Source organism: Sorangium sp. So ce176 (assembly GCF_051519835.1).
GTDB classification, from domain to species: Bacteria; Myxococcota_A; Polyangia; order Polyangiales; family Polyangiaceae; genus Sorangium; species Sorangium cellulosum_G.
The window spans coordinates 5123392-5238734 of record NZ_CP150371.1; the positions used below are offsets into that span (position 1 = coordinate 5123392).

General features: G+C 72.7%; 92 protein-coding genes, 1 tRNA gene and 2 pseudogenes. 42 read left to right on the forward strand and 53 right to left on the reverse strand.

The genetic code is table 11. The annotated features are described in order from the left end of the window. Window positions 1–106 precede the first annotated feature (106 nt). Window positions 107–1204 (reverse strand): M48 family metalloprotease, encoded by a 1098-nt coding sequence (locus WMF42_RS19125; RefSeq protein WP_437693430.1) that lies wholly within the window; start codon window positions 1202–1204, stop codon window positions 107–109. A gap of 128 nt (window positions 1205–1332) precedes the next feature. On the opposite strand from WMF42_RS19125, the gene WMF42_RS19130 reads away from it, so the two are divergent. Further along, window positions 1333–1908, forward strand: a complete 576-nt coding sequence (locus tag WMF42_RS19130; protein ID WP_437693431.1) for a hypothetical protein — start codon at window positions 1333–1335, stop codon at window positions 1906–1908. 31 nt (window positions 1909–1939) lie between these two features. On the opposite strand, the gene WMF42_RS19135 is transcribed toward WMF42_RS19130, so the two are convergent. Beyond that, entirely contained in the window at window positions 1940–2995 is a 1056-nt protein-coding gene (locus WMF42_RS19135; protein WP_061612793.1) for a hypothetical protein, read from the reverse strand. Between the two features lie 176 nt (window positions 2996–3171). Here WMF42_RS19135 and WMF42_RS19140 point away from each other — a divergent pair, with 176 nt between their 5' ends. The 4 genes from WMF42_RS19140 to WMF42_RS19155 all read left to right on the forward strand — a co-directional run bounded on the left by WMF42_RS19140 (window position 3172) and on the right by WMF42_RS19155 (window position 8143). Beyond that, a complete protein-coding gene (locus tag WMF42_RS19140; RefSeq protein ID WP_437693432.1) occupies window positions 3172–4626 on the forward strand; it encodes a serine/threonine-protein kinase in 1455 nt (484 codons plus the stop codon). Between the two features lie 197 nt (window positions 4627–4823). Further along, window positions 4824–5801: a pyruvate dehydrogenase (acetyl-transferring) E1 component subunit alpha gene (gene pdhA, locus WMF42_RS19145; protein ID WP_061612553.1), complete on the forward strand. Its 978-nt coding sequence runs from the start codon at window positions 4824–4826 to the stop codon at window positions 5799–5801. Continuing rightward, window positions 5798–6781, forward strand: coding sequence for a pyruvate dehydrogenase complex E1 component subunit beta (locus WMF42_RS19150; protein ID WP_061612552.1), 984 nt, complete (start codon window positions 5798–5800; stop codon window positions 6779–6781). The genes pdhA and WMF42_RS19150 overlap by 4 nt, the downstream gene beginning before the upstream one ends. A 39-nt stretch (window positions 6782–6820) precedes the next feature. Then, window positions 6821–8143 (forward strand): pyruvate dehydrogenase complex dihydrolipoamide acetyltransferase, encoded by a 1323-nt coding sequence (locus WMF42_RS19155; RefSeq protein ID WP_437693433.1) that lies wholly within the window; start codon window positions 6821–6823, stop codon window positions 8141–8143. 132 nt (window positions 8144–8275) lie between these two features. Here the strand turns inward: WMF42_RS19155 and fxsT are convergent, their stop codons facing one another. From fxsT to WMF42_RS19170, 3 genes are all read right to left on the reverse strand, one after another. Further along, window positions 8276–11146, reverse strand: coding sequence for an FxSxx-COOH system tetratricopeptide repeat protein (fxsT, locus tag WMF42_RS19160; protein WP_061612551.1), 2871 nt, complete (start codon window positions 11144–11146; stop codon window positions 8276–8278). 146 nt (window positions 11147–11292) lie between these two features. After that, window positions 11293–12369, reverse strand: a complete 1077-nt coding sequence (locus WMF42_RS19165) for an ATP/GTP-binding protein (RefSeq protein WP_233562563.1) — start codon at window positions 12367–12369, stop codon at window positions 11293–11295. Between the two features lie 26 nt (window positions 12370–12395). Beyond that, entirely contained in the window at window positions 12396–13910 is a 1515-nt protein-coding gene (locus tag WMF42_RS19170) for an SIR2 family protein (protein ID WP_061612550.1), read from the reverse strand. 210 nt (window positions 13911–14120) lie between these two features. On the opposite strand from WMF42_RS19170, the gene WMF42_RS19175 reads away from it, so the two are divergent. Next, window positions 14121–15071 carry a formylglycine-generating enzyme family protein gene (locus WMF42_RS19175; protein WP_061612549.1) on the forward strand — a complete coding sequence of 317 codons (951 nt, stop codon included), beginning with the start codon at window positions 14121–14123 and terminating at the stop codon, window positions 15069–15071. A 94-nt stretch (window positions 15072–15165) separates the two neighbouring features. Further along, a complete protein-coding gene (locus WMF42_RS19180) occupies window positions 15166–16110 on the forward strand; it encodes a metallophosphoesterase family protein (RefSeq protein WP_061612548.1) in 945 nt (314 codons plus the stop codon). 170 nt (window positions 16111–16280) lie between these two features. Here the strand turns inward: WMF42_RS19180 and WMF42_RS19185 are convergent, their stop codons facing one another. Next, window positions 16281–16487, reverse strand: coding sequence for a cold-shock protein (locus WMF42_RS19185; protein WP_012236438.1), 207 nt, complete (start codon window positions 16485–16487; stop codon window positions 16281–16283). A gap of 742 nt (window positions 16488–17229) precedes the next feature. On the opposite strand from WMF42_RS19185, the gene WMF42_RS19190 reads away from it, so the two are divergent. Continuing rightward, window positions 17230–19359, forward strand: a complete 2130-nt coding sequence (locus tag WMF42_RS19190) for an ATPase, T2SS/T4P/T4SS family (protein ID WP_061612547.1) — start codon at window positions 17230–17232, stop codon at window positions 19357–19359. Between the two features lie 51 nt (window positions 19360–19410). Next, a complete protein-coding gene (gene def, locus WMF42_RS19195; protein WP_061612546.1) occupies window positions 19411–19923 on the forward strand; it encodes a peptide deformylase in 513 nt (170 codons plus the stop codon). Window positions 19924–19963: 40 nt separating this feature from the next. Here the strand turns inward: def and ribD are convergent, their stop codons facing one another. From ribD to WMF42_RS19240, 9 genes are all read right to left on the reverse strand, one after another. Then, window positions 19964–21109, reverse strand: a complete 1146-nt coding sequence (gene ribD / locus WMF42_RS19200; protein WP_061612545.1) for a bifunctional diaminohydroxyphosphoribosylaminopyrimidine deaminase/5-amino-6-(5-phosphoribosylamino)uracil reductase RibD — start codon at window positions 21107–21109, stop codon at window positions 19964–19966. A gap of 16 nt (window positions 21110–21125) precedes the next feature. Then, window positions 21126–21587 (reverse strand): transcriptional regulator NrdR, encoded by a 462-nt coding sequence (gene nrdR, locus WMF42_RS19205; protein ID WP_061612544.1) that lies wholly within the window; start codon window positions 21585–21587, stop codon window positions 21126–21128. Between the two features lie 24 nt (window positions 21588–21611). Continuing rightward, a complete protein-coding gene (fabF, locus tag WMF42_RS19210) occupies window positions 21612–22856 on the reverse strand; it encodes a beta-ketoacyl-ACP synthase II (RefSeq protein WP_061612543.1) in 1245 nt (414 codons plus the stop codon). Between the two features lie 129 nt (window positions 22857–22985). Continuing rightward, window positions 22986–23234 (reverse strand): acyl carrier protein, encoded by a 249-nt coding sequence (gene acpP / locus WMF42_RS19215; RefSeq protein WP_061612542.1) that lies wholly within the window; start codon window positions 23232–23234, stop codon window positions 22986–22988. Between the two features lie 153 nt (window positions 23235–23387). Beyond that, window positions 23388–24134 carry a 3-oxoacyl-ACP reductase FabG gene (gene fabG, locus WMF42_RS19220; protein WP_061612541.1) on the reverse strand — a complete coding sequence of 249 codons (747 nt, stop codon included), beginning with the start codon at window positions 24132–24134 and terminating at the stop codon, window positions 23388–23390. A 6-nt stretch (window positions 24135–24140) separates the two neighbouring features. Next, window positions 24141–25082 carry an ACP S-malonyltransferase gene (fabD, locus tag WMF42_RS19225; protein ID WP_437693434.1) on the reverse strand — a complete coding sequence of 314 codons (942 nt, stop codon included), beginning with the start codon at window positions 25080–25082 and terminating at the stop codon, window positions 24141–24143. Window positions 25083–25246: 164 nt separating this feature from the next. Beyond that, window positions 25247–26242 (reverse strand): beta-ketoacyl-ACP synthase III, encoded by a 996-nt coding sequence (locus tag WMF42_RS19230; RefSeq protein ID WP_061612539.1) that lies wholly within the window; start codon window positions 26240–26242, stop codon window positions 25247–25249. 100 nt (window positions 26243–26342) lie between these two features. Beyond that, window positions 26343–26537 carry a 50S ribosomal protein L32 gene (gene rpmF, locus WMF42_RS19235; protein ID WP_020736516.1) on the reverse strand — a complete coding sequence of 65 codons (195 nt, stop codon included), beginning with the start codon at window positions 26535–26537 and terminating at the stop codon, window positions 26343–26345. A gap of 4 nt (window positions 26538–26541) precedes the next feature. Next, on the reverse strand, window positions 26542–27333 hold the full coding sequence (locus WMF42_RS19240) for a YceD family protein (RefSeq protein WP_437693435.1): 792 nt from the start codon (window positions 27331–27333) through the stop codon (window positions 26542–26544). Window positions 27334–27431: 98 nt separating this feature from the next. Between WMF42_RS19240 and WMF42_RS19245 the strand changes: the two genes are divergently transcribed. The 7 genes from WMF42_RS19245 to asnB all read left to right on the forward strand — a co-directional run bounded on the left by WMF42_RS19245 (window position 27432) and on the right by asnB (window position 35807). Continuing rightward, window positions 27432–28766: a hypothetical protein gene (locus tag WMF42_RS19245; RefSeq protein ID WP_437693436.1), complete on the forward strand. Its 1335-nt coding sequence runs from the start codon at window positions 27432–27434 to the stop codon at window positions 28764–28766. Window positions 28767–28931: 165 nt separating this feature from the next. Continuing rightward, the gene (gene pyrR, locus WMF42_RS19250) at window positions 28932–29495 is read left to right on the forward strand and encodes a bifunctional pyr operon transcriptional regulator/uracil phosphoribosyltransferase PyrR (RefSeq protein WP_061612536.1); all 564 of its coding nucleotides are present in this window, start codon (window positions 28932–28934) and stop codon (window positions 29493–29495) included. 8 nt (window positions 29496–29503) lie between these two features. Then, a complete protein-coding gene (locus tag WMF42_RS19255) occupies window positions 29504–30469 on the forward strand; it encodes an aspartate carbamoyltransferase catalytic subunit (RefSeq protein WP_061612554.1) in 966 nt (321 codons plus the stop codon). A 253-nt stretch (window positions 30470–30722) separates the two neighbouring features. Continuing rightward, the gene (gene nadE / locus WMF42_RS19260; RefSeq protein ID WP_061612535.1) at window positions 30723–31697 is read left to right on the forward strand and encodes an NAD(+) synthase; all 975 of its coding nucleotides are present in this window, start codon (window positions 30723–30725) and stop codon (window positions 31695–31697) included. A 221-nt stretch (window positions 31698–31918) separates the two neighbouring features. After that, entirely contained in the window at window positions 31919–32179 is a 261-nt protein-coding gene (locus WMF42_RS19265) for an acyl carrier protein (protein ID WP_061612534.1), read from the forward strand. A 21-nt stretch (window positions 32180–32200) separates the two neighbouring features. Continuing rightward, window positions 32201–33793 (forward strand): class I adenylate-forming enzyme family protein, encoded by a 1593-nt coding sequence (locus tag WMF42_RS19270; RefSeq protein ID WP_437693437.1) that lies wholly within the window; start codon window positions 32201–32203, stop codon window positions 33791–33793. 1 nt (window position 33794) lies between these two features. Then, window positions 33795–35807 (forward strand): asparagine synthase (glutamine-hydrolyzing), encoded by a 2013-nt coding sequence (gene asnB / locus WMF42_RS19275; protein WP_437693438.1) that lies wholly within the window; start codon window positions 33795–33797, stop codon window positions 35805–35807. Window positions 35808–35855: 48 nt separating this feature from the next. Here the strand turns inward: asnB and WMF42_RS19280 are convergent, their stop codons facing one another. From WMF42_RS19280 to WMF42_RS19330, 11 genes are all read right to left on the reverse strand, one after another. Further along, window positions 35856–37061 (reverse strand): lipoprotein receptor, encoded by a 1206-nt coding sequence (locus WMF42_RS19280; RefSeq protein ID WP_437693439.1) that lies wholly within the window; start codon window positions 37059–37061, stop codon window positions 35856–35858. Further along, window positions 37061–38014, reverse strand: a complete 954-nt coding sequence (locus WMF42_RS19285) for a hypothetical protein (RefSeq protein ID WP_437693440.1) — start codon at window positions 38012–38014, stop codon at window positions 37061–37063. The genes WMF42_RS19280 and WMF42_RS19285 overlap by 1 nt, the downstream gene beginning before the upstream one ends. A gap of 62 nt (window positions 38015–38076) precedes the next feature. Beyond that, complete coding sequence (locus WMF42_RS19290; RefSeq protein WP_437693441.1) at window positions 38077–39660, reverse strand: serine/threonine protein kinase; 1584 nt, start codon at window positions 39658–39660, stop codon at window positions 38077–38079. A gap of 164 nt (window positions 39661–39824) precedes the next feature. Beyond that, a complete protein-coding gene (locus WMF42_RS19295; RefSeq protein WP_437693442.1) occupies window positions 39825–41198 on the reverse strand; it encodes a tetratricopeptide repeat protein in 1374 nt (457 codons plus the stop codon). Between the two features lie 86 nt (window positions 41199–41284). Beyond that, on the reverse strand, window positions 41285–41818 hold the full coding sequence (locus WMF42_RS19300) for a hypothetical protein (RefSeq protein ID WP_061612043.1): 534 nt from the start codon (window positions 41816–41818) through the stop codon (window positions 41285–41287). Between the two features lie 65 nt (window positions 41819–41883). Further along, entirely contained in the window at window positions 41884–42870 is a 987-nt protein-coding gene (locus WMF42_RS19305; protein ID WP_061612044.1) for a hypothetical protein, read from the reverse strand. A gap of 338 nt (window positions 42871–43208) precedes the next feature. Next, window positions 43209–44573 (reverse strand): M16 family metallopeptidase, encoded by a 1365-nt coding sequence (locus tag WMF42_RS19310; protein ID WP_061612045.1) that lies wholly within the window; start codon window positions 44571–44573, stop codon window positions 43209–43211. Next, entirely contained in the window at window positions 44570–46021 is a 1452-nt protein-coding gene (locus tag WMF42_RS19315; protein WP_437693443.1) for a M16 family metallopeptidase, read from the reverse strand. Before WMF42_RS19315 ends, WMF42_RS19310 begins: the two co-directional genes overlap by 4 nt. A gap of 23 nt (window positions 46022–46044) precedes the next feature. After that, window positions 46045–46680, reverse strand: a complete 636-nt coding sequence (locus WMF42_RS19320; RefSeq protein ID WP_437693444.1) for a hypothetical protein — start codon at window positions 46678–46680, stop codon at window positions 46045–46047. 96 nt (window positions 46681–46776) lie between these two features. Beyond that, window positions 46777–48579, reverse strand: coding sequence for a translation elongation factor 4 (gene lepA / locus WMF42_RS19325; protein ID WP_061612049.1), 1803 nt, complete (start codon window positions 48577–48579; stop codon window positions 46777–46779). Window positions 48580–48888: 309 nt separating this feature from the next. Then, complete coding sequence (locus WMF42_RS19330) at window positions 48889–49098, reverse strand: ribbon-helix-helix domain-containing protein (RefSeq protein ID WP_061612050.1); 210 nt, start codon at window positions 49096–49098, stop codon at window positions 48889–48891. A gap of 320 nt (window positions 49099–49418) precedes the next feature. Between WMF42_RS19330 and WMF42_RS19335 the strand changes: the two genes are divergently transcribed. The 3 genes from WMF42_RS19335 to WMF42_RS19345 all read left to right on the forward strand — a co-directional run bounded on the left by WMF42_RS19335 (window position 49419) and on the right by WMF42_RS19345 (window position 52261). Next, complete coding sequence (locus tag WMF42_RS19335; protein ID WP_437693445.1) at window positions 49419–50198, forward strand: hypothetical protein; 780 nt, start codon at window positions 49419–49421, stop codon at window positions 50196–50198. A gap of 1 nt (window position 50199) precedes the next feature. Beyond that, entirely contained in the window at window positions 50200–50967 is a 768-nt protein-coding gene (locus WMF42_RS19340; RefSeq protein WP_434048222.1) for a hypothetical protein, read from the forward strand. An 88-nt stretch (window positions 50968–51055) separates the two neighbouring features. Next, the gene (locus WMF42_RS19345; protein WP_437693446.1) at window positions 51056–52261 is read left to right on the forward strand and encodes a pseudouridine synthase; all 1206 of its coding nucleotides are present in this window, start codon (window positions 51056–51058) and stop codon (window positions 52259–52261) included. Here WMF42_RS19345 and WMF42_RS19350 read toward each other — a convergent pair. Continuing rightward, on the reverse strand, window positions 52173–53336 hold the full coding sequence (locus tag WMF42_RS19350) for an AAA family ATPase (protein WP_061612054.1): 1164 nt from the start codon (window positions 53334–53336) through the stop codon (window positions 52173–52175). The genes WMF42_RS19345 and WMF42_RS19350 overlap by 89 nt on opposite strands. A gap of 167 nt (window positions 53337–53503) precedes the next feature. After that, window positions 53504–53578: transfer RNA gene (locus WMF42_RS19355), tRNA-Gly, on the reverse strand. A 422-nt stretch (window positions 53579–54000) separates the two neighbouring features. Here WMF42_RS19355 and WMF42_RS19360 point away from each other — a divergent pair. Beyond that, on the forward strand, window positions 54001–55230 hold the full coding sequence (locus WMF42_RS19360) for an FHA domain-containing protein (protein WP_233562455.1): 1230 nt from the start codon (window positions 54001–54003) through the stop codon (window positions 55228–55230). Between the two features lie 162 nt (window positions 55231–55392). Here WMF42_RS19360 and amrB read toward each other — a convergent pair whose 3' ends face one another. Continuing rightward, window positions 55393–56661: an AmmeMemoRadiSam system protein B gene (gene amrB, locus WMF42_RS19365; protein WP_061612056.1), complete on the reverse strand. Its 1269-nt coding sequence runs from the start codon at window positions 56659–56661 to the stop codon at window positions 55393–55395. 290 nt (window positions 56662–56951) lie between these two features. Between amrB and WMF42_RS19370 the strand changes: the two genes are divergently transcribed. Further along, window positions 56952–57542, forward strand: a complete 591-nt coding sequence (locus WMF42_RS19370) for a YkgJ family cysteine cluster protein (RefSeq protein ID WP_061612057.1) — start codon at window positions 56952–56954, stop codon at window positions 57540–57542. A 21-nt stretch (window positions 57543–57563) separates the two neighbouring features. Here the strand turns inward: WMF42_RS19370 and WMF42_RS19375 are convergent, their stop codons facing one another. Then, the gene (locus WMF42_RS19375; RefSeq protein ID WP_437693447.1) at window positions 57564–59738 is read right to left on the reverse strand and encodes a RelA/SpoT family protein; all 2175 of its coding nucleotides are present in this window, start codon (window positions 59736–59738) and stop codon (window positions 57564–57566) included. Between the two features lie 260 nt (window positions 59739–59998). On the opposite strand from WMF42_RS19375, the gene hemW reads away from it, so the two are divergent. Continuing rightward, window positions 59999–61234 (forward strand): radical SAM family heme chaperone HemW, encoded by a 1236-nt coding sequence (gene hemW, locus WMF42_RS19380; protein WP_437694308.1) that lies wholly within the window; start codon window positions 59999–60001, stop codon window positions 61232–61234. Window positions 61235–61316: 82 nt separating this feature from the next. Further along, window positions 61317–62258 carry a pyridoxal-phosphate dependent enzyme gene (locus WMF42_RS19385; RefSeq protein WP_061612060.1) on the forward strand — a complete coding sequence of 314 codons (942 nt, stop codon included), beginning with the start codon at window positions 61317–61319 and terminating at the stop codon, window positions 62256–62258. 59 nt (window positions 62259–62317) lie between these two features. Here WMF42_RS19385 and WMF42_RS19390 read toward each other — a convergent pair whose 3' ends face one another. Further along, complete coding sequence (locus WMF42_RS19390) at window positions 62318–63100, reverse strand: carbon-nitrogen hydrolase family protein (RefSeq protein WP_061612061.1); 783 nt, start codon at window positions 63098–63100, stop codon at window positions 62318–62320. 87 nt (window positions 63101–63187) lie between these two features. Beyond that, window positions 63188–63607: a response regulator gene (locus WMF42_RS19395; protein WP_233562456.1), complete on the reverse strand. Its 420-nt coding sequence runs from the start codon at window positions 63605–63607 to the stop codon at window positions 63188–63190. A 293-nt stretch (window positions 63608–63900) separates the two neighbouring features. Here WMF42_RS19395 and WMF42_RS19400 point away from each other — a divergent pair, with 293 nt between their 5' ends. Beyond that, the gene (locus WMF42_RS19400) at window positions 63901–68370 is read left to right on the forward strand and encodes a protein kinase domain-containing protein (RefSeq protein ID WP_437693448.1); all 4470 of its coding nucleotides are present in this window, start codon (window positions 63901–63903) and stop codon (window positions 68368–68370) included. A 72-nt stretch (window positions 68371–68442) separates the two neighbouring features. Here WMF42_RS19400 and WMF42_RS19405 read toward each other — a convergent pair whose 3' ends face one another. Both WMF42_RS19405 and WMF42_RS19410 read right to left on the reverse strand, forming a co-directional pair. Continuing rightward, complete coding sequence (locus WMF42_RS19405; protein ID WP_437693449.1) at window positions 68443–69825, reverse strand: hypothetical protein; 1383 nt, start codon at window positions 69823–69825, stop codon at window positions 68443–68445. Window positions 69826–69971: 146 nt separating this feature from the next. Further along, window positions 69972–72752: a transglycosylase SLT domain-containing protein gene (locus tag WMF42_RS19410; protein WP_437693450.1), complete on the reverse strand. Its 2781-nt coding sequence runs from the start codon at window positions 72750–72752 to the stop codon at window positions 69972–69974. A gap of 345 nt (window positions 72753–73097) precedes the next feature. Between WMF42_RS19410 and WMF42_RS19415 the strand changes: the two genes are divergently transcribed. From WMF42_RS19415 to WMF42_RS19430, 4 genes and pseudogenes are all read left to right on the forward strand, one after another. Next, on the forward strand, window positions 73098–73580 hold the full coding sequence (locus WMF42_RS19415; protein WP_437693451.1) for a MarR family winged helix-turn-helix transcriptional regulator: 483 nt from the start codon (window positions 73098–73100) through the stop codon (window positions 73578–73580). A gap of 357 nt (window positions 73581–73937) precedes the next feature. After that, complete coding sequence (locus WMF42_RS19420) at window positions 73938–75101, forward strand: hypothetical protein (RefSeq protein WP_437693452.1); 1164 nt, start codon at window positions 73938–73940, stop codon at window positions 75099–75101. Window positions 75102–75323: 222 nt separating this feature from the next. Continuing rightward, complete coding sequence (locus WMF42_RS19425) at window positions 75324–76142, forward strand: CDP-alcohol phosphatidyltransferase family protein (RefSeq protein ID WP_437693453.1); 819 nt, start codon at window positions 75324–75326, stop codon at window positions 76140–76142. Window positions 76143–76483: 341 nt separating this feature from the next. After that, window positions 76484–76993, forward strand: a pseudogene (locus WMF42_RS19430) (phosphatase PAP2 family protein); the annotation flags it as partial. 50 nt (window positions 76994–77043) lie between these two features. Here WMF42_RS19430 and WMF42_RS19435 read toward each other — a convergent pair. After that, entirely contained in the window at window positions 77044–77748 is a 705-nt protein-coding gene (locus WMF42_RS19435; protein WP_437693454.1) for a cob(I)yrinic acid a,c-diamide adenosyltransferase, read from the reverse strand. Between the two features lie 98 nt (window positions 77749–77846). On the opposite strand from WMF42_RS19435, the gene WMF42_RS19440 reads away from it, so the two are divergent. Both WMF42_RS19440 and moeB read left to right on the forward strand, forming a co-directional pair. Further along, the gene (locus WMF42_RS19440) at window positions 77847–79406 is read left to right on the forward strand and encodes a hypothetical protein (protein ID WP_437693455.1); all 1560 of its coding nucleotides are present in this window, start codon (window positions 77847–77849) and stop codon (window positions 79404–79406) included. Between the two features lie 88 nt (window positions 79407–79494). Continuing rightward, on the forward strand, window positions 79495–80658 hold the full coding sequence (gene moeB, locus WMF42_RS19445) for a molybdopterin-synthase adenylyltransferase MoeB (protein WP_061609637.1): 1164 nt from the start codon (window positions 79495–79497) through the stop codon (window positions 80656–80658). Between the two features lie 52 nt (window positions 80659–80710). Here moeB and WMF42_RS19450 read toward each other — a convergent pair whose 3' ends face one another. Further along, on the reverse strand, window positions 80711–81043 hold the full coding sequence (locus WMF42_RS19450; RefSeq protein WP_061616854.1) for a hypothetical protein: 333 nt from the start codon (window positions 81041–81043) through the stop codon (window positions 80711–80713). 240 nt (window positions 81044–81283) lie between these two features. Here WMF42_RS19450 and WMF42_RS19455 point away from each other — a divergent pair, with 240 nt between their 5' ends. The 5 genes from WMF42_RS19455 to WMF42_RS19475 all read left to right on the forward strand — a co-directional run bounded on the left by WMF42_RS19455 (window position 81284) and on the right by WMF42_RS19475 (window position 85925). Beyond that, a complete protein-coding gene (locus WMF42_RS19455) occupies window positions 81284–81745 on the forward strand; it encodes a hypothetical protein (protein ID WP_061609639.1) in 462 nt (153 codons plus the stop codon). Between the two features lie 271 nt (window positions 81746–82016). Further along, window positions 82017–83033 (forward strand): tetratricopeptide repeat protein, encoded by a 1017-nt coding sequence (locus tag WMF42_RS19460; protein ID WP_434048237.1) that lies wholly within the window; start codon window positions 82017–82019, stop codon window positions 83031–83033. A 59-nt stretch (window positions 83034–83092) separates the two neighbouring features. Further along, window positions 83093–84121: an FxLYD domain-containing protein gene (locus tag WMF42_RS19465; RefSeq protein ID WP_437693456.1), complete on the forward strand. Its 1029-nt coding sequence runs from the start codon at window positions 83093–83095 to the stop codon at window positions 84119–84121. 48 nt (window positions 84122–84169) lie between these two features. Further along, window positions 84170–84385 carry a hypothetical protein gene (locus WMF42_RS19470; protein WP_061609643.1) on the forward strand — a complete coding sequence of 72 codons (216 nt, stop codon included), beginning with the start codon at window positions 84170–84172 and terminating at the stop codon, window positions 84383–84385. A gap of 61 nt (window positions 84386–84446) precedes the next feature. After that, window positions 84447–85925 carry a hypothetical protein gene (locus tag WMF42_RS19475; RefSeq protein ID WP_437693457.1) on the forward strand — a complete coding sequence of 493 codons (1479 nt, stop codon included), beginning with the start codon at window positions 84447–84449 and terminating at the stop codon, window positions 85923–85925. Between the two features lie 4 nt (window positions 85926–85929). Here the strand turns inward: WMF42_RS19475 and WMF42_RS19480 are convergent, their stop codons facing one another. From WMF42_RS19480 to WMF42_RS19525, 10 genes and pseudogenes are all read right to left on the reverse strand, one after another. Next, complete coding sequence (locus WMF42_RS19480) at window positions 85930–87789, reverse strand: ArnT family glycosyltransferase (RefSeq protein WP_437693458.1); 1860 nt, start codon at window positions 87787–87789, stop codon at window positions 85930–85932. Continuing rightward, a complete protein-coding gene (locus WMF42_RS19485; protein ID WP_437693459.1) occupies window positions 87786–88784 on the reverse strand; it encodes a hypothetical protein in 999 nt (332 codons plus the stop codon). Before WMF42_RS19485 ends, WMF42_RS19480 begins: the two co-directional genes overlap by 4 nt. Window positions 88785–88786: 2 nt before the next feature. Then, complete coding sequence (locus tag WMF42_RS19490; RefSeq protein ID WP_437693460.1) at window positions 88787–90874, reverse strand: hypothetical protein; 2088 nt, start codon at window positions 90872–90874, stop codon at window positions 88787–88789. 192 nt (window positions 90875–91066) lie between these two features. Then, window positions 91067–92575, reverse strand: coding sequence for a metallophosphoesterase (locus WMF42_RS19495; protein ID WP_437693461.1), 1509 nt, complete (start codon window positions 92573–92575; stop codon window positions 91067–91069). A 113-nt stretch (window positions 92576–92688) separates the two neighbouring features. Next, a complete protein-coding gene (locus WMF42_RS19500) occupies window positions 92689–93801 on the reverse strand; it encodes a hypothetical protein (protein WP_437693462.1) in 1113 nt (370 codons plus the stop codon). Between the two features lie 166 nt (window positions 93802–93967). Further along, window positions 93968–95056, reverse strand: coding sequence for a hypothetical protein (locus WMF42_RS19505; protein ID WP_233561706.1), 1089 nt, complete (start codon window positions 95054–95056; stop codon window positions 93968–93970). 83 nt (window positions 95057–95139) lie between these two features. Continuing rightward, a complete protein-coding gene (locus tag WMF42_RS19510) occupies window positions 95140–96378 on the reverse strand; it encodes an RNA polymerase sigma factor (protein ID WP_437693463.1) in 1239 nt (412 codons plus the stop codon). A gap of 166 nt (window positions 96379–96544) precedes the next feature. After that, complete coding sequence (locus tag WMF42_RS19515; RefSeq protein ID WP_437693464.1) at window positions 96545–97438, reverse strand: hypothetical protein; 894 nt, start codon at window positions 97436–97438, stop codon at window positions 96545–96547. A gap of 440 nt (window positions 97439–97878) precedes the next feature. Beyond that, window positions 97879–98471, reverse strand: a pseudogene (locus WMF42_RS19520) (Uma2 family endonuclease). Between the two features lie 85 nt (window positions 98472–98556). After that, window positions 98557–98955, reverse strand: a complete 399-nt coding sequence (locus tag WMF42_RS19525; protein ID WP_437693465.1) for a hypothetical protein — start codon at window positions 98953–98955, stop codon at window positions 98557–98559. Between the two features lie 221 nt (window positions 98956–99176). Here WMF42_RS19525 and WMF42_RS19530 point away from each other — a divergent pair, with 221 nt between their 5' ends. After that, window positions 99177–99665, forward strand: a complete 489-nt coding sequence (locus tag WMF42_RS19530; RefSeq protein WP_437693466.1) for a type II toxin-antitoxin system RatA family toxin — start codon at window positions 99177–99179, stop codon at window positions 99663–99665. Window positions 99666–99689: 24 nt separating this feature from the next. Here WMF42_RS19530 and traA read toward each other — a convergent pair whose 3' ends face one another. Beyond that, window positions 99690–101036, reverse strand: a complete 1347-nt coding sequence (gene traA, locus WMF42_RS19535) for an outer membrane exchange protein TraA family protein (RefSeq protein WP_437693467.1) — start codon at window positions 101034–101036, stop codon at window positions 99690–99692. A gap of 204 nt (window positions 101037–101240) precedes the next feature. Beyond that, window positions 101241–102221, reverse strand: a complete 981-nt coding sequence (locus WMF42_RS19540) for a hypothetical protein (protein ID WP_437693468.1) — start codon at window positions 102219–102221, stop codon at window positions 101241–101243. A 4-nt stretch (window positions 102222–102225) separates the two neighbouring features. On the opposite strand from WMF42_RS19540, the gene WMF42_RS19545 reads away from it, so the two are divergent. Then, the gene (locus WMF42_RS19545; protein WP_437693469.1) at window positions 102226–102405 is read left to right on the forward strand and encodes a hypothetical protein; all 180 of its coding nucleotides are present in this window, start codon (window positions 102226–102228) and stop codon (window positions 102403–102405) included. 4 nt (window positions 102406–102409) lie between these two features. On the opposite strand, the gene WMF42_RS19550 is transcribed toward WMF42_RS19545, so the two are convergent. Beyond that, entirely contained in the window at window positions 102410–103273 is an 864-nt protein-coding gene (locus tag WMF42_RS19550) for an NAD-dependent protein deacetylase (protein ID WP_437693470.1), read from the reverse strand. Between the two features lie 622 nt (window positions 103274–103895). Here WMF42_RS19550 and dhbC point away from each other — a divergent pair. From dhbC to WMF42_RS19575, 5 genes are all read left to right on the forward strand, one after another. After that, window positions 103896–105149: an isochorismate synthase DhbC gene (dhbC, locus tag WMF42_RS19555; RefSeq protein ID WP_437693471.1), complete on the forward strand. Its 1254-nt coding sequence runs from the start codon at window positions 103896–103898 to the stop codon at window positions 105147–105149. After that, the gene (locus WMF42_RS19560) at window positions 105146–106819 is read left to right on the forward strand and encodes a (2,3-dihydroxybenzoyl)adenylate synthase (protein ID WP_437693472.1); all 1674 of its coding nucleotides are present in this window, start codon (window positions 105146–105148) and stop codon (window positions 106817–106819) included. Before dhbC ends, WMF42_RS19560 begins: the two co-directional genes overlap by 4 nt. Window positions 106820–106899: 80 nt before the next feature. Beyond that, the gene (locus WMF42_RS19565) at window positions 106900–107886 is read left to right on the forward strand and encodes an isochorismatase family protein (RefSeq protein ID WP_437693473.1); all 987 of its coding nucleotides are present in this window, start codon (window positions 106900–106902) and stop codon (window positions 107884–107886) included. 37 nt (window positions 107887–107923) lie between these two features. Continuing rightward, window positions 107924–108769 carry a siderophore-interacting protein gene (locus WMF42_RS19570; RefSeq protein WP_437693475.1) on the forward strand — a complete coding sequence of 282 codons (846 nt, stop codon included), beginning with the start codon at window positions 107924–107926 and terminating at the stop codon, window positions 108767–108769. Between the two features lie 14 nt (window positions 108770–108783). Then, the gene (locus WMF42_RS19575; RefSeq protein ID WP_437693477.1) at window positions 108784–109560 is read left to right on the forward strand and encodes a 2,3-dihydro-2,3-dihydroxybenzoate dehydrogenase; all 777 of its coding nucleotides are present in this window, start codon (window positions 108784–108786) and stop codon (window positions 109558–109560) included. Between the two features lie 76 nt (window positions 109561–109636). On the opposite strand, the gene WMF42_RS19580 is transcribed toward WMF42_RS19575, so the two are convergent. The 4 genes from WMF42_RS19580 to WMF42_RS19595 form a co-directional block, all read right to left on the reverse strand. Continuing rightward, window positions 109637–110533, reverse strand: coding sequence for a PepSY domain-containing protein (locus WMF42_RS19580; protein ID WP_437693479.1), 897 nt, complete (start codon window positions 110531–110533; stop codon window positions 109637–109639). Between the two features lie 98 nt (window positions 110534–110631). After that, window positions 110632–111894, reverse strand: coding sequence for a hypothetical protein (locus tag WMF42_RS19585; protein ID WP_437693481.1), 1263 nt, complete (start codon window positions 111892–111894; stop codon window positions 110632–110634). A 49-nt stretch (window positions 111895–111943) separates the two neighbouring features. Then, the gene (gene mxcH / locus WMF42_RS19590) at window positions 111944–114541 is read right to left on the reverse strand and encodes a TonB-dependent siderophore myxochelin receptor MxcH (protein WP_437693483.1); all 2598 of its coding nucleotides are present in this window, start codon (window positions 114539–114541) and stop codon (window positions 111944–111946) included. Window positions 114542–114561: 20 nt separating this feature from the next. Then, window positions 114562–114774, reverse strand: coding sequence for a hypothetical protein (locus WMF42_RS19595; RefSeq protein WP_434048262.1), 213 nt, complete (start codon window positions 114772–114774; stop codon window positions 114562–114564). Between the last annotated feature and the right edge of the window lie 569 nt (window positions 114775–115343).

The window sequence follows — 115343 nt, forward strand, 5'->3', positions numbered from 1 at the left end:
GGTCGACTCCTTTCGGCGCGATGGGAGGAGCGCCGCGCGGTCGCGTCAAGCCGAAGCAGCGCGCGCGCCCAGAAGCGAGCGCGCGCGGGCGCGAAAAGGCCGCGGTTCAGCCGCCGAGGCCGGGGAACGGAAATCCGGTCGCGCCGCCGGTCAGCCGCCAGGTGTTGGCGGTCTGCTGGACGACGGGCTGGCGCAACAGCGGGTGCGGGTGCGTCTGCTCGAAGGCGAACAGGATCGCGGCGGGCGTGAGCTGGTCGAGCGACGCGAAGAAGCCGAGCGTGAGCATCGCGCCGCCCTCCGTCCACCGGTAGCCCTGCCGCCGCACGCCGGCGCTGAGCAGGTTGTTCACGCCGGCGACGTCCGCCGCGATCTCGTTCGGCTGGTTGAAGACGGGGAGCGCGCGCGACAGCATGCGCCCGAGATCCGCGGGGGTGACGCCGCGGCTCCCGCCCTGCCCGTTCGCGCACCCGGTGTGCCCGAGGTGGTGGTGGCCGAGCTCGTGGCCGAGCACGAACGCGAGCTGCTCGTGGTAGAGCTGGTGCTGCCGCTCGACCTTGCGCGGGTCGGTGTGCTGCGCCGGATCGATGAAGCCCGCCGGCGGCCGGAGGATCGGCTGCCCGGGCCGCTGCCGCTGCGCGAGCATCCGCAGGAACTCGTCGAGCTTCCTCGTCCCGTAGATCTCGTCTGTCGCCTTGAACTGAGCGATCTGCGCCTGGATCTCGAGCAGCCCGTCGGTGATGGCCATGAACGGCATCCGCTGGTCGTCGCAGCCGGCGAACGCGTTCACCTCCCCGACGGTGGGATCGGCGATGAACGGGATGCCCCTCACCTTCTGCTGCGCGCCCGACGGCAGCGCGCCGATCAGCGCGCCCATCACGACGCCGGCCTCGGTCTGCAGCCAGGCGACGTTGATGTCGTTGATGGGGTCGCCCAGCACCGGCAGCCCGGACACCGTCGGCAGGTTGAAGGTGGGCGCTGGCGCGGGCCCGGTCTGCGCGGGAGGATACCCGGGCTGCTGCGGGTAGCCGGGCTGCTGCTGCGGGTAGCCGGGCTGCTGCGGGTATCCCTGCGGAGGCGCGCCGTACGGCGGGTAGCCCTGGCCGTACGACGGCTGTGACGGAGGGCGACGCGAGCTGCTCCGCTGACAGCCTGCGATCAGTCCGAGAGCCAGAACGAGTGCGCCGATCGGTCGAAGCAGATTCATCGCCGCGAGCATAGCGCACGGAGCGGACGTCAACCTGCGCCCGCCGCGAGCAGGCGTGTCACGCGCGGGCTGCGCGGCGCGGCGATGAGCCGAAAGCCGCGCGCCGGGCGTCAGGCGCAGGAGGACCGATGAACCGACACCGAGCTTGGTCTGCCGCAGCCGCCCCCCTGTGGTTCGGCGCCGTCGCGCTCTCCGGCTGCGGCGGCGGCGCCGCCGCGCAGGCGCCCGCGCCCATGGCGCCGGAGCCCGCCGGCGCGACCTTCACGTCGCCGCAGGAGGAGGCCCCCCCCGAGACGGCCGAGGATGCGCTCGCGGCGCTGGAGCGCGCGGAAGGCGAGCTCGACCGGGTCCTCGGCGCGCGGGGCGGCGAGGGCCGGGCCGTGGAGTCCGCGCCGCCGGCGGCGCCCCCGCCCGCGCCGGCGACATCGCCCTCGCCCGCGCCGTCGCCACCGACGGCGTCCGACAGCGCGCCGCGGGCGACGGCCGCCGGCGCAGCGCGCCCGAGCAAGAAGGCCGAGCCGGAGCACGTGACCGCGGCGCCGTGCGAGACTGCGTGCCGCGCGCTCGCCTCGATGGACCGCGCCGCGCAGCACCTCTGCGGGCTCGCCGGCGACGCGGACCAGCGGTGCGACGCCGCGCGCACGCGGGTGAAGAGCGCGACCGACCGGGTCGAGGCGCGCTGCCCGCGCTGCGCCGAGCGCTAGCCCGACGCGCGCCGCGCCGAGAGCGACGACGTCACGGGGACGGCCCGAGGAGCTGGAGCAGGCGCACGTTCTTGTACACCTCCCCGAGCGAGCCGGCCGCCTTCTGGCCGGCCCTGGCGAGCACGTCGAGCTCCTCCGGGCGAACGTCCACCTGGACCGTGAGCCGGCCCGCTCCATGATCCACGGCGAGCGTCGCGCGCTTCGCGATCTCCGCGAGCCCTGCGCCGGCCTCCGGACCGGCGAGCGCCGTCAGCGCATCGACGTTCGCGCGCTTCTCCTCGAGGAGCTTCCGGAGCTCCTCGGCCGCGTCGCCCGACGCGGCGTCGATCGCGACGGTCGCGGAGAGCCCCCCCTTCGTCGAGGCGCCGAAGGTGACGGCGCGCGGGCCCGTCGAGCCCGTGAGGATCGCGCGGAGGCTCGGCTTGCTCTCGGAGAGCAGGGCGACGCCGAGGACGGGGCGATCCCAGCCGATGTGCGCGAGGCGCGACGTGGCCTCCTCGCGGCTCGCCAGCGACGTGCCGGCCTCCTCGGCGTCGATGCTCGCCCGGAGGTCGGCCTCGGCGCCGTACAGCAGGATCGATCCGTCGCGCACCGCGATCGCGTCCTCGCCGGCGCGGAGCAGGTATTTCACGCCCTTGTACTCCGCCGGCACGTAGCTGTGCTCCGCCAGGCGCTGCGCGAGCTTCCGCTCGTCAAACCGCCCGCGCGCGACAACGAGCGACGGGGAGAGGATCAGCTTGTCGACGTCGAACCCGAGATCGATGCCCGTCGCCTTCTTGATGTCGTCGCGGGTGCGCTCGACGTGCTGCCGCACCGGGCTGCCCTCCGCGCCGAGCGCGTTCAGATCGATCTGGTGCGGGTCGACGATCACCACGCCGGGCGCGCTGCCGTGGACATACTCGAGCAGGGATTCGTCCTTCGGAAACGTGGCGGCGCGGAGGTGCGCCAGGCCGAAGCCGAGGAGGCCTGTCTGCTGGGCGAGCACGATGGAGAACACGAGGCCGAGGAGCACGATGTACTTGGCCTTGCCTCGCTTCTTGGTAGCTCCGGCAGTCCGGGTTGGCTTTGACGCGCTCTCGGTGCTCATCTGTGCTCGCTGCGCCTCCCTGGGGTACCGCGTGCCGCCCGGGTCCGCGAAACCGCCTCCGCAGAGCCCCGAGCGCCGCTCGTCGACCCGGAGCGCGCCGCGGCAGAGCATAACCGGAAGCTGGACGCCGGCCAGGCCTTCCGCCGGGGCCGCCGGACGGATAGAAACGACGCGACGTGCCTGGATCCTCGTCTCCCGATGACGGCCGCGGCGCGCTCGGACCGCCGAGCGATTGCGCCGCGCTGCCCGCCGCCCTCGGCCGCTACCACGTGCAGCGCCTGCTCGGCGAGGGCGCGATGGGGCGCGTGTTGCTCGCGCACGATCCGGTGCTCGATCGCGACGTCGCGCTGAAGCACCTGCGCGACGATCTCCGCATCCCGCGCGACGTCCGCGAGCAGCTCGTCGTGAGGATGCGCCACGAGGCGCGCGCCGCCGCCCGCGTGACGCACCCGAACCTCGTCACGCTCCACGACGTCGGCGAGGATCCGGACTTCGGGCTCTACCTCGTCTTCGAGTACGTCGAGGGGCCGACGCTGAAGCAGCAGCTCCTCGATCGCCCGCTCTCGGCGGCGCAGGCGGCGCGCCTCGCGCGCGAGCTCGGCGAGGCGCTCACGATCGCGCACCGGGCCGGCATCGTTCACCGCGACATCAAGCCGGAGAACATCATCCTCTCCGCGAAGGGCGGCAAGATCGCCGACTTCGGCATCGCCCGGATCCCGGACTCGACGCTGACGCACCAGGGAGGGCTCATGGGGACGCCCGCGTACAGCGCGCCGGAGACGTTCCGCGCGGGGAAGTTCTCGCCCGAGAGCGATCAGTTCTCGCTCGCCGCCGTCATGTACGAGGCGATCTCCGGCAAGCGCGCGTTCCCGGGCGACGACGCGGTCTCGGTCGCGTCGAAGATCGCGAGCGACGAGCCGTCGCCGATCGCGCGGGAGCTCGGCGTGCCGCCGTCGCTCGATCAGGTGCTCGCGCGCGGCCTGTCGAAGCGACCCGAGGAGAGGTACCCGAGCTGCGACGCGTTCGGCGCCGCGTTCGCCGACAGCCTCGAGTGGGCCGCCTCCAGCCAGATGCCGAGGCGCATGCTGGAGCCGCCCGTCGCCGCGAGCGCGGCGCTGGCCACGGATCCGGGCGCGCTGCGCGCGGATCCGCTCGACGACGACTTCCCGCCGCGCGAGCGGAAGACGGGGCAGATCGTGCTCGGCGCGGCCGTGGTCGTGGCGACGGCGATGCTGCTCGTCCGCACGGCGATGCGCTCGACGGACACGCCGGTCGAAGCGCCCCCCGCGGAGACGGCGCCGGCCGCGTCGGCCACGGCCGCGTCGTCCTCGGCCACGGCCGATCCCGAGGCGCCGCGGCCGCGGGTCTCGCCGTCGGCGCGGCCCGCGCGGCCGAAGCACGAGCCGGGGGACACCGCCGCGCACGCGCCGCGCGCGACGGGCAGCGCGGAGCCGAGCGCGAGCGCGACGGGCAGCGCCCCGAGCCAGCCCGCGTCGGTCGCCATCCCCGAGGACGAGGAACACGAGGAGGCGGCGGACGCGGGGACACAGGAGACCAACGACATCGACGCGCCGGAGACCGACGAGCCGGGCGCACCGGACGCCGGCGCGGCCGATGCTGCCGCGCGTTGAACGGCAGAGAGCGCAGATGCGTTGTCACGCGGGAAAAACTCCCCTAAAGGACCCCGGGTAAGCGGCGTCGCTGGCCGGAACGGCCGATGTCAACCGCCTCGCCGGGGCCCTCGCGGGCACGGCGGCGCACCCCCATCACGCCCATCGCCGCGCTGGCGACTGTCTGAATTGCTGCCTTGCCCCCTGAGATCTCCGCGATGACCACCCAGACCAACGACGACGATCTCCATCTGTCGCTCTACCGAAAGATGTTCCAGATACGCCGCTTCGAGGAAGAAGCGGCACGCGCTTACGCGCAGAGCAAGATCGGTGGGTTCCTCCATCTCTACATCGGTCAGGAGCCCATCGCCGTCGGCGCGGTCGCGGCGCTCCGCCCCGATGACTACGTGATGACGACCTACCGCGATCACGGCCTCGCGCTCGCCCGCGGGATGAGCTCGCGCGCCGCGATGGCCGAGCTCTACGGCAAGGTCACCGGGTGCTCGAAGGGGCTCGGCGGCTCGATGCACTTCTTCGACAAAGAGCACAACATGCTCGGCGGCTACGGCATCGTCGGCGGTCACATCCCGATCGCCGTCGGGACGGCGTTCGCGTCGAAGTACCGCGGCGAGGACCGGGTCTCGATGGTGTTCTTCGGCGAGGGCGCGGTGAGCATCGGCGACTTCCACGAAGGGATGTCGCTCGCGGCGCTCTGGAAGCTGCCGATCGTGTTCGTCTGCGAGAACAACGAGTACGCGATGGGGACGCCGCTCTCGCGGACGCTCTCGGTCGAGGACGTCTCGCTGAAGGCGCTCGCCTACGGGATGGAGCGCGACCGCTTCAACTCGGAGCACGTGCTCCAGGTGCGCGACCGCCTCGGTGAGGCGATCGCGCGGGCGCGCACGCACTCGGAGCCGACGCTGGTCGAGATCAGGACGTACCGCTTCCGCGGCCACTCGATGAGCGATCCGGGCAAGTACCGGACGAAGGAGGAGCTCGAGGAGCGAAAGAAGAAGGACGTGCTCCTGCGCTCGCGCGTCGAGCTCGAGGAGAAGGGGCACAAGGCCGCCCTCGAGGCGATCGAGAGAGAGGTCGAAGAGGAGATCGCCGATGCGGTCCGCTTCGCCGAGGAGAGCCCCGAACCCGGGCCCGAGGTGCTCGAGCCCACAACCTATGCAGGACCTTTTGCGCGATGACCGTCCTAAGATTCCGTGAGGCGGTTCGCGCCGCCATGATCGAGGAGATGGAGCGCGACGAGCGGGTGTACCTCGTCGGCGAGGAGGTCGGGCACTACCAGGGCGCCTACAAGGTGACCGAGGGGATGCTCGACAAGTTCGGCCCGAGGCGCGTCATCGACGCGCCGATCACCGAGAGCGGGTTCACCGGCATCTCGATCGGCGCCGCGATGGTCGGGCTCCGGCCGATCGTCGAGTACATGACGTGGAACTTCTCCGCCGTGGCGTTCGATCAGATCCTCAACAACGCGGCGAAGCTCCGGCAGATGTCGGGCGGGCAGCTCACCATCCCGCTGGTGCTGCGGGCGCCGAACGGCTCGGCGCGCCAGGTCGGCTCGCAGCACTCGCACTCGATGGAGCACTTCTACGCGCACATCCCCGGCCTCAAGGTGCTCGCGCCGGCGACGCCGGCCGACGCGAAGGGGCTCCTCAAGTCGGCGATCCGGGATGATAACCCGGTGCTCTTCATGGAGAGCGAGACGCTCTACGGCGTGAAGGGCGAGGTGCCCGACGACCCCGACTTCATCGTGCCGCTCGGGGTCGCCTCGATCGTGCGCGAGGGGACGGACGTCTCGATCATCGCGTGGAGCCGCATGGTGCACGTGGCGCTCGAGGCGGCCGCCGAGCTCGAGAAAGAGGGGATCAGCGCCGAGATCGTGGACCTGCGATCGCTGCGCCCGCTCGACGAGGAGACCATCGTGCGGAGCGTCACCAAGACCCACCGCGCGGTCGTGGCGCACGAAGGCTGGCCGTACGGCGGCGTCGGCGCGGAGGTCGCCGATCGCATCCAGCGGCTCGCGTTCGACGAGCTCGACGCGCCCGTGCTGCGCGCGACGACGCTCGACGTCCCGATGCCCTACAACGCACGGCTGGAGCAGTACGTGATCCCGCAGGCGGCGCGGATCATCGAAAACGTTCACCGCGTTCTCTACAAAAGCTGACTGAGCGGACGCACATCCCCGATCAAGGTTGATAGACCCATGGCGAAGGTTCTGGAACTGCCGAAGCTGTCCCCGACCATGGAGGAGGGGCAGATCAGTGCCTGGCACAAGAAGGAAGGCGACGCGATCGACATCGACGATCTGCTCGCAGAGGTCGAGACCGACAAGGCGACCATGGAGTACAAGTCCTTCGATCGAGGGACGTTGCTCAAGATCCTCGTGCCTGCGGGCAGCGTGGTTCAGCTCGGCCAGCCTGTCGCGATCCTCGGCACACCGGGCGAGGACATAAGCGGCCTCGCCGGCGGCGGCGCTCCGGCGCAGAAGCAGAGCGCGCCGGAGCCTCAACCGAAGGGGGAGCGCGCCCCGGAGCCGGCGGCGGCGCCGAGCGGCGACGTGCCCGTGACGGCTCCGCCGCCCGCGGCGCGCGGCGAGGCGGTCTCGCCGCCCACGCAGCCGGCAGCGCCGCAGCCGTCCTCCGACGGACGCGTGAAGGCGTCGCCCTACGTGCGCAAGCTCGGCCGCGAGCGCGGGCTCGACCTGAGCAACGTCGCTGGCACGGGGCCCGGCGGGCGCATCGTCGCCCGCGACCTCGAGGGGCTGAAGCCGGCGCCGGCCGCGGCGGCGCCCGCGGCGGCCGCGCCGGGCGAGCTCGCCGCGCCGGAGGTGCGACCGCTCAGCATGATGCGCAAGGCGATCGCCCGGCGCCTCACCGAGTCGAAGCAGACGGTCCCGCACTTCTACCTCTCGATCGACGTCGACGCCGATCCGCTGAACGCGCTGCGCGAGCAGATCAACGCGGACCTCGCGGCGACGGCCGCCGAGGGCGAGAAGCCGGCGAAGGTCAGCTTCAACGACCTGCTCGTCAAGGCGTGCGCCATCGCGCTCGTACGCGTGCCGGAGTGCAACGCGCAGTTCACCTCGGACGCGATCCTCGTTCACCGGCGCGTCGACATCTCGGTGGCGGTCGCCGTCCCCGAGGGGCTCGTCACGCCGGTGGTGCGCAACGTGGACCGCAAGCAGGTGCTCGACATCGCCGCCGAGGTGCGCGAGCTCGCGGGGCGGGCCAAGGCGAAGAAGCTGCGGCCCGAGGAGATGGCGAACGGCACGTTCTCGATCTCGAACCTCGGCATGTACGGGATCGACAACTTCGGCGCGGTCATCAACCCCCCCGAGGGCGCGATCCTCGCCGTGGGCCAGGTCCGCCGCGAGCCCGTCGTGCGCGGCGAGCAGATCGTGCCGGGCCGGCGCTTGAGCATGACGCTCTCCTGCGATCACCGCGTCGTCGACGGCGCGGTCGGCGCGACCTTCCTCAAGGTCCTGCGCCAGCTCCTCGAGCACCCGACGCAGATCCTGATCGGCTAGCTCTTCACTCCGCGCAAAGACAGCCAGCACGCAAAGGACGCCGGGCCCCCTCCCCCGGCGTCCTGTCCCGCGCGCGGCGCGCGTCGCTGAACCGCCTCGAGCGCGAGCGGCGCGCGCTCGAGGCGCGGACGCTCAGGTCGCCTCGGCGCCGCCGCCGAGCGCGTCGCCGAGGCGCGCCAGGTTCCGCGAGAAGATCTGCACGGACGGGTGCGTCGGCCCGAGCGCCTTCGTGGCGATCGCCACGGCGCGCTCGATCTGCTGCCACGCGCCCGATAAATCGCCGAGCGCCTGCAGCACGCGGCCGAGGTTGTTCACGATGCTCGCCACGACCGGGTGATCCGGGCCGTAGGTGGCCTGCGCGATGCCGAGCGCCCGCTCGAGCTGCTCGCGCGCGCCGGGCAGCTCGCCGAGCGCCTGCAGCACGCTGCCGAGGTTGTTGCAGCCGATCGCCACCGCGGGGTGATCCGGGCCGTAGGTCGCCTCGGCGATCTTCAGCACGCGCGCGAAGTTCGCCCGCGCGCCCTCGAGGTCGCCGAGATCGCGCAGCACGCTGCCGAGGTTGTTGATGTCCCGCGCGACGTCCGGGTGATCCGGGCCGTACGTGTCCTCGACGATCGCGAGCGCGCGCTCGAAGTCGGCGCGCGCCCCGGCCAGGTCGCCGAGATCGCGCAGCACGCGCCCGCGGTTGTTCAGCGCCAGCGCGAAGCGCGGGTGGTAGCAGCCGTAGCTGTGCTCATCGATCTTGAGCGCCTCCTCGAACTGCTCGCGCGCGCCCCTCAGGTCGCCGAGATCATGGAGCAGCCGTCCGAGGTTCGTGCGGCCGATCGCGACCGTCGGGTGGTCCGGCCCGTAGGCGCGGATGTCGATCGCGAGCGCGCGCTCCAGGTGCACGCGCGCGCCCGCGAAGTCGCCGAGATCGCGGAAGAGCGCGCCCAGGTTGTTGAGCCGTATCGCGACGCTCGGGTCGTCGGGGCCGTACGTCGCCTCGTCGATGGCGAGGGCGCGCTCCAGGTGCTTGCGCGCGCCGGGCAGGTCGCCCTGATCCATGAGCACGCTGCCGAGGTCGTTCACGTCGCGCGCGACGTCGGGGTGATCGGGGCCAACGCTCGCGATGTCGATCGCCAGCGCGCGCTCCAGGTGGGCACGCGCGCCGCCGAGATCGCCGAGGTCGTGGAGGACGCTGCCGAGGCTGCGCAGCACGGCCGCGACCTTCGGTTCGTCGGGGCCGAACACCGCCTCGTGCAGCGCGAGGGCCCGCTCCAGGTATCCCTTCGCCTCCGCGTACGCCGCTCGCCCCTGCAGGTAGACCGCGAACCTGGCGAGCAGCCGGCCGCGCACCTCCTTCGCGACGTCGTGGACCTCGGCCTGGCTCGCCGCGGCGAGCGCGTGCGGCAGCCAGCGGGCGCAGAACGGCCACGTCTCCACGTCGTCGCTGCTCTCGGGGAACGCGTGGTCCACGAGGCGCACCGCCGCCTCGGCCCACATCCGCCGGTCCTCGGGCGCGAGGCGATCGCGGACCACCGCCTGGACGAGCCGGTGCACCGAGAGCGCGCCCTCGTGGACGTCGATGAACGAGTAGCGACGGAGCGCGGCGACGGCCTCGTCGAGCATCAGCGGATCGCTCAGCGCCTCCGCGAGCGCGGGCGGCAGGTGCGGCGCGGCGTCCGCGAGGCCCTCGCGCGGGATGTCGTCGGGCGCGAGGAACGCGCACAGGCTGAGGAGATCGACGGCGACGGGCGAGAAGCGCTGCGCCTCCTGGAACGCGAGGCCCCACGTGGTGGCGACCGGCGTCGGGTAGTCCATCGGCACGCCGCGGAGCAACAGCTCGCGCTGGTGGTCGCCGAAGACAGCGTGGTACGTCGCGATCGACGACCGCGTCTCCTTGATGGTCGCGGCCGCCTGTACCAGCGCGAGCGGCAGATCGCCGAGCGTCTCGGCGAGCCTCTCCGCGGCCCGCTCGTCGCTCTGCCCGGTCCGGCCGAGCAGGAACTTCACCGATTCGGCGCGATCGAGCGCCGGCACGGTGAGCGGCGTGGCGATGCCGCGGAAGCTCGGGTTGCGCGAGGTGATCAGGATGTGGCCTGTGCGCGGGTGCGGGAGGTACGGCGCCACGTCCTTCGGGTCGTTGACGTTGTCGAAGACGAGCAGCCACCTGTCGTTGCGCGACAGCCAGGAGCGGACCGCCTCGATCGCGATCCGCTGGTCGGCCTCGTTCTGCTCCGGCAGGTCGAGCGCCGCGGCGAGGCGGGCGAAGTCCTCGGCCGCCGTCGCCGGCTCCTCGGCGCGGACCCACCAGACGACGTTGTACTGGCTCGCGTACCGGTGCGCGTACTCCGCGGCGAGCTGCGTCTTGCCGATGCCGCCGAGGCCGCTGATCGCCTGCGTGAGCGCCGCCGGTCCTCCCGTGGTGAGCGCGCTCCGCAGCGCGTCGAGGAGCCGGTCGCGCCCGGTGAAGCTCGGGTTGCGCGGCGGCAGCTTCTTGATGTGCGGCTCCGCGTCGGGCGAGCTCGACGGCCGCCGAGCGACCGGCCTCAGCGTCGGCGGCTCCGTCTCGCGGACGGCGCCCCGGATCCCCTTCGCGATCTCGGTGAACGCCTCGCTCTGGTTGGGGTAGCTCGTCACCGGCCGCGCGCGGTTCGGGAGCGGCTGCAGCCTGCCGAGCAGCGTCTTCTCCCAGGCGCAGGGGCGCAGGATGACGGGGATGACCCGGCACTCGCCCGCGTCGTGCCGGGCGATCGCGTCCCGGATCTCCGGCGTGAGCCACCCATCGGCGGAGAGGAAATCCGCGCTCACGAGCAGCAACACAACCCGGGCCTCGCGCAGCCGCGCGGCGATCACCTCGCGCCGCTCCTTCCCTCCGCCGAGCGCGAAGCCTTGATACGTCCGGATGACCCCTTGCCGCTTGAGCGCGTCGAGGTGGGTCTCGAGCTTGGGCCGTAGGTCCTCGTCCCTCGGGGAGTAGGAGAAGAACACGTCGGCGGGGCTCGTCGCCAAGGCAACCATAGTTCCTCTCGCGGGCCTTAAGGTCTCACGACGGACCTGAAGCGCAACGAGAATACGCGGTCGGGAAAGACCCAGGAAGAGACGGTATATGACGCTCTCGGCGGATACATGTGGGTCGAACCTCCATCTTCTTCCGGGGGTGTGCCCTACCCCGAATCCGGCTCCGTCCTACCTTCGCGTTCTTCTTCCGCGCTGGGGAAGAACCTGCCGGAAGCCTGGACGATGCGGCGCGCCGCCTCCATCCATTGCCGACGGTCGTCCCTTCGTAGCTGGTTGCGGACCACGATCTTCACGAGGCGGTGGACGCTGAGCGTCTGCAGCCGCACCTCGATCAGCGAGTGCAGCCGCAGCACAGCGATCGCGTCGTCGAGCGCGAGCGGGTCGTACTCGCTCAGCGCCCGCCGCGGGATCGCGTCCATCGGCAGGAACGAGCACAGGCTGAGGAGCTCCGCCGCGGCCTGGTGGCTGAACACGGCGGCGAGCGCGCTCTCCCACGCGGTCGCCACCGTCACCGGGAAGCTGACCGGCCGCTCCAGGAGCGCGGCCGGGCGCTGGCGGAACAGCGCGAGGTACTCCGCGAGCGGGCGCCCCGTCTCCTCGATGTACGCGCCGGCCTGCGCCAGCGCGAGCGGCAGATCGCCGAGCTCTTCCGCGAGCGCGTCGGCCGCCTCCGCGTCGGTCTCGCCCGTGCGCCGGAGCAAGAAGCTCACCGACTCGGCGCGCTCGATGCCGCGGACGTTCACCGTCGTGAGCCCGCGCCAGATCGGGTTCTGCGACGTCGCGATCACGTGGCCGCCGTGCGACACGCTCGGGAGGTAGGGCTCGACCTCGAGCGGATCGCGCACGCCGTCGAACAGGAGGAGCCAGCGTCCGCGGCGGCCGAGCCTGCTGCGCGCCGCAGCGACGGCGCGGGCCGGCTCCAGGAGCTCGTGATCGGGCAGCCGCATCTCGGCGGCGAGCGCGACGAACGCGGCGTCCATCGTCGCGGGGCTCTGGCCGTCGATCATGAAGACGATGTCGTAGGCGCCGGCGTTGCGGTACGCGTACTCGATCGCCAGCTTGGTCTTGCCGGTGCCGCCGATCCCGCAGAGCGGCGCGACGCCGCGCTTCGCGAGCGTGGCGCCGATCTCGGCGAGCAGATCCTCGCGCGCAGCCAGGTTTCGGCTGCTCCACGCCGGGACGCTGAAGATCCCGGGCGGCGGTGGCACCTCGGATTGGCTCACCGGCTGGGCGCCGGGCGTCGGTGAGCCTACGGGGGGTTTTGGGTGAGCTGCTCGACCTGCTTTCGGATGCCCTTGGCGATGTCGGTGAAGGCCTCGCTCTGGTTGACCCAGCTCGTCACGGGGCGCCCGCCGCGCGGCAGGCTCGCCAGCCTGCCGAACGGAGCGCCCTCCCAGTCGCAGGCGTCGAGGATGACGGGGATGACGCGCGCCTCACCCCGCTCGTGGCGCTCGATCGCCTTCTGCATCTCGACGTCGTAACAGAAGTCCGACGCGAGGAAATCCGCGCTGATGAGCAGGAGGACGACCTTCGCTGCCTCGAGGTGATCGGCGAGCGCCCTGTCGCGCTCCTCGCCGGCGCCGATCTCGCCGTCGTGCCAGCCGCGGATGACGCCCTTGCGCTTGAGGATGGCGAGGTGCGTCTCGAGCTTGTCGCGCAGCTCGCGGTTGCTCTCGGAGTACGAGAAGAACACCTCGATCGGGCTCGTCGGCGGCTCGGACGCGCGATCGCGCCGCGGCGCGCCGAGCGCCCCCGGCATCGTGACCGTGTCGTCGTGGCCGGCCGAGTCGGGCGGGAGCTCGTAGGCCGGGAAGCCGAGCGGCGACGACGACGGCGGCAGCTCCAGGTCGGGGATCGGGGGCGGCAGGATCGAGCGCGACGGGCGCGACGCCGTCGCCGCGCGCGCGCGGGGCTCGCTCATGCGCTCGAGGATCTCGAGGACCCTGTCGTGGCTGCCGTCGGGCGTCTCGTAGGGCAGGAGCAGGAACCCCAGGTCCACGAGCATCGTGCGGCGGTAGGGCGTCAGGCTCGCGCTCGGGACGATGACGAAGCGGGGCGGCGGCGAGCTGCCGGAGAGCGCGTGGATGTCCGACAGCATCTCGTCGAAGTTGCCGTCAGCGCGCCCGAAGCCGATGAAGAGCACGGGGCAGTTCGAGAGCACGGCCGTGAGCGACCTGCGCACGTCGGGGGCCGCGATCGACGCGAGGAAGCGCTCGCGCGCGAACACCCAGCTCCCCGGCTCCTTCAGCGTGCCGTGCAGCTTGAGGATGAAGCGCCGGCGCCACGCGACGTCGTCGGTGACGCGCCACATGGTCTCCCACCCGCACTCGCGGCCGAAGGCGCGCTCGAGCAGGTGGTTGAGGTTCGTCGTGAGCACCGCGCGCAGCTTGCCGCGCAGCGCGGCGATCGCGAGCGCGATGCGCGGCGGATCGAGCCCCTCGTCGTCCAGCGCATCCTCGACGAAGGCGTTGAACTCCGCCGCGCCGAGCGCGTGCTCCGCCGCGGCGAGCGCCTCGCTGTAGCGCTGCGATCGCGCGAGCGACGCGACCTCGGCGGTCACGACGTCGTCGCCGACCTGCTCGCGCACCCGCTCCACGAGCAGGTCGACGAGCTGGCGCCACGTCGGCAGCCCGGCCGCGGCCGAGATGCCTCCCCCCACGAAGAGCACGAGCTCTCCGCTCTCGAACGCCTCGCGGAGCTCTTCGATCACCGCGGCGTCGACCTCCGCGCTCGTCGTGTTCGCGTTGTCCATCAGGGTTGACATGGAGCCCCTCGAGTCTATCGCTCCTCGGCGCCCGGCGCACTTTTGCGGCGCGTCGCGCGTCGCCTCCACGCGCGGCGCGCGACGCCAGATCGAGCGTCCGGCGGCCGGCCCCCGCGCCCACGACGTCCCAGACGACTGCCCTCCGGCGCCTCGACGAGCTCGGAAGAGGCGGAAACAGTCTGCGAGCCTGGACCATGCTACGCCTCCGACATGCGTCCGGCGGCCCTCCTCACGCTGGCCGCGCTGGCCTCGCTTTTCGCGGTCTCCATGGTCGGCGTGGCAGCGCCTCCTCCCCGCGCGCGGCGCGCCCCGCGCCTCCCGGCGGCCTCGGAGGCCGCGCTCTCGGCGGGCGCCGGCGGCCACGCGAGCGTCGTCGCGCTGCGCGCGCCCGGCCCTCCTGCCGTCCTCGTGCGCGCGGGCAGCTTCACGATGGGCTCGAGCGAGGTCGAGATCGCGCACGCGGTGACGCTCTGCAAGCTCGAGCCGGCCGGAGAGCTGTGCGTCGAGGAGACCGAGACGAGCTTCGCGAACGAGCTCGTGCCGCACGAGGTGTACCTGTCGGACTTCTGGATCGACCGCACCGAGGTGACCGTCGCCAGCTACCGCCGGTGCGTCTCGGCCGGACTCTGCACCGAGCCGCCCTACGCCTCCGGCGGGCGGCGCTTCGATCGACCGGAGTACCCGGTGGTGCTCGTCTCGTGGAGCGACGCGCAGCGCTACTGCGCCTGGGCTGGCGGTCGCCTTCCGACCGAGGCCGAATGGGAGCGGGCCGCGCGCGGCGTCGCCGGGCGTCGCTATCCCTGGGGCCACGTCTACAACCCCTTCCATGCGAACCACGGTCGGCTGGCGTTCGACGAGCTCGACGACGGCGACGGCTTCCTCGAGCTCGCTCCCGTGGGCGCGCTCGTCGCCGGGCGGACCCCCGACGGCATCGACGATCTCTCCGGCAACGTCGAGGAGTGGGTCGCGGATTACTACCATCCCGAGTATCCAGCCGGCAGCGCGAAGGACCCGCGGGGTCCCGACATGGGGGAGGAGCGCGTGCTGCGGGGCGGCAGCTACATCCAGGGTCGACCCTGGCTGCGCGGCGCGGCGCGGGGGCACGATCTGCCGACCAGCCGCCGCGCGTGGCGCGGCTTCCGGTGCGCGCGCGACGCCTGAGCCGAGGCGTGGCCGACGCGCGCGGAGGATCGCGTCACGCGATGAGCCCGCACGGCGGTTGGCCGGGGCGCGGGAAGGGCCCATACTGGCGCCCGTGAGGATCGCGCACCTCTCTGACCTGCACCTCCTGTCCCTCGAGGGGGCCATCCCGTTCCGGCTCCTGAACAAGCGGCTCACGGGCTACATCAACCTTCGCTTCCGGCGCCGCGCCATCCACAAACCGCACGCGGTGCACGCGGCGGCGAAGGAGATCCGGCGGCTCGGCGTGGACCACGTCGTCATCACGGGCGACGTCTCGAACCTCGCGCTCGAGCGGGAGTTCGTCCTCGTCCGCAACTTCTTGCAGGGCGAGCTCGGGCTTCCTCCCGAGCAGGTGAGCATCGTCCCGGGGAACCACGACGCGTACACGAAGGGGGCGCACCGCTCGCAGCGGTTTTCGCAGTACTTCGCGCCGTACCTGCGCTCCGATCTCCCCCTCGATCCGCCGGGGAAGAACGACGGAAGCGGGTCCGCCCGCGATGACGGAGGCTCGGTGTTCCCCTTCGTGCACCTGCGCGGGCCCGTGGCGATCATCGGCCTCTCGACCGCGTGGCCCCGTCCTCCGCTGGTGGCCTCGGGGCGGATCGGCGCCGTCCAGCTTCGCGCGCTGGAGCGCGTGCTCGCGCACCCGGAGGTGCGGCGGCGAACGCCGGTCGTGCTTCAGCACCACCCGTTCCACAACCCGGCGAGCCGGGCGAAGACGCTGCTGGAAGGCCTGGGGGACGCGGCGGCGGAGGGGCGGCTGCTCCGGCAGGTCAGCCGCGGCCTGTTGCTGCACGGGCACCTGCACCGGCGCATCCACCGCAAGCTGCACACCGAGCGGGGTCACATCGACGCCGTGGGCGCCGCCAGCGCCTCGCTCCTCCACGACAGCGACGAGCGGATGGCCGGGTTCAACGTCTACGAGGTCGACGACGCAGGGGCGATCAGGGGCATCAGCTCCCACCGCTTCGTCCCGGGTCAAGAGGCGTTTCGCGAGGTCCCGGTCCCGCAGCGATGAGCGCGCCTGGGGCGCTCTGCCGAGCGCCCCACCGGAGCGGCGCGCAGATCATCCGCCACGCGCAGAAACCCGCCTTGCGGGCGCGCGATGATCGGGCTCGGAGGTAAGGTGGATCGAGCGCAGCGGAGCGCTGCGCGGGCAGTCCGGTGGGGCGCTGGTCAGGAGGCGAATCAGGCGGTGGCGCGGATCACGTTGACCGCCTGGAGACCTTTGGGACCTTCTTTGATCTCAAATTCAACGGTCTCGTCCTCGAACAGACGGCGGCGACCCTCCCCGTTGATCTGCGAATAGTGAACGAAGACATCGGGGCCAGTCTCCTGCTTGATGAAGCCCCAACCCTTCTCATCGTTGAACCACTTTACCTTGCCAACTGCCATATTTCCTCCACTTCAGAGCTCGTCGATACCCGAGGCGCGCAGGCTGGGAGTCGGGAGTAGACCGCGGCTGCGGTCCCTGATTCCGATGCGGGCTTGGCTGGATCCAGCAAACCCCCCTCTGAGGACGAATTAACTTGCGCAGGGCGGCTGCCCAGACGCTGGTTTCTGTGCGTGCGCGGTAACTTCGACGATTCTCCCCGGTCCGAGCGGGCGCCAACGTAAACGGCTCGACGCGCCAAGGTCAAGCGATGATGGCTCGATCCGAGCGCGCGCGAGGCAGTTGCCGCCTCACCGGCAGTCCCGCCTTGCAGCAGCTCCTGACGCGAATGCTCCGCCGTACAGCAACTCCTGACAGCGAGCACGCGAGCACCATCGATGACGGGCTCGCCGCGAAGCACAATTCGCGCGGCCTTCAAGATTTGCGCTCTTATCGAAGAGTCTTGTGCGTCGGCCGTGCATGGCGTCGCCCTCTCCGTCGTGGTCTTGCCACGTCGCGCAGCGGCCATCGCGCTCCGGACGCGGGACGACGTCGCGCCCGCCCCGAAAGGCTCCCCTGGCCGAGGCCCGCGCGCGCGACCGCGACGCCCCGTCGCGCGCGGCCGGCGCGGGCCTCGGCTCCGCCCGCTCGGCGCCCGGCGGCAGGAATCGCAGGCATCTCGTTGACATGTCTGTTCGAGCTTGCTCGTATGGCGTGGCGAGGGCATCGGGTCTCACCTCCGCCCTGGCCCCGCGAGGCGACGAGATGTTCTCGGTGATCATCAGCGAGAAAGGGGGCGCGGAGCGCCGCGAAACCTTCGACCGGACAGAGATCAACGTCGGTCGTGTGCAGGGCAACGACCTGATGCTGCCGAAGGGCAACGTGTCGAAGCGGCACGCCCGGCTCCTCTTCCGCGACGGGCGCTTCATCGTCACCGATCTCAAGAGCACGAACGGCACGTACGTCAACGGCCGGAAGATCGCGCAGGCGACGATCGTCCGCGAGGGCGACAAGATCTACATCGGCGACTTCGTGCTGAGGATCGAGACGGCCGCCGCGGGCACGGCGCCTCCGGACAGCACGGCGCCTCCGGCGCGCGTGCCGGAGGAGATGGGCCCCGGCGATCCGGCGCACCTGCCCGATCGCGCGCCGCCGTCCGCCGAGAAGGGGCTGCACCGATCGGCGCCGCTGCCGCTGATCAACGAGAAGGGCGAGCCGTCGCGCACCGGCCAGGGCGTGATCAGCCACTTCCCGCTCGAGAACGATCCGGACGAGTCCGTCGATGCGGCCGCGCCCGTCCCCGGTCCGCCGCGCATCCCCTCGCCCCGCCCGCCCATCGGGCCGGGTTCGCCGGGCGGCGCGTCCGTGCCGCCGCTGCCGGTCCCGCCGGCGATGCCCAACGCCTCGATGGCGCGCGACGGCCGCGGCATCTATCCCGGCAGCCCGACCGCGCAGATGGCGCGCCCGTCGCCGACAGCGACGCCGCTGCCGGGACAGGGCGCCGCGAACACCATCGCGGTGCCGCCGCCGGGCGCCGCGAGCGTCGCCGTCCACCCGAGCGTGGTCCCCATCCCCAGCCGGCGCGCCATCCCGCCCGTCTCGGACCGGGTCGACCGCGGCCAGGGCGACTCGACGCAGGCGGTGGCGCACCGCAGGGCGCTCGGTCGCCTCATGGATCGGCTCGCCGACGCTGTCGACCTCACGCCGCTCGACGGCGGGGCGCCGCCGGACGCAGCGCTCGCCCAGCGGCTCGAGCGCGCCGTCGCCGAGAGCGCGGAGGCGACGCGCGCGGCGGGCGAGCTCCACCCCGAGGTCGACGCCGAGGCGCTCATCGCCGACGCGCAGCGGGAGCTGCTCACGCTGGGCCCGCTCGATCGCCTGCTCGAGGACGCCGAGGTGAGCGAGGTCCAGGTGTTCCGCCACGACCTCGTGATCGCGATGCACGGGCGCCGGCGCGTCATCGCAGAGGTCGGGTTCAGCAGCGAGCGCGCGGTCGAGCGGCTCATCCGCCGGCTGTGCTGGATGGCCGGGCAGCCGCTCGAGGAGGGCGCGCGGTTCGTCGAGCGGATCCTGCCGAAGGGGCGGCGGCTCTTCGCCGTGCTCCCGCCGGCCGCGACCGCCACGCTGGTGATCCGGAAGCCGCAGCGCCCCGACGTCACGCTGGAAGACCTGGTGCGCAACGGGACGATCTCGCGCGCCATGGCCGGGCTGCTCTCCCAGTGCGTGCTCGGGCGCGGCAACCTCCTCGTCACGGGGACGCGCGACGCGGGGACGAGCTGGCTGCTCGGCGCGCTCGCTGCCGCGGCGCAGCCCGACGACCGGTTCGTCGTGCTCCAGGACGAGGACGAGATCGCGCTCGATCAGCCCAACACGCTGTCGATCGCGCTCGGCAGCACGGCGGCCGAGCGGACGCGGGCGGTGCAGTCGGCCGCGCGCATCCGGCCGGAGCGGCTCGTTGTGAGCTCGTTCTCGGGCCACGTCGCGGCCGAGCTCGTGGACGCCATCGGCTGCGGCATGGACGGCGTGCTCGCCGCCGCGCGCGCGCCGACGCTGCGGCAGGCCGTGACGCGCCTCCCCGCCGACATCGCCGCGACCCGCCCGGGGATCGCGCCGGAGACGGCGCGCGAGTGGCTCGCGTCGTCGTTCGACCTCGCGATCGAGATCGCGCTGCTCCGCGACGGCCGCCACCGGGTGCTCCGCATCGCGGAGCTCGCCATCGAAAACGGGCAGATCGCGATTCGCGACGTCTTCACGTTCGTGGTCGAGCGGACGGCCGCCGGCGGCGCGCTAGAGGGGACGTTCCACCCTTCCGGGCTGGTGCCGGACATCGTGGAAGATCTTCAGTCCCGCGGGGTCACCGTCGACACGTCGACCTCGTTCCGGAGGAACCGGTAGTTCGTCTTGACGGGCGCCCGCTTGAAACGGAGGTTATGCTGTTGAGCAGCCATGGCCATCCGCACCATCCTCCACTATCCCGATCCGCGCCTGCGACAGAAGGCGCAGCCGGTCGGGGACGTCACCCCCGAGATCGTGAAGCTTATCGACGACATGGCCGAGACCATGTACGCCGCGCCCGGCGTCGGCCTGGCGGCCACGCAGATCGGGGAGCCACACCGCATCTTCCTCGTTGACGTCGCCGCCGACAACGAGCCGAGCAACCTCCTCGTCTTCATCAACCCGGAGATCGTGCGCCAGGAGGGGCAGCAGACCGGCCCCGAAGGGTGCCTGTCGTTCCCCGGCATCAGCGAGGACATCAAGCGCGCCGAGCGCGTCCGCGTCCGTGCCCGCGGGCGAGACGGCGCGGTATTCGAGATCGCGGCCGACGGCCTGCTCGCCGTGGCCATCCAGCACGAGCTCGATCACCTCGACGGCGTGCTGATGATCGACCGGATGGGCACGCTCAAGAAGCGTATCGTCCAGCGGAAGATGCAGAAGCGCGGCGCCGAAGCGGCGAGCTGAGCCGCGCGGGCCCCGGCCCGCTCCGCGCGGGGCGGGCCGCTCAGCTCCGCGCGGGGAAGGCGAGCGGGCCGCTGACGTACGCGTCGCGGCCGCAGAGCTCCCAGCGCGGATCGACGATCCGGGGCGCGTCCCCCGGCGTATCCGGGCCGGCCCAGTCGACAGCGCCCGGCCGCCCGCGCGGGCCGAGCAGGATGGGGGCGACGAAGGCGTGCAGCTCGTCCGGCAGGCGCGACGCGAGCAGGCTGCCGGCGAGCTCGGCGCCGCCCTCCACGAGGATGGAGACGATCCCCTGCGAGGCGCAGAGGCGCATCGCGGCGGTCACGTCGACCCGGCCCTCGGCGGAGGTCGGCGCGCGCAGGACGACGCAGCCGGCATCGACGAGCACCTGCTCGGCCGCCTCGGGCGCGTCGGCGCCCGTGAGCACCCAGGTCGGCACCTCCCGCGCCGTCTGCGCCAGGCGCGTGTGGAGCGGCAGCCGGAGCCTCGTGTCGAAGACGAGCCGGATGGGGCTCTTCCCCCCCGGCGCGAGCCCGGGCTCGCGCAGCGTGAGCCGGGGGTCGTCGGCGAGCGCGGTCCCGATGCCGATCGCCACCGCGTCGTGCCGCGAGCGCAGCTCCTGCACCTTCGCGCGCGCCTCCGGGCCGGTGACCCACTTCGACGCCCCGGTGCGGGTCGCGATGCGGCCGTCGAGCGACAGAGCGAGCTTGAGGGCGATGTGGGGGATTCCCGTCGTGATGAACTTGGTCCAGGGCGCGATCAGCGCGCGGGCCTCGGCGCCGGCCACGCCGATCTCGACGGCGAGCCCGGCGTCGCTGAGCCGCTGCGCCCCGCCGCCGACCACCGCCGGGTTCGGGTCGGGCACGCCGACGACGACCCGCTTGATGCCGGCGCTCAGCACCGCGTCCACGCACGGCGGGGTGCGCCCCTCGTGGTTGCAGGGCTCGAGCGTCACGTAGAGCGTGCCGCCGCGCGCCGCGTCTCCGGCGGCCGCGAGGGCCAGCCCCTCCGCGTGCTCCTCGCCGGCGCGCGCGTGGTGCGCGACGGCGACGACCTCCCCCGCCGTGTTCACCACCACCGCGCCGACCGGGGGATTCGGCGACGGCATCGCCTTGTGCGCCTCCTCGATGGCGAGGCGCATCATCGCGGCGTCGAACTCGGGTTCGGGGCTGGGGAGCTTCGCAGGCATCGAAGTGCCGGATCTACTAGGGCGCCTTGGCCTTCACAAGCTTGCCAAGCTCGACCATGAACTGGTCGATGTCCCGAAAGGAGCGATAGACGCTTGCGAAGCGGACATAGGCGACCTCATCAAGAGTGCGCAGGTGGTTCATCACGCGCTCGCCGAGCTCGGTCGACGAGATCTCCCTCCGCTCGGACTCCTGCGCCTCGCGCTCGATCGCGTCGGCGATCGCCTCGATCTGGTCGGTGGACACGGGCCGCTTGTTGCAGGCGATCCGGAGCCCCCGCACGAGCTTCTGGCGATCGAACGGCTCGCGCCGGCCGTCCTTCTTGACGACGGTCGGCAGGATGTCCTCGACGCGCTCGTACGTCGTGAACCTTCGCTCGCACGAGGCGCACTCGCGCCGCCTGCGGATCACCTCGCCCGCGCCGCCGGCGCGGGAGTCGATGACCCGGTCCTCGAGGTGGCCGCAAAATGGGCACTTCATCGAGCCATCCAGCGCCGCGCGCGGTCAGCCTTCGAACTGGGAGAACACGAGCGAGACGTTCGTCCCGCCGAAGCCGAAGGAGTTCGACATGACGTGCTTCAGGCGTCGCTCGCGCGAGGTGAACGGCACGTAGTCCAGCGTGCACTCGGGATCGGGATCGTCCAGGTTGAGCGTCGGCGGCACCTTGCCGTCGCGCAGCGCGAGCGCGCAGACCGCCGCCTCGACGCCGCCGGCGCCGCCGAGCAGGTGGCCCATCGCCGACTTGGTGGAGCTCACCCAGAGGCGCTTCGACGCCGCGTGATCGCCGAAGGTCTTGAGGATCGCCCGGGTCTCCTCGATGTCGCCCTGCGGCGTCGAGGTGCCGTGCGCGTTGATGTAGTCGATCGCGTCCGGCGCGAGCCGCGCGTCCTCGAGCGCCATCTTCATCGCGCGCTGGGCCCCGACGCCGTCAGGCGCGGGCTTGGTGATGTGGTACGCGTCGCACGAGGCGCCGTACCCGACGACCTCCGCGTAGATCTTCGCGCCGCGCTTCTTCGCGTGCGAGAGCGACTCGAGCAGCAGCGACCCGGCGCCCTCGGCGCAGACGAAGCCGTCTCGCTCCTTGTCCCAGGGGCGGCTCGCCCGCTGCGGCTCCTCGTTGCGCCGCGAGAGGGCGAACATCGCGCAGAAACCGCCGATGCCGAGGCCGGTGATCGTCGCCTCCGCGCCGCCCGTGAGCATGATGTGGGAGCGGCCCCGGCGGATCCACTCGAACGCCTCGCCGAGCGAGTGCGCGCTCGACGAGCAGGCGCTCGTGTTGCAGTAGCTCGCGCCGCGCAGGTTGAGCGCCATCGCCACCTGGCCGGCGGCGAGGTTGGCGATGACCGTCGGGATGAAGTAGGGGCTGACCTTGTGGGGGCCCTTCTCGTTCAGGGTGATCGAGTGCTGGTACAGGTACTCGAGGCCACCCAGGCCGACGCCGATGAACGTGCCGCACTGATCGCGGTCCTCTTCGGTGAGCTCGATCCCCGCGTCCTGCATGCACATCTGCGAGGCGGCGATGGAGAGCTGGGCGAAGCGGCCCATCTCCTTCACCTTCTTCTTGGGGATGTACTCCTCCGGAACGAAGCCCTTCACCTCGCCGGCGAAGCGGGTCGGAAAGGTGCTCGCGTCGAAGAGCGTGATGGGTCCGATACCGGATTGACCAGCCAGCAAAGATTGCCAGGTGGCCTGCGTCCCGATGCCGTTGGGCGTGACGAGCCCGATGCCGGTGATGACAACGCGTTCCATGGCTTTTTTTGCCCTAGCGCCACCACAGAGGTGCGAACACGTGCTTCGACGAAGAGGCTGGCCCCTCGCTGACCCACGTGGCCGTCAACCCTCCATGGTGACGCCGCGTCCGGTAGGGCGGTGGGGACGCTACTTCTTGGTGTGCCCTTCGATGTAGTTGATCGCATCCTGGACAGTCCGGATCTTCTCCGTGTCCTCGTCCGGAATGTCGATCTCGAACGCCTCTTCGAACGCCAGGACAAGCTCCACCAGGCCCAGCGAATCGGCGCCCAGATCGTCGATGAACGACGCTTCAGGCTTGATGTGAGACTCCTCGACGTCGAGCTGCTCCTTGATGATCCGCTTTACTTCGGCCGTGATGTCGCGACCTTCAGCCATGGTATTCCTCCCGGGAAAACGGACCCCCTAGTAGCCCATCGCCCTCAGCGTTGCATCATCGAATTACCAGCGGCCGCTTTTTTCGTGTGCGCCTCGTTTGCCGCTTGCCTCCGAGCGAGACGCGCGGCCGCCGAGGTGGGCGGCCTGTCGCGCTCAGACGTACATTCCGCCGTTGACGCGGAGCGTCTCGCCCGTCACGTAGCTCGCCTCGTCGGAGCACAGGAATGCGATCGCCGCAGCGACCTCCTCGGCTCGCCCCGTCCGCCCGAGCGGGACCATCTTGGTCAGGCCCTCTTTCATCTCGGCGCTGATCGTCGTCGTCATGTCGGTGTCGATGTAGCCGGGCGCCACGGCGTTGACGGTGATGCCGCGCCCCGCGTACTCGCGGGCGAGCGACTTCGTCACGCCGAGCAGGGCCGCCTTGGTCGCGGCATACGCCGTCTGGCCCACGTTGCCCATCTCCGCCACGACGCTGGAGAGGAAGACAATGCGGCCCGTGCGCGCGCGCATCATGACCTTGGTCGCGGCGCGGGCGCACGCGATCGCGCCCTTCACGTTCACGGCGAAGAGGCGGTCGAGGTCCTCTTCCTTGATCCGCAGGAGCAAGCCGTCGATCGCGATCCCGGCGTTCGCGACGAGGATGTCGAGCCGGCCGAGCCGCTTCGCCGCCTCGGCGATGGCGGCCTCGGTCGCCTGCAGGTTCGCGACGTCGAAGCCGAGCGCCTCGGCCTTGCCGCCGCGCGCGGTGATCGCGTCGACGACCGCGCGCGCCTCGGCCTCGCCGCGCACGTAGTTGACAATCACGTGCGCGCCCTGCGCCGCAAGCGCCTCGGACGCAGCCCGCCCAATTCCCCGCGATCCGCCCGTGACGATCGCAACTTTGCCCGTTAGGTCGAACATCGATGCCTATGCCTCCGAAAGGAACGCGCTCACGCGCTCAATCCCCGCCATGTCGCTCACGCTGAGCACCTTGATCTGCTTCGTGATCCGCTTGACCAGCCCGGCGAGCACCTTGCCAGGGCCGATCTCGAGGGCGTGCGTGACGCCGTCCTCCGCCATGCGCTCGATCGTCTGCATCCACTGAACGGTCCCGTCGATCTGGCGCAGGAGGAGAGAGCGCACCCGCTCGGGATCGGAGTTCGGCGTGGCGTCGACGTTCGCGATGACAGGGAAGGCGAGCGACCTGAGCTGCGTGCGATCGAGCTCGGGGCGCAGGCGCTCCGCCGCGGGCCGCATCAGCGCGCAGTGGAAGGGGGCGCTCACCTTGAGCGGGATGGACTTGCCGCCGCGGGCCACGGCGAGCGCGCCCGCCCGCGCGACCGCGCCGCTGTGGCCGGCGATCACGATCTGCCCCGGCCCGTTGTAGTTCGCCGGCGCGACCACCTGGCCCTCCGCCGCCTCCGCGCAGAGCGCGAGCACCACGCCCTGATCGAGCCCGATGAGCGCCGCCATGGCCCCCTCGCCCGCCGGCACGGCCTCCTGCATCGCGCTGCCGCGGATCCGGCAGAGCCGCACGGCCTCCTCGATCTCGAGCGCGCCGGCGGCGACCAGCGCGCTGTACTCGCCGAGCGAGTGGCCGGCCGCGTAGAGCGGCTGATCGAGGTCGGGCAGGTGCTCGATGAGCGCCGCGGCCACGGCGCAGCTCGTGGCGACGATGGCGGGCTGGGTGTTGCTCGTCTTCGTCAGCTCTTCGATCGGCCCCTCGAAGCAGAGCCGCGAGATGGGCTCGTCGAGCGCGGCGTCAGCCCGCGCGAACGCGCCGCGCGCCGCCGCCGAGACCTCGGCGAGGGCCTTGCCCATCCCCACCTCTTGCGCCCCTTGCCCTGGAAATAGCCAAGCGATTTTCACGTTTGTCCTCACGTCCAAGCAGAGGAGGCGGACGACGTCCGTCCCCGGAGCCACGTCACGAGGCCGGCGCCCGCCGAACCCCGCTCATGCAAGATCGCCGGGCGAGCTCAGCCGCCGTGACGCGCAGATCTCGACCCCAACGCCGGCGCGCCCGCATGACCCGCTCACATCCGGACGACGGACGCGCCCCAGGAGATGCCGGCGCCGAGCGCGCAGAACAGGACGTTGTGACCCGGCTTGATGCGCCCGTCGCGCACCGCCTCGTCGAGGGCGATGGGGATGGAGGCGCTCGAGGTGTTGCCGTACTCCTCGATGTTGAGCACGAACCGATCGAGGGGGAGGTTCAGGCGCGCGGCGACCTGGCTGAGGATCCGCAGGTTCGCCTGGTGGGCGACGACCCAGTCGAGCTCGGAGGCCGCCATGCCTGCCGTCTCGAGCGCGATCAACGAGGCGCTGGAGAGGTTCTTCACGGCGACCTTGAAGATGTCCTGCCCCACCATGTGGACCTTGTTGCGGTTCTGCTCGATGCCCTCGGCGGTGAGCGGCTCGGCCGTGCCGCCGCCCGGGATGACCAGCGAGTTTGCGAGCGCGCCGTCGCTGAAGATCCGCGTCGAGACGATGCCCCGGCCGTCATCGGACGCAGGCCCGAGCACGACCGCGCCAGCGCCATCGCCGAACAGGACGCACGTCGTGCGATCCTTCCAGTTCAGGATGCGCGAGAGCAGCTCGACGCCGATCACGAGGACGTTCCGGGCCACGCCGTTCGAAATGAACTGATCCGCGATCGTGAGCCCGTAGACGAAGCCCGCGCAGGCCGCCGAGATGTCGAACGCGGGGATCTCCCCGGCGCCGAGCTTCTGCTGCACGTACACCGCGCAGGCGGGCATCGGGTGATCGCCGCTGATCGTCCCGACGATGATCATGTCGAGGTCGGCCGCGGTGAGGCCCGCGGCCGCCAGGGCCGAGCGGCCGGCGGCGGACGCCAGGTCGCTCGTGAGCTCCCCGTCGGCGGCGATGTGGCGCCGACGGATCCCCGTCCGCTCGCTGATCCAGCTGTCGGAGGTGTCGACGATCTTCTCGAGATCGGTGTTGTGAAGGACGCGGGCGGGCGCGTAGCTGCCCGTCCCGAGGATGCGGCTACTCGGCCGCGCGGCGCTCATGCGACGGGCCCTCGCGCGTCGGCGTTCGCGCGCGCCCGCGCCGCGCCCAGGTGCGCGGGCGCAGCGTTCTCGCGCGCCGGCGTCCGCGCACCCGCCCCGGTCATGTGGCCGCGGTCGCCTTGGTCGCCTTCGCCTTGCGCCCGTTGTAGTGCCCGCAGGCGCCGCAGGCGCGATGCGGGAGCCGGGCTTCCCCGCAGTTCTCGCAGGAGACGAGCTGGACGGGGGTCACCTTGTCGTGGTTGGCGCGCCGCATGTCGCGCTTGCTGGGGGTGGTTTTCCTCTTGGGGACGGCCACGGAGCTACTCCTTCTTGGTCTTCTTCTTCGATGTCCCGGCGCTGGCCGGGGGGGTCGAGGCAGGTTGAGCGCGCTTGTCAGAGGCGCTGGGCTTCTGTCCGAGCTTGTCTCGGAGAGCGCTGAGCGGCGCGAGCCGCGGGTCGAGGCCCGGAGCGGCCTCGTCCTCCTCCCCCGCCCCCGCGACGAGGGTCGAGGAGCCGCCTTCGCGGTCCTCTCGGGACGCGGCAGGACCGATACCCGGGCAAGCTTCCGAGCACAAGGGGAAGTTCGGCATCTCGAGGAGAATGGCCTCCCGGATGAACGGGTCGAGCACCACCGTCTCGCCGTCGTACGTGTCGACGTCGGCCTCCTCGGCCGTGAACTCGTACTCGGGCTCCTTGGTCTTGGCCTCGGCCTTCGCCGACCCGTTGCGGCCCGCCGCGTCGTCGCGGCGGTGCCGGTGCCCCGGACCGTGGCTCTCGGCCTTGGGGGCCGGGCGCAGCAGGAGAGAGAGCTCGGCGTCGATGTCGAGCAGGGCCGGTGCGAGGCACCGCGCGCAGGGCGTGGCGACGGGCGCCTTGACGCGCCCGCGCACGACGATCTCGTTCCCGGTCCGGGAGAGGCGGGCTGACAGATGGCCTTGCGCGCGCCCGCTGACGTCGGAGTCGGCGAGCTCTGCGTTCAACCAGTCGGTCGGCAGCGGCACGTCCAGCGAGATGCCGGAAATGTTGATGTCATTGGCGGAAACGGCGATCTGGGACATGGGTTCCGGGCCAGTGAAAGCGGAGCGTTTAGCGCGGGGTGCGTTGGCTCGCAAGACCGAGCGACGACCGCCTCGGCTGCTTTTCCTCTCTCCCGCTCTTCCTCGCTCGGCGGCGCCGTCCGTTCGGGGCCGCGTGGTAGCGTCGCCGGTGCATGGACCGTAGCGCCAGGCCCGAGGCCCCTGCCGCGGGCGCCGCCGAACAGCGAACGGAGCCTCCGGGGGAAGCACGGCGAGCGGGCCGGCGCGGGGCGATCGCGCTCGCGATCTACGCGCTCGCGACGCTCGTGTACGCGGTCAGCTCCTCCCGCGAGATCTTCGCCGGCCACACGCCCTACAACCACTACGCCCTGCTCGCCGAGGCGTGGCTGCGCGGCCGCCTCGACCTCGGCGGACCGCCGCCGGCCTACGCGGGCGGCAACGACTTCGCCGTCCTCGGGGACCGTTACTACGTCAGCTTCCCCCCCTTCCCCGCGGTCCTGATCGCGCCGCTCGTCCAGCTCGCCGGCAGCGCCGAGCGCGTGCGCGACGGGCAGTTCTTCCTGGCGTTCGCCGGCGTCGGCCCGGCCGTCCTCTTCCTCGCCCTGGAGAAGCTCTCGGCGTCGCGGCGCAGCCGGCGCACGCAGGCCGAGAACATCGCGCTCGCGCTGCTCTTCGCGTTCGGGAGCGTCTACTGGTTCAGCGCCGTGCAAGGGACGGTGTGGTTCGCGGCGCACGTGGTCGGCGTCGCGCTCGCCTGCGTCTACCTCTACTGCGCGCTCGACGCGGCCCACCCGCTCGCGGCGGGCCTCGCCCTCGGCCTCGGGTTCGCGACGCGCACCCCGCTCGGCTTCGCCGCGCCGCTGTTCCTCTACGAGGCGCTCCGCGCGGGCCGCTCGGCCCCGCGCGCCGTCCTGCGCCGGCTCGCGCTGTTCGCCGCGCCGGCCGCGCTCGTGCTCTCGATCCTGCTCTGGCACAACCACGCGCGGTTCGGCGACGCGGCCGAGTTCGGGCACCGCTACCTCCACATCGCCTGGCGCGCCCGGATCGAGAAGTGGGGGCTCTTCTCGTACCACTACCTGCCGCGCAACCTCGCGGTGGTGCTCACCAGCTTGCCGTACACGCACGTGCAGGGCGCGCCGTTCCAGATCAACGCGCACGGGCTCGCGCTCTGGGTGACCACGCCCATCTACGCATGGGCGATCTGGCCCCGGCGTACGCCGCCCGTGTTCTGGGCGCTCGCCGCCACGGCGGCCGCTGTCGCGCTGCCGAGCCTCTTCTACCAGAACAGCGGCTGGATCCAGTTCGGCTACCGCTTCTCCAACGACTTCGCCCCGTTCCTCTTCGCCATGATCGCCGTGGGAGGTCGCCGGTTCGGCGTGCCGTTCTACGCCCTCGGCGCGGCCGCGATCGCGGTGAACGGGTTCGGCGCGCTCACCTTCCAGCGCGCGGGGTTCGAGCGGCTCTATTTCCTCGAGCGCACCCAGCGCGTCCTGCACCAGCCCGACTGAGCGCGCCGGCGTCGCCGCTCGGCTGCCGCAGCGGCGCGCGCCCTCCGCAGCGGCGCGCGGCGCGGCCAGAGGGCCGCGCTCTTCCGCGGGCGGACGGGTGATCCGGCGGACGGCGCACACGGCCCTTGGGTGCACGGCGCCCGCTGTGGTAGCCCTCGCCGCGCCATGGAAGCTCTGCTCGACCCGGCCGCCATCGGGCGCGGCCTGCGGCGCGTCGCTCTCCAGATCGCCGAGCGCGGCCGCGGCGTGGAGGATCTGGCGCTGATCGGCATTCGACGGGGGGGCGAGCCGCTGGCCAAGCGGCTCGCCGCCCTGCTCCTCGAGATCGAGGGGCACGCGCCGCCCGTCGGCGCCGTCGACATCACGCTGTACCGCGACGACGCCGCGACCGCCCTGCCGAACCCGCGCATCGGTCCCAGCCACATCTCCTTCCCCGTCGACGGCCGGCGCATCGTGCTGATCGACGACGTGATCTACACCGGCCGCACCATCCGCGCGGCGGTCGACGCGGTGCTCGACTACGGGCGACCGCAGCGGATCGAGCTCGTCGCGCTGGTCGATCGCGGCGGCCGGGAGCTGCCGATTCACCCGGATTACGTCGTGCGCGCGGTCGAGCTCGCCCCCGGGCAGCGCGTCGACGTGGTGGAGCGCGCGGGCGAGCTCTGGGCTCTCGTCACCGCCGCCGACGCGAAGCTCTCCGAGCCCCCCTCTCCCCCGGAAGGGACGTGAGCGAGCGCATGAGGAGGATCTACCCGCACCGACACCTGCTCGGCATCGAGGGGCTCTCTCAGCCCGAGATCGTGTCGCTCCTGGACGCGGCCGAGTCGCTCTTCGACGTCTCCCGGCGGAGCGTGCGCAAGGTGCCCACGCTCCGCGGCAAGACCGTCGTGAACCTGTTCTACGAGCCCTCGACGCGCACGCGGACGTCGTTCGAGCTCGCCGGCAAGCGGCTCAGCGCCGACGTCATCAACATCAGCGTCTCCACCTCGAGCGCCGTCAAGGGCGAGTCGCTGCTCGACACGGTGCAGAACCTCCAGGCGATGCAGCCTGACGTGCTGGTCATCCGGCACAGCGCGTCGGGCGCGCCGCACCACATCGCCGCGCGCACGCGCGCCGCGGTGGTCAACGCGGGCGACGGCACGCACGAGCACCCGACCCAGGCGCTGCTCGACGCGTTCACGATCCGGCGCGCCAAGGGCCGGCTCGAAGGGCTGGAGGTCGCGATCTGCGGCGACATCGTCCACAGCCGCGTGGCCCGCTCGAACGCGCACCTGCTCACCACGATGGGCGCCCGGGTCCGCTTCGCTGGCCCGCGCACGCTCCTGCCGGTCGCGGGTGAGTCGCTCGGCGCGACCCTCTACGACCGGATCGAGCCGGCCCTGGAGGGGGCCGACGTGGTGATGATGCTGCGGGTGCAGCGCGAGCGCCTGAGCGGCAGCTTCCTCCCGAGCATGCGCGAGTACAGCCGCACCTTCGGGCTCAACCCCGCCCGGCTCGCGCTCGCCAAGCCGGACGCGATCGTGATGCACCCCGGGCCGATGAACCGCGGCGTGGAGATCGATCCGCGCGTGGCCGACGGCAAGCAGAGCGTGATCCTCGACCAGGTCGAGGCCGGCGTCGCGGTCCGCATGGCCGTGCTCTGGGTCCTGGCCGCGGAGGCCAACGAGTTCTCCGCGACCGGCGAGCCTCGGCCCTCCCTCTGACGGCGCGGCAGCGCCGGCGCGCTGTCCCGGACCCGGCCCTGCAGCGGAACACCCCACGGCGCCGACCCCACCGCGGCGCAGCGCACGCCGGACAGCGCGGGCGGACCACCTCCCTCCGGCCCTCGCCGCTCGCGGAGCGAGGCGCTGTCTCCGCGAGCGACATGGCCTCCCGGCGGCTCGCAGCGAACGGGGTTCCCTGCCGCGCTCCGTTTTAATAGTCTGGTCCATCTTTTTGAAAGGGTGGATGCCAACCATGTTTTCGCGAGACGTCCTCAGGATCGATGCCCCGGCGATAGCGCAAGAGGCCGAGAAGGCCATCCGGGACCAGGTGTTCGGCACGCTGCGGAAGCGCGGGGCCGTGGTCGGGATCTCGGGCGGGATCGACAGCTCCGTCGTCTCGACGCTGTGCGTCCGCGCGCTCGGCAAGGACAAGGTGCTCGGCCTCTTCATGCCCGAGCGCGACACCTCGGACGACGCGCTGCGGCTCGGCAAGATGCTCGCCGAGCAGCTCGGCATCGAGGCGGTCATCGAGAACATCAAGCCAGCGCTGAGCGGCCTCCGCTGCTACGAGCGGCAGGACGAGGCGATCCGGATGGTTTACCCGGACTACAACGAGAGCTGGAAGTTCAAGATCACGCTGCCGTCGATCCTCGAGAGCGACAGGCTCAACGTCTCGCAGCTCACGGCGCAGCCGCCCGGCGAGGAGCCGCGCGTGAAGCGGATGCCCCTGAACGCCTACCTGCAGCTCGTCGCCGCGACGAACTTCAAGCAGCGCATCCGCAAGATGATGGAGTACTACCACGCCGACAGGCTCAACTACGCGGTCGCCGGCACGCCGAACCTGCTCGAGTACGATCAGGGCTTCTTCGTGAAGCAGGGCGACGGCGCCGCGGATTTCAAGCCGATCGCGCACCTGTACAAGAGCCAGGTCTACGCGCTCGCCGAGTACATCGGCGTCCCCGCCGACATCCGCGGGCGCGCGCCGACGACCGACACGTTCTCGATGCCGCAGGGGCAGGACGAGTTCTACTTCGCGCTCCCCTACGACAAGATGGACCTCTGCCTCTACGCGTACAACAACAAGGTTTCTGCAGCGGAGGCGGCGCCCGCCGTCGGCATCACGCCGGAGCAGGTCGAGCGCGTGTTCAAGGACATCGAGGCAAAGCGCCGCGTGGCGCAGTACCTCCACGCCCAGCCGCTGCTCGTCCGCGACCAGGGCCACGCCTGACGAGCTCGGGCTCGCGACGAAATCGTGAGTCGCGCTCTCTCCTGCGACGCCGCCCGCGGCGACGTAACGCGGTGATGTCGCGCGATACCGCGTCCCGACATCACCGCGTTACGTCGCCGCGGCTGCAGACGCGCCCCGCGGCGTTCCGAGCACCGCCGCGCGCTCCGCCGAGCACTCTCGACAGGAAAGCCGGGAGGGTGATAGACGTAAAAACTAACTCCATGAGCACTTCCAGCATCGAATCGACGATTCGTACCTTCCTGGTCACCTCGTTCGGCTACCGGGGCGCCACCGCCGATCTCGGGGCCGAGGTCCCTTTGCTCGATCAGGGAATCCTGGATTCGACGGCCGTCCTCGAGATCGTCCAGTTCCTCGAGCAGGACCTCGGCATCCAGGTCGCCGACGAGGAGATGGTGCCGGAGAATTTCGGCTCGATCGCCCGGCTCGTGACCTACGTGAACAGCAAGAAGAGCAGCAACTAGCCCGAACACCCCGGGGGGCGCATGAGCACGCAGCACACCGCTCGTCGCGATCCGCGCTCGGATCGCTTCCTCATCGACTCGACGCTGCGATCGTTCGCCGCCTCGCGCCCCGACCACGTCGCGCTGGTCTCGGAGGGGCGGCGGATCACGTACCGCGAGCTCGACGCGCTCGCCGACCGCTGCGCCGCCCTCTTCCGTGAGGCGAGCGTGCACCGCGGCGACCGCGTCATGATCGCGCTCGACAACGGCGTGGACGCGGTCGTCGCCTACTACGGCGCGCTGCGGGCCGACGGGGTGCCGTCGCTGCTCGGCACCGCGATGCGGCCGCGGCGCTTCGGCCAGGTGATGGAGCTCGCCGAGCCCCGCGTGCTGGTGGCGGCGCGCGGCATGCGCGACACGCTCGCCGCCGTGGCCGAGCTCCCGCCCGGCGCGAGGCCGGCGGCGACGTTCCTGAGCGGCGCCGCGCCCCCGCCGGCGGCGGCCGGCGCCCCGCCCGACGGCCGCGACTTCCAGGAGGCGCTGGCCGGCGCGCCCGGAGAGGCCCCGGAGCGCCGCGCGATCGAGCTCGATCTCGCGACGCTCTGCTGGACGAGCGGCAGCACGGGCGAGTCGAAGGGCGTCATGCTGACGCACCAGAACCTCCGCAACAGCACCGCGGCGATCGGCGCGTACCTCGAGCACACGGCGGACGACGTGATCCTCTGCGTGCTGCCCCTGTCGCACACCTACGGGCTCTTCCAGCTCCTCGTGACCCACGCGTTCGGCGGGACCGTCGTGCTCGAGAAGGGCTTCTCCATGCCGTGGCCCATCGTCCAGAAGATGGCCGAGGAGCGCGCCACCGGCTTCGCAGGCGTGCCGACGATCTTCGCCTCGATGCTCTCGCTCAAGAACTTCGCGAAGGCCGATCTCTCCGCGCTCCGGTACATGACCAACGCCGCGTACGGGCTCCCGGCGCCGCAGCTCCTGCGCCTCCGCGAGCTCCTGCCCAACGTCGCCTTCTTCGCGATGTACGGCCAGACCGAGTGCACGCGCGTCTGCTACCTGCCGCCGTCCCTCGCGCTCGAGCGACCGGCGTCCGTGGGCATCGCCATGCCGAACGAGGAGCTCTGGATCGAGCGGGAAGACGGCACGCGGGCCGAGCCGGGCGAGGTGGGCGAGCTCGTCGTCCGAGGGCCGAACGTGATGCGCGGCTACTGGAAAAATCCAGATGCGACCGCGCGCGCTCTCCGGCCGGGGCCCTTCCCCGGCGAGGTGGTGCTGCACACCGGGGACCTCTTCAAGATGGATGAGGACCGGTACCTCTACTTCGTCGCGCGCAGGGACGACATCATCAAGACCCGCGGCGAGAAGGTGAGCCCGCTGGAGGTCGAGTCGGTGATCTGCAAGGTGCCGGGCGTCGTCGAGGCGGCGGTTGTCGGCGTGCCGGACCCGGTGCTCGGGGTCGCGGTGAAGGCCGCGGTCGTGAGGGCGGCCGACGCTGCGGTGACCGCGGACGACGTCCGCAAGAAGGTGCGGTCCGAGCTCGACGAGGTCGCCGTGCCCAAGTTCGTCGAGTTCATGGACGCGCTCCCCAAGACGGCGAGCGGCAAGGTCAAGAAGAGCGAGCTCATCTGATATGTGCGGTATCGCCGGCCTGATCAACCTACGCACCGACGCGCCGAACCCCGACCGCGATCTGGCCCTCCGGATGGCGCGGGCGCTCCGCCACCGGGGCCCTGACGGCTTCGGCATCTACCGCGATCGCCACGTCGCGCTGGCCCACGCCCGCCTGTCGATCATCGACCTCGACGGCGGCTGGCAGCCGATGGCCAACGCCGAGGAGACGCTCTGGGTCTGCTTCAACGGCGAGATCTTCAACTACATCGAGCTGCGCGAGGAGCTCACGGCGAAGGGCCACCACTTCCGGACGAAGAGCGACACCGAGGCGCTGATCCACGCCTACGCCGAGTACGGCGAGGCCATGGTCGACCGGCTGAACGGCCAGTGGGCGTTCGTCCTCTGGGACGTCAAGCAGCGGCGCGCGTTCTTCTCGCGCGACCGCGTCGGCATCAACCCGCTCTTCTGGACGGTCCACCGCGGCGTCCTCCGGTTCGCCAGCGAGGTGAAGTCGCTCTTCCAGGACCCCACCATCCCCCGCGCGATCTCGCGCGACGGGCTCGACGAGGCGCTGACCTTCTGGGCGCCGGTCGCCCCGCTCACGCCGTACGAGGCCATCCAGCAGATCCCGCCGGGCGCGGTGGCGACGCTCGATCTCGATCGCGACGTGGCGCCGCGCGTCTCGGTGCGCTTCCGCCCCGAGTTCCCCGTCGGGCGCGCGCCGGTCGCGGACGAGGCGCCGCTCGTCTCCAGCGTGCGCGAGGCGGTCCGCGGCGGCTCGACGATCCGCCTGCGCGCCGACGTCCCCGTCGGCAGCTACCTGAGCGGCGGGCTCGACTCGACCATCGTCGCGGCGCTGATCGCCTCGAACCGCGACGTGCCGCTGCGCACGTTCTCGGTCGAGTTCGCCGAGCGCGAGTTCGACGAGGCCGAGTACCAGCGCGCCGCCGTCGCGCACCTCGGCACGTCCCACGCCTCGATCCAGTGCGGCGACGCCGACATCGCGCGCGTCTTCCCCGATGTCGTCTACCACGCCGAGGCCCCACTCCTGCGCACCGCCCCGGCGCCGCTCTACATCCTGGCGCGCCTCGTGCGGCAGAGCGGCTACCGCGTGGTGCTGACCGGCGAGGGCGCCGACGAGTTCTTCGCCGGCTACGACATCTTCCGCGAGGACCGGGTCCGCCGCTTCTGGGCGCGCCACCCGGACAGCAAGCTCCGGCCCCAGCTCCTGCTCCGGCTCTACCCCTACCTCCAGCGGTCGCCGGTCGCGCAGGTCGAGATGGCCAAGGCCTTCTTCGGGCGGAACCTCGCGCAGACGGACGACCCGCTCTACTCCCACCGCCCGCGGTGGGACGCGACCAGCCGCATCAAGCTGATGCTCGATCCCGCGATGCGCGAGGGCGTCGGCGAGACCGCGGCGGCCGATCGCCTGAGGGAGCAGCTCCCCGGCGACTTCATGCGCTGGACGCCGCTCGCGCGCGCGCAGTACCTGGAGATCACGACGCTGCTCTCCGGATACCTGCTCTCGTCGCAGGGCGAGCGCATGATGATGGCGAACTCGGTCGAGGGGCGCTTCCCGTTCCTCGATCCCAACGTGATGGACGTGGCGGACGCGCTGCCGGACGCGCTGAAGCTGCGCACGCTCGACGAGAAGCACGTGCTGAAGCGCGCGATGGGCGACCTCCTGCCGCCGGGCGTCCTGCAGCGGAAGAAGCAGCCGTACCGCGCCCCCGTGGTGCAGCCGTTCTTCGGGAGCGGGACGCCGGACTACGTGGAAGCGTGCCTGTCGCCGGACGCCATCAAGGAGGCGGGCATCTGGCAGGCGCAGCCCGTCGCGTCGCTCGTCGCGAAGTGCCGCAGGACGGGCGGCAAGTCGATGAGCAACACCGACGACATGGCGTTCTGCGCGATCCTCTCCACGCAGCTCATGGCGCGGGACATCATCCAGGGGGCGCGCGTCGTCTCGGCCGCAGACGACACGTCAGGCCGGCTGGGCGTCGACGTCGACCGGCTGCGCGACGCGGCGGGCTGAGCGCGCTCGATCGCGACGTGCGGGCGCGCGTGCACGCCGCGCGCCCGATCAGCGGTGGATCTTGCGCACCGCCCCGTCTTTCTCGTCCGCCCAGTACACGTACTCGCCGTGGAGCGCGATGCCGCGCGGCGTGCCGCCCTCGTACAGCACCTGCTGGCGGCCGCTGCCGTCCTTGCGCTTGCGCAGGACGCGGCTCGACCCCTGATCGGTCCAGTAGACGTGATCGTCGTTGTCATCGACGGCGATGCAATCGGGGGTCGGGTTCGCCACGTCGTCGTCCTCGTCGGACCTCCACAGGACGGTCGCATTCCGCGCGCCCCGCTTTGGCGCCCTCATCACGGCGACCCGCTCGTCATTGGCCCGCTCGCGCGGGCTGTTGGTCCAGTAGACGTGGTCCCGGTCCACCGCGATCGCGTACGGGTACGCCTGCTCATCCTCGGTCAGCCTGGCCGTCTCGCCGGGCCCCCGCGGCGTCCTGTTCACCGAGCCGCGCTCGCTGCGGTCGACCCAGTACACGTGCTCCCTGTCGAGCGCGATGAGGTGCGGCGACGTGTTGTTGTCCTCGTGGAACTCGTCGTCGGCCAGGCCGTCGGACATCGGGATCCGGCCGATGAGGCTGCCTTTGCCAGGCGCGCCGATGCTGCCGGCGCGCTGCGCCCAGAACACGTCGTTCTCGTCCGCCGCCACGCCGAGGGTCGCGTAGTCCGAGTTGAAGACGATCTTCGGCGTGCCTGCTCCGTTGTGGTCCACCCACAGGAGGTTCGTGTCGTTGAGGTTGGACCAGAAGACGCCCTCCTGGTTCACCGCGATCCCGTACGGAGCGTTCTGCCCGCCGGCGATGGGCGTGACCGGCCCGCCGAGGACCGACACCTTCTGCACGCTGCCGCCGGCGCCCTCGCCGGCCGTCCAGTAGACCTCGTCGCCGTGGATGACGAGGAACTTGGCGTTCGCAGACTGCGGCGTCGGGAAGCCGCGCGCGATCTCCGTGACCCCGCTGCAGACGCTCGCGCTGCACGTCCCGTCGCCCAGGCACCGCGCGCCGCAAGCGCCGCAGTTCTGCGGGTCGTCGCTCACGTCGACCTCGCAGTCGGCGGGGTTGCCGTCGCAGTCGGCCGTCCCGGCCTGGCAACCGGAGGGCCCGCCCGCCGAGCCCGTACTGGCCCCGCCCACCTCGAAGTCCCCGAGCACGCTCGTGCATGCCGCCACGACCAAGGCAACGCCGAGCATCACGCCGATCCTGAACGCCTGGCGCATCAGAAACTCCCCTTCGCTCCTGCGGAGCCGAGCCCGATCACCGGCGTGATCGATATCCCGGCGCGCTGCGGTGACCTCGGCGCCGTGAGGAGGAGGAACGCCCCCGCGCCGACGCCCACGGCGCCGACAACGAGCCCGATCGTCGAGAGGGCGCCCATGGCGTGGTAGCTGTCGACATCGCCCTGCAGCGAGGGGTCGCAGCGGTTTCCGGGGCAGCGCTCCGACAGGTCGCTGTGCTTGCCGATCGCGAGCAGCCCCCCCACCGCGCCGGCCGCGACGCCGACGCCGCCGAGCCCCAGCGCCGCGATGCCCAGCGTCGTACGGGTGCCGCTACCGGAGGCGGCAGGCCCCGCAGCGGGCGCCCGCGCGGGCGGCGGTCGGGACGCGCCGGGCGGCGGCGCGATCGGCTCGAGCTCCAGCGCGACGGTCTCGTGGGCGCCCTCCGCGAGGGTCAGCTTCACCTCGACCGGAGCGAACCCCGCGGCCGTTGCGCGGACGGTGTGCGCGCCCGGATCGACAGGTCGCCGGACCCCGAGCGCGGCGTGCGGCACGGGCTCGCCGTCGATCGTGACGTCGGCGGCGTCCGGCCCGCGCACCGACAGGAGCACCTGCGGGATGCGCGGGGCGAGCGCGTCGAGCTCCCGCTGAGCGGCCGCGATCGCCTCGAAGAACGGCTCGGGCGACCCCGCCGGCGCTCCCTCGCGGAGGATGCGGTTATACGACTCCTGCGCGGCGATCCACTGGCCCAGGCCCACCTGGGCGCGGGCGACGCCGAGGAGCAGCGTCGGCGCGTGGATGATGGCGTCCGCGCGGCGGAACCGATCGTGCGCGGCAGCGTAGTCCTTCCGGTCGAGGGACTCCTGCCCCTCCACGGCGAGCGAGCGCGCCGTGGCGCGATCGGCATCCGAGACCTGCGCGAGGGCGGCGGGCGCGCAGGTCAGCGCGAGCAGCAAGGCAGCAATTCCTGGTCGACGAGCCATACGAGCGAGGTCTAAGCGAGGTGCTGCGGTGAACGTCAGATGCCGAAGTCGGTCGGCTTCGGCTTGCGGCGCACGGTACCCGATGGCGCGGGGGAACGCGGCTTCACCTGAGCGGGAGACGCCGCGGGCGCGCGCGGGCCTGTCGGCGTCGCCGTCGCCGAGGCCCCGGGCGCCGGCGCGGCGGCAGATCCCGCAGAGGCCGGCGGCTCGGGCTCCTTCACCGGAGCGACGGCCGACGCCACGACCTCCGGGCTCCGCGGCGCGTCGGAGACCGACGCCGTGGTCTCCGGCTGCGCGAGCGGCTCCGCCGGGGCGGGGGGGCCCGCGCCGCGCAGAAGGAAGATCCCGACGCCGACGAGGACGGCCGCGGCGGCCGCGACGGCCGCGATCATGCGCACCACGACGGGCCGCCGGGTCGGCGGCGTCACGACAGAGACCAGCGCGCTGGCGGTCTGCGACCGCATGTGGCGGCCCGACATCCCGGCCGCGCCCGCGATCTCACCGGGCGAGGCCACCGTGAAGCCGGGGTGCGGCGAGAGCCGATCGACCTCGGCGTCCGACGAGGCGACCAGCGTGGCCGCGTCGCCGAGCGACGGCGCCGCGCTGTCAGGCCCCGCGTCGAGGAGCGTCGCGCCCTCCTGCGAGCGCGGGGTGAAGCCGACCACCGACACCCGATCGCCGGGCGCGCGGAACATGCCGGTCAGGCTCGTCCTCGGCTCGACGCTCTCGCTCGCGATGTCGAGGGCGATCGCGAGCGCGTCGCAGAACTCCTTCGCGCTCTGGAAGCGGGCCTCCGGCTCGCGCGACGCGGCGCGGGCCCACCAGGCGTCGAAGCCGGGCGGCACGGGGGCGAGCTGCGACGGCACGGGCAGCGGCCGGACCATGATCTTGAGGAGCAGATCGCCGAAGGCCTGGCTGTCGAACGGGAGCTTTCCTGTCAGGCACTCGAACACGACGACGGCGAGCGACCAGAGGTCCGAGCGATGATCGATGCTCTTGGTCCCCTGCGCCTGCTCCGGGCTCATGTACGCGGGCGTCCCGAGCAGCGAGCCGGTCTTCGTGTTGGAGCTGACCTTCGGCGTGCTGTCCTTCGCGATGCCGAAGTCGAGCACCTTCGCGATCTCCCGGTCGTCGTCCCGGACGAGGAAGATGTTCGCCGGCTTGAGGTCGCGGTGGACCAGGCCGGCCGCGTGGGCCTTCGTGAGGGCGCGCGCGACCTGCGCCGTGATCGCCATCATGTCGTGCGGGTCGAGCCGCCCGACGCGCTGGATGCGGGTGTCGAGGTCCTCCCCCTCGAGGTACTCCATCGCGATGTACGGCGTGCCCTTCCACACGCCGTGGTCGAGGATCTGCACCACGTGAGGGCTGCGGATCTGCGCCGCGACCTTGGCCTCCCGCTCGAAGCGGTGCCGCACCTCCTTCGAGACCCCCTGCGCGTGCATGAACTTGATCGCGCACGGGATGTCGAGGCCGATGTGCTGGGCGAGCCACACGGAGCCCATCCCGCCTTGCCTTAGCGGACGCACCAGGCGAAAGCGATCGGCAACGGTGGTCCCCGCGGCGGGTGTCACGCAGCCTCCCAGACCTTCGGAATACCACAGGTGGCCGTCCAGGGTCACGTTTGCGCCATGCAAAAACGAATGAACTGCCAGCGCAATTCGGCCCGGGCGCGTGCGCCTCGGCGCCGCGCGCTGCGTCTGCCGCGCGGAACGGCGGCGCCGGGCGCGAGCGGGCGTGCGCGCGTCAGGGAGCCCTGGTGGGCGAGATCGCCGACGCGCGCAGCTCAGCGAGCGCCCGAGCTCGTGGCGGGCTCTTGCGGAGGCCGTCGCGCGCCGGGCCGCGCCGGAGGCGAGCCGCCGTCGCCCGCTGCGCCGAGCGGCATGCCCGTCGTGCGCGCGAGCTGGCCGCTGCGCGGATCTTCCGGGAACGCCTCGAGGAACTTGCGCGCGTGGTGGCGGGACTCCTCGACGATGCCGGCGCGGAACGTCAGGAGCGCGAGGTTGTACCGCGCGTCGGCGTTCCTCGGATCGGCCTTCAGGGCGGCGAGGTAGCCCTCGCGCGCGCCGTTGTAGTCGCCGCGCTTGTCGTCGATGAGCGCGAGGTTGTAGAGCACCTCGGCGTCGGAGGGGTCCTGCTGGGCGAGCGGCGCGAGGCGCGCCGTGGCCGCGTCGAGATCCCCGGCCAGGATCGCGAGCGCTCCCGCGAGGAGCTGCGCCTTCCGGCCGGCGCCCGCCTCGATCGCGCGCTCCGCCTCCGCCCTCGCCTCCACGAGGCGCCCCGCGCGCTCGTGCGCGAGCGCGAGCGCGTAGCGGAGCCGCGACGGGTCGCCGCCCTCCTCGAGCGCGGCCCGCGCCTCGGCGGCTGCGCGCTCGGGGCGGCCGGCGACGGCGAGCGCCTCGGCCAGGACGGCGCGCGCGCCCCGCTGCTCCGGGCACCGCTCGCGCGCGGCCTCCGCATCGCGGAGGGCGGCGCCGGCGTTGCGGGCGTGGAGCCTCGCCTCGGCGCGCAACGCGAGGCAGGCGCACGTCACCGGCGCGGCGCCCGCCGCAGAGGCCGGGTACATCTTCAGGCAGCGCCCGGCGACGCCCTCGAGATCGTCGAGCTTGCGCTGCTCGCGGAGCGGCCTCGTGAGCTCGTCGACGGCGCGCAGGTGCGCGCCGTCGCGGCGCAGCGCCGCCCACCACATCCGCTCGGGCGAACCGAGCAGCGACGACGCCCCGAGCACCTGGACGGCGCCGAGGCCGATCATGGCGATCGCGGCGCCCATCCGCCGGTGCTTGAAGCTCGATCCGAGCCAGTGCTCCGCGGCGGCCGCGGCGAGCGTCGCGAGCGCCGCCCAGAGCGGCGCGGCGACGACGAAGACCCCCTGCGCGAGCGGCGCGCGCACCCCGCGGAAGTAGAGCGTCGCCGCGAGCGCCGTGGCGATCGCGACCCACAGCAGCGCGGCCCCGTTCCTGGCGAGCCGCGTCTCCAGCCGCGCGGCGAACCACGCCGACAGGCCGAGCGCCGCCGCGAGCGCGGCCGCCGAGAGCGCTCCCGCGAGGGCGAGCGCGCGCGGCGGCATCGGCTCCGGCGAGAGCCACGTGGGCGCGACCGCGAGGACGAGGAGGTGCAGCGCGCGGAACAGGTGCAGGGCGAGCTCAGCCAGCCAGGGCACCGCGTGACCTTAGCCCAGCGCCCATCGCGCACCAAACGGCGGCGCCGCGGGTGCGGCCGCGCCGCGCCGCCGCAGCGATCGCGCGCTCACGGCAGGATCATCTCGACCTCGACGGCGATGCGGGCTCCGGGCGGCGGCACGCCGATCCCCAGCGGGATCATCCGGAGGCATTGCGCTGCGTCCGGGCGGTCCATCCCCCGCACCTCGCTGATGCCGCGGGCGATCTCCTTTCCGGACGCGTCGAAGGTCATGTTGAAGAGGTACTTGGCGCGCGCCGGCGTGGGGTTCTTCTTGAGCGAGGGCTCCCAGCACTGCTTCACGAAGAGCGGCCGCCGCGCATCGAGCGCCTTGATGGCGTCCGCCTCGACGCGCTTGTAGAGCTCGCTGTGCGAGGCGGCCGTCGCATCCACGGCGCGCGGCGCCGGCTGCGACGGAGCGGGCGCCTCGGCCGCCGCGGGTGCGTCCGACGCTGGCCTCTTTGCGGAGGCAGCCGCCGCTTCCGCGCTGGCCGGCCGGGACGCGGCGGGGGGCGCCTCTCGTTGCAGCCCGAAGTAGAGACCCACCGCGATGAAGATGCTGCCGAGCAGGATCGCCGCGGGGGTCATCAGCTCCTTCTGCATGGTGGGATCGCCGGGGCGAGCGCCGCGCAGGTCGCCGCGCGCGAGGTCACCCGCCCGGCACGACCTTACTCCATGGTGACGACAGCGGAGGTGTAGGAATAGTCGTTGTTGGTCCAGAAGAGGCTGACTGTCTTCCCGCAGAGCCCCACGTTGTACTGACCGGGTGGCAGCAAGAGCACGGCGCTCAACCCCATGCTGATGCTGGTGTTCGCCGGGAGCCGCAGCGAATAGACGCCGGTCCCCTCGGGGGTGATCTCCTTCAGCGGGGCGATCTGCTGGGAGCAGATCCAGAGGAGGAGCTGGTCCGCAGGGCTCTCGTCGGTGCCGAGCGCCTTGTTGGACACGACCACGATGCGCTGCCCCGGAGCGGTCACGCTCACTGTCGCCGGCGCCGCGAGGAACTGAAGCGACGACCGTGGATCGAGGCCCGCGCCAGAGACGGAGGTGCTCGAGACGACGCCGGGCGGCCCAGGTGGACCAGCGATCCCCTGCGCCCCGGGCGGTCCCGGCTCGCCGGGCAGGCCGGCGGGGCCCATCGGACCGGCCGGACCCGGCGGGCCGGACGGCCCCGGCGCGCCCTGCAGGCCGACCGGCTCGCCGACCCAGAGGCCGCTGCTGTCGATGACGAGCTGACCGCCAATCGAGATCGAGCTCGGCGTGATGTCGCCGGACACATTGCTGGCCTGGAGCGCATACGGAACGCTCGCCACCCTGGCGCGCGGGACCATCTCTGGATCGTTCCCGACGGTGATCCCCAGGTAGCGCGCCGTGCCATCGAGGACGGGCTTGTCGACGGGCGCGAGCTCGCCGAGGTCGACCGAGAAGTACCCGTGGTCGAACGTGATCGTGTGGACCTCGCTCCAGATCGGCACGGGCGCGTCGACCGCTTCGTACAGCGCGAACACCACGTCGAGCGTGTCGTCGATGGGCTGGCCTGCCGCGTCGAACAGGCGCCCCTGGTGCGTGATCGTGATCGGGATCGCCGCGGCGGCGGGCCCGGCCAGCGCGGTCACCACGGCAAGGACCGGCGCGTTGATCGTTCGTGCCTTCATCGCAAGCTCCCGTCGTTCGCCCTCGCGAGCCGGCGCCCGGGATCGCCGGGACGGAAGCCGCACATCACCTGCGGAGCGATCGCGACCGATCGCGCCGGAAGTCAGGAAGCGCAGCGCGGGCCCTGCCCCGCTCTCGCGAAGAAGCAGCGGCCTTGGATGCCGCGCCTCGACGGCGGTTGCTGTCGCGCCCGCGATCTCTCCGCCGCCCAGCCGATCAGGCCGCTCGCCGTCGCGGGCGGCGGCGCGGCCGCACGTCGAGACCGTCCACGCCGGGGAGCGCTCCCCGGCGTCACGGACGATCCCGCGCCGCGGCGACGCGCCTGCGCGCGGCGCCCTGCCTACTCGAGATCGTACGGCTCGACCTTCACCTCGGCGAGCCTCGGGATGGACGCGGCGACGGCCTCGCCGATCTCCGCGTGGGTCCCGACGACGCCGATCACGAGATCGTCCTCCGGGATCCGGCGCCGCACGGCGGCGTTCGCCTCCTCGAGCGTGACGGCCTCGACCCGCTGCACGTAGGCGTCGTGATAGCCGTCGGGCAGGTCGTACAGGATCTCCTCGAGCCGCTGGTGAACGCGCTTCCTGGCGGTGTCGATCTCGAACGCGTGGGAGCGAACGAGGTAGCGCTTCACGAACGTGAGCTCGTCCTCCGTGACCCCTTCGCGCCGCAGCGCCTCGAGCAGCCCGAGCTGCAGCGAGAGGCAGGCGGCGGCGTCCTGCGCCGCGGGCGCCGTCCACATCGTGAAGGCGTCGCGATGCCGATCGAAGCCCGCCCGCGACGAGGCGCCGTACGACCAGCCGCGCTTCGCCCGCACCTCCTGCATCAGCCGCGACGAGAACGTGCCCCCGAACGCGGTGTTCGCGACGAGGAGCGCCATGTGATCGGGATCGTGGGCGTCGGTGCCGAGCCCCCCGATGACCATCTGCGTCTGCGTGCGCTCGGGTTTGTCGACGAACACGAGGCACCGCCCCCGCCGGCCCTCGGGCTCGTTCACCGGGTCGGGGACCGGCTCGCCCTCGGGCAGACCGGACAGCAGGCGCTCCGCGACCGCGTGCGCCTCGGCGGGCTCGACGTCGCCCGAGATGGCCACGATCGCGTTGCGCCGGGTGTAGTGCCGCGCGTAGAAGGCAGCGACGTCGTCGCGCGTGAGCTCCCGCAGCGTCTGGATGGTCCCCGCGATGCGGCGGCCGTAGGGGTGCCCCGCGAACAGGCACCGCCGGAAGGCGCGGCTGCACAGCGCGCGGTCGCTGTCGCGCGCCTCGATGAGCTCGGCCTCCGCCTCGCGCAGGAGCCGCGCGAGCTCGGTCGGCGAGAACGTCGGGCGCGCGAGGAGCGTGGCCCCGAGGTCGATGAACCGATCGAGCGATCGCTTGATCACCTCGAAGTGCACCGTCGTCGCGCTCGTCGCCACGTCGGCGCCGAACTCCCCGCCGAGCGCGTCGATCGTCTCCTCGATCTCGTTCGCGCTGTAGCCCTCGGCGCCGCGGCGGAGCATGCGCGCCGTGATCCGGGCGAGCCCCTCGCGCCCGACCGGGTCGTACGCCGACCCGGAGCGGAACGCGACCACGATGCTGACGATGGGCAGCGCGTGGCTCGTCTCCACGAGCACCGCGCCATCCCGCGGCGCCACGCGCCCGCCCGGCGCTCCCCTGCCCTGCCCCTCGGCGCCCCAGGCGAGGCCGCTCTTCACGCTCTGGCTCACGATGCCTCCTCGCTCTCCGCGCCCGCCTCGTCCGCGTCGCCGTCGTCGTCGCCGCTCGATCCGTCCGGGATCACGTGGATCACGGTCCGCGCCGAGGTCACCAGGTAGCGCCGCGCCACGCGCAGCAGGTCCCCCACGGTCGCCCGCCTGTAGGCGGCGAGCCGCTCGAACAGGGCCGCGGGGTCGCCGAGCACCGTCTCGTAAAAGCCGATCTGCTCGGCCTTGCCGGCGACGGTCTCGAGCCCTTGCAGCACGGAGAGCTCGACGCGCGCCTTGGCCCTGTCGAGCTCCGCCTCGGTGACGGGGGCGCGGCGCACCGCCTCCAGGAGCGGCTCGAGGGCCGCGAGCAGCGCCTCGCCTGTGTGATCGCCGCGGGCGGAGAGGTAGATGTCGTACAGCGCGGGGTCGCGGAACGAGCCGACCCAGCCGCGGATCTCGCTCGCGATCTCCTGCTCCTGCACGAGCGCGCGGTGCACGCGCGACGACCGGCCGGCGAAGAGGATCTCGTTCAGCAGCACGAGCGGCGCATGGTCGAAATCGCCGAGCGCCGGCGAGTGGTAGCCGATCGCGACCTTGTGCGTGGCGGTCGGCTTCGTCACCTCGGCGCGGCGCTCCTCGGTCTGCGGCGGCTCCGGCGACACGTCCTCGACCGGGATCCTCGATGGCTCCTGGGCGCCGTAGTGGTCCTGAACTCCGCGCAGCGCCTGATCGAGCGCGACGTCGCCCACGAGGACGAGCGCCGCGTTGTTGGGCGCGTAGTACGTCCGGTAGAACTCGACGCAGTCCTCGGTCGTGAAGCCCTTGATGTCCTCCATCCAGCCGATGGTCGGCCACCCGTAGGCGTGCTTCCTGAACGCCTCCTTGTAGAGCAGCTCGCTCACCGCCCCGTCGACGTCGTCGTCGACGCGCTGCCGCCGCTCGTTGGCGACGACCTCCTTCTCGCTCGACACCTGGGGGTCGCGGAGGACGAGCCGCGCCATGCGCTCGGCCTCGAGGCGCAGGGTCAGCTCGAGCGCGTCCTTCGGCAGGTTCGTGTGGTAGTAGGTCCAGTCGAGGAACGTCGCCGCGTTCGTCTCGGCGCCGGCCTCCTCGAGCATCCGGTCGAACGCGCCGTGGGCGACGCTCTCCGTCTCGCCGAACATGAGGTGCTCGAAGAGGTGGGCGATGCCCGTCTTCCCGACGCGCTCGTGGCGCGAGCCGACGCCGAACCAGGTCTGCAGGCAGACCACGGGCGCCGAGGGGTCGACGAGCACGAGCACCTTGAGCCCGTTGCCGAGGACGAAGCGCTCAACGCGCAAGGCGGGGCCGAACGCGATGGTGGCGTCATGGCGCAACCGGGCGAGCGGCGGGCGATCGCGGTTCAGGTCGGCGACCAGCGCGGCGAGCGGATCCGTTCGGGGGAGCGCGTCGACGGCGCCGGGGAGCGAGTAGGCAAGCGTCTCCTGCATGGCAGACGCTGCCCATACCACGCTCAGCGCCGCGGCGCTGCGTGACACAGGACATCGCTCGGATCCCGTGTCGACTGGTGGCACTCCCAGAGGTCGTCGTGGCAGGAGACGACGAGGATGCCCGCGTCGTACGCCTCCCGGAGGGACGAGCCTGCCCGCTGCGCGATCAGGTTCGACGGGGTACGCTCGGTGCATCCCTTGCCCATGTCGACCTCGATCTTCCTGTTCCCCTTGGTGGCCTTCACCGGGTTCGGCGGGGTCTTGCCCTTGTCTGCGGTGCGCACCGCGACGGCGAGCTTGGGCACGATGGCGTCGAGGTAGGTCTTGTCGACGAGCGGATCCGTCGGCTGCGGCGACACCATGGCGAGCGTGTACTGGATCGCCATCATCTGCTGCTCCGGCGGGGCGCTCGGCTGGATCGGCCCGCTCGACCCGAGCGGCACGGGCCGCGGCGGCATCTCGCGCTTGGGGGCCTCCCTGGCCGTGGGGGTCGCCGCGGCGCTCGCCGATGGCGCGGGGGGCGCCGCGGAAGCGGTAGAAGAGGTGGACGCCCCTGGCGCCGGGGCGCGCGGGTCATCGCACGCGAGGACGGCGAGGCCGAGGGCAAGGACAGCGGGCGCCGCGCGGAGGGCGCGCGGGCGGACGAGGGCGGGCTGCATGGGCGGCTTATACGAGCGGTGAACGCGCGCCGCCACGCTCGCGTGGCCGCGCCCCCGCGTCCGAGGGTCCCCCGCCCGGGACCGGGGCCCCGCGCCTCAATCGATCTTCAGGATGGCGAGGAACGCCTCCTGCGGGATCTCGACGCTCCCGACCATCTTCATCCGCTTCTTGCCCTCTTTCTGCTTCTCGAGGAGCTTGCGCTTGCGGCTGATGTCGCCGCCGTAACACTTGGCGGTCACGTCCTTGCGCATCGCCTTCACGGTCGTCCGCGCGATGACCTTCGACCCGATCGCCGCCTGGATCGCGACCTCGTACTGCTGGCGCGGCACGATGTCCTTGAGCTTCACGGCGAGGTCCCGGCCCCGGGCGTACGCCTTGTCCCGGTGCACGATGATGCTCAGCGCGTCGAGCGGATCGCCGTTCACCATCATGTCCAGCTTGATGAGGTCATCGGCCCGGTACCCGACGAGCTCGTAATCCATCGACGCGTAGCCGCGCGACACGCTCTTCAGCTTGTCGTGGAAGTCGAAGAGCACCTCGCTGAGGGGCATGTCGTACGTGATGATCACGCGGTCGGACGAGGCGTACTGGATCGACTTCTGCTCGCCGCGCCGCTCCTGGCACAGGGCGAGGACCGCGCCGACGTACGTCGACGGCACGTGGACGGTCATCCGGAAGATCGGCTCCTCGATGCGATCGATGAGGTTCGGCGCCGGGAGCTTCGCCGGGTTCTCGATCGACTTCATCGAACCGTCGTTCAGGAAGCAGTGATAGACGACGCTCGGCGCGGTCGTGATGAGGTCGAGGTTGTACTCGCGCTCGAGCCGCTCCTGGATGATCTCCATGTGGAGCAGGCCGAGGAAGCCGCACCGGAAGCCGAACCCGAGCGCCTCGGACGTGTCGGGCTCGAAGACGAACGCGGCGTCGTTCATGTGGAGCTTGGACAGCGCGTCGCGCAGGTCCTCGTACTGGGCCGAGTCCGTCGGGAAGATCCCGGCGAAGACCATCGGCTTGACCTCCTTGAAGCCGGGCAGCGGCGTGGTGGCCGGGTGGACGGCGTCGGTCACCGTGTCGCCGATCTTCGTGTCGACCACGCTCTTGATGTTGCCGACGAGGAAGCCGACCTCGCCCGGCCCGAGCTCGGTGATGGCGGTCGCGTGGGGCGTGAACACGCCCATCTCCGTGACCTCGTAGTCGCGGCCGGTCGCCATGAAGCGGACCTTCTGTCCCTTCCGGAGGACGCCGTCGACGACGCGCACCATCACGACCGCGCCGCGGTAGCTGTCGTACCAGCTATCGAAGATGAGCGCGCGCGGCGCCGCGTCCAGGACGCCCTTGGGCGCCGGGACCCGCGAGACCACCGCCTCGAGGATCTCCGCGATGCCGATCCCCGTCTTGGCGCTGGCGGGGATGGCGCCGGAGCAGTCGAGGCCGATGACGTCCTCGATCTCGCGCGTGGTCCGATCGGTGTCGGCCGAGGGGAGGTCGATCTTGTTGAGGACGGGGATGATCGCGAGGTTGTTGTCGAGCGCGAGGAAGACGTTCGCGAGGGTCTGCGCCTCGACGCCCTGCGTGGCGTCGACGACGAGCAGCGCGCCCTCGCACGCCTGGAGGCTGCGCGAGACCTCGTAGTTGAAGTCGACGTGCCCGGGCGTATCGATGAGGTGCAGCCGGTACGTCTGCCCGTCCTTCGCGGCGTAGTCGAGCCGCACGGTCTGGGCCTTGATGGTGATCCCCCGCTCGCGCTCGATATCCATCTTGTCGAGGAACTGCTCCTTCTGCTCGCGGGCGGAGAGCGCCCCGGTCGCGTCGAGGATGCGGTCGGCGAGCGTGGACTTGCCGTGATCGATGTGAGCGATGATGGAGAAGTTGCGGATGAGCTTGGAATCGACAGGCATAGCGAGCTTCGGGGCGCGGCCCTGACCAGCGTTAGCGGCCGCAGCGCGCGGCCTCGACCGAGATGCGAAGGAGCGGACCACACGTCCGCGCCCCCTCTGGGGAACGGGCCGCGGCGCGCGGCCCTGCGAGCGCCGCGGGGACGTGGCGGGACCGCGGCGCGCTTGCTCCTAGCGCGACCCGCGCCGCGAAGCTATCCGCCCGGACAGCGCGCGGCGTCCAGGCGCCCGTGCTTCCCGCCGGGCTCGAGCCCGGGAACCCGCCGGGCCTCTGTCGACGCGGGCGACGCGGGCGCGGGCGCCGGCCAGGGCTCATTTCTTCGGGGTCGGCGGCGGGGGAACCGGCGTGCTCTCCAGCGACATCTGCCCTGGCAGCACGTGCTCGTAGTGCTTGAGGACCAGGTCTATCCCCTCGCGGATGTACACGGCGATCGGGACCTTGGTGCGTTCGTGCAGGATCTTCAGCCGCTCGGCCTGCTCGGGCGTGATGTAGATGGTCGTCGAGACTTTCTTCCGCGACATGTCACGCCCGGGAGGGTAACCCGCCAGTCTCGAAAGGTACGACTGACAAGACGTTACCCTAGATGCCGGTACGTGTGTTGTCAATCGGAATGGCGCTGTCGCGGTCCGCGCGCGCTTCCGCGTGCGCGTCGCGGTGGTCGCCGCGTCACCGCGTCACCGCCCGCGTCGCCCGCGTCGCCCCTTGGCGCCTCCTGTGGGCTTCTTGATGTGTCAACGCGCCGCGGTCTAGACTGTGGCCGAAGCTGGTCCGCGTCGGGACGGCTCGCCCGGCGCGTCGAGCTTCGTCCCGAAAGTCCAGGGCCCGCCGGAGGCATCTCTTGATGACGCGATTCCCGCTCACCTGGCCGTCGTCCAGGTGCTCGCTCGTGGCCCTGATGACCCTGTTTGTCGCCTCCTGCGCCTCGTCGACGCCGGCGCCCTCCGGTGCGAAGAGCGCCACCGGCGAGCGGGACACGGCGATCGTCCACGAGCCCTGCGACAAGGACTCCGCCTCGGCGGAGAAGGTCGACGTCAACGGCGACCGGACGCCCGACATCATCCACGTGAAGAAGGACGGCCGCGAGGTCTGCCGGGTCGTCGACCTGAACCTGGACGGCGCGATCGACGCCTTCATCTACTATGACGCGACGGGCGCCGAGCGCCGCCGCGAGTCGGACTTCGACCGCGACGGGCGCGCCGACGAGATCGCGCATTACGAGCGCGGGGTCGTCGTGCTGAAGGAGCGCGAGACCAACTTCGACGACAAGCTCGACACCTGGGACTACTACGAGGGAACACGCCTCGTGCGCCGCGAGCGCGACTCTGACGGCGACCAGATCATCGACCAGTGGTGGCAGTTCAACAACCCGAACGACGAGAGGTGCGCGGTCGTGGCGACCGATCAGAACGCCGACGGCAAGCCCGATCCCGCCGGCGTGGTGGATCTGTGCGCCGAGTCGTACGGCGCGCCGAAGCCGATCGCGCCCCCGCCGAGCAGCGCGGCGCCCCCCGCAGCCGGGGCGAGCGCCGCAGGGCAGCCCGCAGCGCCCGCGAGCGCCGCGCCCGCCGGCTCCACGCCCGCCAACGCTGCGAGCCAGCCGGCCGTCACGAAGGGACCATGACATGAGAAGACAGGCGCCCATCGCGCTCACCGCGCTCGGCCTGCTCGGCGCGGCGTGCAGCTCGGATCCAGGGTTCGAAGGCGCGAAGGCGCCGAAGATCGAGGCGGCTCGCAACGCCGACGGCACAATCGACGATCGCTCGATGTGCGAATGGAAGGGCAGAGCCGATCGCGAGGCGAGCGAGACAGCCGGGCCGGGCGCGATCCAGCCCAACGTGCGGCGCGTCTGGCAGATCGTGGGCACCGGAGAGGACCGTCATCGGGCGCTCGTCTGCCGCGAGATCGACACCAACTTCGACGGGGTGAAGGACGTCGTCCGCAGGTACAACGACAAGGGAGAGAGCCTGCACGAGGAGTCCGACGCGAACTACGACGGCCGGATCGACACCTGGCTCACGTTCGCCAGCGGAAGGCTGGCCGAGGTGAGGATCGACTCCGATCACGACGGCAACCCCGACGAGTGGAAGTACTACAGCGGCGGCAAGCTCGCGCGCATCAAGCGGGACACGAACCGCGATGGCAAGCCGGACGTCTGGGAGATCTACCGGATGGGCCGGCTCGAGCGCATGGGCGTGGACATCGACGCCGACGAGCGGGTCGATCGGTGGGACCACGACAACGAGCTGCGGCGCCGCCTCGAGGACGACGAGCGCAGGAAGGAAGAGGAGGCGGCCGCGAAGAAGGCCGCGGAAGACGGGGGCGCCGCGGACAAGGCGAACGAGGCCGTGGACGGCGGCGGGAGCGCGGAGCCCTCCGGGGACAAGAAGTAGCGCGCGCCCGAGGTCGGTCGACGCCGCGCGGGGGGCGTGCTTATCAGAGCCGTCCGCCGGCAGCGTCGGCACAGGTCCTGAAAACATCATGGAAGAACGTCTGCAAAAGATCATCGCGCGCGCCGGGGTCGCCTCACGCCGGGCCTCCGAGGAGCTCATCCTGGCCGGGCGGGTGCGCGTGAACGGTCACGTCGTGACCGAGCTCGGCTTGAAGGCGGACCGGCAGAAGGACCGGATCGAGGTGGACGGCAAGCGCCTGGTCTCCGAGGTTCCGGTCTACGTGGCCCTGCACAAGCCGCGGAACGTCGTCTCGACCTTGCGCGATCCCGAGGGGCGCCCGACGGTCGCCGACTATGTGCGCGGCACGGGCGCGCGGCTCTACCCCGTGGGTCGGCTCGACTTCGCGACGAGCGGGATCCTGCTCATGACGAACGACGGCGACTTCGCCAACGCGCTGCTGCATCCGCGCGGCGGCGTGCCGAAGACGTACGTGCTGAAGGTCCAGGGGATCATGAGCGACGACGACCTCACGCCGTGGCGCGAGGGCATTCGCCTGGAGGACGGGGTCACCCTGCCGGCCGAAGCGCGGCTGCTGCGCCGCGAGGGAGACAAGACGTGGCTGGAGGTCACCCTCCGCGAGGGCCGCAACCAGCAGATCCGGCGCATGGGCGAGGCGACCGGCTGGCCGGTCATGCGCCTGGCCCGCACGACGTTCGCCGGCGTCACCTCGGAGGGGCTCCGGCCCGGGGAGTGGCGCGCGCTGACGGTGGATGAGCTCCTCCACATCCGCGAGGCGTTCGGCGTTCCGAAGCGGATCCGCGGCGCGATGATGGGCGCGTCATCCGGGCCGGTCGACCATCGTCGGGTCGCCGGAGCCGCTCGATCGAGCGCGAAGGCGCCGCCTCGACCCGCGCCGGAGGCCGCCGGTCCGGCCTCGCGCACCCGGACCCCCGCGCCGTCGAGGGCCCGCGCCAGGACCGGCGCCGATGCCCCGGGCGCACCCGGTCCGGGACCGGCTCAGCCGCGGGCGCGCTCCAGGGCGAACGTCGCTTCGCCGAACGCGCCCGGTCCGGGGCCGGCTCAGCCGCGGGCGCGCTCTAGGGCGAACATCGCCCCGCCGAGCGCGCCTGGCGCGTCCACGGCTCAGCCGCGGGCGCGCTCCAGGGCGAACATCGCCCCTCCTGGCGCGCCCGGCCCCGGGCCGGCTAGATCTGCGCGAAACGCCCGCTCCGAAACGAAGCCTCGAGGAGCTGAGACACGCGGCCCTCGAGCTCGCGGGCCCGGGCGTCATTGATGCCGGAGAGCGCCTGCTTGATCTCGCCGAGCGCCTTGAGCTGACTGAAGAGCTGGACGTCGCCTAGCGCAGCGCCGCCCGTGAGGATCTGGCGGATGCGATCGATCTCCGCGGCGAGCGCCTCCACGCCGACGCCGAGCGCGCCGACGCGGCGGCGGTCCGGGTGCTCGCGGAAGAACGCCTCGAGCACCGGCTGCACGATGCCCTCGAGGATGGCGGCCTGATCCTGGTTGTTCCAGATGTGCTTGAGCACGAAGAAATCGCTCGCGTCCGTCACCTGACGGCCGTCCAGGTACGCGCTCGCGGCAAAGAGCTTGAGCATCTTCACGACCCGGCGGTCCGAGAGCGAGATGCCCTCGGCGCGGATCTGGAACACCAGCCCCTTGTAGGCCGACAGGAACGTGTCACCGAAGTTCATCCGCGCGCCGAACCCCCGGCCGAGCTCGGCCAGCTCGCGCGCCGCGACCAGCGGGCGGAGCGGCTCGCCGGCCATGTGCCGGATCTCCTGCTGGATGCCGCGCTGGAGCAGCTCGCTGAAGTGGTAGGCGTCGAGGTTGTCGGACTGCACCCGCAGGAGGAAGCGATCGAAGATCGCCGTCAGCGTCTCGTCGCCCGGCACCTCGTTCGAGGCCGCGAAGACGCTGATGAGCGGGCAGCGGATCACCTGGCCGCCGCTCGAGAACTTGCGCTCGTTCAGCAGCGTGAGCAGCGCGTTCAGGATGGCGCTGTTCGACTTGAAGACCTCATCGAGGAAGACGATCTCCGCTTCGGGGAGCATCCCCGCGGTGTTCCGGCGGTAGACGCCCTCGCGAAAGGCGCCGATGTCGACCGGGCCGAAGATCTCGTTCGGCTCGGTGAAGCGCGTGAGCAGGTACTCGAAGTACTGGGCCTGCATCAGCTCTGCGAGCGTGCGGATGAGCGCGCTCTTCGCGGTCCCGGGCGGACCGAGGAGCACGCAGTGCTCGCCCGCGACGACCGCGATCATGAGCAGGCGGATGATCTCGTCCTTGCCCAGGAACTGCCGCTCTAGGCTGTGGGCAAGCAGGCGCAGACGCTCGTGGAGCGGAGCCGACATGAGGCGAATGCTCGTATCACAGGCCCGCCATCCGGCGCATCGATCGCCGCAACGATCGCCACGGCGCCGACCCCGGCGCCCCCGCGCCGGGGGGTAGAACAAAACACCAGAGGCCGGTGGGTCACACCGGCCTCTCAGGGTTGCTCGCTGTTGCAGAGCCTATGTTGTGGAGCGGGAGACGGGATTTGAACCCGCGACGTCAACCTTGGCAAGGTTGCACTCTACCACTGAGTTACTCCCGCAGACGTCAGCTACCTGAATCGGGAATCAATCGGAAACTCTGTCTCAAGACGCTTGTCAGAGAATTCCTGATTCGCGCCAGGTCATCACCGGAGGTCGCCTCCGTCGATGCGTGGCGGAGGAGTACCAATCGGCGTCGTCATAGTCAAGCACTCAGAAACAAAACCGAGGATCTTCCGTCGCCGGCAGGTTGCGCAGCCGCTCTGGTCGAGTATTGTGTGGCCATTGCGAGCGAGGGGGCTCGCCAAGCAGCACCGCGCTCGGTGCCGCTCAGAAAAGCCTTCGCGTTCGTGACAGCGGCACCGTGAGGCGGGCTCTTACATCATAAGGGTGCCCGCCGATCGGCGCGCTCTTGGTTGGCCTGGGTCGACCAGGCAGGTCTTTTGGACTTGGGGGGAGCATGAACGAACAGACTGCTTTGCGAGTGGACGTTGCAGAGACGGCGGCGCCGGTCCTCCAGAAGGAGTACCGGTCCGGAGTCCACGCCAAGCGACAGGATGACGATGGCGGCTGGGGGCTCGTCCTGATCGGCCTCGACGCTCCGCCGCGGATCGTGAGCCTCATGGACGGCGCTGTGATCGGCAGCGCCGCGCGCGACGGGCGCATCGAGGGGCACGGGGTCGCGCCGGAGCACGCCAAGATCAGCGTCCGCTCGGACGGTTGTTACATCGAGGACATGGATACCCACGACGGCACGTGGGTGAACGGCGTCCGCGCCCGGCGCATCGGCGTGATGCACGGCGACGTGGTCCGCCTCGGCCAGCAGCTCGCGGTCTTCGTCGAGCGGCACCTCGCGCTGTACGACGGCGCGCCGTCGCGCCTCGGGTCGCTCGTCTTCGGGTCGAAGCAGCGCAAGGACTGGATCGACCCGGTGATGAAGCTCGTGCAGTCGGGCTCCAGCGTCTGCATCGAGGGCGCGCCCGGCGTCGGCAAGCGCACGCTGGCCCGCCTCGCCGCCGCGGTGCGCGAGGGGCTGGGCGAGACGCTGGTCGTCGACGGAAGCGCGGAGACCAAGCCGGTCATCCCGCCCGGCGCGCGGCCGATGACGTGGCTCGTCCTCGAGGCCGATCGCCTCCCGCGCCCGCAGCAGCTCGAGATCGCGCACTCGGTGGGCCGCTCGAGCGGCGTCAGCATCATCGCCACGACCGGGCAGCCGCTCGACAGGGCCGCCGGCGATGGGCGCGTGGCGCCGTGGTTCGCGTCGCTCTTCTCCGGCAAGCGGGTCACCATCCCGACGCTCGAGATGCGGCGCGAGGACGTGCCGCTCATCGTGCGCGACATCGCGGAGCGCAACGCGATCGGCCTCGATCGCTTCACCCCGCAGCTCCTGGAGGCGCTCGTCCGCGCCGGCTGGCCGGGCGGCGTTCCGCAGCTCGAGTCCGCGATCGTGACCGCCGCCCAGGCGTCGCCGGAGGGGCCGCTCTCCGTCTCGCCGATCGCGGGGTCGCTCTCGCGCGGGCCGCGCGTGAAGCCGAACCTCCCGCCCGCGACGGATCCGTCGCTCGCGCGCGCTCGCCTCGAGGACGCCCTCGCCCGGGCCAACGGCTCCGTCGCCTCGGCGGCGCGCGCCCTCGGCATGTCGCGGCAGGCGATCTACCGCGAGGCCGACCGGCTCGGCCTCGACATCGCGCGCCGCAGGGTCCCGCGCGGCTGAGCCGAACGTCCCTCGTGCTCCCGGGAGCCTCGCGGCGCGCCAGCGTCGAGGAGTTCCCGGCGCGCCTCCGCGACGAGACGCGCATCGCGATGCCACGAGCCTCGCGATGAAGCGCTCCTCGCGACGACGTGCCAGCGCGCGCCGCGCGGCGCGCGCGGATCGTCAACCGTAGAATCCGAGAGACGTGTGGCTGACGATCGATCCTTCGTCTGGGTCGATGCACTGCTCGTAATGCAGCATGTCTCCGCGCGACGACGGCGGGAGCGCGCGGAGCAGCGTGTAGATGGGGCCGAGGCCGCAGACGCGACGCGTGCCGAGGTCCTGAGCGACGTCGGCGAAGAAGCCCGGCGGATCGATCGACGTGGCGCGCTCGATCGAGGTGAGGTCGCGAGCGCGCAGCGCCCTGCGCTGGCGCTCGTCGAGCGGCGCGGGATCGCCGAAGCGCGGGCCGACATGGGCGAGATCTGCGCCTGCGATCACGAGGACGCGATCGCGGCGCTTCGCCAGGGCATCGCCGAGCGCCCTCAGGAACGACTCGGCGCCGTCGTCCTGTGCGGGGTCGCGTCGCCGCGCCTGGCAGTCCGAGAGACCGCAGAGGATCGGCACGATCGTCGCCGCGCGATCGCCGAGGAGGTGCCGCACGAACACGGCCTGGAATTCGATCGAGTGCTCGTTCTTGTGCAGGTACTGATCCTCGTGAACGTCGAACCGGCTCGCCGCCGCGAGCTCCGCGATCATCTCGCGATCCGGATCGAGCGGGCCGAGCGGCGTCGCGAACGTCTTCTCGCAGACCGCGTACGGGCGGCGCATCGGGGCGTGCGACGTCCCGAGCAGAACGAACGTGTCGACCTTCTCCAGCCCCGGGCCGGTCAGCGCCTGCTCCAGCGCGGCGTAGGCGTGGCCGTAGCCGACAGCGGCGCGCCAGAGGTCCATGTGCGGCGCGCAGAGTCCGACCATGCGCCTCGGCGCGCCTTGCGGCGCGGCGCTGCAAGGCGCCTCGCCCCGCGGCCGCGCGACGCGGAGGCACTGGCGCTCGATGAAGTCGGCGAGCCTCAGTCGATCGCCGTGGTATGCGCCGCCCGCGTGGACAGCCATCCGGATCGGCGCCGCGTCGAACGACTGCACGACCGTCCGGCGGCGCGCATGGAATCGCGGGCTGTCGAGCATCCACGCGCGCTCCAGCTCGTCCGCCAGCCGCGACACGTGGGCGGCGTCCACGTGCTGGCCCGTCGACCGGGAGACCTCTCGCGCGATCTCGTCGATCGACCGCCGCCCGTCGAAGCGCGCGAGCACCGCCGAGCTCGCGGCGGGCACGACAACGGCGGACGGCGCGATCCCCTCGGTGTCGCGCAGCATCAGCGCGCGGCCGTGGCGCTCATCGTGGATGACGACAACCTCCAGAGCTCGGAGCTTCGGTCGCAGAACCGACATCCATCGCGAGGATAGCGCGTGCGCGCCCGCCGCCCACCTTGCAGCCTCGCGCCGACCCCGCGACAGCGAAGGCGCCCTCTGTCATCGTAGGGGCGTCCCAGGGGCAGCTCACGCCTGAACGGACGCAGCTGGTGCTGCGCGTCAGGGCTCTGCGGCATCTCGGATTGCCGCTTCGCGGCGGAGGCGCGCGGGACGACGCTCGCTCCCTCCCGGCTCCGCACCCACCCCGCCCCACGGCCGCCTCGCGCCGGCCACAGCTTCGCGCGACCAGCACGAGAGACTCCCGACGAATGCGCCGAACCGCGACCCCTGAGCCACCCGTCCGTGAAGCCGAGCTGCTCGACGAGCTCTCGGCCGTGTACCGCGAGGCGGAGGAGGTCTTCCATGGCTGGACTTGCCAGGCCTCGACCGAGTGCTGTCGGTTCGGAATCACGGGTCGGGAGCCGTATGTGACGTCCATCGAGCTCGCCGCCGTCCGGCGCGCCATCGCGGCCCGAGGGGGCCCTCGCGCGCTCCAGGGGATCGTGCGAGCCGGCGGGACGGGAGCGCCCGAGCCGCCGGCGTCTGGCGGAGACCCGAGCCGCCGGCGCGCGCTGCCGCAAGCCGCGGAGCGGCGGTGCCCGATGCTGACCGACGCCGGCCGCTGCGCGATCTACGCCGCGAGGCCGCTCGGGTGCCGCACCTTCTTCTGCGATCGCGCCTCCGCCGGATCCCCGGTGCGCCACCACGACGTGACCCGGCTCGTCCGCAAGGTGCAGGAGGTCGCGGCGCGTCACGAACCGGGCGGCGACCTCGGCCGTCCCCTCACCCGCGCGCTGGCGGACGCCAACCCCGGCGCGGCGGGAGGCCCGTCCAGGGCGCGCGCTCGCCGGGGGCGCTGAGCTCGCGCGCGCGCGGCCAGCTCAGGTCCGCTCGACGGCCATCACGCCGGGGATCCGCTGCAGGCGCCGGATGACGCTCTTGAGCTGCGCGAGGTCGGAGCAGAGAAACGTGAACGTGTTCATCGCCCGGCCGTCGTCGCCCGCGCGACAGGTGGCCTCGCTGATGTTGATGCCCTGCTCATGGAACGTGTGGCCAACCGTCGCGAGGATGCCGGGACGGTTCGCCGTCATCACCTTGATCTGTACCGGGCGGTTGATCTTCGCGCGCGAGTCCCACGAGATCTCCACGCGGCGCTCGGGGTCCGTGTCGAACGCCTTGGCGCAGTTGCGGCGGTGGACCGTGATGCCGCGGCCGCGCGTGATGAAGCCGACGATCTCGTCGCCAGGCAGCGGGTTACAGCACTTCGTGTAGCGAACGAGGACGTCGTCGATGCCGTTCAGCCGGATGCCGTGGCTGTCGCGCCCCGTGACCTTGCGGACGAGCGACTCGATGCGCCCCTCCTTGATCGACTCCGGCGGCAGCGACGGCGCGCCCGTCTCGTTCTCCTTGGGGGTGGGCGCGAGGAACTCGCACACCGCGCGGACGCTCACCTTGCCGTAGCCGACCGCGATGAACAGCTCGTCGGCCGAGGCGACGCCGAACCGATCCATCACCTTGCGCAGCTCGGCCTCGTTCTTGGTGAGGCGGCTCAGGCTCATGGTCCGCTGGTGCATCTCCTTTTCGAGGAGCTCACGACCGAGCTTGAGCGACTTCTCCCGCTGCTCGGTGCGCAGGTAATTGCGGATCTTCGCGCGCGCGCGGCTGGTCGTGACGTGATCGAGCCAGTCCTTCGTTGGTTGCTGGCTCGGGTTGGTCATCACCTCGACCACGTCGCCGTTCCGTAGCTTCGAGCGGAGCGGGACGATGGCGCCGTTGACCCGCGCTCCCGAGCAGTGCTCGCCGACCTTCGTGTGGATCGCGTACGCGAAGTCGATCGGCGTCGAGCCGCGGGGGAAGACGCGAACGTCCCCCTTCGGCGTGAAGACGTACACCTCGTCCTGAAACAGGTCGACCTTGACGCTCTCGAGGAACTCGGCCGGATCCTTGAGCTCCTTCTGGAACTCCATGAGCTGGCGGAGCCAGCCGAACCGCGCCGCGTCCTTCGGGTCGATGCCGCCGGAGTTGCGCTCCTTGTACTTCCAGTGCGCCGCGATGCCCTGCTCCGCCACGCGGTGCATCTCGTGGGTGCGGATCTGGATCTCGATCCGCTCGCGCCCGGGCCCGATCACGGTCGTGTGCAGCGACTGGTACATGTTCGGCTTGGGCAGCGCGACATAGTCCTTGAAGCGGCCCGGGACCGGGGTCCACTGCGAGTGGATGACGCCGAGCGTCGCGTAGCAGTCGGCGACCGACTCGACGAGCACGCGGAACGCGATGACGTCGTAGACCTGATCGAAGTCGCACTGCTGCGCCTGCATCTTGCGCCAGATCGAGTAGAGGTGCTTCGCGCGGCCGGTGACGTCGACCGCGAAGCCCTGCTCCGCGAGCTTGGCCGAGAGCACCTTCGAGACCTCGTGGATGTACTTGTCGCGCTCCTTCGCGGTCGTCTTGACCTTCTGCGAGAGATCCGCCCAGGCCTCCGGCTCGATGTACTTGAACGACAGGTCCTCGAGCTCGCTCTTGAAGCGCGCGATGCCGAGGCGGTTCGCGAGCGGGGCGTAGATCTCCATCGTCTCCCGCGCGATCCGGTCCTGCGAGTCGGGCTTCATGAACTCGAGCGTCCGCATGTTGTCGAGGCGGTCGCACAGCTTCACGAGGAGCACGCGGATGTCGCGCGCCATCGCCACCAGCATCTTGCGGAAGTTCTCGGCCTGCCGATCTTCCTTGGAGGCGAAGTTGATCTTCGAGAGCTTCGTCACGCCGTCGACGAGGAACGCCACCTCCTGGCCGAAGCTGTTCTCGATGTCCGTGGTCGTCGCGAGGGTATCCTCGACGACATCGTGCAGGAGCCCGGCGCAGACGCTCGCCGTGTCCAGCTTGAGCTCGGTGATGATCGCGGCGACGCTCGCCGGGTGGGAGAAGTACGGATCGCCGCTCTTGCGGGTCTGGCCCCGGTGAGCGTCAGAGCTATAGGCGTAGGCCCGGGCGATGAGATCGACGTCTGCAGCCGGCTGATAGGTCCGAACGCGATCGACAAGCTCCGTCAACGTCAGCATGAAGAGTTCGGCGGGCGCAATGCGCCCCCTCCCTTTTGCACGCTAACACCGCGATCTAGGCCCCGCAATTGTGTCACCATGCGCGTGCCCGGCGCCCGGAGCGCGCTCCGCCGGCTCCGCTCTCGTGTCTGTTCGCGTGCCCGTTCGCGTGCCCGTTCGCGTCCGCTTTCATCGGTTCAGGTCCGTTCGCGTCTGTTTGACATCTGCCCAGCGTCTGCCTCGCGTTCGTTTGTCCGTTTCTGCCTGCTTTCGTGGATTTCATGGAGCCGATCACCGCCTACGTCCACTTCCCCTGGTGCCTCAAGAAGTGTCCCTACTGCGACTTCGTTTCGTTCGCGAAGGCGCGGGAAGCGATCGATCACCGGGGGTATGCCGACGCTGTGCTGGCCGAGCTCCGGAGGCGGGCGGATGCGCTCGGCGAGCGCGAGCTTCGAAGCGTGTTCTTCGGCGGCGGGACGCCGTCCTTGTGGGAGCCGGAGGAGATGGGCAGGGTGCTCGCGGCGATCACCGCGGCCACCGGGCGGCTCTCGCCGGACCTCGAGGTGACCGTCGAATGCAACCCGACATCGCTGGATGAGGAGCGGGCCCGCGCGTTCCGAGCGATCGGAGTCAACCGGCTGAGCGTCGGAGTCCAGGGGCTCGACGAGGAGCGCCTCCGGTTCCTCGGGCGCCTGCACGACCCAGACGGCGGGCTCGGCGCGCTCGTGGCAGCCCTGCGGTCCGGGATGCCGCGCGTGAGCGGCGATCTCATCTATGGTGTCGCCGTGGGGACAGCCGAGCAGGCGCGGGAGCAGCGCCCCGAGCACGCCGCCGCGGAGGCGCGGGCGGTGGCAGCGACCGGCGTGAGCCATATCTCGGCATACAGCCTCACCGTCGAGCCCGGCACCTCGTTCGGGGAGCTCGCGCGGCGCGGACGCCTGCCGCTCGCCGGAGATGACGGGGTTGCGGACACGTTCTTCGCGATCGACGAGGCGCTCGAGGCAGAGGGGCTCGCCCACTACGAAGTCTCGAACTACGCGAAGCCGGGCCACGAGGCGCGCCATAACCTCGGCTACTGGCAGGGCATTGATTACGTCGGCCTCGGGTGCGCCGCGTACGGGACGGTGTCGCGCCCGGATCCGCGCTGGGGCCTGCGCTCGGCCGGCGCGGAGGATCGCGACGACGCGTTCGCTGTACGCTACCGGAACGTCGTGAGCCCCGAGCGGTACATGGCCGCCATGGCCGAGGGCGGCGAGGCGATCCCCGTCGAGAGCGAGGAGCGGCTCGACCCGGAGACGCGGCTGTCCGAGCGCATCATGCTCGGGCTCAGGCTGCGCGAGGGGTTCGATCTCGTGGCCGCCGCGGCGGCGCTCGGTGTGCCGGCGTGGAGCCCGGCGCGGCGCAGGGCCGCGGAGCGGCTCGAGCGCGCCGGCCGCCTCGCGATGACCGGCGGGCGGCTCAGCGTCCCGCGGGCCGCCTGGGTCTTCGCCGACGGCATCGCGGCCGATCTATTCTGAAGCAGCGCCGCGGTCGCGGCCCTTGGCGCGTGACGCGCTCGCAGTGGACGTTGGCCGCTGACCACGCTCCGATGCTCGTCCCATGAGCCCGCTGCCCACGATCGAGGACATCCGCCGCGCCGCCGCGCGCATCGCGCCGCACGCCCACGTGACCCCCGTCATGACCAGCCGGACCATCGACGGCATCGCCGGAGCGCGCGTCTTCTTCAAGTGCGAGAACCTGCAGCGGGCCGGGGCGTTCAAGTTCCGCGGGGCGTGCAACGCGGTCATGGCCCTCTCGGACGACGAGGCGCGCCGCGGCGTCGCGACCCACTCGTCGGGCAACCACGCCGCCGCGCTCGCGCTCGCCGCCCGCATCCGCGGCGTCGCTGCGCATATCGTGATGCCCGAGAGCGCGCCCGCCGTGAAGCGCGCCGCCGTGGAGGGCTACGGCGCCCGCGTCGTGACCTGCGCCCCCACGCTCCGGTCGCGCGAGGAGACGGTCGCCCGCGTGCTCGCCGAGACGGGCGCGGTGCTCGTCCACCCCTACAACGACGCGCAGGTCATCGCCGGCCAGGGCACGGCCGCGCTCGAGCTCGCGAGCCAGGTGGAGGACCTCGACGCCGTTGTCGCGCCCGTGGGCGGCGGCGGGCTGCTCTCCGGCACCTCCATCGCGACCAGCGCGCTGTCGCGCGCGCGCGCGATCGGGGCCGAGCCCGAGGCGGCGGACGACGCCGTGCGATCGCTGCGCGAAGGGAAGATCCTCCCCTCGAACGATCCGACGACGATCGCGGACGGACTCCGGAGCTCGCTCGGCGAGCTCACCTTCGAGGTCCTGCGCGCGCAACGGGTCGAGATCGTCACCGTGAGCGACGCGGAGATCGTCAAGGCGATGCGCGTCGTGTGGGAGCGGATGAAGCTCCTCATCGAGCCGAGCGCGGCGGTGCCCGCGGCGGCGGTCCTCCTGCGCAAGGTCCAGGGGGCGCGGATCGGCGTCATCCTGAGCGGTGGCAACGTCGAGCTGAGCGCCCTCCCGTTCACCTGAGCGCGCTCGGGCGACCGCGCCGGCGCGCCGCGCGGGGCGCCGGCGCGCGGCGAACTCCCTCAGGCGCCGGGCGGATCGCGCGCGAGGCGCAGAGAAGCGCGCACCACGCTCGGCCCCGGATCGCGCGGCGCCGCCGCGACAGTGCGCCCGCGCGCGTCGAGGATGCGCGAGCCGCCCTGGCCGTGGAGCGCCGGGCTGGAGGGCCCCCAGTTCGCGTTCACGACAGCGATGCGATGGCGCCGGGCCAGCGCGGGCAGGAGATCGGCGCGCGCGTCGCCCTCGCCGGGCGGATCGACCCAGGCGGTCGGGAAGAGCAGCAGATCGGCCTCGTCGAGCGCGCCGCCCGCGTCGTCGGAGACGAAGTGGATGTCGAAGCAGATCGCGGCGGTCACCTTGACGCCGCGAAGATCGAGGACCGGGGTCGCGAGATCGCCCGGAGTTGCCCAGCGCTCCGGGAACCACGGGTGACGCTTGCGGTAATGGCCGATCCGGCGCCCGTCGCGATCGAACACGAGCAGGCTGTTGTAGAAGCGACCCCGGCTCTCCTCGACGAGGGGGCCCGCCAGGGCGATCGCGTGCGCGCGCGCCAGCTCGGCGAGCCGCTGCGCGGACTCGCCGTCGAGCGGCTCCGCGAAGCGGCGCAGGTCGCTGTGGCCCCGCGGCGAGACATAGCCCGTGACGATGAGCTCGGGGAGCAGCGCGAGCTCGGCCCCCCTCGCCGCGGGCGAGCCGAGGAGACCGTCGATCTCGGCGAGCGAGGCCCGCGGGTCGCCGAAGCGCTGCGGCAGCTCGAGCGCGATCACGTCGAGGCAGCGGGCGATCATCGGGGCCGCCAGGGGCATCGGGGGCACCAGGAGCCCGCTCCGCGCGGAAGCAATGCGACAACGTCGCCCTGGATAGCGCGCCGCGAGGCCACCGGGCGCCCTCCGCTAGCGATGGCTCCGGGCCACCTGGAGCTGATGGAGGCTCACCGCCAGGTCGACCTGGCGGCGCAGATCCGAGGCGATCCACGGCTTCGTGATGATCCGGAACGTCGCGCTCTCCCGGGAGATCTTCTGGATCTGCTCCACATCCGTGGGCGCACAGACGAGCACCGGCACGTAGCTCAGCCCCTGCCGGCGGAGCTCGCGCAGCAGCGCGAGCCCGCTGAAATGAGGCATCCGGTAGTCCGCCACGACCACGGAGGGCGGCTCCTTCACCGCCGCTGCGAGCGCGCGGCGCGGATCGCCGAAGGTGCGGACCTGGTAGCCGGAGCGGAGCGCCCGCTCCATGAGGTCCAGGTTGCTCTCCTCGTCGTCGACGGCGTAGAGAAGCGTCCCTTGGCCCCGACCACTCGAAGGTGGCGGCATGCTGCCGGAATGCGGGGCATTGCCCATCGAGCGCGAGGGTATCAGACCTCGTTGTCCCGCACCACGCGCTCAAGCCGAAGTAATCCTGGTTGCCTGAATCACGGCCAGCGCGGTGGGGCGAAGCACGTCACGGCGCGGCACGGTAGAGGTGGGCGCCGCGGCGACGCCGGTCGGGCTCCGCCGCCGACGACGCCGTCGCTCCGGACAGCCTCGACCGCCGCGAGCGATCAACCTGAGGCGGCCGCGGCGTTCGCGATCCACTCCGGCAGCGTTCGGCGGTAAGAGATCAAGAGATGTCGGCTCGCGATGGATTGCTCGAGGTCGGCGCGCTCGTGGACGGCCGGTATCAGGTGCTCGGCCACCTCGGCAGCGGCGGTCATAGCGTCGTCTACGAGGCGCGCCAGATCGTGACCACCCAGCGCGTGGCCCTCAAGCTGCTGCGGCCCGAGGCGCTGCGCCGCTCGCGCGAGACCGGCTCCCAGGAGGCGCGCTTCGAGCGGGAGATGCAGGTCATCGCCCAGCTCAACCACCCGAACATCGTGATGCTGCTCGACGCCGGGCGCCTGACCGAAGGTGAGCTCTACCTGGCGCTGGAGTACGTCGACGGCGAGACGCTGACCGCGCGCTGCCAGCGCACGAAGGGGGTCGAGCCGAACGAGGCGAAGCGGCTGATGCTGCAGGTGCTCGACGCCATCGGCTTCGCCCACGAGCGCGGCGTCGTGCACCGCGATCTCAAGCCCCACAACATCATGGTCGCCGGGTCTGGCAAGCGGACGCACGCCAAGGTGCTCGACTTCGGCATCGCGGCGCTCATCGGCGAGGCGCGCTCCGCCGACTACCGCGCGCTCACGCCCACCGGGGAGTTCAACGGGACGCCGGCCTATATGGCCCCGGAGCAGCTCGTGCAGTCCACCCCGACGGCAGCGGCGGACATCTACGCATGGGGGCTCACCTTCCTCGAGTGCCTGACCGGCGCGCCCGTCATGCACGAGGCGACCGTCGCCGAGGTCATCTTCCGCCAGCTCAGCCCCGAGCCGGTGCCGATACCCCGCGTCCTCCGCGGCCACCCTCTCGGCGCGCTGCTCGAGCAGGCGACCGCCAAGTCCCCGGCGCACCGCGTCCGCTCCGCCCGCGAGGCCTACGAGCTGCTGGAGGCGTGCGACGTGACCACGATCCCGTGGCCCCTGCCCCGCGACGCAGGCCACGCCGGCTCCGCGGGGGAGCGCGGCGGCGCGCTGGAGCAGCGGGCGATCGTGACGCGGCCGGCGCACCAGGTCGAGGCAAACCAGGAGACCCAGCTCGTGGCCTCCGAGGACTTCGGTCCGCCAGCGGTCCCGGCGCCGAAGTCTGTCGAGCAGCAGCGGCAGGACGCCCGGCTCGGCGCCGCGCCGACCCTCGCGATGGCGGGCCGCAACCTCGCGCCCTCCGAGCCGCCGAGGCCGATCCGCAACCCGTCCCTTTACCCCGGCGACCCCGACGGATCGCTGACGCCGGTGGCGCCGAGGATCACGTCGCCGTCGCGCCCGAGCGTCCTGCCCAGCACGCGCCAGGTGCCCGCCACCGGCCGCGGCGAGCGCCGCCAGCTCACCGTGCTGGTCTGCGGGCTCGCCAGCGCCGAGCGCATCGCGGACACGGTCGACAGCGAGGCGTTCCACGAGCTCGTCCAGATGTATCAGGCCGCGTGCGCCCAGGTGATCGGCGCGCAGGAGGGGGTGTTCCTCCGCTCCCCCGGCGAGGAGACGATCGCCTACTTCGGCCACCCCGTGGCGCGGGAGGACGACGCCCTCCGCGCCGTGCAGGCGGCGCTCGATCTGGTCGAGCACATGTCGCGCCTGAACGCGCGCGATCTCGTGTCGTTGCCCCTGTCCGTGCAGGTCGGCGTGCACACCGGGATCGTCGTCGTCGCGGACAGCGACGCCGTGCCGTCGCTCGCCGGCCCGACGCTGAACACCGCGACGCAGCTCAAGGCGCACGCCGAGCCGGGCACGGTGCTCGTCAGCGGCGCCACGCAGAAGCTCATCGAGGGCTACTACTACGTGGACCCGCTCGGCGAGATCAGCCCCAAGGGCGCGCGCCAGCCGCTCGAGGTCTTCGCTGTGCAAGGGCGCACGACCGCGCGGGATCGGCTGGACGCGAGGATGCAGCAGGGGCTCACCCCGCTCGTCGGGCGAGACGACGAGCTCGACCAGATAGCGTCCCGGTGGATGCGGGCCGCGGGCGGCGCCGGGCAGGTCGTGCTGATGACGGGTGAGGCCGGCATCGGCAAGTCGCGGAGCGTGCGCGCGTTCCGCGCTCGGCTGGTCGGGACGCCGCACCTGTGGCTCGAGGCACGCTGCTCGCCGCAGCTCCAGAACAGCGCGTTCTACCCGGTGATCGAGCTGCTCAACGCGCTGCTCGCGGGCGACCGCGAGCACGCGAGCACGCTGAGCGGAAGCGCGGCATCGAGCGAGCGCGGCGCGGCGCTGGAGAAGGGCGAGGACAGGCTCGCCCGGCTGGAGCAGCTCCTCGCCGAGGCGGAGGCGGGGCCGCTCGCCGTGCCGCTGCTCGCAGCGCTGCTCTCCATCCCCACCGAGGGGCGCCACGCCGCCCCGGCGCTGACGCCGCAGCGCCAGCGGCAGGAGACGATCGCCTCGCTCCTGCAGCTCTTCCTCGGGCTCGCGGATCGGCAGCCGCTCGTGCTCACGGCCGAGGACCTGCACTGGGCCGACCCGTCGACCCTGGAGCTGCTCGGCCGGCTCATCGACGAGGGGAGGCCGTCGCCGCTGCTGCTGCTCCTGACCGCGCGCCCCACGTTCACGCCGCCGTGGCCGGTGCGATCCCACTTCACGCAGATCTACCTCGCCCCGCTCAGCGCCGAGCGGATGGAGGCGCTCATCCAGCAGCTCGCGGGCGCCTACGCGACGAGCGGCGCGCCGGCGAAGCAGGCCGCGCTGCCGAAGGAGGTGATCCGTATGCTCGCCGAGCGCAGCGACGGCGTCCCGCTGTTCGCCGAGGAGCTCACGCGCATGGCCCTCGAGTCGGCCGCCGCCAGGGCGGGCGCTGGGGAGCGGGCCGGCTCGGCGAGCGCCCCGCAGGGGTGGATGGGCGCGCTGGAGATCCCGACAACGCTCCAGCACTCCTTGATGTCGCGCCTCGATCGCCTCGGCCCGGCCAAGGAGGTCGCCCAGCTCGGCGCGGTGTTCGGCCGCTCCTTCGGCTACGAGGCGCTCGAGCTGTGCGCGGGCGGCGCGGGCGCCGAGCCGCTCCTCATGGCGTCGAGCCCCGCGGCGCTGCGCGAGGCGCTCGCGCAGCTCGTCGACGCCGAGCTGCTCTTCCAGCGGGGGCGCCCGCCGCGCGCGACGTACACGTTCAAGCACGCGCTGGTGCAGGACGCTGCCTACCAGTCGCTGCTCCGCAGCACGCGGCAGGTGTACCACGCGCGCATCGCCGCCGTGCTCGCCGAGCGCTTCCCCGAGACGCCGCCCGAGCTGCTCGCGCGCCACTACAGCGAGGCCGCGATGATCGGCCCCGCCGTCGCCGCGTGGCAGCGCGCGGGAGAGGCCTCGCTCATCTCCTCCGCGCACGCCGAGGCGATCAGCCAGCTCCGCCGCGGGCTCGAGCTCCTGAAGCAGCTCCCGGACACGAAGGAGCGGGCGCGCGACGAGATCACGCTGCAGACCACGCTCGGCGTCCCGCTGATGATCACCCGCGGCTACGCGGCCCCGGAGGTCGAGGCGACGTACGCGCGCGCGCACGCGCTCTGCCAGGAGGCGGGCTCCTCACCGCAGCTCTTTCCGGCGCTGTGGGGGCTCTGGATCTTCTTCCACGTCCGCGGCGACTACGCGCTGGCGGAGCAGCACGGCGAGCAGCTCCTCGCGCTCGCCGAGGGCACGGGCGACGCCGGCATCTCCCTGGGCGCCCACCAGGCGCTCGGCGCGACGCGCTTTCTGCGGGGGCGCCTGCGCGAGGCCCGCGAGCACTTCAACAAGGTGCTCTCGATCTACGATCCGGCGCATCACCTGCCGCTCTCCTTCCTCTTCGGCCACGACGCGGCGGCGTTCTCGCTGTCGCACCTCGCCTGGATCGCGTTCCACCTCGGCGAGTCGGAGCGCGCCAAGGCGTCGGTCGACGAGGCGATCGCGCTGTGCGAGGAGTTGAACCAGCCCGTGAGCCGCGGCTTCGTCGAGCACTTCGCCGCCGTGCTGTGCTGCCTGCTCGGCGACTTCGCCGGCGCGGACGCGCACGCGCTCGTGCTCAGCAAGCTCTCCGAGGAGGTGGGCATGCCCCACTGGACGGCGCTCAGCCAGATCGACCTTGGCTGGGCGACGGCCGCGCGCGCCGCGCAGGGGCCCGCCGGCGAGGCGGCGCGCGCGCGCCACGCGGAGGGCGCCGCGCGCATCCGCGGGGGCCTGACGATGCTGATGAGCATCGGCAGCCGCGTATCGCTGACCTACTGGCGGTCGGCGCTCATCGAGGCGGAGCTCGGCGCGGGCAACGTCGACGAGGCCAGCGCGCTGCTCGCCGACACGCTGGCCTTCGTCGAGAAGAGCGACGAGCGCTACTTCGAGCCCGAGCTCTACCGGCTCCAGGGCGAGATCGCCCTCGCGCGCGGCGCGCCGACCGCCGCGGAGGCGCGAGCGCAGGCCGAGGCCGCCTTCCGCAAGGGGCGCGAGATCGCCGAGCTGCAGGGCGCGCTCGGCCTCGCGGCGTACATGTCCGAGCGCCGCAGGGCGCGCGTGAGCGCGGCGGGCGACGCGCCGGAAGAGGACCAGCGGCGCGCGTAGGTCGAGGCGTCAGCGTAGGTCGAGGCGAGTCCGGCGCGAGGCGGCGCGAGTCGCTGCGCTGGGCGCGCGGCGCTAGAGATCGCCGTGGATGGGCATCGGCACGCGCCAGGCGAGGATCTCGACGTGCTGGTCGCGGTTGAAGGGTCGTTCGAGGAGCTTCGGGCAGCACTGCCGCGAGCGGAACAGCTCGAGGATGTAGCTCATGCGGTCGCGCAGCGACGCCCAGTCCTCCGCGCCGCAGCCGGTCGTCGTGTGGTCGTGCGCGTCGTACTCGCGCAGGAGCTCGTAGAGCTCGCGATCCTCGATTGTCGCGAGCTCCGCGCAGTGGAGCGGCGACCCCGGCGGCGCGGGCAGATCGTGGCCGAGCTCGAGGAGCTCGTCCGGGAGGCGCATGGTCATCATCTCCTTCGTGGCCGCGAGGCGCCAGAGCGCCTGCACCTTGTCGAGCTTGTCCTGGACCATGGCCCGCAGCGCCTCGGGCAGGCGCCGCCCGGGCGCGCCGACCGTCTCGATCATGCAGCGGATCGGCCCGTTGAGCGCCCGCGCGATGTACGGCTGGAGCCGCACCTGCTCGTGCAGCCCGACGCGCGCGTTGGCGAGGAGGATCAGCTCGGCCTGCTTGTCCCTGTCCTCCGTCACGATCGCCGCGTGGTACTGCGCCATGGCGCTGCGGAGCAGCCCCTGCCCGCCGTCAGGCGACGGCCCCGGCTGCAGCCCCTCGAGCAGGGCTGCGAGCTGCGCCTCGCCGGGCCGCGGGCACGTCCGGTAGAGCTGGATCATGCGGGCGAACAGCGGTCCGAGCTCCTCGAACACCTTGAGGTTGCCGAGCGCGATGTCGGAGCTCAGCTCGGACAGGATCCGCTCCGGCACGTCCATCAGCCCGAGCCCGTGGCCCCACCACGGGGTGAGCGGGTCGAGGGCGCTGATGCGCGGCGAGCTCTCCCGCTCGGACTCGCCTTGTCCGCGCAGCCTGGTGAAGCTGAAGCGCGGCAGGAACGAGTCCCGCTCGTCCTCGTCCGAGACGATCAGCCGCCGGAGCACCGCCGGCACCTCCTCGTTGCGGATGAACCGCCCTGCGGTCTTCGAGGCCCACGTGGCGAAGGTGCACCAGTGGGCGTTGCGCCCGCCGAGCAGCTTCACGAGCTCCGCGGAGAGCTCGTAGTAGCATTGCGTGATGAGCAGGTTGCGCAGCACCGGCTGATCCTTCAGCTCGATCACCGCGTGCACCTGATCGAGCAGCGAAGGCAGCTCGGAGGTCCCGGAGGGCGCCTCGACGGCAGCCACCCTCTCGCCCCGCGTCGCGCGGTCCACGATGCCGCTGCGCGTCACGAGGTTCGCCGGCTTCGCGCTCTCCGCCGGCAAGGAGCGGGAGGTCCGATAGGCGGTTTCCTGGAACGGCGCGGCGTGTTCGCTCGCTGGTGCCGCAGCCATCAGCGGCTTTGCAGGAGTCGTCATTCTCCCTTGCTATCTCCAACTGATGCCAGGTGTCCATACCTGTCCATAAGTCCATGGGAAGAACCGCGGCTGGCATGTAGCGTGCGGGCACACGAATCCCCCTCGGTTTCGGCAGGGGTGCAGCGCTCGGCCAACGCAGCGCGTGGCTACGGTGTGGACGGCACGACCGGCGCTGGCGCGGGCGCCCCCGGCGGCGCGGGCGATGAGGGGGCGGCGGTCGCGAGGGCGCTCCCGCCGCCGCGCGGCCAGGTCGTGACGCTCACCCGACGGTCGCGGCCGAACGTGCGCGCGACAACGGCGCGCACGTCGGCCGGCTCGACCTCCTCGAGCGCGCGCAGCAGCCGCGGCAGGCTGCCCGGATCGAGCGCGGCGCGCAGCCGCAGATCCGTGATCGGCCGAGGGGACGCGGGCGGCGGGACGACGGCGGCGCGCCGCGCGAGCTCCTTCTCGAGGTCGATCTTCAGCAGGGCCTTCGCGAGCGACAGCTCCTTCCACGTCGGCCCGGACGTCGCGAGCGACGCGAGCTCGGCGTCGAGCCGCTGCTCCAGCTCCGCGGCGCTGCGCGACGGAGCGGGCGTGAGCTCCACCGCCGCCACGCTCGCCTGCGCGCCGAGCGACAGCCGGCCGGTCACCTCGGACGCGAGCTGCCCCTCCGTGACCAGGGCCTTCGCGAGCCGCGCGACGCGCGGGCCGGTGAGGATCTCCATCGCCACCCGGAGCGACGCCTCGTCCGCGCCCCCCTCCGCGGGCGCGATCCAGCCGTAGAGAAGCCGCGGCGCCGGCACCGCGTCCTCGAGCGCGAGCCGCTCGTCGCGCGGGTGCGGCCCGACCGGGCGCTCCGGCTCCGCGGCGACGCGCTGGAGGGCGCGCGCGAGCGCCCGCTCGACCGCCGCCCGGGAGACGTCGCCCGAGAGCGAGATCGTCGCCTGGGCCGCGTCGCGCTCGCGCCGGAGCGACTCGGTGAGCAGGAGCTCGCTCGCCGAGCCCGCATCGCCGCGCGCGCCGATCAGGGTGCCCTCGAGCGGATGGCCGGCGGGGAACAGCGCCTCGCCGAGCGCGATCCACGACCGGCCGTACGGCGCCCGCTCGAGCGCGCGCCGCGAGGGCTCGCTGGCCTGCCTCCTGAGCTCGGCCACGCGCGCCGCGCTCGCCTCGCCGAGCAGCATCCGGAGCCGCGCCGCGACCAGATCGATCCCGACCTCGAGGTCGCGCGGGGGCACCGTGATCGCGACGCGCGCCTCGCTGGCGAGCGCGGGCCCCGCGGCGCCGGCGTCGCTCGCGGACCGCGCCGGGACCGCGACAGCCGCGCTGATCGAGACGAGCGGCGCCGCCGGATCGTCCCGGAGGTCGACCGCGATGCCGCTCGGGAGGCGAAAGCGCTGCACCTGCTCGCGGCCGGCGCCCGCGAGGAGGGCGATCTGCTTCTCGATCTCGGCCTCTCGACCCTTGAGGGCGCCGCGCGCGCCCGGCCCGTCGGCGCCGTCGAACGGCGACGCCGCGACGAGGCGGCCGCTCCGGACGCCGAGCGGATCGTCCTCGGCGGCAGGGCGCCAGCCCACGCCGCCGCCGATCATCACGACCGGGAGCTTCGCCTCCAGCGCCTCCGGGTTGCCGAGGAGCGGCATCGGCGCAGGCGCCTGGCCGGGCGGGGTGAAGAGCGGGAGCCGGTTGCGGCCGAGCGACAGGGGGCGGGGCGGCAGCGACGCGCCGTCCAGCGCCAGCGCGCCGCCCGCGCCGTACGCCGACGGCGCGGCGCCCAGCGCGGCGGGCGCATTCCCCGGGGGGTCGGCCTCCTCGTCGAGCTCTTCGTGGTCGAGGTAGGCAGGGAAGAGGGCCATGGCGCGCGCGACGCGGTCGGCGGGGAGCGCGATCAGGTGGTCGACGCGGCCCGGCGGCACGCGATCGCGCAGGAGCTCGGGGTTGTGCTCGCGCAGCACGGCCGCCGAGACGCCCGCGGCGCGCGCGATGGTGCGGAGCCGCGTCCCCGGCGGCACAGCGACCTCGCCCAGGTCGAGCGGCGCGAGCGGCGCGACGTCGGGCAGGTCCAGCCCGAAGCGCGCGCGGTTCGCCGCCACGATCGCGAACGCCACGATCTGCGGCACGTAGTCCGCTGTCTCCTTCGGGATGGCGCCGGCCTGCGCGAGCTCGGCGAGCCCGATCGGCCCGCGCGCCTCGGGGTCGCGCGCCGCCGCGACCCGCGACAGCGCCCGGAGGAGGCCCTCGTGGCCGAGGTTGTACGCCGCGAGCGCGAGATCCCAGCGGCCGAAGCGCTCGTACAGGTCGCGCAGGTGCGCGGTCGCGGCGTCCGTGGCGCGCGTGAGGCTCATGCGCGCGTCGATCCACTCGGACTGCTCCAGGCCGTAGGCCTCGCCCGTCCTCGGCATGAACTGCCAGAGCCCCGCCGCGCCGGCCGGCGAGACCGCCCGCGGATCGAAGCCGCTCTCCACCGCCGCGACCCAGAGGAGATCCTCGGGCAGGCCCGCCTCGCGGAGCGATCGCTCGATGATCTCGCGGTACGCGCCGGCCCGCCGGAAGCGGCGCTGGAAGACGGCGCGGCCCTCGTCGGACTGGGCGAAGAAGCGGACGAACCGCATCGTGCGACGCGTGAGCGGGACGTCGAGATCCGGCATCGCCAGCGTGGCGAGCGCCGTCCCCTCGGGGTCCTCTAGATCCTCGTCCGTCGCGGGCTGGAACTCGCGCACGAGGAGCGCCGTCAACGCGGGCGGCGCGTCGCCGACGGGCAGAGGGCACGCGTCGACCGCGGGGGCGTCGGCGGGCGCGCGATCGAGCAGGCTGGGATCGCGGAAGGCGCGGTAGGCCGCCGAGAACGAGGCGCGCACCGAGGGCACCTGGCCGACGGCCGCGCCAGAGGCGCAGATCAGCGCGCCGAGCCCGGTCCACAGAGCGGCTCGCCGCGCCCAGCTCATCAGCGCCGATCTTGCTCCGAAACCGCCCGCCGGCGCTACGGCAAAGCGCGGACACAGCGGCCGTCATGTGCGCTGCTCGACCCGGCGCGCTTCCCTGCCCCTGCCTTCCCCGCCTTCCCCTTCCCGCCTGCTGCCCCGCCCGCCGATCGCCCTCCCGGCCCATCGCCGCGCCCCGCGCGTGACCGTCGCCCCGGCGCCTGCTCGCGGCGTGATCCCCCTCGCGCCCTTCCCCATTTCCCCGGGAGATCCGCCCCGCGCCCGCCTCGCGGCCCCGCCGGCGCTGGGCGCGCCCCGCGCGGCCAAGCACTAGCCGCCTGCGCCCGGGCGAGCTAGCAAGCGTCGGCGATGCGCTCGTCTCACGCCGCACCCCCTCCCGAGAAGAGCTCCCGGCTGGGCGAGGTGCTCGACTTCATGAAGCTGCTGTGGGCCGTCGATCACGGCCTGCAGTCGACGTCGAAGCGCATGGAAGCGAAGATGGGCGTGACGGGCCCGCAGCGGCTCGTCATCCGCATCGTCGGGCGCTACCCGGGGATCTCCGCCGGGCAGCTCGCCGAGATCATGCAGCTCCACCCGAGCACCCTCACGGGCGTGCTCAAGCGGCTGCAGGAGCGCGGCGTCATCGAGCGACGGGCCGATCCGAAGGACGGCCGCCGCGCGCTCCTGGGCCTCACCACGCGCGGGCGCGAGCTCGACAGCCTCCGCACCGGGACGGTGGAGGCCGCCGTGCGGCAGGCGCTGAAGGCGATGCCCCGGCGCAAGCTCGAGGCCGCGCAGGATGTGCTCGCGGCCGTCGCCGAGGCGCTGCAGCCGCAGCAGGACGGCGAGTAACCGCGTCGGATCGGCGCGCGCCGCGCGCGTTCCAGTCAGGGCAGCGCAGATCCGCGCGCGCCCGGAAGCCCGCGCCAGGCGCGCGCGGTACGCCAGGGCCGCGCTGCGCCGAGCGAAGGGGGCTCCGCGCCCCGGTCCGCCGCGCGATCTGCGCGAGGCGCGCAGCGCTGCCGCGACCGGCCGACCCCGCGGACATCGAACGGTGGAGCAGCGGTCGTCCCGCACGGCGACCCGTTTCCCGCCGTCCCGGTGACAGCGGGAGTCGCCGCGCGGACCTGAAAAACCCGAGGCCTTCGGCGCGGCCTCTGCCCGGCGCACGCTGCGCCGAGGCCTCTCATCACACGCAACGGGGGAACCATGAGGCACTGGATTCTTGGCGCGATCGGCGCGGCGCTCATCGCCGCCACGTGGGGCTGCGGCTCCGGCAACGGAGACGGCGGCGCAGCGACCGGCGGCGGCGGCGCAGCGGCCGGCGGCGGCGCAGCGGCCGGCGGCGGAGGGACCGGGAGCCAGGCCGCCGCCTGCACGCTCGCGGCCCAGGGCCTGGAGGTGAGCAGCGGCGACGGGGCCACGCCGTCGATCGCGTGGGCCGGGGCGGGCTTCGCCGTCGCCTGGCAGCAGCGCGGCGCAGACGAGGGCGACATCCACCTGGCCGTGCTCGACGCGGAAGGCAACAGGCTTCGGGAGGAGGTGATCGAGGGAGGACCTGGGATCTCCAGCCACCCGAGCGTCCACCGCGTGGGGCAAGGCCTGCTCATCCTCTGGCAGGACCGGGACGCCACGGGGAGCGTCGTGCGCGGACGACGGGCCACGCTGGCGGGCGTCGCCGAGGGCGCCGCCTTCGACCTGGTGAAGAGCGGCGCAGCCGAGTCGTGGCCCATCGCCGCCGCGAGCCGGGATCGGGTGCTCCTGGCGTGGATGGACGCGGGCGGATCGCAGCTCGGCGCGCTCGACAGCGGCGCGCTGGCCAGCTCGACGCCGCTGGATCAGGCGCAGTTCCCGGCCGTCGCGACCGACGGCGAGCGGACAGCGCTGGCCTGGACGCAGGGCGACACGCTCCTCTTCGCGAGGGTGGGCCAGGGGAGCGAGCCGCTCGATCCGATCGCGCACCAGGGCGTCGCCGCGAAGGTGACGCGCGTCGCGCTCGGCGGAGACGACGCGTTCCTCGCGTGGGAGGACACCCGCGACGGCGCCGAGCAGATCCGCGCGCTCCGGATCTCCGCGCAGAACGAGGCGTCCCGCGAGGTGGTCGTCTCGCGGGGCGAAGGCAGCGCGAACTGGCCGGCGCTCGCGTGGACCGGGCGCAGCCTCGCCGTCGCGTACTACCAGTTCCGCGAGCGGGCCCCGGCCGTCTTCGTGACGCTCCTGAGCCCGGATCTCACGCCCACCGGCGTCGAGCTCACGGTGAGCGGCGACGCGCCCGCGAGGTACCCGGCGCTGGCCTGGACAGGGCAGGAGCTCGGCATCGCCTACGCAGAGAAGGATCGAGGCATCCGCCTCTCGCGCGCCACTTGCCGGTAGCCGGGCGCCGCGCGCCCCTGCGCAATCCGGCCCGGCGCGCTCCCGCTCGACGCGCCCACGCGCTCGCGCTCCCGCGCCTCGCGCGCCCTCACCGCCCCGGCGGCGCAGCCCGGCCGCCCGCGGCGGCATGGCCCGTCCCGCGGCGACCGCGGCTCGAACCCTGCAATCGCCCTCGCCGTGGTCGTCCTCCCCTCTGCCCTTGCGATCCTAATCTGCACAGCCGTGCTCGGCGCCTACGCCGTGCGCGTCGCGCGCCACGGCCGACCGACGATGCCTCGGCTCGGCGCCTCTCCAGGGACCGCGCTGCTCCCAGGCCCGGTCGTCGAGGCCTTCTACTGGTCGTTCCACGCCCCCGCCCGCGCGCTCGTGCGGCTCCGCGTCTCGCCGGACGCCCTCACCTACCTCTCGCTCGCGCTGTCGCTGGCCTGCGCGCCGCTGCTCGCGACGGGCCGCTTCCGGACCGGCGCCGCGCTGCTCGTGTCGGGCGCGATCCTCGACGCGCTGGACGGCATGGTGGCGCGCGAGGGCGGCAGGGCGTCGCGCGCCGGCGCGGTGCTCGACTCGTGCCTCGACCGCCTGTCCGACGCGGCCCCGCTCATCGGCCTCGCCGTCTTCTACCGCGCGCACGCCGCCGCGCTCGCGATCCCGCTGGTCGCCATGGTCGCCTCGTCGCTCGTGAGCTACGCGCGCGCCAAGGCCGACGCCTACCATGTCGCGCTGCCGAGCGGCCTGATGCGACGGCACGAGCGCATCGCGTACGTCGTCGCGGCGCTCGTCTTCGGCCCGGCCGTCCCCACCGCGCGGCTCACCGGCGCGCTCCCCTACCCGATCACGCTCGCGTGCCTCGCCCTCGTGGCGGGCGTCGGGCTCGTCGCCGGCCTGCGGCTCGTGCAGCGGACGCGCGCCGCCCTCGCGGCGGCCGATGCGGCGGAGCTGCCCGGGGCGAGGGCGCCGGCGCGCGACGCCGGCGCGGCGCGCGACGCCGGCGCGGCGCGCGGACGCCTGCTCGGCAGCGGCAAGGCCACGAGCGCGCCGCTGTGATCCTGCTGCGGCACGCGCGCGCCCTCTGGGGCCCCCTGTGGTGGCTGCCGGCGCTGCCGTGGCTCGCCTACGTCGCGCTCCTCGCCAGGCGCGGCGCCGCGCGCTGGGACCACGTCGCGGTGGCCGCCCTCGTCGCGACGAGTGTCTACGCGAGCCAGCGCTCGCGGCGGCTCTTCCTGAACGCGCTGCCGTTCCTGCTCCTGTTCCTCGCGTACGACGGCGTGAAGCAGCTCGGCGTCGGGCTCGTCGCGCCGGGAGACGTCCTCGGCTGCGAGCTGCGCGCGGCGGAGCTCGCGCTCTTCGGCGTGGAGATCGGCGGCCGGCGGCTCACCCCGGGCGAGGTGCTCGCCCGGCTGCAGCGCCCCGCGCTCGACCTCCTCTGCGCCCTGCCCTACGGCGCCTACGTGCCCGTGATGCTGGCGCACTGGCTCCACCTCTACCGGACCGACGCGTTCGTGGCGCGCCGGTTCGCCTGGCTCGCGTTCACGACGCACCTCCTCGGCCTCATCACCTACCGCCTGCTGCCCGCCGCGCCGCCCTGGTACGTGCAGGCCCACGGGTGCGCGATCGATCCGGCCGCCCAGAGCTCCCCGGCCGCGCTGCTGCGCGTCGACGCGATGCTCGGGATCACCTACTTCCGCGACCTGTACAGCCGCGGCGCGACCGTCTACGGCGCGCTGCCGTCGCTCCACGTGACGTACCCGCTCTACGGGCTGCTCGCGACGCGCCACACGGCGAGCGCGCCGTCCCTGGCCCTCCAGCTCGCCTACGCCGCGCTCATGCTGTTCGCGGCCATCTACCTCGACCACCACTGGCTGCTCGACGCGCTGCTCGGCTACGCCTACGTCGCGCTCGCGTGGACCCTCGTGCTGCGGGCCTTGCCCGACCAGAGCGGCCCGGATCAGGCGGGCGGCGCCTTGCCGCCGCTCGCCGAGGCGTCGGGCTCCCAGAGGATCTCCGGCGTCCCGAGGAGCGCGGCCGCCCAGCGGCTCCAGACGAAGAGCGCGTCGCTCAGGCGGTTCAGGTAGCCGACCGCCAGCGCATCGGCCTGGCCCGCCTGCGCGAGGCGCACGCAGATGCGCTCGGCCCGGCGGCACACAGTCCGCGCCACGTGGAGATCCGTGTTGAGCCGCGAGCCGCCGGGGAGGACGAACGAGCGAAGCGGCGCGAGATCCGCCTGGCAGCGGTCCATCTCGGCCTCGAGGAGCTGGATCTCCGCCTGCGTCACGCGGGGCTGCTTCGGGTGGACGTCCTCCGGGAGCGTCGCGAGGATCGAGCCGAGGTTGAACAGCTCGTGCTGCACGCGCAGCAGCGTGCGCCCGAGCTCCCCCAGCCGCTCGGCGCTCCCGGCGGGCGCGCCGGGCAGGAGCTCGATCAGCGTCTGCCGCGCGGCCCCGACCAGCGCGTTGAGCTCGTCGACCGTGCCGTACGTCTCGATCCGCGCGTCGTCCTTCGGGACGAGCTGCCCGCCGACGAGCCGGGTCAGCCCGCCGTCCCCCTGCCGCGTGTAGACACGGCTGATCGTGATCTTCGGCGCGCTGAACACGCGCTCGTCCTCGGCCTCTGCCCGGAGGGCACCCGTCCCGCGCGTACCGTCGTTGCTCACGGCGACTTCACGTAAAGCGGGAGGACATCGGGGTCAAGCAACGCCGGGGAGGCGCGGCGTTGGCGAACTTCCGGATCGGATGGAACAGTCCTGTCCCTATGCCCTCGCGTTCACCGGCGCCGCTGCTCCGTCGTCCCCTCTCCATCGCCCTCGTCGTGGCCGCGCTCCCGGCCGCGGCCGGCTGCGCCGCCGAGGCCGCCGCGCGGCCCGAGCCGCGGCCCGCCGTCACCGCGGAGATGGCGCGCATCGCGCAGAGCCGGCGGCGCATCGACGACGCGAGCCGCGCGCTGTCCGACAAGCGGTACGCCGACGCCCGCGCGCTGCTCGACGGCGCGAGCGGCCTCGGCGTCGACTCGCACAGGTACGAGATCGGCGAGCTGCGCGAGAAGCTCGACCGGCGCGAGGCGAAGCTGTGGGCCACCGAGGCCGGCGAGCTGCTCGACCAGCGGGACTGCGAGGGCGCGTTCACCAGGCTGTCGGCGCGGATCGACGAGCTGAAGAGCGAGGCGTTCACCCAGGAGGTCCGGAAGCTCGTGGCGACGCAGGCCGTCGCTTGCGCGAACGGCGAGGTCGACGCGGCGACAACCGCCGGCAAATTCGCGGAGGCGCGCGCGTTCCTCGCGGCGGCCCCGACGAGGAGCGCGCTCGGCGACGCGGCCTCGGAGCGGCTCACCGCGGAGCTCGACGCCACGATCACCGAGGCGCTCTACGGGCAGGTCGAGCCGGACGTCTCGGCCGGGCGCTGGGCGGACGCCGTCGAGAAGCTCGACGCCGCCGTCAAGCGGGGGGACGCCTCGGAGGAGCAGGGGCGCGCGCTGCTCGGCCGCGTGCGCGCGGCCGCGGCGCCGCGGCTGGCGGAGCTCGCCGGCAAGGCGGTCGGCGCGCAGGGCGCGGCGGCCACGCTGAAGCAGCTCGACGCCACCATCGCGCTCCTCCGCTGGGAAGCCCCCGCGCCCGGCTCGGCCGAGCTCCCGGGGAGCAGCGCGCTGCCCGAGGCGCTCGACAGGAAGCGCGACGCCCTCGCCGCGTGGGTCGAGGCGACGCGGATCCAGATGAAGCCCATGAAGAAGCCTTCGATGCGCTGGACCCACGGCGCTGTCGCGATCGCGCCCGCCGCGAACGTCGACGGCGAGGCGAAGCAGCGCCTCGCGCCCTCGACACCCGTGTGGATCCTCGGGCAGACGAAGCAGCACGCCCTGGTGGCCGCTGTCGATCCAGGCGCGGCCGCGCTCTCGACGGCGCTCGAGTCCGCGATCGGGTGGGCGCCGCTCCCGCGCCTCGCCTCGAAGCCGACAGTCGACTGGCTGCCGCCGGACGACCAGCTCGAGGGCGAGCGCGTGTGGGGCCCGCTCCGGGAGAAGCAGCCGACGCTCGAGCTCGGCGTCGTGAGCGCGGTCCAGGGCGCCGACATCGTCGTCCGGCGGCTCGCGGACGACGCGGAGATCACGCTCTCGCGCAAGCAGCTCCGCAGCGGGCGCCTCTCTCCGGGCACCCGGGTGCTCGCCCTCTGCAAGTCCGAGAACGACCCGGCGACGATCGTCGACGCCGTGCCGCCCGCCGGCCGGGTGGCGCGCATCCAGTGCGAAGGGGGGGCGCAGAAGGAGGAGCCGCTCGCCTCGCTCCGGTCAAGGCCCGACCTCCTGCCCCCCGGCCGCTAGCGCAGACGGCCGGAAATCCGCGATCCTCCGTCCGTCGTTGACTCGTAGCGCCGCGCACCTAAGTCTCCCAGTCTCTTGAGGAGCCACGATGCCTACGACCTATAGCGACCTCATCTCCGACGTCCGCAAGTCCATCCGCGAGCTCTCGCTGAGCGAGCTCAAGCGCCGCCTCGACGACAAGGTCCCGGTGGTGCTCCTGGATGTGCGCGAGAAAGAGGAGTACCGCGCCGGGTACATCCCGGGCGCGATCTCGATCCCCAGGGGCTTCCTGGAGATGCAAGTGGAGCAGAAGCTGCCGGACAAGTCGGCGCACATCGTGGCCTATTGCGCCGGCGGCACGCGCTCGGCGCTCGCCGCGAAGACGCTCCAGGAGCTCGGCTACACCAACGTCGAGAGCGCCAACCCGGGCTTCGTCCGCTGGAAGGACCTGAACTACCCGGTCGAGCTGCCCCCGAGCCTCACGGAGGCGCAGCGGGATCGGTACTCCCGCCACCTGCTCCTGCCCGAGGTCGGCGAGGTCGGCCAGGCGAAGCTGCTCTCCGCCAAGGTCCTCCTCCTCGGCGCCGGCGGCCTCGGCAGCCCGGCGGCCCTGTACCTCGCCGCCGCCGGCGTGGGGACGCTCGGCCTCGTCGACGCCGACGTGGTCGACAACTCGAACCTCCAGCGGCAGGTCCTCCACGCGACCTCGCGCGTGGGCATGCCCAAGGTCGACAGCGCCGAGGTGGCGATCCGCGACCTGAACCCCGACGTGAAGGTCGTGAAGTTCCAGGAGCGCGTCGACAGCTCCAACGTCGACCGCATCTTCGACCAGTTCGACATCATCGTCGACGGGTGCGACAACTTCCCCACGCGCTACCTCGTGAACGACGCGTCGGTCTTCAAGAAGAAGCCCGTCGTCCACGGCTCGATCTTCCGCTTCGAGGGCCAGGTGACGACGTTCATGCCGGGCGTCGGCCCCTGCTACCGGTGCCTCTACCCGGAGCCGCCGCCGCCGCACCTCGCGCCGAGCTGCCAGGAGGCGGGCGTGCTCGGGATCCTCCCCGGGCTCGTCGGCATGATCCAGGCGACCGAGGCGGTGAAGCTGATCCTCGGCAAGGGGTCGCCCCTCATCGGCCGGCTCCTCACCTACGACTCGCTGCGCATGAAGTTCGGCGAGCTCAAGCTGCGCCGCGACAAGAGCTGCCCGGCCTGCGGCGAGTCGCCGACAATCACCAGCTACATCGACTACGAAGGCTTCTGCACCCTCGGCTGACGGCCGCCGCGCGCGCCGCCCCGCGCGGGCGGGGCGGCGCGCGCTGCGCGCGTCACGAGGGGTACTGGAGCACCGTGCTCTTCTCGGGCCGCTCGATCCGCTCCACGCGGCTCGTCACGATCTGCCGCTCCAGCCCGTCCGCGTCGGCCTGGGTGAAGTAGATCGGGGCGCCGACGCGCGCGTGCTGCGGCTCCGGGATCACGACGCCGTTCGGGTTGATCCGGACCGCGCCCTGGAGCTTCAGGTGCAGCGCGAGGTGGGCGGGCCTGAACTTGCGCGCTGCCCTGTCGCGGACGGCGACGCAGATCTCGTCGCGGACGTGATACTCCGTGTTGCGGGTGATGAAGACCCGGTGCCTGCGGCGCTCGTTACCCGTGTAGCTCATGGTCGCTCGTCGCTCCTTCGCGCCCCTCGGCGCGGCGCGCATCGTGCCCTCGCGCTGGTGCGCATCGCGCCCTTCTGCGCGGCGGGCATCGTGGCAAGGCGCGCCGCGCGGGGCCAAGTTCGCGGCGCCCGCGCGCGCGGCCCTGCGTCCCGCACAGAAGCGGGTGCCGCCGCAACTTTGTGCGGATCTCCGCGCGCTTCTGGGAAAGCGGCGCGCGACGGTGCCACGATCGCGATCGCAATGCCGCGCTGCGAGCGTCCCCCTGGTCCCGGTCTGGCGAAGGTCCAGAGCCCGCCGCTGTTTCACCGGCGGCTCGTCGAGCTCGTGACCTGCTCGACGGGGCGCCTCCACGCGCTGTTCGATCGCGCCGACGTGCTGAGCGAAGGGAGCACCCGCAACGAGGAGGGCGCGCTCATGTATTACGGGTCGACCAGCCTGCTCGTCGCGCTGCCCGCGGACGCGCCGCTCGACCCGACGCTCGACCGGGCGCTCGCGCTCGACCCCCACCTCCGGCTGCGGGCGCTCCGCGTCGCGCAGCGCGAGGCGACCGCGCGCGCCGGCGGCCCGCTCGGCCCGATGCAGGCCGAGATCCGCTGCGGGCTCGCGCGGCGCGCGGCCACGACATCGTTCGCGCTGACCGTGGACGTCACGGCGCGCGTGCTGCTCACCACGCCGAAGACGGCGCGCCCCTCGGGCACCTGATCGCCATGCGAAAGATCCACCGAAGACCGCTCGCCGCCGCGCCCCCCTCGCGCTCCCGCGCTCTCGCGCTCGCCGCGCGGAGAGGCCTGCGGGCAAACCCAGGGGAGAGCGCGCGGGATGACCGACGCGGACGCCGTCGGGGCCGCGGGCCGCGCCCTCTTGACGCGCGTGCCCGCGTGGAGAACGGGAGCCATCCGGCTCGAGGCGAGGTAGGCTCCACACGACGCGCTCTGCCTCCCACGATCCTCGGCGCGGAGCCGGCGACGCTGCGATGAGCAAGAAGGACCGTTCCGCCTCCGGCGATTCCGACAAGGTGATCCACGTCGTGTTCGGCCCTGGTGGGGGGCGTGTGTCGGAGCCCCCGCCCGCCCCGCGGACCGGCGAGCCCGAGGCGCCGATGCCCGCGCCGGGCGCGCGCGAGCCGGTCACCGACATGTTCACGGGCACGGAGGTCGCGCGGCTGCTCGGCATCTCGCCCGGCCGGCTGCGCTCGCTCGATCGCGCCGGCATCGCGCCGCCGAGCGGCCGCCGGCGCGGCCGGCGCGCCTACACGTTCTCGGATCTGATCGCCCTGCGCGCCGCGCGCGACCTCCTCGCCCGCAAGGTGCGCCTGCGCGACGTCGCGCGGGCGATCGACAACATCCGCGCGGCGCTCCCCCGGGTGACGCGCCCCCTCGCCGAGCTCCGCGTCGCCTTCGACGGCAAGGCGGTCGTGGTCCGGAGCGCCTCGGGCGCGTTCGAGCCGATCACCGGGCAGATGGTGCTCGACTTTGAGGTGAAGGACCTGCGCGACGACGTCGTGCGCGTGCTCCGCCCGAAGGTGGGCCGGGAGCGCGCGCGCACGGCCTACGAGCTCTACATGCAGGCCAGCCAGCTCGACGAGGACCCGTCGACAATGGACGAGGCCGAGGCGCTCTACCGGCGCGCGCTCGAGATCGACCCGTGGCTGGCGATCGCCTACACGAACCTCGGCAACATCTGCTTCCGGCGCAACGCCGAGGAGCAGGCCGAGGCGCTCTACATGAAGGCGCTCGAGCTCGACGCGGCGCAGCCGGAGGCGCAGTACAACCTCGGCTACGTGATGCTCGAGCGCGGCCGCGCGGCCGAGGCCATCCGGTATTTCCGCGGCGCGATCGCGAGCGATCCGCGCTTCGCGGACGCCTATTACAACCTGGCGATGGCGTACGAGCAGATCGGCGATCCGACGCAGGCGCGCCCTTGCTGGCGCAGGTACCTCGAGATCGAGCCGACAGGCACGTGGGCCGAGATCGCGCGCCGGCACCTGTGACGTCCGGCGCGCCTCGGGCTTGATCCGGGGGGCCTCTTCTCCGGCATACTGCGTGGGCCATGGACCAGCAGGGCGCGCCGCGCGGCGCCGCGAACTACCCCCCCGGCGGCCATCCGCCGGGCGGCCCCCCGCCGGGGGGCCACGGCGCGCCCCCCGGCGGCTACGGCCCTCCAGGCGGCGGCCACGGCCCTCCAGGCGGCGGCTACGGCCCTCCAGGCGGCGGCCACGGCCCTCCAGGCGGCGGCCATCCGCCGCAGCCGTTCGGCGCCGTGCCGGGGCACCTCGGCGTCGGGCCGTTCAGGCCGCCGCCGAAGCGGTCGAACCTCGCCATCTACCTCGGCGTCGGCTGCGGCTCCGTGTTCCTGTTCTGCATTCTTGCAGGCGCGGCGGCGATCTACTTCTACAAGGGCGTCGCGGCCCGCGAGATCGCCGCGCGGCCAGCGCCGCTCCCCGGGGCGCCGGCGCGCGACGGCCTCGGCGACGCGCCCGACGCGGCCGCCGACAAGGGCGTGCTCCGCGCCGAGATCCGGGACCTCCGGGGCTTTCCCTCCCGCGCGGGGAAGCTCCACCATTTCGTCGGCGAGATCCGCAACACGGGGACGGCCCCCATCGGCGCCCCGAGCGCGAAGGTGACGCTCTTCGACGCCCGCGGCGCCGCCCTCGGGAGCGGCGACTGCGCGGCGCAGGTGCGCTTCTTGCCGCCGGGCGAGAAGGTCCCGTGCGCGCTCACGACGCCGAGGCCCGCCGCGCTGGCCACCTTCAAGGCCGAGATCGCCCCCGCGGCCCCGTCCTTCCACGGCAAGCTCGCCAAGCTCGCCATCGCGGACACGAAGTTCACGCCCACGCGCGGGCAGAGCCCGTACCAGGTGTCGGGCCGGATCACGAACGAGTCGAGCTTCACGGCGAGGTCGGTCCTCGTGATCGTCTCGCTCTACGGCGCCGACGGGAAGGTCGTCAGCGTGAGCCAGATCCCCCTGGGCGCCGGGGATCTCGCGCCCTCGGCGGGCGGGACGTTCACGGCGAGCGTCGTCGATGTCGCCGACGCGCCAGCGACGTGGCAGGTGTTGGCTGTCGGATACAGCGAGTGAGCGCGCAGGGCTCCGGCCGCGCGCGAGAACCCAGGAGAGGTGAGCGAGATGAGCGACGTGGGATCGGCCCGGCGGGCAAAGGACGAGCTCAAGGCCAAGATCAGCGGCGAGCCGTGGTGTGTCGGCATCGGGGTCGAGCGGGAGGACGGGGTCGGCTTCATCGTGCGCGTCAGCGTCCGGTCCGGAGGGGCCGACGCGGCGCGCGCGGCGATCCCGGATCGGATCGGCGGCGTGCTGATCAAGGTGATCGAGAACGACCCCTGAGCACGTCTGACCCGCGGTCTCGTATCGCCAGGCCGCGCAAACCGTGTAAGCTGCGCGCCTCGTGAACGAGCGCAATCTCTCCCGCCGACTTTCCACGAGCATCGTTGACGCGTTGAAGGCGCACGGGCACATCCTCGTGGCCAGGGGCGGCGCGACGGCGCTCGCGCGCGAGCTCGAGGAGAAGATGTCCGGGGTCATCGCGGCCATCGCGCCCCGGCTCGAGCCGTATGCGATCGTCGACGGAGAGGTCACGAGCACGTTCGGCAGCGACGAGCTCGACGACCAGGTCGAGGAGCTCGTCGCGAGCCTCACGAGCACGCTGATGGAGTCCGAGCACGTGGAGGACATCTTCACGGAGGACAACGTCATCCAGCGCGACGTCTTCCGGGTGATGCGCGACGCGCTGCTCGGGCCGCGCCCTGAGCTCGCCCTCGATGACGACGGCCCGGTGCAGGTGCGGCTGGACATGCTCGGGTACGTCGCCTCGACGGTCGGCAAGCGCGCGCCGGCGCAGGTCCTGCACGAGGCGCTCGGGCGCGCCGCGGAGACCGCCGGCGGCAAGCTGACGTCCTACGACGCCGAGCTCCGCGAGGCGACGTTCTCGGTCGAGAGCAGCGATCCCGACGCGCGGCTCGAGCTCGAGGAGGCCGTGGCCGACGAGCTGTCGGAGCTTGTCGAGGCGAAGGTGGTGACGCTCCCGATGATGGAGCGCCGCTTCGAGCTGCAGCGCCGGATCGAGCCCGGGGCGCGCGGCGGCCTGCGCCAGCGGATCGACGCGATCGCCTCCAGGATGCTGCGCGAGGGCGGCTGCGCCGCGTCGTGGGAGCTCGCGGGCGACCGGGTGCTCAGGCTGAGGCTCACCCCGCTGTCCGAGCAGGACGCGCTCGAGGTCGACAGCCACATGACGGAGTTCACCCGCGACATCGCCGCGCTCCTCGGCGAGCCGCTGGAGGAGCTGGACCCGGCGAGCCGGCCGGCCGCCGCGCCGCTGCGCAGCGACGCGCCTTCGTCGCGGCGCCGCGAGCCCGCGCTGGAGGCGGCGGGCGTGGAGGACGACCTCGACGAGGAGGACGACCTCGACGAGGACGACGACCTCGAGGACGAGGACGAGGACGAGGGCGAAGACGAGCTCGACGAGGACGACGACCTCGACGAGGACGAGGACGAGGACGGCGAACTCGACGAGGACGAGCTCGACGACGAGGACGACGACCTCGCGGACGGGGACGACGCGCCCGCCACGAAGCCCGCCGCGGCCGCGAAGCTCCGCAAGGCGGCCGAGCCTGCGGCAGAGCGGTCCGCGGCGAGCAAGGCCAGGGCGGTGGCGGTCCGGGGCGCGAAGAAGGAGCCGGCCCGGAAGGCGGCCGTAGCGCCGAAGAAGGCCCCCGCCGCCGCGGAGAAGGCAGCGACCGGGAAGACCGCGGCGGCGCCGGCGAAGAAGGCGGCGAAGGCGCCCGCCAAGAAGGCGGCCTCGCCGGCTCCGGCGAAGAAGACGGCGGCGAAGGCGCCCGCCAAGAAGGCGGCGGCGAAGAAGCGCTGACGGCTCAGCGGGCCGGGTTGCGGTAGACCAGGATCACCGGCACGCCGTCGAGCCCCGCGATGTGATCCGGGCTCGTGGTCCCGAACGCGACCCACGCCTGGTACGCCTGCCCGAGCATGTGCTGCTCGTGGTGGTACAGGGCAAAGTCAGCGCCCGCGACCGCCCCCACGCCGCGGATGTCCTTCCGCAGGCGCCCGTCGCGCAGCAACATGTCCCAGGCCGGGGCGGCCGTGTCGTGGACGTACACAGTCCCGCGGGGCGGGACGTGCTCGTTGAGGTACGCGACGACAGCGCCCGTCGTGTACCCCCAGAAGGAGCGGTTCAGGCCCAGGGTCGCCGCGCCGGGCGCGCCGCCGACGAGCGGCGTGTAGCTCGAGAGCGCCCACGGGTGCGCGTGCAGCGTCTCGGCGATCGGCGCCGCGAACACCGCCGCGCCGAGCAGCGCCGGCAGCAGCGGCCCGCGCGCGGCGCGATCGAGCGCGCTGCGCGCGGAGGCGGCGGCGCCGGGCCGCGCGCCGGGGCCGCGCCGGGCGCGGTGGAGCGCGCGGAGGGCGACGCGCGCGCGCCTCACCGCGGCGGAGAAGGCCGCCCCGGCGAACAGGGCGATGAACGGGTAGGCCGTCATCCAGTGCTTCGTGCCGCCGAAGATCGGCGTGCTCGGCGAGAGCCAGGCGCCGTACACGGCGGCGATGGCGAGGAACCAGAGGAGCGCCGTGCCGCCGGGGTCGGCAGCGGGCGGACGGAGCCGCGCGGCGAACGCGCGCGCCCCGGCCAGCGCGCCCCCGCCGCCCGGCGGGGCGAGCCGCGCCGCCGCGCGCGCGAGCGGATAGAGGAGGCGCTCGCGCGCGCTCGCGCAGAGCCCCGCGGCGAACAGGAAGAGCGTCACGACGGGCACCGTCGCCGCCGTCATCACCGGCGCGTAGGCCCTCGGCATCGGCGGCGTCCAGTAGTTCCGGCCGAGGAACTCCATGTTGTAGTACTCGTGGTTCAGGTGGAACGACGCGTACTCGCGCAGGCGCGAGGGCGTGTCGCGCCAGATCCACGGCCAGAGCGCGTAGAACACGAGGGGGCCGATCGTCGCCATCGCGGCGAGCGCCGCGAGCGACCGCCGGGCCCCTCGCCGCTGCTGCGGGGGCGGCGCGCCGCGGGTGTCCGCCGGCGCTCCGTCGGCCGCGGCGGCGGCCGCGACGATCCGCTCCCTGAGCTCCAGGGCGATCGCGTGCGCGACGCAGACGATCGGCAGGAACCAGGAGTTGTGCTTCGTGTCGAGCGCCAGGCCGAAGGTGATGCCTGTGAGCACCGGCCACAGCGCGCCGCCGTCCCGCAGCGCGCGCCAGTAGGCGTACGCGCACAGCGCCCACACCGTCACGATCGGCGCGTCGAAGCACGCGAGGTGCGCGTGGTAGAAGTACCGCGGCAGCATCGCGAAGAGCACGGCGGCGGACGCGCCGGCGATCCTGTCGCGCGCCTGCGTGCCCCAGAGGTACACGAGCGCGACCCCCGCGCCCGACAGGACCATCGCCGGGAAGCGGTAGCTCGTGCCTTCCATGGCGAAGAGCCCGAGCCGCTTCTGCAGGAAGAGGTTGGAGAGCGCGAAGAGCGACTTGATGAGGCCGGGGTGCTCGTGGTTCACCGACCACGCGGCGTCGACGGCCGCCGGATCGAGCGCGGCGCGCGGCGCATCGAGCAGCGCCTGGAACCACGCGCCATAGCGGTTCGCCGCGTGGAAGTAGAACCCCTCGTCGCGCGCGTAGCCGAGATCGCCCGCGGTCGCGAGCAGGAGCGCGACGTACGCCGCCGCGAAAGCGAGCGCGATCGCGCCGTCCGCGAGCGCGACGGGGGCGGGCCGTGCCGGTCGCCTCATCGGGTGTCTGCCTCGAAGCAGTAGTGGCGGTGCGTGTAGTCGGGCGACGTCACGGCGAACTCCACCTCGGCGCTCGCGGCGCCCGCGTGCGCGCCGAGCGGGAACTCGAACGCCGCCCACCCGTCGCCGTCGACGTGCGTCGCCTCCCCCACGGCCTCGCCGTTCACGCGCACGGACAGCGTGACAGGCGCGCCGCTCCGCTCCCGCTCGATGATCCAGTACATGCCCGCGTGCCCCCGGATCACCGCGCCGAGCGGGACGTCGCGGAAGCGCGTGACGATCGCGCCGTCGCGCGGCGGGTGCGACCAGATGCACCGGCGCGGGCGGAACTCCTCGTCCGCGATCACGGTGACGCCGACGTTGAAGAAGGGCCCGCCCGGGCACTCGAAGCGCTCGGCCGGGAACGTCGGGTGGCCGCCGAGGCCCCCGGCGGCGATCCGCGCGCGCGGGTTCCAGCGGCACGCGGCCGGCGGGTCGGTGACGCGCACGTCGGCCGACGACGGCGCGACGTGGTCGACGAAGTCGTAGACGACGCGCGCCGGCGACGGGTTCACGAGGCGCCGGAGCACGAACCGGCCGTGCTCTTGCCGGCGCTCCTCGCGGAAGCCCGCGAGCTCCTCGGCGCGCTGCCCGAGCACGCTGATCTCGACGGCGGCCGCGTAGCGGCTCTCGTCCGGCCTGGCCGCGTCGCGCAGGGGCAGGAGCTCGTCGCCGAGCGCGCGGCGCGCCGCCGGATCGGCCCACGCGGGCGCGACGACGACGAGGTCCCCCGGCCGCTTCATCGCCGCGAGGGGCGCCTTCACCTCGCGCCAGGCGTCGAAGTCCGGAGCGCGCCGGCTGAAGTGGATGTGCGCGGCGAGCTCGCCGAGCCCGAGCGCGGGGAGCCCGACGAGCGCGAGGAGGCCCAGGGCGCGGCGCGCGAGGCCGCCGCGCGCCCGCGTCGTGCCGCCGGCGGGCGGAGACGGGGCCGTCGTGTCGGGCTGCGCCGGGGTCACGGCTACCGCTCGATCGCGTAGATCACGCTGCCGAGCGGCATGCGCTGCATGCGCTCCTCGATCACCCCGCGCAGCCCCTTCCAGGCCCCGTCCTTCTCGACGTACGTCTCGCGCAGGCGCAGCGCGCCCGCCTTGTCGCCGCGTGCCTTGATGTCGAGCACCGTCCTCGCGAGCGCCTCCGCGGCGGCGGGCATCTTGTCCGCCTGGATCGAGAAGCACCCCTTGTCCGTGCCGTTCGCCGCCACCTCGCCGCGGTGGAAGCCGATCGCGCCCGCGTCGAGCAGGCTGCCGAGCTGGATCGCGGCGAGGTGGCCGTAGGGCCGCGGCTCGCCGCCGGCGGCGTACATCCCCTGCCCGATCTGCCCGAACGCCCAGATCACGCCCCTCGCCTCGGACATGCGGGCGAGCGCCGGATCGAGGACGCCCTGCTGGGCGAGCCAGCCGCTGAAGAAGAGCGCGCCCGTCTGGGCCTTGAGCTCCTCGAGCATCGACGCGAGCGGGCCGCCGTAGATCTCGCTCTCCGTCTTGCCCTTCACCTTGTGGTTGTGCGTCGGGCCCAGGTTGTGGGCGGCCTCGTGCAGCACCGTGCTCAGCGTCGCGACGGGGCGCTCGAGCGAGACGCTCTCCATCGTGGCCTTGCAGAGGAGCGACGCCGTGGCCTCCTGGAGGGCGGCGCGGGCGTCGTCGTCCTGGAGGAGGTTCACCATGGCCACGGTGCGGCCGCGCCCCTCGGTCGCGACCCGGCCCCAGTTCGGCAGGCTCTGCCCCGCGGTCCCGCCGGTCGCGGCGCGCGAGTCGCCGGCGTTCACGATGACGTCGATGAAGTCGGGCAGGTGGAACGCGACCTGGCGCGCCTTGTACGCCGCGCCGGCGAGCTTCGCGAACACAGCCTCCATCTCCGACTTCACGGGGTCGAGCTTCTTCTGCCAGGTGAGCGACTCCTGGTTGATGCGCGCGAAGCTCATGTGGAAGCCCGCCTTGCGGCTGCACGGCTCCCAGTACGTCTCGTCCGGCCCGACGCGCAGGTACCACCGCGAGTTCTCGGCGTTCATCTTCGCCCAGGGCTCGTCCGCGACCTCCCAGCGGTTGTCGAGGAACGCCTGCGCCGCCGCGAGCAGGTACGCCTTGAAGGCGGCCTCGCCGGGGCTCTGGATCGCCTCCGCCGCCGCCTTGAGCTCGCGGCTCACCGCCTCCATCTCGGGCTTGTACGCCTCGCTGTACGGCACGGCCCTGAGGCCGCCGCCCTGCTCGACCACGGCCGTGAACGGCGACAGGAGCGCCTGCTGGTCCCGGCGCGCCTCGAGCGCGGCGCAGAACTTCTTGCCCTGCTGGAGGCGCGCCGGATACGCGCCGGTGATGCGGGGCGGGCTGCCCGGCACAGCGCTGCAGCTCGGATCGTCCCGGGTCTTCGGCTGTTCGCACCAGGGCCCCTGGTTGCGCCAGAAGAGCGCCCGGCTGGCCGGGTCGTCGGCCGGGATCTTGTCGGCCATGCCGGCGGACCCGAGCTGCTTCGCGTGGATCTGCTCGATCAGCTTGGCGACCTCGAGCAGGTGCCCGACGATGGCCTGGTCCTCGGCGGGCGCGCCGCGGAAGTCGGACCGGAGGAGCGACGGTCGGCCGGCAGCGAGCTCCGCGAGGACGGCATCGCGGCGGCGCTTCTCGGCGTCGTCGAGGCCCGCGCGCGGGTGCCCTTCGGCCTTGATCTTGACGATCGCGGCGTAGGCCGCGGTGAACTCGGGGGTGAACGCACCGGACGCGACCCAGGCGGGCGCCGTTGTGTGGTGCCAGAGCGCGACCACCTCGTCGGGCTCGACGGCGCCCGAGCTGTTCCTGTCGGCTGTCCAGAAGAGCGGCAGATCGAGCTCCACCGCGATGCGGTTGAAGTCGAGCCGCGGGATCTTGTCGAAGCGCGGGCCCTGCGGCGCTGCCTGGGGGGCGGCGGGCGCCGGCGGCGCTGCCGGGGGCGGCTCGGCCGGCGGCGGGGGGTGCGGGGCGGAGCAGGCGGCGCCCGCGACGGCGGCGAGCCCGGCGAGGGCGGCGAGCGAGGCGCGGGAGGCGCGGGAGGAGGCGATCGGGAGAGGGATCTTCATGGCTGGAGCTCCGGGTGGGGCCCTCGACCTGCGGGGCGCGGAGGGGCCGGGAGGCCCTGTGCGTGCGCGGAGGCGCGCCGCGGGCGCGGCCCCCGCGGGATCGGCCGCTGCGCTGCCGGGGCGGGCGGAGCGTAGATCAACGGCGCGCGGCCAGGGCGTGTTTGTGCGCCCGGGCGGCGGTCGCGCGCAGCCTCACGCGAGGGCGCGCGACGCGGCCGCCCTGGGCAATCGTTGCCCGAAGATGCCGGCCAGGAGCTCCCCCGCGCCGTAGTAGCAGAGATAACCGGCCAGCCCGAACTTGAGCAGCACCGCCGACGCGGGCATCGAGAGCAGGACGAGGCTGGCGAGCATCGAGCCGACGCCCGCGGCGAAGAGCCAGCGCGACTCCACCATGCCCTTGAGCACGACCGACGCCGCGACGCGCAGCGCGCCGGCGATGAGCGCCCAGACGCCGACGAGGATCACGAAGACCTCGACCACGTAGCCGCGGCGGAGCACGAGGAGGCCGAGCAGGACGCTCGCCACGCCGCGCGCGAGCGAGAGGAGGCGCCTGAGGGGCGGCTCGCGCGACGCGCCGAAGAGCGAGAGGGCGCCGTCGAGCAGCGCGTACGCGGCGAAGGCGGAGACGAGCAGCCGCCACCCCGCGGACGCGCCGTGACCGACGGAGATCGTCAGGGCGCCGACGCCCACGGAGATCGCGAGGACGCCTTGAGCGATGAGGATCCACCGGGAGCGCTCCGGCCGCGTCGGCCTCGGAAAGAGCGTCCTCGCGGCGGAGCGGGCCGCGGCGACCGGGTTCTTCGCCGCCGCAGGGGCGCGGCCGGCCCCCGCGCCCGGGAGCACGACGGGCATCTCCCGCTCGAGGGGGCGCCCGTCCTTCCACTCGAGATAGCGGACATGTCCGTCCGGCGAGATGCGAAGAAACGCGTTGATCGGACCGGCCCATGAGCCGCTGTTGAAGTACCAGTCACCGATACGACCTGCCTTGTGGGTGTGCCCGAGCACCGCCACGTCGTGGTCGCCCAGCTCGAGCTCCGCGCGGACCCCGACGACGTGCTCGCCGAGCCGGCCGGGGCTCTGCGCCGGCGTCAGCGCCGAGCCGGGGCGCTCATCGCACTTCCCTCCGCGCTGTTTCACGTTCGCCAGGGCGTGTTTCCAGATCGTCAGCATCGAGTCGCCGAACTGCTCGAGGACCTCCTCCACGCTCTCGCCGCTCGTGAGGAGGGGAGATCCGTTCTGGTCCTCGAAGATGCCGGCGAAGATGGAGAGCATGCGGCCGAAGCCCGGGTCGTCGCCCGCGTTGAACGGATCGCTCTCGTGCCCGTGGCAGAAGCGGAACCGCCTGCCCCCGAGCTCCCGGACGAACGGCGCGCGCATGCAGGCGAAGAAGGGGTGATGGAGGAAGTCCGTATCGATGAAGTGCAGCAGGTCGATGTCGTGGTTGCCGGGCACGTAGACCAGGTTCAGCGTGGCGAGCTGGTCGAGGAGCGAGCGCCGCTTCACGAGCAGGAGGCTGAGGTTCATCTGCCAGAGCTCGAAGAGGTCGCCGAGGATGAAGAGCTCGCCTCCTTCGCTGCCCACGTGGTCGATGAATGCGCGCAGCTCGGGCGTCTTCTTGCCTGTCTCGAAGTTGTCGCGCACGCCGCCGTCACCGAGGTGCAGATCGCTGATGACGAAGATGTCCCTGGCTGCGCCGTCCATTGCCTTGCCCCCGAGGGCCGGGCGATCTCGACATGAGACGGCCGCGTCGCCCGGGCGGGAGGCATCGCAAGCCGCGTGCCGCGACGGCGTGCAGGGGAGCGGGCTCGGGTCGACTACGCCAGACAGCAGAACGTCGACGGCGCTTCCGGCAGCAGCTCGCCGACCGGCTCACCCCCGCTCGGCGCGCAGCCGCCGGGATCTGCAGCGACGACCTCCGCCGACTTGCTGCCGAGGGCGACCCCGGGCGGCGTGACCCCGCAGAACGGCGTCGTCGAGCTGATGAGGGTCGATGCGACCTGCTCGGCGCACGCGCCGTCGCTGTAGACCGAGGCCATGATCGTGCACGACGCGCCTTCCAGCTCCCCGCAGGCGCACTCGGAGCAGGCGCGCGTGTCGTCGACGCCGCCGTAGAAGACGTGCCTGTCCAGGTAAGGTTCCGCGCACGTCACGTCGCCCTCGTGGAAGATGCACGCCAGGAAGCCGCCGGGCGGCAGGCCCCCGGGCTGCTCCGACGACGGCATGCAGGTGCTCCGGTCGCCGGGGCACTCGGTGTAAGCGCCGGGCAGGCAGGCGACCGCCCGGGTCTGCCACGGATCGAGGCGCGCCGGCGGCGGTGGCTCGTCCACCCTCGGCGTGCAGGCGGCTGTCACCAGCACGGTCGGCGCCTCGACGGAAAGCCACTGCACGCACGGCTGCCCGCCGCAGTCCTGCCCCGCGGGGATCGCGTTCGCGGCGGTGCAGGCGCCGTCCCAGCCGTCCGGCGCCGCGAAGGCGGTTTCGACTGTGTCGGGGGCCGTGACGGCGCACGTCGCCGCGTGCGCCGACCAGCCCAGCGGGAGCTGGCACGAGGCGGCGGCCGCGTCGGGCGGATCGCACAGGCAGCCCGCGCAGGCGAGCGGCGCCGGCGCCAGGTCGGCGAACCCCACATAGCCGACGTTCGGCGCCTCGGCGGGGCAGTCCGGCGCCTGCTCCGGCGGGCCGTGCCAGAGGAGCGCCGGACCGAACCAGCCGAGGGGCGCCGGCGGAACGCAGTCGCCGGCGCAGGCGGTCTCGTCGCCGCCGCCGGCACCACCGGCACCACCTGCGCCCCCGTCCCCGCCTCCGCCCTCATCCCCGGTGCCCGCCTCGGGGTACGGGCACGCCGGAGAGCCGTATTCACTGGGCTGACAAGGCCCGTAGACGGTTGGATCTCCGGCGCAGCCCGGCAACAGGAGCAGCCCTGCCATCGACAAGGGGTAAATCCGCATGCGTGGCAAGCTACCGCATGCGGCTCCACGCAGACAACGATCGTCCTCCATCACGGCCGCAGCCGCCAGCAAGCTCCCCATTCCAGGTTCACACATAAATTTCTCACCAATCCTCGCGACGTTGGGTCCCGTTTCGCAGGTCCGCTCAGTAGCTGGCCGTGACACCCAGCCCGAGAGCTGCTCCGAGCGGCGGCGACGTCCAGTAGAGTGGTGGTGGCGTTACGGCAGGGTCGACATGGCGCCTGAGCACCGCGTCTTCAGCGATCCAGATCGCCTCGGCGTGGCCATTCACTGACCACCTGTCCGAGAGCCGCCACGCGCAGCCAAGCCGGATCCCTACCCCGACCAGGGCCTTGCTGCGTAGACGCATGTTCCACGGGTCTTCCGGGACGAACCGGACAGCACCGAGCGTCGCAAGTCCGCAGCCAAACAGGTGACGGCCGCGGAGGCAGCCCACGGTGGTTGCCGTGAAGGCCGTCATCCCCAGGGGCAACCCCTCGACCTCTTTCGCCAGCGAGACGAGCCCCCGACCCTCCACGGCGACCGACCAGTCGGACCAGCGCACGCCGAGGGCCAGGGTCGTCCCGGCCGCCACCCCCGGCGTGATCCCCAGCCCCACGGTCGCCCCGAGCCCCGCCTCGAACCGCCACGGTCCGGAAGGATCTGCCTTCGACGGCTCACCCGAAGAGGTGAATGGCTCCGGCGCGGCCGGGCGAGGTGGCTCCGGAACAGCTCGGCCCACTTGCTCGGGCGCATCACGCGTCGCCTGCGCGGGTGGTGGAGTCCGGGACGGTTCTCGGGCAGCCTGCGTGGGCCCGCGCGAAGAAGGCTCGGCCGGCGAAGGTTCGGCCGACCCCCGCTCCGGCGCGCGCAGGAGCTGCGTCGCGATGGCGAGGCCCACGCCGGCGACGAGCACGTCGCAGGCGCTGGTGGTGGTCAGCCCGTCGGCCCACCGGGTGTCCCCCTGCCCTTCGCGCAACGCCAGCGACGCCACCAGTTCGGATCCCTGGCGCTCGATCCTGACCGAGACCACGAGCGGAGCATCGTCCCGAAAGGGGTCGGCGCCGGCCACCCGCGCCACTTCTGCGCGCAGAAGCGAAGCGTCAGGACAGCGTTCGGCGCCTCGCCCGCGCACGTAGTCGAGCCGTGCCGCGCTCGGACGGAGCTCTGCCTCGGCGCGAGCTTCCGCTGCGCAGAGCAGAGGCGCGGCGCCGAGGACGACGGCAGCGGCCAACGCCCTTCGCCGGGCAGCGCCGAGCGACCCGAGGACGCTGCGCGCAGGCCGCACGTGCCGAGCCCGCCCGTGGTGAGCCCCTCTCATCGCGACGGCTGTTCCCTCGCCGCGCCCCCCGCGGAGCCGGCCAGTCGCGCCTGCGCGAGCGCCCGGAGCCGCTCGCGCACCGACCTGAGCCGACCGCTCGGAAACCGCTGCTCATGAAGCGCGATGTGCCGGAGCGCTGCGGCTGTATCGCCCGCGGAGAGCGCCGCCTGCGCCGCGTCGAGAAGCCGGTATTCCACTGCGAACGAGTCCTCCCGCGCGCCTGCCGGCGGCGCTCGACGTGGCGCGACGTCGCGCCGGGGCGTCGCGTCGGGAGCTGGCGAGACCGGCCGCGGCCCCGGCATCTCCTGCGGCGTCATCTCGACCGACGCGCTTCGCACCGCGGGCAGCGCCGTCATCCGTGGGCCGAAGCGGTCAGCCCACAGCGGCCGCGGCGGCGCGAGCGCAAGCAGCAAGGCCAGGGCGGCTCCGGCGCCCACCGCGCTCCACCCGAGGGCGCGCCCCAGCTCGCCCAGCCAGGGGCGCACGCGCTCGGTCCCCCTGGGCGAAGGCGGGGGCGGCGGCGGCGCGGGCGGCGGCGCGGGCGGCGACAGCGCAGGCAGCGCCGGCTCAGCCGGTCCCGCACAAGGCTTGGTCTCACGCGACGCGGGCTCGATCGCTCCGGCCTCCTCGCGCACCAGGAGCGCCGAGGCCAGCGGCAACCCGAGCCAGCACCCCCGCAGCGCGTCTCGCTGCTCCGGGCGCAGCCGCTTGACGGCGGCGCGGTAGTCCTCGCGGGCGAGGCGCAGCCGGTTGGTGGCGGTGTTGTAGTTGATGCCGAGCTCCCGCGCGATCTCGACGAGCGGCACCTCGTACGCCTCGTGCAGGACCAGGAGGAGCCGCCGCTCCGGGTCCAGCGTCCAGAGCACGTCGATCACGAGCTCCAGCCGCTCTCGCTCCACGACGCGCTGTTCGCTGAGCGGCGCGGGATCGACGGCCTCGGAGCACGACGCCGGCAGCAGGCCGTGCAGCACCTCGCGGCGGCGATAAGCGCGCTCCAGGTAATGGCCGACCTTCCGCCACGCGATCCCGAACACCCATCGTTCTTCAGCGCTGCGGTGCCGGCGCGCGGGCTCGCCGGCCTCGCCGGCCTCGCCGGCCTCGCTCCGGGGCGGGGACCAGGTGGGGTCGAACCGATCCAGGGTCTGGTACGACGCGAGGAGGACCTCCTGGAGGAGGTCGTCGATGTCGGCCTCGGCCACGCCCAGGAGCTTGAAGGCGCCGGGGAGCGTTTCCACTGCGGCTGTATGAAGGGCGTTCCAGGTGCGGTCACGGGAGGTGCCGGCGGGGGACGAGAGAGGTGCGCTCATATCCCCTTAATTACGGAGGGCGCACCTGACCCGTTTGTGTTCCGCGCCGCGCGTGCGCCGGCGGGCGCGCGCGGCGCTGTCGGTCGCGGGCCGCTTACGGAGACAGCGGGATGGGGCGTTGCTCGCCCGCGCCGCCGCTGACGTCGTCGTCGGCGTCGGCGTCTTCGTCGGCGCCCTCCTCTGCCTCGACCTCCTCGCTCGCGTCCTTGGCGGCGGCGCTCGACACGCGCGACATGAGCTTCGGGGTCACGTCCTCGAACGCGTCGCCGTGGAAGTAGTACGCGATCTTCCGGAGATCCGCGTAGCGCCGGACCAGGAGGGTCCAGAGCCGGTCACGCATCTTCTCGGCCTCGCCGCGCTGTCTTGTCGCAGGGCGGCGGGCGCCCTCGGGGGTGAGGGTGTCGAGCAGCCATTCGCTGGCTTCCCGGAGCTGCTCGAACTCCTCCCGGGTGAAGGGGTGCTTTCCGCGGAGCGCGTCCGCGTGCTCCTCGTACAGGTGGGCCAGCGCCATCCCGTCGCTGGCCAGGTCGTACTTGCCGCTGCCGGCGCGGATCTCGGCCACCACGTCCTTCGGCAGGAGCCCGCGCTTCGCCAGGGTCTCGGCGAGCGTGAGCATCGGCTCGCGCAGCTCGGTCACGACCTTGAGCTTCGCCTCGATCTCACCGGAGCTCGCGGGCTTCGCCGTGACGCGCGTCGCGGCGAAGACCAGGGCCCGCCCGAGGTCCGGCAGCGCGAGGACGTCATCGAGCGGCAGCTCGGGCAGCGCTCGCCGGATGCGCGCCGGATCGGCGCAGGCGGCCTGGACGCCGCGCTTCACGTTCGCGAAGGCGATCCGCACGTCCGCGCGACAGACCTCGACCTCGCGCTCCGGGAGCTCCGCGGCCAGCGGGGCAAAGCGCTTGTAGCAGGCGTGGTAGGTGGTTGTTGCCGTGGGAGCCGCCGCAGGCGCCTTCCCGGTGTGCTGTTGTTTGGTTCTGGCTTTGGCCATTCCGGGAACGTAGATCCAGGCGAACGCGACCGTGGTCCACATCAGCGCCGGATGTGTGCTCGGAAGAGCGCAGGATCTCGACACGAGGGGGGTGGGGCTGCGATGGGAGGCGCGCCCGCTGGCCTGGGAGCCCGGGGCGGGGATGGGTGGGGTCACGTAGTGTCACTTCGCAGGCCGATCTGTAAACGGCGGGACACACGTAGTGTCACGCAGCAGGCTGATCTGTGAACGGCGGGACACACGTAGTGTCACGCGGCAGGCCCTGCGGCATACGATCGGACGTGCGTGGCGCCGCCCGGTACGAAGCTGCGTCGGCGGAGCGATCCACGGCTCGTCCACGTCTCCGATCCTTGCCGCCACAATCTCGATGCGGCCGCCCATCGAGCTTCAGCGCACGTGAGACCCCGCCGACGCTCAGGAGCGCGTGAAGCGCCTCGAAGTCACGCCTGCGCTCCCGGCGGGGGCTGCGCGAGCGGGTCCCGGTAGACCTCGTCCACGGGCAGGGTGCACCCGATCGCCTCCAGGTGCGCGCCCTCTCCGGCGCGGGCCTCCCGGAGCGTCCACGAGCCATCCTCGTTGCGGTGGAACACCTCGATGCGCGGCTCGTGCTGCCAGACGAGCACGTACTCCCGGAGCGGGGGATGAGCCGGTAGTGCGCGAACTTCTGCCCGCGGTCGTAAGCCTCTGTGCTGTCGGAGAGGACCTCGACAAGGACGACCGGGTTGAGCGCTGCGTCCTTGTCCTCGAGATCGCGCTCCAGCCTCCCGCACACAACGCTGACGTCGGGATACGTGGACAGTCCGGTCGCCTTCACCCGGACGCGCAGATCGGAGGAGTAGACAGCGCAGGGACGCCCGCGGAGCTGCGCCCGGAGCTCGGCGCCGACGCTCGCGCACAGGCGCGCGTGCTCCGGCGTTCCGCCGGCGACCGCGATGATCTCGCCGTTCAGGAACTCGTGCTTCGTCGGGCTCGCCCGCTCCTGCTCGAGGTACTCGGCATGGGTAGAGCGGATCTTGCGCGCCGGCTCGTTCATCGGTCCGGCCGAGAATGCCACGCCTGCTCCTCGCAGAGCCAACGGTGGCCATCCTTCGGGCCGCCTCGGTCCGGCCCGCATCAGCTCACTTCGGCCGCACGGCCTCCATCGAGGCGCGCTGCGCCTGCTCCTGCTGCCGCCGCTGCGCCTCGAGCACCGCATAGCCCGCCGCAGCCCCGGCCGACGCGCGGCTCTGGGGCTGCGCGGCCGGCGGCGCTGCCGGCGGGGGCGGCGCGGCCGGCGGCGGCGCAGGATATGCGCTGGCGGGCGCCTGAACCGGCTCGCACACGCAACCCGCCACGCCGCGGTCGACGAGAACGAACGCGGACATCCGCATCCCGAGATCGTAACAGGAGCTGGCGCAGTGGGTCGGCCCGCGCTCGGCGCTCTCGAGCTCCGCTGCCGTCTGATACCCCCGGTTGCAGCCGCCCAGCGCGACGGCGCTCACGGCCAGGAAAGCGAAACCCAGAGCCGATCGATCCATGGCCGGCGAGCTACATGGGTCCTCGAGAGACGTCAACGAACCGACATGCAACGCGCCGGCGGGGGGCGCGCGCTCGATCGGCGCGCGCAGCGCGTGAGCGCCGCCGACCTCCTGCGGAGCAGCCCGCGCCACGCTGAACACACTGCCTCTCGGGCCTGACGCGAGCCCGCTGCGCGGAGGGCCCTCGCCACCGCGCGCCTCGCCGTCCTATCCTGACCGCCATGCCCACCATCCAGAGCACCGCAGAGATCGACGCCGCCTCCGACGAGCTCTTCGCGCTGGGGCAGGACTACGATCTCCGGCTCGAGTGGGACCCGTTCCTCCGCGAGATGCGCTATCGCGACGGCGCGACAGAGCCCGCTGTCGGCGTGCGGGTGTGGGTGCGGGCGAAGAACTGGCTGTCGATGGAGGCCCGGTACATCACGATGAACCCGCCGGAGCAGGTGGCCATCACCATGACCAAGGGGCCGCGGATCTTCCGCCAGTTCTCGGGCGCGTGGCTGTTCAAGGCGCTGTCGCCGCGGCGGACGCGCGTCACCTTCCGCTACAACTTCACGGCGCGCCCGCGGGTCCTCGCCCCGGTGCTGGAGCCGGTGATGGCGGCCGTGCTGAAGCGCGATATCGAGGAGCGCCTCGCCGGGCTCAAGCAGAGCGCCGAGACGACGGACATCCTGCAGCGGCTGCAACAGCGCCCGCCGGTAACCGCCTGATCGGCGGGCGCCCCTCGCCGCAGCTCAGCGCGGCGCCCGCGCCCCGGGCGCGCACGACAGCGCGGACGCACGCTGCCGCCGGCGAGCCAGCGCGATCCCGAGACCCGCGAGCGCGAGGGCGATCCCGCCGTCGCTCTGGCCCGGGACGCCGGCCCGGAACGCGCAGCCCCCATCGTCGGAGCCCGCCGAGCCCGGCCCGGACGGCGCGTCCCCGCCCGCGCCGCCACCTGCGCCGCCCCCGCCGCCTGCGCCGCCCCCGCCGCCTGCACCGCCCCCGCCGCCTGCGCCGGGCTCGGGCGGCGGCGCGACACAGGCGTGCGCCTCGGGGTCGCAGACGTCGCCGGCCTCGCAGTCCGCGTCGCTCACGCACGCCACGCACGCCGGCGTGCCATCCACAAGGGCGCAGCGCGGCGTCTGGGCGGCGCAAGGCTGGCAGGAAGGACCGCAGAAGGCGTCGAGCGCGCACGGCTCGCACAGCGCGGCGCTGTTGCAGTAGGCGCCAGGATCGCAGCCGTTGTTCCCTGCCTGGTGGACGAGCTCGCGGCTGCACTGCGCACAGGAGGCCTCGTCCGGCAGCGAGCCGCCGCCCGACAAGGCCTGATGGAACGACGCCGGCTCGACGAGCGTGAAGCCCGACTCCGCGAGGCTCACGCTGCCGGGCGCGTTAGCGCCTGCCTCGAAATCCTCGAACTCGCCGACCAGGAGCGACATCTCGAGGGCGGAGTGCTCGGCGATCGCGACATAAAGGATCTCGATCGGGTACAGGCCCTCTCGGGCGAACGTGACTGTGCTCGTCAGGCGCCAGCTCGGCAAGCCGAGCTGCGTCGGCCGCACCGCCACCGGATAGGCGGCCTGCGCGTCGTCGTAGATCACGACGGCCACGGCGTCGTCGGCGTAAAAGCCGAAGTGGAGCGGCTGCTCGACGTGCTCGGGCGGCACGGCCAGATAGCCGCGCAGGCGCATGCCGAACGACGTGTCGGGGTCGTTCTCGACGAAGTCGCACCCCCCTGCCGGACAGCCGGCGACAGCGTCGCGAAAGTCGCCGAGGCTCATCTGTAGCCCTGTGTCGTTGTTGTTCGAGAGATCGAGCGGCGTGCGCACCACGAAGCTCGCGAGGTCGGGCTGCCCATCGTCGATGAAGGCGTTGACCCCCTCGACGAAATCCTCTCTGTCCAGGAGGCCAAAGCTCATCAATGGGTCGGACGAGACGCGGTACGCGCCGCACAGGCCGGTGCCCTCCGTCGTGGGCAGCGGCGCGACCGGACCTCCGGCGACGGCGACGGGCGCGGCCAGCGCTGAGCCTGACGTGGCCAGCGCGAGCGAGAGGGCGATGGCGGACGAGGTGGCGCGGGAGGAAGGTCGGCAGGACATGGACGCTCCGTGTGAAGAAGGGAGCGCAGCCGCCGCAATCGATCGCGGCCGCTGCGCGGGTGCTGATCGACGTCACCTGACGACGAAAGCGAGATGGTACACAGGCGCGATCACCCCCGATGGCGAGAGCACGAAAGGGGACGCGGCAGGGCCGCGCGCTCCGTCCACCGCGCTCGCGCACAGCGCGCAGCGCGCTCGCTCCCCTCACCCGAGCTGCGCCAGCGCCTCGCGGGACGCGCCCGCCTGCGGATGCCGCAGCCGCTCCCTCAGCGCCGCCGCCTCGGCGAGCAGCTCCCGACCGCGCGGCGCGTCCCCGCCCCGCGCCGCGGCGACGCCCGCCCAGTGCAGCGCGTCCGCCCTCGCCCACGCGTCCTCGCCGGCCCACGCGACGGCCGACCCGGCGAGCGCCGCCGCGGCCGCCACATCCGGCCCGCCGTCCGCGTCCCGCGCATCGACACCACCCTGCCCGTCCCCATGCCGCCCGTCGTCCGCGCCGCGCCCGAGCACGCACCGCGCAGCGAGCGTCGCGAGCCGCGCGCGGAACGGGCCGAACCCGCAGGTCTCCGCGACGCGCAGCCCCTCCAGCGCCTGCCGCGCGCCCTCGTCGGGCCGCCCGCGCGCGAGCGCGATCCGCGCCGCGAGCTCGTGGCATCGCAGCGCGACCTCCACCTCGCCCGTCGCCGAGGCCCAGCGCCGCGCCTCGCCGAGGTGCGCCTCGGCGGCCGCGACGCCGCTGGCACCGCCGCCATCGCCGGCGCCGGCGCCGTCGCCGCCGTCGCCGTCGCCGCCGTCGAGCAGCGCCAGACCGAGCAGCGTGTGGCCGTGCGCCACGTGCCCCTCCCAGCCGCGCCGCCGGCACGCGGCGATGTTCTGCGCCGTGGCCTCGCGCGCCTTCTCCCGGCGCCCGAGCGCGAGGTCGTGCTCCGACTCCCAGAGCCCGCGGCGCGCGAACGGCACGTCGCCCATCGACCTGTACGCCAGCGTGCGCAGGCCGGTCGCGAGCGGCGCCGGATCGGCGAGCGCCTCGGCGACCTCGTTGTGCGCCTCGTAGCAGGCGCAGGCGAACGCGAGATCGCCGAGCGCGCCCGCGTAGAGCCCCGCGTCGTACGCGAGCGCCGCCCGCACGCGCGCGGGCAGCGGCGACGGGTCGTTCGTGCGATCGGAGACCGAGCGGAGCCTGTTCACCGCGATGATCTACCTGAACGACGACTTCGAGGGCGGCACCACCGACTTCTGGGGCGCCCGCGGCATCACCCCGCAGCGCGGGATGGCCCTCGTGTTCGAGCACCGGCGGCTCCACCGGGGCGCCGCCGTGACGCGCGGGCGCAAGTACGTGCTCCGCACCGACGTCATGTACAGGCGCGGCTGATCCCTCACCGCGGCCGGGGCGCCCCCGCCAGCGCCTCGGCGAGGCGCGGCAGCACGTCGCCGGCGCGCGCCTCGACCTTCAGCGCGCCGAGCTCCTCGCCGCGCGCCGACCCGAGGTTGACCATGGCGATCGGGATCCCCCGCTGCGCGGCGCGCAGCACGAAGCGGTAGCCCGAGAACACAGCCAGCGACGAGCCGACGACGAGGAGCGCGTCCGCCGCGTCGACGAGCGCGAACGCCTCGTCCACGATCGGCCGCGGCACGTTCTCGCCGAAGAAGACGACGCGCGGCTTGAGCGGGCCGTCGCAGCGGAGGCACGGCGGCGCGTGGAAGCCGGCGACATGCTCGGCCGGCAGATCGGCGTCGCCGTCGGGCGCGAGGTCGGCCGCGAGGCGCAGCCAGCCGGGGTTCCGCGCGAGGATCCGCGCCTGGAGGGCGGCGCGCGGCTCCATCGCGCCGCACGCGAGGCAGGCGACCTCGGAGAGCGTGCCGTGCAGCTCGATGACCCGGCGGCTGCCGGCGGCAAGATGGAGGCCGTCGACGTTCTGCGTGATCAGGCCGTGGAGCAGCCCGTCGTCCTCGATCCGCGCCAGGGCGCGGTGCGCGGGGTTGGGCTCGGCCCGGGAGAACCGCTCCCAGCCGATCACCGCGCGCGCCCAGTAGCGCTGCCGGATCTCCGCCGAGCTCGAGAACTCCCGCCCCTGGATCGGGTTGCGCGCGCGGCGCCGCGTCTCGGGCCCGCGGTAGTCCGGGATGCCGGACTCGGTGCTGCACCCAGCCCCCGTCAGCGCCACGAATCGCTTGCCGCGCAGGAGCGCGATGAGGTCGTCGAGCGGTCCGGCGGCGGCGAGCGCTTCGCTGAGCGGCATACGCCCCGTTTGTGGCCCGCCGCGCCCGGCCTCGCCAGCCAGGCGAGATGCCCCCGCAGGCCTGCACCTTGAAACCCTTGACGAACCCATCTGAACGTGTCATAGGTCACTTGAAACTGATTTTCTTTATCATGTAGCAGCGGCCCGCGACTCGACGTCCAGCGCCCGATGACCCGAGCCCACGTGGCTCTCGAAGCCCATCGGAGCTGGATGTGACGACGAGCCCATTTCGACGTTCGAGTCGGCGCCGCGCCTCGACGCCCTCGGCAGGGCGCGCGTGGGCGCCGGCGGCCGCGCGTCTCGACGCCGCGGCGGCGCCCACGCGGCGATTCCCGCCGCGCGCGCTGCGGCGCGACGGCGCCAGGGGCGCGGCCGAGCGTCGATCGATGGGCTGGAGACGCGCCCTTGTCGCGCCCGCCGCGATCGGACGGCGCGACGGCAGCCCGTCGCGTCGAGCCCGCGGCGGCCCACGCGCCGAGCGCGCGGGCCGCGGGCGGCCAGGCGCGCTCCCGCGCTAGCTCCGGAGACACCGCCGCTGCCGCGCGGCGACGGCCCGTGGCGCTGGCCCGAGCGCCGCGCCGCCTCGCCACCACCGATTCCACACCTCGCAAGGAGTGTTTCGATGACCTCTTCCATTTCGATGCAGGACGCCGTCGCCCTGCCCGCGCAGAGCGCCGGGCAGCTCTTGAAGCAATACACCCCTGAATCGGCGTTCTTCTTCTCGTCGCCGACACGCACCCTCCTCGCGCAGGGCGCGCACGACATGATCCTCGAGCCCAACGACGGCGACCGCCTGCCCGACCGCGTCGCGCGGGTGCTCTCGACGCACGGGCGAGCGGGCCAGGGGCTCCCCATGGTGGTCGGCGCGGTGCCGTTCAACACCACGTCGCCCGCGCACCTCATCGTGCCGAGGTCGGTGCAGGCCGCCGGCCCGCTGAACCCCGCCATGGACGCCCTCCGGCGAGAGGCGCCCGCGGCGATCCAGGAGCTGCGCAGGATCCCGGAGCCCCGCGAGTACGTGCGCGCCGTCGAGACGGCGGTGGGCCTGATGCGGTCCGAGGCGCTGAGCAAGGTGGTGCTCTCGAGGATGCTGGAGATGACGCTGCGAGAGCCGGTCGATCTCCGCCACGTCCTCCAGCGCCTCTCGCAGCAGAACCGGAGCGGCTACACCTTCGCCGCCAACCTCTCCGATCCTTCGGCCGGGGCGTCCGGCCTCGATCGCGGCGCCGCCAGCGCGCGGCCCCGGACCCTGATCGGCGCCAGTCCGGAGCTGCTCCTGTCGCGCTCCGGATTCAGGGTGATCGCCAATCCGCTGGCAGGCTCCGCGATCCGCAGCCCGGACCCGGACGAGGACCGGCGGCGGGCGATCGCCCTGCTCGCGTCCGAGAAGGACCGGCACGAGCACGCGATCGTCGTCGACGCCGTGGCCGCCGCGCTCCGGCCGTTCTGCCGGCGCCTGAGCGTCCCCGAGGAGCCGTCGCTCACGCAGACGGCGAACCTGTGGCACCTGTCGAGCCGGATCACCGGGGAGCTCCGCGATCTCTCGATCTCCTCGATGAAGCTGGCCACCGCGCTCCACCCGACGCCCGCTGTCTGCGGGTACCCCACCGGGCGCGCGCGCGCGGCGATCGAGGCGATCGAGCCCTTCGATCGGGGCTTCTTCACCGGGCTCGTGGGCTGGTGCGACGCCACCGGCGACGGCGAGTGGGCGGTCGCCATCCGCTGCGCCGACATCGCCGGCCGCGCGCTCCGCCTGTACGCCGGCGCCGGGATCGTCATCGGCTCCGACGGCGAGCGCGAGCTCGCCGAGACCTCCGCCAAGCTCGGCACCATGCTGACAGCGCTCGGCCTCGATCGGGCGCCGGAGATCGCATGAGGCCTGGCGAGGACGCGCCGGACGTGGAGCGCGCGGAGGAGCGCCGGCCGTCGCTGGACGGCTTCACTCCATGGCCGCCCGAGATGGCCAGTCTCTACCGCCGCGCCGGCTACTGGCGCGGTGAGACGCTCGGGGAGCTGCTCCGCGAGCGCGCGGCGCGGCACCCGGACCGGATCGCGCTCGTCGGCGACGGCCGCCGGCTGAGCTACGGTGAGCTCGACAGGCGCGCCGATCGCCTCGCCGCGGGCCTCTTTCGCCTGGGGATCCAGCCCGGGGACCGCGTCGTTGTCCAGCTCCCGAACATCGCGGAGTTCTTCGAGGTGTGCTTCGCGCTGTTCCGGCTCGGCGCGCTCCCCGTGCTGGCGCTGCCCGCCCACCGGCGCTCCGAGATCGGCTATTTCTGCGAGCACACAGGGGCTGTCGCCTACGTCATCCCGGACCGGGACGGCGGGTTCGACCACCGCGAGCTCGCCAGGCAGGTCCAGCGCGAGGCCACGACCCTGAAGCACGTGATCGTGGCCGGCGATCCGGGCGAGCTCACCGCGCTCTCCAGCCTGTACATCGACCCCGTCGATCTCCCGCGCCCCGCCGCGGGGGACGTCGCCTTCTTTCAGCTCTCGGGCGGGAGCACCGGCGTGCCCAAGCTGATCCCGCGGACGCACGACGACTACCTCTACAGCGTGCGGGCCAGCGCGGAGATCTGCGCGCTCGACGCCGAGAGCGTGTACCTGGCCGTCCTCCCTGTCGCGCACAACTTCACCCTCAGCTCGCCCGGGAGCCTCGGCGCCCTGTACGCCGGCGGCCGCGTTGTACTCAGCCGCCGCCCCAGCCCGGACGAGGCGTTTGCGTGGATCGAGCGGGAGAAGGTCACGATCACCGCCCTCGTGCCGCCCCTGGCGTCGCTGTGGCTGGAGTCGGCCCGGACGGCGCGACACGACATGTCGAGCCTGAAGGTGCTCCAGGTGGGCGGCGCCAGGCTCTCCGCCGAGGTCGCGCGCCGCGTGCGGCCCGCGCTGGGCTGCGCCCTCCAGCAGGTGTTCGGGATGGCGGAGGGGCTGGTCAACTACACCCGCCTCGACGATCCGGACGACATCACCCTCGAGACGCAGGGCCGGCCCATCTCACCCCATGACGAGATCCGGGTCGTGGACGACGAGGACGAGGACGTCGAGACAGGCCAGGTCGGCCACCTGCTCACGCGAGGCCCCTACACGATCCGCGGGTATTACAGGGCCGACGCGCACAACGCGAAGGCGTTCACGCGCGACGGCTTCTACCGCACCGGCGATCTCGTGCGGCGGACGCCGGCCGGCTACCTGATCGTGGAGGGCCGCGCCAAGGACCAGATCAACCGCGGGGGCGAGAAGATCGCGGCCGAGGAGGTCGAGAACCACGTCCTCGCCCACCCGGCTGTGCGCGACGCGGCGCTCGTCTCCATGCCGGACGCGCTCCTCGGCGAGCGATCGTGCGCGTTCCTCGTGCCCCGCGGGCAGCCGCCGGCCGCGCGGGAGATCAGCGCCTTCCTGCGCGAGCGCGGCGTCGCGCAGTACAAGGTGCCCGATCGCATCGAGTGGCTCGACGCCCTGCCCACGACGAGCGTCGGCAAGGTCGACAAGAAGGCGCTCCGGCTGTGGATCGCCGAGCGGCTCGATCAGGGCGCGCGCGCCTGAAGCGCGGCGCGGGCGGGGGCGGCGGCGCGCCGCCGGCCCGCCGACACGAGACGTTGTGACAACGTGAGAGAGGAACCACCATGGCCATCCCCAGAATCCAGACCTATCCCATGCCACGCGCCGACGAGATCCCGCAGAGCCGGGTGTCGTGGCGCCCGGATCCGAGGCGCGCAGTCCTCCTGATCCACGACATGCAGCAGTATTTCCTCGGCTACTACGACACCAAGGCGTCGCCTGTCGTCGAGCTGCTCTCCAACACCCGCCTCGTCCGGGAGCGCTGCGCGGCGAGCGGGATCCCTGTCGTGTACACGCAGCAGCCCGGCGAGCAGACGGACGCGCAGCGCGGCCTGCTGCTGGACCTCTGGGGGCCCGGGCTCACGCAGCAGCCGGACAAGCAAGGGATCGTGAGCGAGCTCGCGCCGCGAGGCGGCGACACGGTCCTCACCAAGTGGCGCTACAGCGCCTTCCAGCGCACCGAGCTGCTGGATCTCATGCGCCGGTGGGGCCGCGATCAGCTCATCGTGTGCGGCGTCTACGCGCACATCGGGTGCCTCTTGACCGCGTGCGAGGCGTTCATGAACGACATCCAGCCGTTCTTCGTCACCGACGCGACAGCGGATTTCTCTCGGGAGCAGCACGAGATGGCCATCGCCTACGTGGCCCAGCGGTGCGGCGTCGCGCTCCCGACCGGCGAGGTGGTGGCCGCGCTCGCGCCCCGCGACAGAGCGGGTGTCCCGCCGCGCGACGTGGCGGCGCCGCCCGGGTGGGCGCTCGACAGGGCGCCGGGCCTCGATCGCCTGCGCGCCGACGTCGCCGAGATCCTGGAGCAGCCCGTCGCCATGATCTCCGAGCACGAGAGCTTCCTCGATCTCGGGCTCGACTCGATCCGCATCATGACCCTCGTCGAGCGGTGGCGCGAGGCAGGCATCGAGGTCGCCTTCGTCGAGCTCGCCGAACGCCCGACGCTGGCCGGGTGGTGGGAGCTCCTGTCGACGCGGCTCCCGCGCGAGGCCGGCCGCGCGCAGCGGCCGCGCGCGGAGGCGGCCGGCCAGGAGGCCACGGGCTGACAGCCCACGTCATCAACGAGGCACATCGCAGGTCACCATGAGTCGAACCGAGACATCCCCGGCCAAGGCGGTGGCGCGCACGCCGCCGCGCCTCCTCGAGGTGCTGCGCGCGACGGCGATCTCCCCCCGCATGCGGCGGATCACGCTGGGCGGCGAGGCGATCGCGGGGTTCCCCGCGCGGAGCGACGGCGCGCACATCAAGGTGTTCTTCCCGCGCGGCGACCAGGCAGCGCCGGAGCTGCCCACGCTGGGCCCCGAGGGGCCCGTGTGGCCTCCCCTGCCCCGCCGGCCGATCACGCGGACCTACTCGGTGCGCAGGTACGACGCGCAGGCCGGAGAGCTGGACGTGGACTTCGTGTTGCACGGGGACGACGGCCCCGCGTCGCGGTGGGCGCGCCGCGCCAGGCCCGGCGACAGGCTCGGCATCGCGGGGCCCGGCGGCCCCGATCCGATGCTCGGCCCCGCGGACTGGTACCTGCTCGCGGGCGATCTCTCCGCGCTGCCGGCCATCGCCGCGCTGCTCGAGACCCTGCCGGCGACGGCGCGCGGCCACGCCCTCGTGGCCGTCCCCGACGCGTCGGAGATACAGCACCTCGCGCGCCCGCCGCACGTCGCGCTGACATGGGTCACCCTGGATGGAGCGAGCGCCCCGAGCCCCCGGCTGGAGGACGCCATCCGCGCGCTGATATGGCCCGAGGGCCGCGTGTTCGCGTGGGTCGCGGGCGAGTCGTCGTCCGTCCTCGCGATCCGCGATCACCTGCTCGACGAGCGCGGCCTCGGGCGCGAGGCGATGTACGCGATTCCCTACTGGAAGGCGACCCTCTCCGAGGAGGCGTACCACGCAGAGCGGCACCGGGTCATGGACGGGCTCGACAGGGCATGACGAGGAGCGAACCGATGGAGTTCAAGCACAGGACCGCGCTCGTCACGGGCGCCGCGCAGGGGATCGGAGAGGCCGTCGCGCGCGCGCTCGCGGCGCGCGGCGCGGCCGTGGCGGCGCTGGACGCGAACGAGGAGCGCCTCGGCGCCGTTGTCGCCGATCTGAAGGCGAGCGATCGCCGCGCCGCCGCCCACGCGGTGGACGTCGCCGACGGCCGGGCCGTGGGGCGCGTCGTCGACAGGGTCGAGCGAGAGCTCGGCCCGATCGAGCTCCTGGTCAACGTGGCCGGCGTGCTGCGCGTGAGCCCCGCCCTCTCGCTGAGCGACGAGGACTGGGAGCGCACGTTCGCGGTCAACACGACGGGGGTGTTCAACGTGGGCCGGGCCGTGGCGCGCCGCATGGTGCCGCGCCGATCCGGGTCGATCGTGACGGTCGGCTCCAACGCCGCGCGGACGCCGCGGATGCACATGTCGGCCTACGCGGCCTCGAAGGCGGCCGCGGCCCAGTGGACGAAGTGCCTCGGTCTGGAGCTCGCGCAGCACGGCATCCGGTGCAACGTGGTGTCCCCGGGCTCGACGGACACGCCGATGCAGCGCGCGCTCTGGTCGGACGACAGCGGCGCGCAGGCGGTCATCGCCGGCTCCCCCGCGGCGTTCAAGCTGGGGATCCCGCTGAACCGGATCGCCTCGACGGACGACGTCGCCGCGGCGGTGCTGTTCCTGCTCTCGGATCAGGCCCGGCACATCACGATGCACGACCTCTGCGTCGACGGCGGCGCGACGCTGGGGGCCTGATCCGGCCGCCCGCGCCCGCGATCGCCTCCCGCGGGCGCGGGCGCGCCGCGCTCAGGTCCCCAGCCTCACGCCGCGCTCAGGGCCCGTCCTTCTCGGCGGGCCCGAACAGGACGTCCGACGCCGTGCCGCTCATCACCACGGCGAAGAGCGCGAGCGCCGCCGCGACAGCGACAGCGCCGATGACGCGCGTCGGCTTCATCTGCCACCACATCACGAGGCCGCTGAGCGCCCACACCGCCAGGGTGAGGCCGGTGACGTCCGCGAACAGCGCCCAGACCCAGGTCATCCCGCCGTGCACGGGGAAGTGGTGCGTTTTGTGAAGCGTTTCGAGCACTTCCACGAGGCGGGGGCGCCCCGGACCGCCGTCGAGCCGCCCGTCGAGGCGCCCCGTGCCGAGGTTGTACGTGACGTTCCACGCGCGGCCCTCGGCGTCGCGCATGCGGAAGCGCAGCTCGGGGGCGACCTTCGGGTGGGCGCGCAAGGGCCCCTTGGCCTCGACACCCATCCTGGGCAGGAGCTCCTTCATCTGCTCCTGCACAGCCGCCATCCGGTGATCGGGCAGGTCGATCGCGGCGCCGGCGAACGGGGGCGCCGGGGCCTCCGGCTCGGGAGCGTGGCTGGAGACCGTCGCGCTGCCGTCGTCGAGGCGCAGGATCACCACCTGACGCCCCCCGTCGCCGCGCGGCGCCGCGAGCAGCGGCCAGCCGGAGAATGACCCCGAGCCCTCCTCGTCGAGCGTGTAGGGCGCGGGCGACCCCGCGTTGAGCTGCGCGACGACCCGGCGCGCCAGCGCGTCCGGATCCCAGGGCTGGAACCCGGTGAGCGCCGACACCTGCTCTCCGGACAGGTGCCGACGATCGATGTCGCGCCCGATCTCCGGGTGGTTGAACAGCATGCCGCTGATCCCGAACATCAGTATCCAGGGAAACAGCAGCAGGCCGAGGTACATGTGCACGCGCCGCACGATCTTCATGAGGGCGCCGTACCGCGGCCGCGGCCGCGGGCCCCGCGGCGAGCGGGGGCCCGGGGCAGCGTCGCCCCTCATCGCGTCTTCACGATCGGGCGCGCGCGTCATCGCAGCTTCACGGCGGAGAACGCGAGCCCAGGGGCGGTCAGGGCCGCGGCGCCGGGGCCCTCCTCCCCGAGCTCGCTGAGCGTCGTGGACTCCTGGCCCGCGAACTCGAGCAGGAAGGTGCGGTCGCCGAGCGCGACGCTCAGGACGCTGCCGCCGCTCGGCTCGGCGTCGAGCACCGTGGCCTCCGGGGCATCTCCGAGCGTCACGCTGGCCCACCTCCACGCCGCCGCGCTCGCCAGCACCCGCGGGTGGGTGTCCGCCGCGATCTCGAAGGCGCTCTCGTCGAGCACGCGCAGGAACGCCTTCCCGTCGGGGCCGCCGAAGAGCGAGCCGGCGGTGTCGCCGTCGAAGAGCGTGTTGATCTCGACGTGGAAGTCGGGGTCGAACTGCCTCGTCTCGGGGTCGAAGCGCAGCATGCACGGGGCGGCGGCGTTGTCGGGGTTGAGCCGGTGCACCGCCGCGCCGTACGCCTCGGTGGCCACGTAGATCATGCCGTCGGGCCCCTCGACGCCGTCGCGCACGTAGCCGCAGCGCTCGTCGGTGACGACGGTCGCCTCGTCGGTCGCGCTGTCCACGACGACGACAGCGGCCAGGCTCGGGACCTCCGGGCCTATCCGCCAGCCGCCGAAGGTGATCACGTCGCCGCCCAGGCGCAGCGGCGGCGCGGAGGAGTACGTGAGGATGGCGTCCGGGACCACGAGCGACTCGAGCGGGATGTCGCCCGTCACCGCCATCTCCTCGGGATTCCAGACCACCACCTGCGCTGTGGGACCATCGAAGAAGTACGCCTTCGTCTCCGAGACGAAGTGGAACTGGCTGCCATACTCGCCGATCTTCGCGAGGCCCTTGCCCTGCAAGCTGACGGTATCCCCTTCTTCGAGGCTGCCGTCCTGCTGGAGGTCGTAGCGGGTCACGGTCGCCGCGGCGTCGCTCGCCACGAACACAGCGCCGCCGCCGTCCGGCCCGACCCCGAGGGCGCGCCCCAGCACCTCGACGCCGTCGTCCAGCGACAGCGGCTGATCGCTGTCGAGGGTGTCCGTCACGACGATGTAGCTCTGGGTGTCGCCGCCGTCCGGCCCGAACACCTGGACCGTGAGGGCGTACATCGGTCCCGTGTCGGGCGCTCCGCCCGTGCCGCTGGTAGCCCCGCCGGTGCCCTCACCGCCGGCGCCGCCGCCCGTGTCGTCCCCGCAGGCGGCGAAGCAAGGGAGGAGCAGCGTCAAGAGGAGCGCATTCGCGTAGCGCGCACGAGATAACATCGAGGGATCTCCTTGTGTCTGGTTGGGCTGAGTTCGCACGAGCTGCGGCTCACAGGCTCAAGGCGAGCTTGGCGTAGGCCGCTCGCCCGGGGCGCTGGATGCCGTAGAAGCTGAAGGCCTTCTCGTCGGTGAGGTTCTGCACCTCGACAGTCGAGCTCACCGTCGATCGGCCGCGCTCGACGAGGTAGGTGAGCGCGAGCGTGTGCACGAGCTGAGACGGGATCTCCGCCTTGGAGCGGGAGGCGCCGTGGTCCTCTGGACCGACGAGGAAGGCGTGTACGTAATCGGCGTACCACGTCAGGGAGAGGACATCGCCGCGCGCCGCGATCCCTGGCCACTGCGCGCGCGCGGAGACACCGCCGAACAGGTACGGCTGGTTCTGGATGCGAGCTCCTGTCGAGCCCTCCCGGAAGTCCTGCCATGTGACGTGACCGTCGAGCGAGAGCCAGTCGCCCGGGGACGTCCACCCGGCCGTCGACTCGACGCCGACGGATCGCGCCGACAGCGTGTTGCCGTACTTCGAGTAGCCGAGGTGTCTCCGCAGCGTGATCAGGCCCCCGGTGGAGCGACCGAATCCGTTGGCGCTGAGCCGGAGCTGTCCGGCGGCCGTCTCCGCGCGCTCCAGGGTCACGCCGAGGTTGACGTTGTGGCTCACCTCCGGATCGAGGTGGAGGTTCCAGACGACGAGCCCGCCGTCGCCGAACAGCTCGTCCGGCGTCGGCAGGCGGGTGGCGTGTTCGTACGAGGCCTTGGCGTAGAGCGCGTCGGTGAAGCGGAAGCGCAGGCTGTCCCCTGCCCCCATCCGGCGGATCGTCCTGTCGACGTCGCCGAGGAGGCCGCTCGGCAAGTTCTCCCGGGTCCGGACCCCCTGGAGGTACAGCTTGGCGAAGGCGATGTTCGCGAGCCGGCCATCGAACAGCATCGCCTCGTGCTCGACGCCGGCCACGCCGCTCCACAGGTCCCGCTTCGCGGTGAGCGGATCCTTGTCGGGATCGGCGACGACGAGGTTCCTCCCCGTGCGCGTCATGCGGGTCGGCGAGAGCCCGAAGCGCAGGGTGTGCCCGGGTGCCGCGCTCCAGGCCGCGTTGATGCGGGCAAAGGCGGTGTGCTGGTGGACGCTCTGGTCGTTCGCCGTTTCCTCGAGCTCCCCGCGGTACGGGCGCTCCACGCAGCGGCCGGACCAGTCGTAGGTGCACCTCGCCACGTTGAGGAAGGGCGTGCGCACGTACGAGTACCCCGCCAGGGCGTCGAGCCGCACCTTCCCGAAGAACGGCTGCGCGTAGCGCAGGAGCGCGCCGCCTGTCCGCCTGCCGAAGGCGACCTCGCCAAAGGGAGGCGACACGACCCGGCCGTCGCGCATGTCGACGAGCGAGCCGTGCTGCACCTCCTTGTCGTGCGCGACGTAGAAGCCGCGCAGGAGCAGGCGGTCGGCCCACGGCCGCCGGACGACGCCGACCTCGGCGTCGGCGCCGGCCGCCAAGTAGCCGTCGTGGAACCGGCGGGCGCGCGAGGGCGACAGGCGCCCGCTCTCCGGGTCGAGCGCCATGACGTCGATCGGGTAGTCGTTCCTCGCGCGATCGAGGAAGCCGCTCGCGCGCGCGAAGAGCCCGCTGGGCTCGTGCGTGTGGCGCGCGCTCAGGGTCAGGCGGTACGTGCCGAAGGAGCCGACCTGGTACGACGCCGACGCGCGCGAGCCGCGGGTGTCGCGATCGGTCACCAGGTTCACCGCGCCGCCGAGCGCGTCCGCGCCGAAGCGCAGCGGCACGACGCCGCGGTAGATCTCGACGCGATCGATCAGGTTGACCGGGGCGTTGGCGACGCCGAACGTGTGACCGGCGAGGTCGAGCGGCACGCCGTCGAGGAAGAAGCGGATCCGGTCCTCGGTGAGGCCGTTCAGCGAGAAGCGCGCGTCGGAGCCGAGCCCGCCGAGGCGGCGCACGCCCACGCCCTCGGCGCGCGACAGCACCTCGCCGAGGTCCGCGGACTGCCGCTTCGCCTCCACTGTCTCGATCACCTGGACCGCCTGCGCGGAGGTCCGGAGCCGCTCGGCCTCGGAGGCCCCCCGCACGCTCACCTCGAGCGCGGGCCGAGCTGCCCCGGAGGCGCCCGCGGCCGGCGCGGCCCCGGCGACGGCCGCGGGGGCCCGCCCGGCCGGCGTCACGGCCTCGGCGACCGCCGCGACGGGCGGCGCGGGCAGCCGGAAGTCGACCCGGTACAGGATGCGCGACGCGACGCTCCTGTCGCCGCGCCGGGCGGGCGTGAAGCGAAACCGCAACGCCGCCTCCTGCGCGGCCTCGTCGAACCCGCGGCCTGCCGGCGTCGCGACCTCCGCGCCGGTGACGCGCCCCTCGGCGTCGATCGTCAGCCGCAGCACGACGCTCCCCTCCTCGCCGGCCGCGCGCGCCGACTCCGGATACGCCGCCTCGGCGGCGTCGAGGAGCTCCGGCGGATGCACCTCGAGCGCGGCGGCGTCACCCGGCGCGCGGGCCCCCGGCCCGGCCTCAGGCGTCGCGCCCTGATCGCGATCTCCCGCTGGGGCCTGCTCGCCCGCACGCGCGTCCTGCGCGGAGGCAGCTCGGACACCGCACAGGGCGAGGGCCAGGATCCCGGCGAGCGCGCCGCCGCGCGAGGGGGGTCGTCGAAACATCGAGTCTCACCGGACCGGGATCAGCCGGTCGCGTCCTCGCTGGCCGGGGAGATCGGGATGACGACGACGCGCTTGCAACGCCGGCACTTCAGCTCGATGCCGCCGGCCACGTGCCGGGCGAGCAGGCTGCCGCAGTCGCAGCGCATGGCGTCGTGGTCGGCGTGCCCGGCGACACCGCAGTGGGCGCATCCACCGCCGGACGGAGCCGTTCTCTTCGGCGTCAGGTCGTTCATCGTTGACCTTTCTTGTTAATGAAAGTTACTTTCAATTTCAAGCCCAGTGGCTACCACGATCTCATGATTTATGTCAACCAGAAATCTTTCCCGGCGAGGCGCCCGCCTGCGGCTGCGGGCCGGGGCCGCGGGCGCCGATCCGGCGCCGAGATCCGCGCGACCGCGCGCTCGATCGGCGCGCTGGCGCCTCGCCTCGCCCGCGCTGGCAGCGGCATGCGCGCACCGCGCCCCGCCCCGCGGCCCCGACCGAATCCTCTTGACAGCCATCTCACGGCACAATATTGAAATTGAAAGTGGCTTTCATTTTCATGCATTGACGTCTGCGTTCGGCCTGTGATCCGGCGCAAGCGCGCCGGGTTCGTGTCCGGGACTGCTTCCGGCTGACCTCCGGCGGCCCCTGCCCTGGCGACCTCGGGGCCCGGGCTGCTGCTGGTCGCCGGCGCGCGCTCGTCGGGGCGGGGTCACCGCCCTGCTCGCGCGCGCAGATCGCGCCGTGTTCGCGCGCCCCTGAGCGCCTCTTGCGGTCGCCCCGGCGAGGCTGTCCCCGCCGAGCGCGGATTCACCAGGAG

Bases quoted from the DNA above. Each gene is read 5' to 3' on its own strand.
- WMF42_RS19265 (WP_061612534.1), top strand. From the start codon at position 31,919: ATGAGCACTTCCAGCATCGAATCGACGATTCGTACCTTCCTGGTCACC.
- WMF42_RS19270 (WP_437693437.1), top strand. From the start codon at position 32,201: ATGAGCACGCAGCACACCGCTCGTCGCGATCCGCGCTCGGATCGCTTC.
- fabG (WP_061612541.1), bottom strand. From the start codon at position 24,134: ATGTTCGACCTAACGGGCAAAGTTGCGATCGTCACGGGCGGATCGCGG.
- WMF42_RS19345 (WP_437693446.1), top strand. From the start codon at position 51,056: ATGGAAGAACGTCTGCAAAAGATCATCGCGCGCGCCGGGGTCGCCTCA.
- WMF42_RS19400 (WP_437693448.1), top strand. From the start codon at position 63,901: ATGTCGGCTCGCGATGGATTGCTCGAGGTCGGCGCGCTCGTGGACGGC.
- WMF42_RS19420 (WP_437693452.1), top strand. From the start codon at position 73,938: ATGAGGCACTGGATTCTTGGCGCGATCGGCGCGGCGCTCATCGCCGCC.
- WMF42_RS19550 (WP_437693470.1), bottom strand. From the start codon at position 103,273: ATGCCGCTCAGCGAAGCGCTCGCCGCCGCCGGACCGCTCGACGACCTC.
- WMF42_RS19450 (WP_061616854.1), bottom strand. From the start codon at position 81,043: ATGAGCTACACGGGTAACGAGCGCCGCAGGCACCGGGTCTTCATCACC.
- WMF42_RS19595 (WP_434048262.1), bottom strand. From the start codon at position 114,774: ATGAACGACCTGACGCCGAAGAGAACGGCTCCGTCCGGCGGTGGATGC.
- WMF42_RS19230 (WP_061612539.1), bottom strand. From the start codon at position 26,242: ATGAGCGCCGCGCGGCCGAGTAGCCGCATCCTCGGGACGGGCAGCTAC.
- WMF42_RS19130 (WP_437693431.1), top strand. From the start codon at position 1,333: ATGAACCGACACCGAGCTTGGTCTGCCGCAGCCGCCCCCCTGTGGTTC.
- WMF42_RS19405 (WP_437693449.1), bottom strand. From the start codon at position 69,825: ATGACGACTCCTGCAAAGCCGCTGATGGCTGCGGCACCAGCGAGCGAA.
- nadE (WP_061612535.1), top strand. From the start codon at position 30,723: ATGTTTTCGCGAGACGTCCTCAGGATCGATGCCCCGGCGATAGCGCAA.
- WMF42_RS19410 (WP_437693450.1), bottom strand. From the start codon at position 72,752: ATGAGCTGGGCGCGGCGAGCCGCTCTGTGGACCGGGCTCGGCGCGCTG.
- WMF42_RS19125 (WP_437693430.1), bottom strand. From the start codon at position 1,204: ATGAATCTGCTTCGACCGATCGGCGCACTCGTTCTGGCTCTCGGACTG.
- fabF (WP_061612543.1), bottom strand. From the start codon at position 22,856: ATGGAACGCGTTGTCATCACCGGCATCGGGCTCGTCACGCCCAACGGC.
- WMF42_RS19170 (WP_061612550.1), bottom strand. From the start codon at position 13,910: ATGTCAACCCTGATGGACAACGCGAACACGACGAGCGCGGAGGTCGAC.
- WMF42_RS19455 (WP_061609639.1), top strand. From the start codon at position 81,284: ATGCCGCGCTGCGAGCGTCCCCCTGGTCCCGGTCTGGCGAAGGTCCAG.
- WMF42_RS19525 (WP_437693465.1), bottom strand. From the start codon at position 98,955: ATGGATCGATCGGCTCTGGGTTTCGCTTTCCTGGCCGTGAGCGCCGTC.
- WMF42_RS19565 (WP_437693473.1), top strand. From the start codon at position 106,900: ATGGCCATCCCCAGAATCCAGACCTATCCCATGCCACGCGCCGACGAG.
- fxsT (WP_061612551.1), bottom strand. From the start codon at position 11,146: ATGGTTGCCTTGGCGACGAGCCCCGCCGACGTGTTCTTCTCCTACTCC.
- WMF42_RS19465 (WP_437693456.1), top strand. From the start codon at position 83,093: ATGGACCAGCAGGGCGCGCCGCGCGGCGCCGCGAACTACCCCCCCGGC.
- WMF42_RS19545 (WP_437693469.1), top strand. From the start codon at position 102,226: ATGATCTACCTGAACGACGACTTCGAGGGCGGCACCACCGACTTCTGG.
- WMF42_RS19385 (WP_061612060.1), top strand. From the start codon at position 61,317: ATGAGCCCGCTGCCCACGATCGAGGACATCCGCCGCGCCGCCGCGCGC.
- WMF42_RS19495 (WP_437693461.1), bottom strand. From the start codon at position 92,575: ATGGACGGCGCAGCCAGGGACATCTTCGTCATCAGCGATCTGCACCTC.
- WMF42_RS19500 (WP_437693462.1), bottom strand. From the start codon at position 93,801: ATGGCAGGGCTGCTCCTGTTGCCGGGCTGCGCCGGAGATCCAACCGTC.
- WMF42_RS19515 (WP_437693464.1), bottom strand. From the start codon at position 97,438: ATGGCCAAAGCCAGAACCAAACAACAGCACACCGGGAAGGCGCCTGCG.
- acpP (WP_061612542.1), bottom strand. From the start codon at position 23,234: ATGGCTGAAGGTCGCGACATCACGGCCGAAGTAAAGCGGATCATCAAG.
- WMF42_RS19415 (WP_437693451.1), top strand. From the start codon at position 73,098: ATGCGCTCGTCTCACGCCGCACCCCCTCCCGAGAAGAGCTCCCGGCTG.
- WMF42_RS19185 (WP_012236438.1), bottom strand. From the start codon at position 16,487: ATGGCAGTTGGCAAGGTAAAGTGGTTCAACGATGAGAAGGGTTGGGGC.
- WMF42_RS19570 (WP_437693475.1), top strand. From the start codon at position 107,924: ATGAGTCGAACCGAGACATCCCCGGCCAAGGCGGTGGCGCGCACGCCG.
- WMF42_RS19470 (WP_061609643.1), top strand. From the start codon at position 84,170: ATGAGCGACGTGGGATCGGCCCGGCGGGCAAAGGACGAGCTCAAGGCC.
- WMF42_RS19395 (WP_233562456.1), bottom strand. From the start codon at position 63,607: ATGCCGCCACCTTCGAGTGGTCGGGGCCAAGGGACGCTTCTCTACGCC.
- WMF42_RS19530 (WP_437693466.1), top strand. From the start codon at position 99,177: ATGCCCACCATCCAGAGCACCGCAGAGATCGACGCCGCCTCCGACGAG.
- pdhA (WP_061612553.1), top strand. From the start codon at position 4,824: ATGACCACCCAGACCAACGACGACGATCTCCATCTGTCGCTCTACCGA.
- WMF42_RS19350 (WP_061612054.1), bottom strand. From the start codon at position 53,336: ATGTCGGCTCCGCTCCACGAGCGTCTGCGCCTGCTTGCCCACAGCCTA.
- WMF42_RS19340 (WP_434048222.1), top strand. From the start codon at position 50,200: ATGAGAAGACAGGCGCCCATCGCGCTCACCGCGCTCGGCCTGCTCGGC.
- WMF42_RS19490 (WP_437693460.1), bottom strand. From the start codon at position 90,874: ATGAAGATCCCTCTCCCGATCGCCTCCTCCCGCGCCTCCCGCGCCTCG.
- WMF42_RS19255 (WP_061612554.1), top strand. From the start codon at position 29,504: ATGAGGAGGATCTACCCGCACCGACACCTGCTCGGCATCGAGGGGCTC.
- ribD (WP_061612545.1), bottom strand. From the start codon at position 21,109: ATGCCTGCGAAGCTCCCCAGCCCCGAACCCGAGTTCGACGCCGCGATG.
- WMF42_RS19480 (WP_437693458.1), bottom strand. From the start codon at position 87,789: ATGAGGCGACCGGCACGGCCCGCCCCCGTCGCGCTCGCGGACGGCGCG.
- WMF42_RS19390 (WP_061612061.1), bottom strand. From the start codon at position 63,100: ATGCCCCTGGCGGCCCCGATGATCGCCCGCTGCCTCGACGTGATCGCG.
- WMF42_RS19320 (WP_437693444.1), bottom strand. From the start codon at position 46,680: ATGCAGCCCGCCCTCGTCCGCCCGCGCGCCCTCCGCGCGGCGCCCGCT.
- WMF42_RS19135 (WP_061612793.1), bottom strand. From the start codon at position 2,995: ATGAGCACCGAGAGCGCGTCAAAGCCAACCCGGACTGCCGGAGCTACC.
- dhbC (WP_437693471.1), top strand. From the start codon at position 103,896: ATGACCTCTTCCATTTCGATGCAGGACGCCGTCGCCCTGCCCGCGCAG.
- WMF42_RS19150 (WP_061612552.1), top strand. From the start codon at position 5,798: ATGACCGTCCTAAGATTCCGTGAGGCGGTTCGCGCCGCCATGATCGAG.
- WMF42_RS19245 (WP_437693436.1), top strand. From the start codon at position 27,432: ATGGACCGTAGCGCCAGGCCCGAGGCCCCTGCCGCGGGCGCCGCCGAA.
- WMF42_RS19375 (WP_437693447.1), bottom strand. From the start codon at position 59,738: ATGCTGACGTTGACGGAGCTTGTCGATCGCGTTCGGACCTATCAGCCG.
- WMF42_RS19440 (WP_437693455.1), top strand. From the start codon at position 77,847: ATGCCCTCGCGTTCACCGGCGCCGCTGCTCCGTCGTCCCCTCTCCATC.
- def (WP_061612546.1), top strand. From the start codon at position 19,411: ATGGCCATCCGCACCATCCTCCACTATCCCGATCCGCGCCTGCGACAG.
- WMF42_RS19585 (WP_437693481.1), bottom strand. From the start codon at position 111,894: ATGTTATCTCGTGCGCGCTACGCGAATGCGCTCCTCTTGACGCTGCTC.
- hemW (WP_437694308.1), top strand. From the start codon at position 59,999: ATGGAGCCGATCACCGCCTACGTCCACTTCCCCTGGTGCCTCAAGAAG.
- lepA (WP_061612049.1), bottom strand. From the start codon at position 48,579: ATGCCTGTCGATTCCAAGCTCATCCGCAACTTCTCCATCATCGCTCAC.
- WMF42_RS19315 (WP_437693443.1), bottom strand. From the start codon at position 46,021: ATGCAGGAGACGCTTGCCTACTCGCTCCCCGGCGCCGTCGACGCGCTC.
- WMF42_RS19580 (WP_437693479.1), bottom strand. From the start codon at position 110,533: ATGAAGATCGTGCGGCGCGTGCACATGTACCTCGGCCTGCTGCTGTTT.
- moeB (WP_061609637.1), top strand. From the start codon at position 79,495: ATGCCTACGACCTATAGCGACCTCATCTCCGACGTCCGCAAGTCCATC.
- WMF42_RS19335 (WP_437693445.1), top strand. From the start codon at position 49,419: ATGACGCGATTCCCGCTCACCTGGCCGTCGTCCAGGTGCTCGCTCGTG.
- WMF42_RS19155 (WP_437693433.1), top strand. From the start codon at position 6,821: ATGGCGAAGGTTCTGGAACTGCCGAAGCTGTCCCCGACCATGGAGGAG.
- pyrR (WP_061612536.1), top strand. From the start codon at position 28,932: ATGGAAGCTCTGCTCGACCCGGCCGCCATCGGGCGCGGCCTGCGGCGC.
- WMF42_RS19300 (WP_061612043.1), bottom strand. From the start codon at position 41,818: ATGCAGAAGGAGCTGATGACCCCCGCGGCGATCCTGCTCGGCAGCATC.
- WMF42_RS19330 (WP_061612050.1), bottom strand. From the start codon at position 49,098: ATGTCGCGGAAGAAAGTCTCGACGACCATCTACATCACGCCCGAGCAG.
- WMF42_RS19175 (WP_061612549.1), top strand. From the start codon at position 14,121: ATGCGTCCGGCGGCCCTCCTCACGCTGGCCGCGCTGGCCTCGCTTTTC.
- traA (WP_437693467.1), bottom strand. From the start codon at position 101,036: ATGTCCTGCCGACCTTCCTCCCGCGCCACCTCGTCCGCCATCGCCCTC.
- WMF42_RS19575 (WP_437693477.1), top strand. From the start codon at position 108,784: ATGGAGTTCAAGCACAGGACCGCGCTCGTCACGGGCGCCGCGCAGGGG.
- nrdR (WP_061612544.1), bottom strand. From the start codon at position 21,587: ATGAAGTGCCCATTTTGCGGCCACCTCGAGGACCGGGTCATCGACTCC.
- asnB (WP_437693438.1), top strand. From the start codon at position 33,795: ATGTGCGGTATCGCCGGCCTGATCAACCTACGCACCGACGCGCCGAAC.
- amrB (WP_061612056.1), bottom strand. From the start codon at position 56,661: ATGTCGGTTCTGCGACCGAAGCTCCGAGCTCTGGAGGTTGTCGTCATC.
- WMF42_RS19305 (WP_061612044.1), bottom strand. From the start codon at position 42,870: ATGAAGGCACGAACGATCAACGCGCCGGTCCTTGCCGTGGTGACCGCG.
- WMF42_RS19370 (WP_061612057.1), top strand. From the start codon at position 56,952: ATGCGCCGAACCGCGACCCCTGAGCCACCCGTCCGTGAAGCCGAGCTG.
- WMF42_RS19460 (WP_434048237.1), top strand. From the start codon at position 82,017: ATGAGCAAGAAGGACCGTTCCGCCTCCGGCGATTCCGACAAGGTGATC.
- WMF42_RS19560 (WP_437693472.1), top strand. From the start codon at position 105,146: ATGAGGCCTGGCGAGGACGCGCCGGACGTGGAGCGCGCGGAGGAGCGC.
- WMF42_RS19280 (WP_437693439.1), bottom strand. From the start codon at position 37,061: ATGCGCCAGGCGTTCAGGATCGGCGTGATGCTCGGCGTTGCCTTGGTC.
- WMF42_RS19190 (WP_061612547.1), top strand. From the start codon at position 17,230: ATGTTCTCGGTGATCATCAGCGAGAAAGGGGGCGCGGAGCGCCGCGAA.
- mxcH (WP_437693483.1), bottom strand. From the start codon at position 114,541: ATGTTTCGACGACCCCCCTCGCGCGGCGGCGCGCTCGCCGGGATCCTG.